This window comes from Methylobacterium nonmethylotrophicum (genome assembly GCF_004745635.1).
In the GTDB taxonomy this organism is placed as follows: Bacteria; Pseudomonadota; Alphaproteobacteria; order Rhizobiales; family Beijerinckiaceae; genus Methylobacterium; species Methylobacterium nonmethylotrophicum.
On sequence record NZ_SRLB01000006.1, the window covers coordinates 282,321 to 376,912 of the forward strand.

The window sequence follows — 94,592 nt, forward strand, 5'->3', positions numbered from 1 at the left end:
GCCTGGGAATGGCTCGTCCTGCGGGACGGCACCCTCCTCAAGACCGACGCCGTCGACCACCATGCCGGCCACGACCTCGTCGGCTGCCAGGACGTCGCCTGGGACATCGCCGGCGCCGCGGTGGAGCTTGGCCTGGACGACGCGGCGCGGCGGCACCTCGCCGCGGACGTCGCGCGGCGCACCGGCCGGGAGGTCGATCCGGGTTTCGTCGCCTATCTGGAGATCTGCTACACCGCCTTCCAGCTCGGCGCGATGACGATGGCGGGCGACGCGGCCTCAGACCCGGGGGAGCAGGCCCGGCTCCGCGACGCGGCGGACCGCTACCGCGCGCATCTCGCCTCGCGGCTGTCCGCCGCGACCCTTCCCTGAAGCGACCTGCCCCCGATCGTCATGATCCTGCTTCGCCACGGCCAGAGCCAGTTCAACCTCCACTTCCACGCCACCGGCGTCGATCCCGGCATCGTCGACGCGCCGCTGACGCCCCTCGGGCACGCCCAGGCCGAGGCCGCCTCCCGCGACCTCGCCGGGAAAGGGCTGCGGCGCATCCTGTGCTCGCCCCTGACCCGCGCCCTCGAGACGGCGACCCCGATCGCCGCCTGCCTGAACCTCCCGATCCTGGTCACCTCGGCCGTCCGGGAGCGACGGGCGGCGAGCTGCGACGTCGGCACCTGCCGGACCGACCTCGCCCGCGCCTGGCCGCATCTCGACCTCAGCCGCATCGACGAGGTCTGGTGGCACGAGGACGAGGAGCCGCACGACGTCTTCGCGGCGCGGGCCGCGTCCTTCACGGCCGGGATGGCCGCCGACCCCGACTGGGCCCACACCCTCGTCGTGTGCCACTGGGGGTTCATCATGGCGGTCACCGGCCGCAATCTCGGCAACGGCGAGTGGATCCGCTGCCGGATGGATGAATGCGGCCGGCTGGTGGCGGCCGATCCCTGAGGCGCGGGCGATGGCCGATCCGGCGGGGGCCGTGACCCATCACCAAGCACTAACAATCGGCCCTGTGCGCCGCATCCCCGCCGCCTATCTCCCCCGGCCCGCGGAGTGGATGGCATGACCGATCTCACGATCCTCGAGCAGTGCGGGCGGGGCGAGATCTCGCCTCAGATCGCGCTCTCGCGCCTGCTGCTCGCGGGCGGACCCGTCGATGCCGGGCACCTCGCGCGCGAGGCGGCCGCGCACCCCGATTCCGCGCCCCTCGCGGCTTTGGCGCGGCTGGCGGCGCGCCACGGCGATCGGCTGGAGGGGCTTGGTCGGCTGGCCCGCTCCGGCCTGTGGCCGAGCGGCGACGACGTCTTCGGGGCGACCGCCGCCTTGTTCGACCGGCTCGCCGCGGAGGCGCCCGAGGCGGGCGTCGCCTTCTACTCCCTCGGCGATCCGGACGAGCTCGCCGCCGCCACGGCGGAGCTCGCCGGGATCGTCCGCGCCTGGTCGCCCGCCGCCACGGGCCGGATCCTGGATCTCGGCTGCGGCATCGGCCGGCTGGCCCTCGCGCTCGGCCCGGAGGCGGAATCGGTGCTCGGCCTCGATTTGTCCGAGGGGATGATCGCCGAGGCGTGCCGCCGGGCGCGGGGCCGCGGCAACGTCCGGTTCGCGCGGAGCGACGGGCGCCGCTGGCCCCTCGGCGACGGTGAGATCGACGTCGTCGTCGCGGCCGACAGCCTGCCCTACGCCGTCGAGGCGGGGGCCGTGGCGGAGGTCGTGGCGGAGGCGGCGCGCGTGCTCCGGCCGGGCGGCGATCTCCTGGTGTTCAACTGGTCGTACCGGGGCGATCCGGGGCGGGACGTGGCCGAGGCGCGCTCGCTGGCGGCGGCTTGCGGCTTCGAGGTGGTGCGCGCCGGCGAAAAACCCTTCGCGATCTGGGACGCCGTGAGCTTCCACCTGAGGCGCGCCCGGTGACGCCGCAGGAGCACTGGGCCCTGTGGCGGAGCGACACGCGGGCGACGCCGTTCCAGTCGCCGGCCTGGCTCGACGCCTGGTGGACGCATCTCGGGGGCGGCGACCGCCGCGACGCAGAGATCCGCGATCCCGCGGGCCGGCTCGTCGCGGCGCTGCCGCTCTTCGTCTGGCACGATGGCGGCGTGCGCCGGCTCGTGCCGGTCGGGGCCGGCCACAGCGATTACTGCGACGCCCTGGTCGCGCCCGGCACGGCGACGGAGCCGCTCTGGACGGCGATCCTCGGCTCGGCCGCGGCCTTCGACGAGGTTCTGCTGCCCGACCTGCGGCCCGATTCCCCCCTCCTCGGCCCGCCGCCGGCGGGATGGAGCGCCACCGACACGGAGGCGGAGATCTGCCCGGTGCTGACGCTGCCGCCGGGCGGCTCGCCCCTCGACGGCCTGACGCGCAGCCAGCGCCGCAAGGTGGTGCACGACCGCCATCGCGCCGAGCGCCTCGGCGGCGTCACGGAAGAGCTCGTCACGGCCGGCCGCGTCGACGGCCTGCTCGACGCCCTGTTCGCGCTCCATTCCAGCCGGTGGGCGCGGGAGGGGCAGCCCGGCGTGCTGGCCGATCCCCGCGTGCAGGCCTTCCACCGCGCGGCGGCGCCGGCGCTCGCGGAGGCGGGCCTTCTGCGGATGGCGGTCGTGCGCCACGAGGGCGCGGTCGCGGCGGTCGTGTACGGCCTCGCCGACGGGGCGCGGTGGTACTCCTACATCAACGCCGTCGACATGCGCGTGCCCGGGCAGAGCTTCGGCACGCTGGCCTTCGCCTGCCTCATCGAGGCGGCCGCGTCGCGCGGCGCCGGCGAGTTCCACTTCCTGCGCGGCGACGAGCCCTACAAGGCCCGCTGGGGCGCCGCCCCGCGCCGCACGATCCGCCGCATCCTGAGGCGTGCCTGATCGGGACGGCAGCCGGAGTTCGCGAGGTCCTGATGGCGCAGGCCGCGACGGTGGCGCCCGTCGCTCAGATCTCCACCACCCCGATCGTCTCCTCGTCGAACGCGACGCTCTTCACGATCGCCAGCACCGGCAGGCCCGGCGCCAGGGCGAGCTCGTGGGCCGCGAGCCGCGTGACCTGCGCGACCAGGCTCGCATCGCCGCAGGCGATCTCGACCCGGGCGTGGGGGCCGTCGCCCGGCGTGATTGCGGTGACGAGGCCCGGCAGGACGTTGCGGGCGCTCAAGGCCCGGGGCGTCTCGCGCGCCACAAGCACGTCGCGGGCCCGCACCCGGACCCGCACGCTCGCGCCGACCGGCAGGGCGAGGCGCGGCACGGTCAGCCGGCCGGGGGCGCCGTCGAGGCGGGTGAGGCCGAAGACGTCGTCGTGGGCCGCGACCCGGAGCTGCAGGAGCGCGCCGGCCTCGCCGGTCTCGCGGCCCGGGAACAGGCCGCCCCGGCGCAGGATCTCGGCGGCCGGGCCGCAGGCCGTCATCCGGCCCTCCTCGAGCACCACCACGGTGTCGGCGAGGCGCGCCACCTCGGCGACCGCGTGGCTGACATAGACGATCGGCACCCGGGCCTCGTCTCGCAGGCGCGCCACGTAGGGCAGGATCTCGGCCTTGCGCCCCTCGTCGAGGGCCGAGAGCGGTTCGTCCATCAGGAGGAGCCGCGGGCGGGCGAGCAGCGCACGGCCGATCGCGACCCGCTGGCGCTCGCCGCCCGAGAGCCCGGCCGGCCGCCGCTCGAGCAGCGCCGCGATCCCCAGGAGGTCGGCCACCGCCTCGAGGCTCGGGCCGCCCGGCCGGTGACGCGCGAAGAAGCGCCCGAACAGCAGGTTCTGCCGTACGCTCAGGTGCGGCATGAGCCGCGCGTCCTGGAAGACTGTGCCGATCTGGCGCCGGTGCACCGGCACCCGCACGCCCGCCCCCGTGTCGAGGAGGGTGACGCCGTCGACGACCACCCGCCCGTGCTGCGGCCGCACGAGCCCGGCGATCACCTCGACGAGGGTCGACTTGCCGGAGCCGGAGCGGCCGAACAGGGCGGTGACCCGCCCTTCGGCCGTGAACGCCGCGTCGAGCACGAAGGCGCCGCGGGCGTGCCGGACCGCGACCTCGATCATGCGACAGGCCCGGTCATGCGCCGAGCCGCCGCCGGGCCCGCCGGGCCAGCCACTCCGAGGCGAGGAGCGCCGCCATCGACAGGGCGACCGAGATCAGGGCGAGGCGCAGCGCCCCCGCCTCGCCCCCCGGCACCTGCGTCAGGGTGTAGATCGCCGAGGGCAGGGTCTGGGTCTCGCCCGGGATGTTCGACACGAACGTGATGGTGGCGCCGAACTCCCCCATCGCCTTGGCGAAGGCCAGCACCGCGCCGGCGAGGATGCCCGGCAGCGCCAGCGGCAGCGTCACGACCAGGAACACCGCGGCCGGGGAGGCGCCGAGGGTGCCGGCGGCCTGTTCGAGCTTTCGGTCGACCGCCTCGAACGACAGGCGCATCGCCCGCACCATCAGCGGGAACCCCATCACCGCGCAGGCCAGCGCCGCCCCGGTCCAGCGGAACGAGAACACGATGCCGATCTCGGCCAGCGCCGCGCCGAAAAGGCCCCGGCGCCCGAAGGCGAGGAGCAGCAGGTAGCCGGTGACCACCGGCGGCAGGATCAGGGGCAGGTGCACCAGCCCGTCGACGAGCGCCCGGCCGCGAAAGTCCCGCCGTGCCAGGAGATACGCCACGGCGAGCCCCGGCAGCAGGCTCGCCAGCGTCGCCACGCCCGCGACCAGCAGGCTGAGCCTGAGCGCGCTCCACTCGTCGGGGGTGAGGAACAGGGGCAGGGCTCGTTGCGGCGGGCAGAACCGGCAAGATGGCGGATCGTGGCCCGGAGTCCAGGCCCCGCACGGCAACGCTGGTTTCCGGCCGGGCGGGATTGATCCGCGCCGGCATTTGAGGCCTGTGGGAGCGGTTCCACGCTTTTCCCCGGAGGCCAGGTTGATCACCTTCTACTTCAACGGCTCGCCCAACCCGACCAAGGTCGCGCTCTTCCTGGAGGAGGCGGGGCTCGCTTACGAGCCGGTGGCGGTGGACACCCGCAAGGGCGAGCAGTTCGCGCCGGACTTCCTCAAGCTCAACCCGAACGGCAAGGTACCGGTGATCGTCGACGACGGCACGGTGGTGTTCGACTCGAACGCGATCCTGCTCTACCTCGCCGAGAAGACCGGCCGCTTCCTGCCGCCGGCCTCGGAGCGCGGCGCGCTCCTGTCCTGGCTGATGTTCGTGGCGACCGGCATCGGGCCGTTCTCCGGCCAGGCGGTGCATTTCCGCCATTTCGCCCCCGAGAAGGTGCCCTACGCCCATGAGCGCTACCAGTTCGAGGTCAAGCGCCATTACGGCATCCTCGACCAGCACCTCGCCGGCCGCGCGTGGATGGTGGGCGAGGCCTACGGCATCGTCGACATGGCTGTGTGGGGCTGGGCCCGGATGCTGCCCTTCATCCTCGGCGAGGGCGCGTTCGACGGTCTTCCGAACCTGAAGCGCCACCACGACGCCATCGCGGCCCGCCCCGCCGCCGCCAAGGCCGTCGCCCTGAAGGACCGCTTCCCCTTCAAGGCCGAGATGGATGACGAGGCGCGGGCGCACATGTTCAAGCACCTCACGCCGGCGGCGTGACCGGCCTCGCTGCGCCGCGAAGGCTCAAGGCCCTTCGCCCAACCGGGTAAGTTCGACACATTCAAGCGCCTATCAATCCGACCCGCGGCGTCATCCTGAGGTGCTGGCGATCGAAGATCGCACCCGCAGGGAGCCTCGAAGGAGGCCTCCGGACGTCTCGCGATCCCTGGAGGCCTCCTTCGAGCCCGCTGCGCGGCACCTCAGGATGAGGCCGCGGGTCGGATCGTCGACGAGAAGCGGCAGGGCAGGCGCGACCGACATCGGGAGGAACACGCCATGAGATCGTTCGACAACCCGTTCAAGCGCGGCCTCGCCGAGGGGCGGCGGCAGGCCGGATTGTGGATGACCACCGGCTCGCCCGGCATCACCGAGATGGCCGCCGGCGCGGGCTTCGCCTGGATGCTCATCGACATGGAGCACTCGCCCAACGATCTCCTCGACGTCGTCGACCACCTGCGGGCCGCCGAGGGCGGCACCGCCGAGCCGGTGGTGCGGGTGCCGTGGAACGAGCCCGTGATGGTCAAGCGCCTGCTCGACCAGGGCGCCCGCTCGCTGATGTTCCCGTTCGTGCAGAGCGCCGAGGAGGCGCGCCGGGCCGTCGCCGCGACGCGCTACCCGCCCCACGGCATCCGGGGCTTCGCCGGCACCTCGCGGGCCACCGGCTACGGCCTGCGGCCGGACTACCACGCCCGCTCCGGCGACGAGGTCTGCGTCGTCGTCCAGGTCGAGACCCCGGAGGCGCTCGCGGCGGCGGGCGAGATCGCGGCGGTCGAGGGCGTCGACGGCGTGTTCATCGGACCCAACGACCTGGCCGCCAGCATGGGCCATCTCGGGGAGCCCAATGCCGGCCCGGTGCGGGAGGCGATCGCCGCGGCGCTGCCGCGGATCCGGTCTGCCGGCAAGGCGGCGGGCCTCCTCAACTTCAGCGAGACCGGCGCCAAGGCCGATTTCGAGGCCGGCTTCGGCTTCGTGGCGGTGTCCGGCGACGCCTTCCTGCTCGCCCGCGAGACGCAGCGGGTCGCGAAACTCTTCGGCTCCTGAGCCGCCCCCGGAGGACACCCATGGCCGCCCTGTCGTTCCAGCACCGTTTCGAGCCCGCCGCCGACGAAGCGGCGGTGCCGCTCCTCCTCCTGCACGGCACGGGGGGCGACGAGAGCGACCTCCTGCCGCTCGGGCGGGCGCTGGCGCCCGGGGCGGCCCTGCTCTCGCCCCGCGGCCAGGTGCTGGAGGGCGGCGCGCCGCGCTTCTTCCGCCGCCTCGCCGAGGGCGTGTTCGACGAGGCCGACCTGGTGCGCCGGGCCGGCGACCTCGCGGGCTTCGTGGGCGAGGCGAGGGCGGCCTACGGGATCGCGGCGCCGCTCGCCGTCGGCTTCTCGAACGGCGCCAACATCGCGGCCGCCGTGATGCTCCTGCATCCCGGCGTGCTCGCCGGCGCGGTGCTGCTGCGGGCGATGGTGCCGCTCGCCGATCCGCCGCCCACGCGCCTTTCGGGCGAGCCGGTGCTGATCCTGTCGGGCCGGATGGACCCGATCGTACCCGCCGAGAACGCCGCACGCCTCGCCGGGCAGCTGACGAAAGCCGGCGCCAGCGTCACCCACGAGGTCCTGCCCGCCGGCCACGGCCTGTCGCAGGCCGACCTCGTGCGGGCGAAGACCTGGCTCACCGGGCGGCCGTGACGACCGCTGGTCCGGCGGGGAAACAAGAGCCGCGCGCGAAAGCCTCAGGCCGGGCTCCACCCCGCCGCGCAGTCGCGCACCAGCTGGCGCAGAAACGCCTCGCCGGCCTCGAGAGCCGCCAGCGTGATGTACTCGTCCGGCTGGTGGGCCTGGTCGATGGAGCCCGGGCCGCAGACCACGGTCGGCAGCCCGGCGACCTGGAAGCGGCCGGCCTCGGTGGCGTAGGGCACCGTGATGGTGTGGTTGCGCCCGGCGAGCCGCAGGGCCAGGCGCTCGGCCGGTGAGCCGGGCTCCGGCGCCAGGCCCGGCACCGCCGCATCCTCCTCGGTCTCGACGCGGCCATAGGCGCCGAAGCGGTTGAGGCGCTCGCGGGTCACCCGCTCGACCTCGGCGGCGAACAGGGCCGGGATCTCGTCGCGGGGCAGATCCGGCAGGCCGCGGAACTCCCAAAGGAACTCGCAGGCCTTGGGCAGGATGTTGCGGGCGGTGCCGCCGCCGATCGTCCCGACGTGAACGGTCGTGTAGGGCGGGTCGAACCGGCCGCTGGCGTCGCCCCGCTCGGTCATCCGGTCGGCGATGCGGTTGAGGCCGGCCACCAGCTCGGCCGCCGCCATCACGGCGTTGGCGCCGAGCGCCGGCTTCGAGGAATGCGCCTCGTGGCCGTGGACGGTGGTGCGGTAGGTGTAGATGCTCTTGTGCGCGTCCGCGACCTCGAGGTCGGTCGGCTCGCCGACGATCACCGCGCCCGGCCGCGGCAGGTCGCCTCCGAATCGGGCGATCACGTCGGCGACGCCGAGGCAGGTCAGCTCCTCGTCGTAGGACAGCAGGATGTGGATCGGCGTCTTGAGGTCCGCCGCCAGCATCTCCGGCACCAGGGCGAGGCACAGCGCGTCGAACCCCTTCATGTCGACGGCGCCGCGGCCATAGGCGCGACCGTCGGCGACCCGCAGGGTGTAGGGGTCGCTGGTCCAGGACTGGCCGGCGACCGGCACCACGTCGGTATGGCCGGAGAGCACCACGCCGCCGTCCCGCATCGGCCCGATCGTGGCGAAGAGCGCGGCCTTGTCGCCGGCGGCGTTTGGGGCGCGGATGTACGGCACGCCCCAGGCGTCGAGATACTCGCCCACCCAGTCGATCAGCGGCAGGTTCGACTTCTGGCTCTCGGTGTCGAAGGAGACCAGCCGGGCGAGGAGGTCGAGCGGGGAAAGGCGGGGGCCGGTCTGGGTCATCGGGCGGGCGGTCTCGCGGCGGGAGGGGCGCCGCCGTCCTTAGCCCAGCCTGCCGGCGACCGACAGCGGCACCGGCGCAAGGGGCCCGACGCCGCGACGCATGTCGCGGCGCTCCCGCAGCGCCGCGATGCGACGCATGCCGCGGCGCGTCAGTGCATCACCCGGCGGACATGCGGCGAATCGAGCGAGAAGGCCGGGATCGCCGCCTCGAAGCTGCGGCCGTCCGGGGTCGCCATGGTGTAGGTGCCCTCCATCGTGCCGTCCGGCGTCGTGAGGGGGCAGCCGCTGGTGTAGCTGAACGACTCGCCCGGGCCGAGCACCGGCTGCTTGCCGACGACGCCGGCCCCGCGCACCTCCTGCATCTCGCCGCGGCCGTCGACGATGCGCCAGTGGCGCGAGCGCAGCTGCACTTGCTCGCTGCCATTGTTGGTGATCTCCACCGTATAGGCGAAGAAGTAGCGGCCGCTGTCCGGCGAGGATTCCTCCTCGACGAAGCGAGGCTTCACGGACACGCTGATGCCGCGGGTCTCGGCCTTGTACATCAGGGAACCTCCGCTGGCGGCCCGCGCGCGAAGCGCGACGGCCGGCGGGGGTCGTGGTACGTCCGGCCTTCCGGATCGTCAATCGCTTGGATCTGCGGTCGGTAATCCTGCACGAGGCGCTCCTTCCCCGCCATGAGGCTTCCTTCCTCGTCCACAGCCGCCGCGGGCCTCGCCGCGGCGGTGGTCCTGGCGCTCGGCGCCGATCCGGCGGTCCTCGTCCTGCTGGCCGCCTGGCGCGGGCTCGCGCTGCTGGCGCCGGGTCGCGACGGGGCGGGGGAGGGGCCGTGGATCCGCATGGCCCTCGCGTTCGCGCTCGCGTGGCGGGCCCCGGGCTGGCCGGCGGGGGCGTTGGTGGCCGCGCTCCTCCTCGAGGTCGCCGTGGCGCGCCTCGCCGCCCTGGCGGCCGCCCGGACAGGGACCGCCTTGCCGGGCCCTGACCTTTACTCGCTGATCCTCGCCGGCGGACGGGCCTCCGACGCGATCGCCGCCCTCGCCGTCGCGGCGATGCTCCTCCTGCCCGAGCGGCTGCCGCTGATCGCGAGTGCGCTCGCCGGCCTCACCGCCATGGGGGCGCTCGCCCGGGCGAGCGTCGCCGTCGCGGTCCTGCGCGCGGCACGGGACGAGGCCTGACGCGCTCTTCACGCGGCCGAAACCCTGGCGTACGACACTCGGCATGACTCGCCGGAGTGGTTCACCGGTTCGGCGGAGAAAATGATGCAAAGACAAGAAGCTAAGCAGAGCAGCGCCATGCGGCTCTGCTTAGTCCGTTGAGGATGGACGGGTCATGGTGCAGCGCGTGGACGGGATTCAATCGGCGGAGGGCATCGCGGCGCTCGCCGCCGCCGGGGTGATCCGGACCGCGGCGCCGTTCGCGGACGACCAGATCCAGCCCGCGAGCCTCGACCTGCGCCTCGGCGCCCGGGCCTGGCGGGTGCGGGCGAGCTTCCTGCCGGGACGCACCCGCGACGTCGCCGCCTGCCTCGACAAGCTCAAGCTGCACGAGATCGACCTGCGCCAGGGCGCGGTGCTGGAGACCGGCTGCGTCTACATCGCCGAGTTGCAGGAGGGGCTGGCCCTGCCGCCCGACCTCGCGGCGAGCGCGAACCCGAAAAGCTCGACCGGGCGCATCGACGTGTTCACCCGGGTCATCACCGACCAGGCGCGGGAATTCGACATGGTCGAGGCCGGCTATGCCGGCCCGCTCTTCGCCGAGATCTCGCCCCGCACCTTCCCGGTTCTGGTGCGCACCGGCTCGCGCCTGTCGCAGCTGCGCTTCCGCCGCGGGGCGGTGCGGCTCGACGATGCCGCGCTGGCGCGCCTGCACGCGACGACGCCGCTGGTCGACGCCGCCGACCCGTCGTTCCAGGGCGGTGTGGCGGTCTCTGTCGACCTCTCGGGCTTCGACGGGCTGATCGGCTACCGGGCCAAGCGCCATACCGGCCTCGTCGACGTCGACCGGCCCCGCTCCTACCCGGCCTCGGAATTCTGGGAGCCGCTGCGGGCCGACGGCTCCGGCACGCTGATCCTCGATCCGGGCCAGTTCTACATCCTGGCCTCGAAGGAGGCGGTGCAGGTGCCGCCGGACTTCGCCGCCGAGATGGTGCCGTTCGATCCCCTCGTCGGCGAGTTCCGGGTCCACTATGCCGGCTTCTTCGATCCCGGTTTCGGCCACGTCGAGGCCGGAGGCACCGGCGCCCGGGCGGTGCTGGAGGTGCGCTCCCGCGACGTGCCGTTCATGCTCGAGGACGGCCAGATCGTCGGCCGCCTCGTCTACGAGCGCATGGCCCAGCGGCCCGCCGCCCTCTACGGCAGCGCCGCCGGCTCGAACTATCAGGCGCAGGGGCTGAAGCTGTCGAAGCACTTCGTCTGAGAGCCTGGTTGCCCCGCTCAACAGGATTGACGCGCTCCATGTCATTCCGGTGCCGCGCAACGGAGCCCGGAATACAGACACGCGGATGGACCAAGACAGAGCGGACAGCGTCTTGCTTCGTTCATCCAGACCTGAGCTTCTGGATTCCGGGTGCGGCGGCGCGGCTCCGGAATGACCAGGTGGGTGTCTGGCTGGAAGAAGCCCGGGACGCTTCGGGTGTCGTCTCGCCGCTTGTCGACAACGTCAGGCAGCCCGGCCCTGGACGCGCCCGATCAGGTGAGCGCCGCCCGCCTCGACGCTGGTCGACGCCACGCGGCTGTCGTCCCTGATCGCCTTCGACCGCTCGACCCTCGGCAGCGTCCCGGAGCGGCGGCGTCAGGCCGCCGCAGCCTCGTCGAGCAGCCATACCGTCTCGCCCCGTGCCCGCGCGCGTCCCGCCGGCAGATCCTCGCCGGCAGCGAGGCGGGCGAGCGGCGCCCGCTTAGCCTCGCCGGTGACCAGGAACAGGGCGAGCGGCGTGGCGCCCAGCGCCGGCAGGGTGAGGCTCACCCGCGGCACGAAGGGAGCGAGACCGGCCTCCGGCACGGCGACCACCCAGGCCTCGGCCTCCCGCGCCTCGGGCTTGCCCGGGAAGAGCGAGGCGGTGTGGCCGTCTTCGCCGAGGCCGAGAAGCACGAGGTCGAAGAGCGGCCGGGCCGGGTCGAGCCGCTCAGTACCGTACCAGCGCCGAAGCTCGGCCGCGTAGGCCGCGGCGCCGTCCTGCGGTGGGCCGTCCGCCGGGATCGGGTGCAGGTGACCGGGGGGCACGAGATCCCCGAACGCCTCCTCGGCCAGGCGCCGGTTGCTGCCGGCCTCCGGTCCTCCGCCGACGCGCTCGTCGCCGAAGAACCAGTGCAGGCGCGCCCAGGGCAGCGAAGTGCGAAACTCCGGCCCTGCGAGGAGCCGGTAGAGGAGCTTAGGGGTCGAGCCGCCCGACAGGCAGATCCCGACCTCGTCCACTTTCGCCGCCGCGACCTCGACCAGCCGCTCGGCCGCGGCGCGGGCGACCGCGTCGGCGTCGGGCAGGACCTCGCGGGGAGCCGGCGCGCTCATGGCTGGCGCTCCAGCGAGCGCCACCGGCGCCCGTCGCGGGCGAGGAGGTCGTCCGCCTCCTTCGGCCCGGCGCTGCCGGCCTCATAGGGAAGCGTCGTCAGCGTGCCGGCGGCCGCCGCGTCGAGGATCGGCTGGACGATGCGCCAGCCGGCCTCGATCATGTCGGCGCGCTGAAACAGCGTCGGATCGCCGATCATCGCGTCGTAGATCAGGGTCTCGTAGCCGGTGCTCGGCTCGGTCTTGAAATAGTCCTTGTAGCAGAAGCGCATGTCGACGCTGCCGAGGCGCACCGCCGGGCCCGGCACCTTGGCGCCGAACTGCAGCGAGATGCCCTCGTCGGGCTGGAGCTGCAGCACCAGCCAGTTCGGCACGTCCTCGCGCACGGTGGTGCCCTTGAACAGCGCGAGCGGCGCCTGCTTGAAGCGGATCGCGATCTCGGTGTCGCGGCGGGTCATCGCCTTGCCGGTGCGCAGGTAGAACGGCACCCCGGCCCAGCGCCAGTTGTCGATGCCGAGCTTGAGGGCCACGAAGGTCTCGGTGTCCGAGTCCCGCGCGACATCGGGCTCCTCGCGGTAATCCTTCACCGCCTTGGCCAGGACGGTGCCGGCGGTGTAGCGGCCCCGCACCGCGTCCTCGGGCCGGGCCGAGGGGGTGGCGAGCAGCACCTCCTCCTTCTTGTCGCGCACGGCCTCAGCCTCGAACGAGATCGGCGGCTCCATGGCGACGAGGGTGTAGAGCTGGAAGAGGTGGTTCGGCACCATGTCGCGGAGCGCGCCGGTGGCCTCGTAGAATTTCCCCCGCCCCTCGACGCCGACCGTCTCGGCGACGGTGATCTGCACGTGGTCGATGTGGTCGCGGTTCCACAGCGGCTCGAACAGGCCGTTGCCGAACCGGAACGCCATGATGTTCTGCACCGTCTCCTTGCCGAGGAAGTGGTCGATGCGGAAGATCTGGTCCTCGGACAGGACCTTCAGGATGTCGGCGTCGAGCTTCTCCGCCGAGGGCAGGTCGTGGCCGAACGGCTTCTCGATGATGACCCGGCGCCAGGTGTCCTCGCCCTTCTCGGTCAGGCCGGCCTCGCCGAGCTTGGCGATGGTGGGCCCGAACAGGCCGGCGGCGACCGCGAGGTAGAACAGGACGTTGCCGCCGTTCTCACGACCCGAGACCTCGGCGATCGTCCCCTTCAGCGCTGCGAAGAACCCCGCATCCGAGATGTCGCCCGAGCGGTAGTGGACGCGCCCGACGAGGTCGTTCCACACGCCCTCGTCGACGGTGCCGCCGCCGGCCTCGCCGCCCTTGGCGGTGATGTGGCCGCGCACCGTCTCGCTCAGCTCGGACCGGAAGTCTTCCGACGACATCTCAGAGCGGCTGACGCCGATGACCGAGAACTCCTTCGGCAGCAGGCCCCAATGGCCGAGATTGTAGAGCGCCGGCATCAGCAGGCGATGGGTGAGGTCGCCCGTCGCCCCGAAGATCACCAGGGTGCAGGCGGGCGGGGGGGCGGCCCCCTCTGCCATGGAACTCGTCATTTCGGCTCCTGGTGGCCGCCGAAGCCCTTGCGCATCGCCGAGAGCAGCTTGTCGGCGTAGGTGGCGCCCTGGCGCGAGCGGAAGCGGGCGTAGAGGGCGGCCGACAGCACGTGGGCCGGCACCGCCTCCTCGATCGCGGCGTTCAGCGTCCAGCGGCCCTCGCCCGAATCGGCGACGTGGCCCGAGAAGGCGTCGAGGTTCTCGTCGCCGGCGAGCGCGGATGCCGTGAGGTCGAGGAGCCAGGACGAGACCACGCTGCCGCGCCGCCAGACCTCCGCGATGTCGCCGATGTTGAGGTCGAAGCGCTGCGCCTCCGGCAATTCCGAGGAATTGGCGTGCTTGAGGATGTCGAAGCCCTCGGCATAGGCCTGCATCAGGCCGTACTCGATGCCGTTGTGGATCATCTTGACGAAGTGGCCGGCGCCGCTCGGGCCGGCATGGATGTAGCCGTGCTCGGCGCGGGGATCGCGGCCCTCGCGGCCCGGGGTGCGCGGCACCTCCCCGAGGCCGGGCGCGAGCGTCGAGAAGATCGGGTCGAGCCGGTCGACGGCTTCTTTATGGCCGCCGATCATCATGCAGTAGCCGCGCTCCAGGCCCCAGACGCCCCCGGAGGTGCCGACATCGACGTAGTGCAGGCCCTTCTCGTTGAGGACGGCCGCGCGGCGGATGTCGTCCTTGTAGAACGAGTTGCCGCCGTCGATGATCACGTCGCCGGGCTGCATCAGCCCGGCGATCGCCATCACCGTCACCTCGGTCGGGTCGCCCGCCGGCAGCATCACCCAGGCGGTCCGGGGGACCTCGAGCTTGGCGACGAAATCCTCAAGGCTGTCGGCGCCGACCGCGCCCTCCTGCACCAGGGCCGCGACGGCCTTGGGATCCTGGTCGAACACCACCGCGGTGTGCCCGTTGCGCAGGAGCCGCCGGACGATGTTGCCGCCCATCCGACCGAGACCGACCATGCCGAGTTGCATCGCGTCACTCCTCGCCGGCGAAGCCGGGGCCGGCGGCCCGTGGGCGTGGGGAGCCCGTCGTATCGTCTGGCACTGCCCCCCTCTCCCGGGTGGGAGAGGGGGCCGAGGTCTAACGTCTAACTAAGCGCCGACCTCAGCCGGTCGAGCCCCTTGGCCACATCGCCCTTGATGTGGACGCGCAGCGCCCGTCGGCCGCGCTCGGAGAGCACGCCGAAATCGCCCCGGGCCTGCGCGGCGATCACGGTGGCGAAGCCGAGGCTGCGGCCCGGGATGGCGAGGTCGGGGGCCTCCGAGGTGATCTGCAGGAAGACGCCGCTGTCGGGCCCGCCCTTGTAGGCCTGGCCGGTGGAGTGCAGGAAGCGCGGCCCGAACTCGGCGCAGGTCGCGACGTGCTTGGCCTCTCTCAGCGCCACCCGGGCCGCCTGGAGCGGGGCCAGGTGCTTCGGGTTGCGGGTGACGTAGGCGAGCAGCGCGACGTAGTCGCCGGCACCCAGGCGTCCGACCTGCGCCTTGATCCAGCTCTCCGGGTCGGAACCGGCGCCCCCCTTGCGCAGGGCCTCGGCGTTCGTCGCATCGGTGTAGAGCGCAAAGCCGTCGTCCTCCGCCACCGGCGTCTCGGCCGGCAGCGCGCCGTCCTTCTCGGCGGCGGAGAAGAGCTCGCGGGTCTTGATCTTGCTCGCCTCGACGTCGGGCTGGTCGAACGGGTTGATCCCGAGCACCGCGCCCGCCACCGCCGTGGCGATCTCGAAGCGGAAGAATTCCTGCGGCAGGCTCGCCTTGGAGGCCAGCGCGATCCGCACCACCGGGTGGCCGGCCTGCTCAAGCGCCGTCACGGCCGTGTCCTGGGCCGCGTCGGCGCCCTCGTCGAGGCGCAGGTAGACGAAGATCCGGTCCTTGCCGTAGACGGCCGGCGCCGCCAGGGGCTCGTTGTCGATCGGGATGAGGCCCTTGCCCTCCTTGCCCGTCGACTCGGCGATCAGCTGCTCGGCCCAGGCGCCGAAGGTGTCGATGCCCGGGGAGGCGATCAGCGTGACCTTGTCGCGGCCCTGTCCGGTGGCCGCGGTGCCCAGCACGAGGCCGAGCTGCACGCCCGGGTTCAGGTCCGGCGGCACGTCGGGGCCGCAGGAGCGCACCATGGTGCGGGCGCTCTTGAGGAACGCCGCGATGTCGAGGCCCATCGCGGCGGCGGGCACCAGCCCGAAGGCCGAGAGCACCGAGTAGCGCCCGCCGATCTGCTTCACGCCGTAGAAGATGCGCCGGAAGCCGTCGTCCTTGGCGGCCTTCTCCATCGCCGAGCCCGGATCGGTCACGGCGACGAAGTGGCGGCCGGCCTTCTCGCGCCCGACCACGTCGCGCATCCGGCCGAGGAAGTAGTCGCGAAACACGTTGGGCTCGAGGGTCGAGCCCGACTTCGAGGCGACGATGAACAGGGTCCGCTCGAGGTTCACCGCGGCCTCGACCGCCCGGACCTCGTCCGGATCGGTCGAATCGAGGATGCGCAGGCGCGGGAAGCCCGGCTGCTGGCCGTAGGTCTCGGCCAGCACCTCCGGCCCGAGGCTGGAGCCGCCCATGCCGAGCACCACCGCGTCGGTGAAGCCCTCCTGCTTCACCTCGGCGGCGAAGGCGGCGTACTCGCCTGCCTTCTCGGCCTCGTCCTCCACGATGGTGAGCCAGCCGAGCCATTGCGCCTCGTCGGCGCCGCTCCACACCTTGGCGTCGCGCTGCCACAGGCGGCGCACCAGCCCGTCCTTGCGCCAGGTCTCGATGGCTGTCTTCACCGGCGCGTCGAGGCTGCCGAGGGCGAGCGCCTGCCGGTCGAGCCCGTGGCCCAGAAACGTCTGGCGCTTGCCGGCAACGGCGCCCAGCACCTTGTCGGCGGCGTCGACGAAGAGCTGCACGCCCTCCTCGACGAGCTGGCGCGCCACCGCGTCGAGGTCGATCCCGGCCTTGGCGAGGTGGGCGAGCACCCGCTCGGCCTCGTCGACGCCCTCTTCCAGGCTCGGCCGCACCTGTCCGTGGTCGCGGAACGCGTCCATCGTCGCGGGCGGGATGGTGTTGACGGTGTTGGGGCCGATCAGCTCCTCCACGTAGAGCACGTCGGAATAGGCCTTGTTCTTGGTGCCGGTGGAGGCCCAGAGCAGGCGCTGCGGGTGGGCGCCCTTGGCCGCCAGCGTCTGCCAGCGCTCGCCGGAAAAGAGGCGCTTGTAGCGCTGATAGGCGAGCTTGGCGTTGGCGATCGCGACCTTGCCCTTGAGGCCTTCGAGCGCCGCCTTCTCGTCCGGGTCGTTGGCGGCGCCGATCCTCTCGTCGAGCAGCTTGTCCACCGCGGCGTCGATGCGGCTGATGAAGAAGCTCGCCACGCTGGCGACCCGGCCGATGTCGCCGCCGCTCGCGGCGAACTTTTCCAGGCCCTCGATATAGGCGTTCGCCACCTGCTCGTAGGCACCTTGAGCGAAGAGCAGCGTGACGTTGATGTTGATGCCGTCGGCCGTGAGGTCGCGGATCGCCGGGATGCCCTCGGGCGTGGCCGGCACCTTCACCATCAGGTTGTCGCGGGCGACCGCCTTGTGGAGGCGACGCGCCTCGGCCAGGGTCTCGACGGTGTCGAGCGCCAGGTAGGGCGACACTTCCAGGCTGACGAAGCCGTCCTGGCCCCCGCTCGCGTCGTAGACCGGGCGCAGCACGTCGGCCGCGGCCTGGATGTCGGCGATGGCCAGGCCCTCGTAGAGGTCGATCACCCGCTCGTCGCCGGCCGCCTTGAGGGCCTCGTCGTACTCGTCCGAGTGGCCGATCGCCTTCTCGAAGATTGCCGGGTTCGAGGTGACGCCTCGCAACCCGTCCTCGTCGACCAGGCGCTTCAGCCCGCCCTCCTGGACGAAGCCCCGGGCGACGAAATCGAGCCAGACGGCCTGGTCCTGTTCGGCGTGCAGCGTCTTGAGCGGGTTCATGCCTCTGGTCTCCGCGTGCTTGCCGCAGATGTGGCCCGCGAGGGGGCGCTGTCCAGGGGGGAGGCGCGCGAGAAGCTTGGCCGTGCGCGAGAAAAGGACGCTTGCGTCCGGTACGTCAGCGCCGCGCCGGCGCGAATCCCGCGACCGCGACCAGCACCCAGCCGAGGATCAGGACGATTCCGCCGCTCGGCGCGGCCATCGGGAAGAGCGGCTGCTGCAGGAGCGCCCGGACCGAGAGGTCGCCGGAGAACAGCGCGAGACCGAGCGCCAGGGCGAAGCCCGCGATCCGCGCCGGGACCGGGTGGGCGCGGCCGCTGCCGGCGAGAAGGGCGAGGCCCAGGAGGGCAGGGGCGTGGAAGAGCAGGAACTGCGCGGCCGTGGCGAGGCTCGTCGCCCCGGCGATGTGGGCCGCGGCCGCCGAGAGCCCGACGCCGAGCGCCCCGGCGAGGCCGGCGAGGGCCACGAGGATCCGGTCGGCGGGGTGGATCATTCGCCGCGTTCGGCCAGCAGCCGGGCGATGCTGGCGCGCAGGTCCGCGACGCCGTCGTCGGTGCGGCTCGAGGTCAGGATGACCTCCGGGTAGGCCGCCGGGCGCCGGGCGATCGCAGCCGCGGTCGCGTCGAGCCGGGCCTGGATCTCGCCCTTCTTGAGCGCGTCGGCCTTGGTGAGCACGATCTGGTAGGAGACGGCGGCCTTGTCGAGGCCGTCGAGCACCTCGGCGTCGTTCGGCTTGATGCCGTGGCGGGCGTCGATCAGCACGTAGACCCGGGCGAGGTTGGCCCGGCCGCGCAGATAGGAGTGGATCAGCTCGGTCCAGGCCGCGACCTTCGCCTTCTCGACCGCCGCGTAGCCGTAGCCCGGCATGTCGACGAGGACGAGCCTGCCGGCAATGTCGAAGAAGTTGAGCTGCTGGGTGCGCCCCGGCGTGTGCGAGGTGCGCGCCAGCGCGTTGCGGCCGGTCAGCGCGTTGATCAGGCTCGACTTGCCGACGTTGGAGCGGCCCGCGAAGGCGATCTCGTGGCCCTTCATCGGCGGCAGCACCGTCAGCTTGTCGGCGGCGTGGAAGAAGTCCGCCGCCCCCGCGAAGAGCAGCCGCCCCGCTTCGCGCAGGGCGGCCGCCTTCTCGGCCTCGGTCTGGTCTTGCGTCGTCACCGGTTCCTGCATCAGCCCTTCGCCTTCGCCGCCTTCGGCGTGCGCGAGAACGTCGATCGCAAGTTGTCCCACAGCTCCACCTTCACCCCGTTGCGCCGCATGATCACGTATTGCTGGATCACCGACAGGGTGTTGTTCCAGGCCCAGTAGATCACCAGGCCGGCCGGGAACGAGCCGAGCATGAAGGTGAAGATGATCGGCATGAAGGTGAAGACCTGGGCCTGGACCGGGTCCGGCGGCGCAGGGTTCATCTTCATCTGCACGAACATCGTCACGCCCATGATGAGCGGCCAGATGCCGAGATGGAGCAGGTCCGGGGGCGTGAAGGGCAGGAGCCCGAACAGGTTGAACAGCGAGGTCGGGTCCGGCGCCGCGAGGTCGCGGATCCAGCCGAAGAACGGCGCATGCCGCATCTCGATGGTGACGAATAGCACCTTGTAGAGCGCGAAGAAGACCGGGATCTGCACCAGCACCGGCCAGCAGCCGGCCACCGGATTGATCTTCTCCTTCTTGTACAGCTCCATCATCGCCTGCTGCTGCTTCATCTTGTCGTCGGCGTAGCGCTCCCGGATGGCGGTCATCTCGGGCTGGACGGCCTTCATCTTGGCCATCGAGACGTAGGAGCGGTTGGCGATCGGCAGGAAGAACAGCTTCAGGATCAGGGTGACGACCAGGATCGACACGCCGAAGTTGCCGAACAGGCGATAGAAGAAGTCCAGCGCCTTGAACATCGGCTTCGTGATGAAATAGAACCAGCCCCAGTCGATCAGCAGGTCGAAGCGCTTGATGTTCAGCGACTTCTCGTAGCCGTCGATGGCACCGACCTCCTTGGCGCCGGCGAACAGGCGCTGGCTGGCCTGCACGGTGGCACCGGGCGCGAGCGGCTTGGCCTCGCCGAGGCTGCTCGCCTGGTAGACCTTGGTCGCGCCCTCGTCGCGCTCGGTGAACGAGCCGGTATAGGGCGCGCCCTGGTCGGGAATCGCGGCCGCCGCCCAGTACTTGTCGGTGATGCCGAGGAAGCCGCCGGTCACGCCGGTCCAGGAATGGCCGCGGGTGCCGGGAGCGCCGAGCGGGTTCTCCTTGGCGAGCTTGTCGTAGGTGTATTCCTGCAGGCCCTGGTCGCCGAGCACGCCGATCAGGCCCTCGTGCAGGACGTAGTACCCTTGCGTGTGCGGCTTGCCCCAGCGCGAGACGAGGCCGTACGGATAGAGCGTGACCGCGTTGCTGCCCTTGTTCTCGACCGCGTCGGCGACCGTGAACATGAACTTGTCGTCGACCGAGATGGTGCGGCGGAAGGTGAGGCCGGCGCCGTTGTCCCAGGTGAGCACCAGGGGCTTCTGCGGCGTCAGCACGTCGCCCTCTGCGGTCCAGACCGTGTCGCCGCCCGGCAGCGGGCCGGCATTCTGCCCGACCCAGCCGAACTCGGCGTAGTAGGGGTTGGCCGAGCCGGTGGGCGAGAGCAGCTCGATGCGCGGCGAGCTGTCGTCGACCGTCTCGTGGTAGTTCTTCAGCGACACGTCGTCGATGCGGCCGCCCTTGAGCGCCACCGAGCCGGCGAGCGCCGGGGTATCGATGCGCACCCGCGGCGAGCGGGCGAGCGCCTCGGCGCGGTTCGCGGCCAGCGCCGGGCTGCCGGCCGGCGCGCCCGGCAGGGTGCCGGGCACCGGCGCCGCGGGACCGCCTTCGCGCGGGCTCGCCGCCGGGCCGTCCTTGGCCGCCTGCGCCTGCTTGGCCGCCTGCTCCCTGGCGGCTTGCTCCTGGCGCTGGCGCTCCACCTGCGGCGCGCTGACGAAGTAGTTCCAGCCGAGCAGCACTGCCAGCGACAGCACCACGGCGATGATCATGTTCGTCTTGTCGTTACCCATGGACCCGCGACGCCTGCCGCCTAAAGAGCGGGACCAGCGGGCGGGCCTGGCGGCCCGCATCGCTCGGCCCTCACGACCAACACGACGAGGCGATTCCGGCTGCCCGGGATCGCCTCACGAACTCCGTTCCGGGGCTCCCGGCCCCGTGCGCGAGGCCTTCCCGGACCCGCCTGAGCCCCGCTTCCCCCGTCCCGGCTTCCGGGCGGGCTGACCGCCCTCCGCGGCCGGAGGTTTCGGCGCCCTCGGCTTCGTCACCACGCCGAGAGCCTGGCGGACATCCTCGACGAGCTGGGCGAAGGGCGCCGCGAGCGCGTCGCGCCGGCCGATCAGCACCACGTCGACCGCCTTGTCCCGGTGCGCCTCGCCGGCTTGTCTCGCCGCGACCTTCAGGCGGCGGCGGATCCGGTTGCGCTCGGTGGCGTGGCCCTCGCGCTTCGTCACCGTGAAGCCCACGCGCAGGCCGCCCGGCGGTCCGTCGTCCCGCAGGCGGCCTTGCGCCGTCAGGCGCTCGGTATGGAAACGGCGGCCCTTGGCCGCCGCCAGATAGTCCGGGCGCCGGGTGATCCGGCCGATCGGCGGCGGGTCGCCGCCGGGCCCCGCGGCGCTCATCGCGGCGCTCTCCGGCACCGCGCGCGAGCCTTACGCCGACAGGCGCTTGCGGCCGCGGGCGCGGCGGGCGGCGATCACCTTGCGGCCGCCGACGGTGGCCATGCGGGCACGGAAGCCGTGGCGGCGCTTGCGCACGAGCTTCGACGGTTGATAGGTTCTCTTCACGGCTCGTTCTCCGAAGGCCGGGGCCGGCCGCGCGCGTCGCGCCGCCGAGGCCCTCGTGGTCCAGAATGTCTTGGCGAAAGCGAACCGCGCCCGAAAGCGGGCGCGGTCACGTCGCGCCGGTGTATGGCGGAATGGTCCCCCCGAGTCAATCGCGTTAAGGATCGCGCGCGAGGCCGTGCGGGGCGCCCGCGACGGCGTGCGCGAGGGAGACACCGATGTTCGACGACGCCGACAACCGGCCCCGGCCGAAGGCCCATCACGAGATCGGCCAGGACCTCTCCGCCCTGTCGGTCTCCGACCTCGACGAGCGGATCGAGACCCTGCGCCGCGAGATCGCCCGGCTCGAGGAGGACCGGCGGCGCAAGCAGGCCTCGCAGGAGGCGGCCCGGGCGGCGTTCAAGTTCTGAAGCGGGGCAGGGGCGAGGACGCGTCCCGTTTCGGGGCGGTCGCGGGTTTCGCGGCTTGATCGTTCACTTCCGTGCCTCTCTGCTGGAGCTAAGAATGGCGCGGGATCCCCTCTCCCGTGTGGGAGAGGGGTATGGCGATCGAAGATCGCACGTGAGGGTGACACGCGTCAGGATGTAGCTCGACCGTCACGCTGCCAGCACGATGGTTCGAGCATGACTCAGGACCGTAGCACCCTCACCCCCGGCCCCTCTCCCACACGGGAGAGGGGAGACACCTGCCTCGTCCGGCATCCACCGATCGGCCGCCGCAACGAGCCTCTCCGGCACGAGGGCCCCCGGCCCATCCGCCTGCGCCGCGGCCGCTTTCCCGGCCCTGCCCGACCCGCGTTAACCATTTCTTAAGCCTTCCGGGCGATAACCAAGGCCGTCCAGCTTTCTGGATGTCGAGTGGTCTCTGTCCACTCTGTTTGATGCCTCCCTGTACGACTCTTTCAGCCGCCCCGTTGGGGCGGCTTTCTTTTTTCCCGCTCCGATTTTCCGCGGCGCCCGGGATCGTCCGTGCCCCGCCGGCGTTGACGTTAACGTTAATCATTCGTTGACGGCGCGCCGCCCGCGCACTGGCGCTATCGTTGCGCCGGACGGCCCGAGCGCACCGTGAATGTCCCGAAATCAGGCGGGACCGGCGTCGCGGTGGCACAGGAGGGATCATGGGCGGGATGGACGTGATGTTTCGAGACGAGCAGCCCACCGTGCGCTTCGGCGAGACGTTCGTGGCCTCCGACGGCTTCAAGCTGCTGTTTCGCGAGGGCATGACCCTCGTGGAGGAGACCGCGGCCTATCTCGACGGGCCCGGCCGGGACGAATCGCGCCTGCTCGCCCGCCACGCCGCCCTGACCTATGCCAGCGAGAGCATGCGGCTCACCACCCGGCTGATGCAGATCGCCTCCTGGCTCCTCGTGCAGCGTGCCGTCGCCGAGGGCGAGCTGAGCCTGAGCGAGGCCGCCGAGGAGAAGACCCGGGTGCGCCTGTCGGCGACCGAGCCGAACGAGGCCAACCCGGTGCTCGTCGCCGAGCTGCCGCTGTCGCTCCAGGCCCTGATCGCCCAGTCGAAGCGGCTCCATGCCCGCATCCTCCACCTCGACCGCCTGATCTCCGACGACCGCCCGACGCCCGAGCCGCGGGTGAGCCCGGTCTCCGCCCAGCACGACATGCTGCGGGTGGCCTTCGGCTGACGGCGGGGGGAGCGCGCGCTCCCCCACCCTGTTCCCTGGTTCCTCGGCATGAAAAAAGCCCCGGCCGCGAGGCCGGGGCTTTTTTCGCGCGAAGCAGGGCCGTCGGGCTTACTTCTTGCCGAAGGACATGTTGCCGAAGCGCGAGTTGAAGCGGGACAGGCGGCCGCCGCGGTCCATCAGCTTCTGCTCGCCGCCGGTCCAGGCCGGGTGCGTGCTCGGGTCGATGTCGAGGTTGAGGGTGTCGCCCTCCTTGCCGTAGGTCGAGCGGGTCGTGAACGAGCTGCCGTCCGTCAGCACCACCTTGATGAAGTGGTAGTCCGGGTGCTCGGTCGCGGTGCGCGCCACCTTCGGGGTCGCGACCGACTTGCCGGGGACGGGGGCCGCCTGCTTGGCGGCGGGGGCTGCTTGCTTTGCCATGACGAAATCCTAAGAGTGCGACCCGCGCCGAACGCTCCGCCTCGGGCCGCGGCCATTGATCGCGCGTTATCGGATGAGCGGCGGCCTATACCTCACCTCCGAGCGCCAAACAAGCGCCGGCACCCGGACAGCACGACAGTTCAGATGGCCCATTCCGACACCGCCCGCCCCCGCGCGTCCCTCGGAGCGCTCAAGCCCCTCTTCCCGTTCGCGGCGCGCTACAAGGGCCGGATCGCCGCCGCGGTCGTGGCGCTCGTCGCCGCCTCGGGCGCGACCCTGGTGGTGCCGGTGGCGGTGCGGCGGGTGGTGGATCTCGGCTTCGCGCATGGCGAGGTCGGAATGATCGACGCCTATTTCGGCGCGCTCATCGGCGTGGTGGCGGTGCTCGCGGTCGCAAGCGCCGCCCGCTACTACTGCGTCGTGACGCTGGGCGAGCGGGTGGTGGCGGACCTGCGGGCCGCGGTGTTCGCCCGCCTCACAACCCTCGATCCCGCCTTCTTCGACCGGGCCCGCAGCGGCGAGCTGGTCTCGCGCCTCACGGCGGATGCCGCGCAGGTGAAGTCGGTCTTCGGCGTCTCGCTCTCGATCCTCCTGCGCAACCTCTTCCTGTTCGCCGGCGCGGTCGGCATGATGGTCTGGACGAGCCCCTGGCTGTCGGTGCTGGTGCTGGCCGCGATCCCGCTGATCGTCTTCCCGCTGATCCTCTCGGGCCGCGGGGTGCGGCGCCGCTCGCGGGCCGCGCAGGATCGCCTCGCCGACGCCTCCGCCTTCGCCACCGAGGCGGTGGGCGCTGTGCGCACCATGCAGGCCTTCGGCATGGCCTCGGTGACGGCCGCCCGCTTTGCCGGCGCCTCCGAGGAGGCGTTCCTGGCCTCCCGGGCCTCCGCCCGTGCGCGGGCGCTGCTCACCGGCGTGGCGATCTTCCTGATCTCGGCCAGCGTCGTCGGGGTGCTGTGGTACGGCGCGCAAGGGGTCGCGTCCGGCACGATCTCGGCCGGGCAATTGTCGCAGTTCGTGCTCTACGCGGTGTTCGGCGCCAGCGCGCTCGGCCAGCTCTCGGAGGTCTACGGCGAATTGACCCTGGCGGCGGGCGCCGCCGAGCGCCTGGCCGAGATCCTCGACACCGTGCCGGTGATCGCCGCGCCGGACCGGCCCCGCGCCCTGCCGGTGCCGCCCCGCGGCGAGATCGCCTTCGAGCGGGTGCGCTTCCACTACCCGACCCGGCCCGAGCACGCGGCGCTCCACGACCTCAGCTTCGCGGTGGCGCCGGGTGAGCGCGTGGCGCTGGTCGGGCCCTCGGGCGCCGGCAAGAGCACGGTGCTGCAGCTGCTGCTGCGCTTCTACGATCCGGATTCCGGCGAGATCCGGATCGACGGCGTCCCGGTCGACGCGGTCGAGCCCGAGGCTTTGCGCGCCCGCATGGCCCTGGTGCCGCAGGATCCGACGGTCTTCAGCGGCAGCATCCTCGACAACATCCGGTACGGCCGGCCGGAGGCCAGCGAGGCCGAGGTCGAGCGGGCGGCGGCCCAGGCCCATGCCGACGGCTTCGTCCGCGCCCTGCCGCAGGGCTACGCCACGCTGGTGGGCGAGCGCGGCGTGACGCTCTCGGGCGGCCAGCGCCAGCGCATCGCCATCGCGCGGGCGATCCTCAAGGATGCCCCGATCCTGCTCCTCGACGAGGCGACCTCGGCCCTCGACGCTGAGAGCGAGCGGGCGGTGCAGGCCGCCCTCGACGTGCTGATGAAGGACCGCACCACCCTGGTCATCGCCCACCGCCTCGCCACGATCCGGGCCGCCGACCGCATCCTGGTCCTGGAGGACGGCCGCATCGCCGAGCAGGGCAGCCACGACGCGCTTCTCGCCCGCGGCGGGCTCTACGCGCAGCTCGCGGCGCTGCAATTCGGCGCCGGGGTGGACCTCACCGGGGAGCGGCAGGTGGCGGAGGTGTGAAAGAACCTCGATGGGGTTTTCAAGCCAGACCGAACATCTTGCGTGTCGTTCCGTGGCCGGGAAGCGCAGCCCGGAATCCAGAGCCGCGGATGTTTAGGAATAGCGCGCGAAGCGTTCCAATTTATTCTGTCCCGCCTGCGTGTCTGGATCCCGGGTTCCGCTCCGCGGTCCCGGGATGACGCGGAGGGTGTCAGGATCGGCCGCTTGCTTCCCCAGGGTCCTCGGCAGGTTTTCTTTACCGTTCCGTCAGCTTCATCTCGATCCGCCGGTTCCTGGCATAGGCCTCCTCGGTCGTCCCGGCATCCAGAGGCTGGAACTCGCCGAAGGCGCCCGCGAGCAGGCGCTGGGGCGGGATGCCCTTGGCGGCGAGGTACTGCACCACCGCGATGGCGCGGGCGGCCGAGAGCGCCCAGTTCGACGGGAATTGCGACGAGGCGATCGGCCGGGCGTCGGTATGGCCGTCGACCCGCAGCACCCAGGGGATGTCGGCCGGAATCTGGCGGTTGAGCTCCAGGATGGCACTGGCGATCCGGTCGATCTCCGGCCCGGCCTCGGGCTTCAGCACCGCCTGGCCGGCGGAGAAGAGCACCTCGGATTGCAGCACGAAGCGGTCGCCGACGATGCGGATGTCGGTCCGGCTGCCGAGGATCTGGCGAAGCCGCCCGAAGAAGTCGGAGCGGTAGCGCGCGAGTTCCTGCACCCGCTGGGCCAAAGCCACGTTGAGGCGGCTGCCGAGATCGGCGATGCGGGCCTGGCTTTCGCGGTCGCGGGTCTCGGAGGCGGCGAGCGCGTCCTCCAGCGCCGCGAGCTGCTGGCGCATCGCCGAGATCTGCTGGTTGAGGAGGTCGACCTGGCTCAGCGCCCGGGCGGCCGCGCCCTTCTCGGCCTCGAGCTGGCGGCCGAGCTCGGCGGCTTTCCCCTGCGCACCCTGGTCGGTCGCGAGCAGGCCCTGCAGGCGCCGGCGCTCGGCCTCCGAGCCCGAGAGGTTCGCCCGCAAGGACGCGGCGGACTCCTCCAGCGCCCGCTTGCCGGAGCGCTCCAGCGCCAGGAGGTCGGTCAGCTCCGAGATCTGGCGGTTCAATCGCTCCAGCACCGTGTCGCGGCCCGACAGCTCCTGCGACAGGAAGAACTGGCCGGTGACGAAGATGGTGAGCAGGAAGACGACCGAGAGCAGCAGCGTCGTCAGCGCGTCGACGTAGCCGGGCCAGACGTTGAGGGCGCGGTCGCGCCGGACGAGGCGGCCGGCCATCAGGGTCTCACTCCACCTTCTCCCGGGCGAGGCGCTCGAGCACCTGCTTGAGCTCGCGCTCACGGTTGGCTTGCGCCTCGACCCAGTCGCGGATCATCTGCTGCTCGGCCCGCATGTGCTGGACGAGGCCCTGGATGCCCTCGGCGAGGTTGGCCATCGCCTGGGTGCTGGACCGCCCGTGGGTGGTGCTGTCCCCGACGAGCGTGCCGAGCCGCGTCATCGCGTCGGCGAGGTCCTTCAGCACCGCCTCGCTTCTCGGATCCCGCAGGACGGGCACCGGCTCGGGCGGCCGCGGGGCCGCCGCGGGCTGGGAGGAGGCCGCCTGGGCGGCGGCCGGCACCGTGACGGGGACCGGCACCGGGGCGGGGGCCGGCCCGGCGGCGGTGACGAGCCAGTCCTCGAGCTCGTTGTAGAACCGGGTATGGGCCTGGCCGGCCTGGAGGTCGAGGAAGCCGATCACCAGGGAGCCGGCAAGCCCGAACAGCGAGGCCGAGAAGGCGAGGCCGATTCCGGACAGCGGTACCGCGAGGCCGCTCTTCAGCTCGTCGAACATCACCGCGGCGTCGCCGCCGCCGGCCCGCATCGACCGGATCACGCCGCCGACCGCCGACAGGGTGTCGATCAGGCCCCAGAACGTGCCGAGGAGGCCCAGGAGGATCAGCAGGCCGCCGATGTAGCGCAGGATCTCGCGCCCCTCGTCGAGCCGCGAGGCCACGCTGTCGAGGAGCGGCTGGAACTGGGCCTGCGGGTGGGCCCGCCCGGTCCTCGCCTCGCGCAGGGCCGGCGCCAGCGCGGCGAGCACGCGGGGGCTGCCGGCATCCGGCGCGCCGGCGGCGGTGCGGTTGGCGAAGCGCACCTCGCGAAAGAGGCGCTGCACCTGCCCGAACGCCATGAGGACGGCGATCAGCGTGGCCCCGAGGATCAGCCCGTTGAGGCCCGGATTGGCCATGAAGGCCGGGACGATCTGGCGGTAGAGCACGAAGGCCAGGAAGCCGGCCAGCGTCAGGAACACCGCCATGCGGATCAGGTAGATCCGCGGCGATGTCAGGGGAGGGGACGCAGCGCTCGCCGCCATCGCGGGCCGTACTCACTTTCGCGGGCGGCGCGGGACTTCAGAGCCCGCGCGCGGAATGACGTCGGGGTTCTCTCCGCCGGGCGGACCGACCGGAACCTCGCGGCACTGTGCCGGGTGGCGTCCGGCCGATCAAGCCGGGGCGCGGCCGGCCCTCAGACTTGTCCAGCGCCCGTGGCGCTTCAGTCCCAGTGAAGCGGCCAGGTTTCCTCGAGATGCGGCCCGAGGCGCACCGGGCTCACCCGCCGGGCGAGCCCGGTGGCATCGTCGGTCTCGACCGCGAGCCCGCACAGGGTGCCCTCGCCGGTCGCCGCCTCGAGCCGGCTGCCCGGAGTCTTCTGCAGGAAGCGGCGCACCGGCTCGTCCTTCTGCATGCCGAGCACCGAATCGTAGTCGCCGCACATCCCGACATCGGACTGGTAGGCGGTGCCGCCCGGCAGGATGCGGTGGTCGGCGGTCGGCACGTGGGTGTGGGTGCCGACGACGAGGCTCGCCCGTCCGTCGAGGAACCAGCCGAAGGCCTCCTTCTCGCTCGTCGCCTCGGCGTGGACGTCGACGATCACCGCGTCGGCGGCGTCGCGCAGCGGGCAGGCGGACAGCTCGCGCTCGGCCGCCGCGAAGGGATCGTCGAGGGGATCGAGGAAGATCCGCCCCATCACGTTGACGACCAGCACCCGGGCCCCGGCGCGGGTCTCGACCACCGCGGCGCCGCGGCCCGGCGTGCCGGGCGGGTAGTTCGCCGGGCGCACCAGCCGCGGCTGGCGGGCGATGAACACCAGCGCCTCGCGCTGGTCGAAGGAGTGGTTGCCGAGGGTCACCGCGTCGGCGCCGGCATTGATCAGTTCGTCGCAGATGCTCTCGGTGATGCCGAAGCCTCCGGCGGCGTTCTCGCCGTTGATCACCACGCAGTCGAGGCGCCAGCGCTCCCGCAAGGCCGGCAGGCGCTCGCTCACCGCCAGGCGACCCGGCCGGCCGACGACGTCGCCGAGGAAGAGGAGGCGCATGGCGGGGGTCAGGCTCCGGTGGGGTGGATGAGGCCCGCCTCGGTGACGACGCGGTCGAGGGGCCGGTCGTGCGGGCCGTCCGGCACCCGGGGCGTCTCCTGGGCCGCGAAGGCGACGCCGACCGCGAGGACCGGCCCGGCGGCGTCGAGGCGGGCGAGCGCCCGGTCGTAATAGCCCTTGCCGTAGCCGATGCGGTGGCCGCGCCGGTCGAAGGCGGCGAGCGGCACGAGGAGCGCGCGGGGCTCGACCGCCGGAGCGTCGGGTCCCGGCTCGCTCAGGCCGAAGCCGCCGGCAGCGAGCGCGTCGCCCTCGGCCGCGCGGCGGAACACGAGCCCGTCGGGCGTCACCTGCGGCAGCGCCACCGCCTGGCCGCGGGCGCGCAGGGCGTTGATCAGCGGCCGCACGTCGACCTCGCTGCGGATCGGCCAGTAGGCCGCCACCAGATCGGTCTCCGCAAGCTCCGGGAGGGCGAGGACGATCTCGGCGATGCGGCGCGACGCATCCTCGCGCGCTGCCGCCGCCAGCCCGTCCCGCCGCGCCAGCGCCGCCTTCCTCAGGTCAGCCTTCGGCAGGGGGGCGGGGAGTGAGTCCGTCGTCATCGAAGTCCAGCGCGGAGCCACGAGAACCGTTGGAGAATCGATCCCGGGAAACCTACGAAGTAGGTGGGCGCCGTAATGCCCCGGTCCACGGACCAGGGCAGTGACAGCTCCCGAGGGAGTCGATAAGGCCCCGGGGATATGTGTCTCCTGACGAGAACCGCAGCCCCGCCGATCTCATGTAGCGCCGAGGGGGCGGTTGCGAAAGGGGGCGGAGCGGGGGATTTGCGGCGGGAATCGAGAGGGTGGGGGAGCGTCCCCTCCCGACCGACGTTTCGGTGCCGAGGCCGGACCAGGATGAGGGATCCCGGGGCCGGGACACCCCGCCCCGCCATCGCGCGTCGCAGCGCGTCGGGATGTCGGGAGCCTGGTCCTCACACGAACAAGGCGTGTGCGAACCCCTCGCCGGCCCGCCGTCGCCTCGCCGCCACCAGAGGCCGGAGACACGACGCCCCTGAACCGATCCGGCCCGAAGCCGATGCTCGCAACCCCTCGCGGAACCGGGCCGTCCAGGGATGACGCGATCGGCTTCAACGCTGTCGCGTCACTCGTCGGGACGCGGACAGCATCTGCTCACCCCGCCCGTGTCCAGGCGATCCCGCCCAGATCCTCCCGAAAGGCGAAGCGGGCGAGGTGCTCGGCCACCACGCCCTGCATTCGGGTCAGGGCTTCGAGGTCCGCCGCCTCGACCCGCAGGGTCAGCCCCTCCGGGTCGGCTTCCGCGGTGAAGCGGCGGCCCTCCCCGAACGGCACCACGCCGCGTTCCGGCGTGAAGGTCGTGTCGGGGAAATTGTGGCTCCAGTGCTTGCAGAGCTGCGTCAGGTAGCGGCTGCCATTCGCCGTATCGACGCGGGCTTGTGCCGCCAGGGTGACCGGATCGCTCACGCGGCGCCCCCCGCCTCCTGCAGCGCCGACCAGATCGCCTGCGGGGTCGCCGGCATGTTGATGTGATGGATGCCGTGGGGACGCAGCGCGTCGACGAGGGCGTTCATCACGGAAGGCAGCGAGCCGGCGCAGCCCGCCTCGCCGCAGCCCTTCACCCCGAGCGGATTGGTGGTCGCCGGCACCGCGTGGCTCTCGAAGCCCATGAACGGGGCGTCGGAGGCCCGCGGCAGGCAGTAATCCATGAACGAGCCGGTCACGAGCTGGCCCTGCTCGTCATAGGCCGTGCGCTCCATCAGCGCCTGGCCGATGCCCTGGACTACGCCGCCATGGAGCTGGCCCTCGACCAGCATCGGGTTCACCAGCGTGCCGAAATCATTGACGGTGGTGTAGCGCACCACCGTGGCGACCCCGGTCTCGGGATCGACCTCGACCTCGGCGACGTGGCAGCCGTTCGGGAAGGCCGAGGGCGATTCCTTGTGGGTGTGGGCGACGTCGAGGCTCTTCGGCGCCGCGGGGTCGGGCAGGCCGGCCCGCACCTTGGCGGCAAGCTCGAGGAGGCCGATGCCCCGGTCGGTCCCCGCGATGGTGAAGCGGCCCTCGCGGAACTCGATATCGGCGGGGCCGGCCTCGAGCACCGAGGCCGCGGCCTCGCGGCCCTTGGCGATCACGAGGTCGCCGGCCTCGACCAGCGCCGTGCCGCTCGCCATCAGCGACTTCGAGCCGCCGGTGCCGCCGCCGGCGATGAGCTGGTCGCTGTCGCCCTGGAGCAGGCGGATGCGGTCGATCGGGATGCCGAGGCGGTCGTGCAGCACCTGGGCGAAGGGCGTGAGGTGGCCCTGGCCGTAATCGAGGGTGCCGGTGATGATCGTCACCGTGCCGTCGGCCTCGAAGCGGATGCCGCCCATCTCGTTCTGCGGCGGCGCCGTGATCTCGAGGTAGTCGCCGATGCCGATGCCCCGGAGCTTGCCCCTGGCCTCGCTCTCGGCGCGGCGGGCCGGGAAGCCGTCCCAGTCGGCCGCCGCCAGGGCCCGATCGAGCACCGCCGGGAAGTCGCCGCTGTCGTAGGTGAGGCCCGACGGCGCGCTGTAGGGCATGTCGGCCGGGCGGATGTGGTTGCGGCGGCGTAAGCTCACCCGGTCGAGGTTCATCTCGGCGGCGGCGGTGTCGATCAGCCGCTCGATGAAGTAGTTGCCCTCGGGACGCCCGGCGCCGCGATAGGCGCCGATCGGCGTGGTGTTGGTGAACAGGCACGCGACCGCGACGTCGAAGACGGGAGTGCGGTACACGCCGACCATGTTGCGGGCGATGTTGACGGTCTGGAACAGCGGCGCCAGCGGGTTGAGGTAGCCGCCCATATTGGCGCGGCCCTTGACCCGGAAGGCCAGGAAGTCGCCTTCGGCGCTCAGGGCCAGCTCCGCCGTCACCGCGACGTCGCGGCCGTGATGGTCGGACAGGAAGCTCTCGGACCGCAGGTCGGTCCACTTCACCGGCCGGCCGAGGAGCTTGGCCGCCTGCAGGAGCGGCAGGTATTCGGGATAGACCGGCGCCTTCATGCCGAAGGAGCCGCCGACATTGCCGGTGAGCACCCGCACCTTGTCGCGCGGCTGCTTCAGGACGCCGTCGGCGAGGTTGTTGCGCAGGCCGAACACGCCCTGCGACCCGACATGGAGGGTGAAGCGCTCACTGTCCGCCTCGTACACGCCGATCGCGGAGCGCGGCTCCATCGGGTTGATGACGAGGCGGTTGTTGAGGAGGTCGAGGGAGGTGACGTGGGCCGCCTTGGCAAAGGCCGCGTCCGTCGCCGCCTGGTCGCCGGTGCGGAAGTCGAGGGCGAGGTTGCCGGGTGCGTCGTCGTGCAGGAGGGGCGCGCCCTCGGCCGCGGCCTCGTCGGGCGTCGTGACGACGGGCAGGTCCTCGATGTCGAGCACCACGGCCTCCGCGGCGTCGCGGGCCTCGGCCAGGGTCTCGGCCACCACGAGGGCGACCGGCTCGCCGACGTAGCGCACCCGGTCGATGCTGAGGGACGGGTGGGCCGGCTTGCGCATCGGCGTGCCGTCCTGGTTCTTGAACGGCAGGGCGTTGCCGATCGTGCCGTAGCCCTCGAGGTCGGCGGCGGTGATCACCTTGAGCACGCCCGGCAGGCCGAGTGCCGCCTCGGCGTCGATGCCGCGGAGAATGCCGTGGGCGATCGGGCTCCGGACGAACACGCCGTAGGCCTGGCCGGCGAGCGCGAGGTCGTCGGTGTAGCGGCCCTCGCCCCGCACCAGCACCGGGTCCTCGGCCCGCGGCACCGGTTGGCCGATGCCGAATTTCTGAGGCGTGGCGAAGTCGCGGGCGTCGGGACGGGCGTTCATGCCGGGGCTCTCCGGGAGTCTTGTCGTCTTCAGCTAACAACTCGGCGGGAGCAAGCAAGACGCGGGCAGGCAGCCCACCCCGGCGCGGAAGGCACGGCTCGCGCCGCGACCGTCCGGCTCCCTGGCATCGAGCGGGGAGGGATCAGGCCGCCCCCGCCGGCCGGGCCGGCGCGACAGGCAGCGCCTCCGGCCCGCTCTCCGCCGCCAGCACCTTGCCGGGATTGAGGATGTTCTGCGGGTCGAGGGCGCCCTTGAGGCGGCGCATCAGGTCGAGGGCGACCGGGTCCTTGTAGCGGGGCAGCTCGTCGCGCTTGATCAGCCCGACGCCGTGCTCGGCGGCGATCGAGCCGTCCATCGCGTGCACGATGTCGTGGACGATGCGGTTGAAGCGCGGCCACTCGGCGAGGAAGGCCGCCGTCTCGGCCCCGACCGGCTGGGTCAGGTTGAAGTGGATGTTGCCGTCGCCGAAATGCCCGAAGGCGCAGACCCGTACCCCCGGCAGGGCCGCCTCGCAGGCGACGGTCGCCCGCTCCAGGAACTCCGCCACCCGGGAGACCGGCACCGAGACGTCGTGCTTGATCGAGCCGCCCTCGAAGCCCTGCATCTCCGACAGGCTCTCGCGCAGGCGCCACAGGGCCGCACCCTGCGCCTGGCTCTGGGCCAGCACCGCGTCCTCCGCGAGCCCGGCCTCGAGGAGTTCGCCGAGCTGCGCCTCGAGCTCGTCATACGCGTCGGGCGCCGGCGAGGAGATCTCGACGAGGGCGTAGGAGGCGTGGTCGCCCGCGAGCGGGCGCACGGCGCCGGGCAGGTGGCGCAGGACCACCTCGAGGGGGAAGCGCGGCACGTACTCGAAGGCGGTGAGCCGGGGCCCGAGCCGGTCGCGCAGGCGCCCGAAGGCGTCGAGCGCGGCGCGGGCCGAGGCAAGGCCGAGGAACGCGGTGGCCTTCGAGACCGGCTTCGGGTGCAGCCGCAGCACGGCCGCCGTGATGATGCCGAGCGTGCCCTCCGAGCCGACGAAGAGGTTCTTCAGGTCGTAGCCGGAATTGTCCTTGCGCAGCGCGCGCAAGCCGTTCCAGACCTGCCCGTCCGCCAGCACCACCTCGAGGCCGAGCGTCAGCTCGCGGGCATTGCCGTAGGCGAGCACCGCGGTGCCGCCAGCGTTCGTGGCGAGGTTGCCGCCGATGCGGCACGAGCCCTCGGAGGCGAGGGAGAGCGGAAACAGCAGGCCGGCCTCGTCGGCCGCCTGCTGGACGTTGGCCAGCACGCAGCCGGCCTCGACCGTGATGGTGGCGTCGAGGGGATCGACCGCCCGGACCCGGTCGAGGCGGGCGAGCGAGATCACCACCCCGCCGAACGGCACGCCGCCGCCGACGAGACCGGTATTGCCGCCCTGCGCCACCACCGGCACCCGCGCCTGCGCGCAGGCCGCGACCGCGAAGGCGACCTCCTCGGTGCTGCGCGGGCGCACGACCGCCAGGGCCTCGCCCCGGTAGAGGCCGCGGGTCTCGGCGAGATGGGGGGCGATGTCCGTCTCGCGGGTGAGGACGTGCGCGGGCCCGAGGCGGGCCGCGAGGGTGTCGAGGAGGCTGTGGGTCACGGGGCGCGGGCGGCTGTTCTCGGGCCTGGCGTCAGGCGGGGGTTGCGGCGGGGCGGGATGGCGCGCCGCGGTGCCACCCTCTAGATAGCTCTCGGTTGGCCGCTTTTCCAAGATGGGCCGCCGCTTCGCGAAACTCCGCCCGAGACAGCAGATCCATGCTCTCCGTGATCCCGAATCCGCCGCGCATCGCGCTCCCGATCGCCGGCACCGAAGACCTGTTTCCCGTGCGCCGGGTCTATTGCGTCGGGCGCAACTTCGCCGCCCATGCCCGCGAGATGGGGGCCGACCCGACCCGCGAGCCGCCGTTCTTCTTCATGAAACCTGCCGACGCGCTGCAGGTGGTGCCGGACGGACAGACGGTCGAACACCCCTATCCGCCGAAGACCCGGAACTACCACCACGAGGTCGAACTGGTGGTGGCGCTCGCCAAGGGCGGGCGCGATATCCCGGTGGACCAGGCCCTCGACCACGTCTACGGCTACGCGGTCGGCCTCGACATGACCCGCCGCGACGTGCAGGACGAGGCCAAGGCGCTGCGCCGCCCGTGGGAGCTCGGCAAGGCCGCCGACCTGTCGGGCCCGGTCGGCACCCTGAAACCCGCTTCCGTCATCGGCCACCCGGCGACGGGCGCGATCACGCTCTCGGTCGACGGCGCGGTGCGCCAGACGGGCGACCTCTCCGACATGATCTGGTCGGTGGCCGAGCAGATCGCCTACCTGTCGACCTACTTCGCCCTGGAGCCCGGCGACGTGATCTTCGCCGGCACGCCGGAGGGCGTCGGCGCGGTCACCCGCGGCCAGACCATGGTCGGGTCGATCGAGGGCGTCGGCGAGATCCGCCTGACGGTCGTCTGAGGCGGTCAGGTCAGGGGAGGCCGCGGGATGACGCGAAGGCAGGCCCTGCTGATGCGGGGCGCCCATTTCGTCTGGCGCTTCACGCGCGGCATGACCCTCGGGGTGCGCGGGGCGGCGATCGACGCGGAGAACCGCGTCTGCCTCGTGCGCCACACCTACATGGACGGCTGGCACCTGCCGGGCGGCGGGGTCGAGCCGGGCGAGACGGCGCTGGAAGCGATCGACCGGGAATTCCGCGAGGAGGCCGAGATCGTCCTCGATCCGGGCGCGGCGCCGGCCCTGCACGGCTTCTACTTCAACCGGCGCGCCTCGCGGCGCGACCACGTCGTGCTCTACGTCGCCCGCGCCTTCACGGTGCGGGCGGAGAAGCGTCCCGACCGCGAGATCGCCGCCGCGCGCTTCTTCCCCCTCGACGCCCTGCCGCCGGACACCACCCCGGCGACCCGGGCCCGCCTCGCCGAGATCACGGACGGCCTGCCGCCGGCGATCGACTGGTAGGGGCGTCCGGAGCCGGCTGCGCAACCGAAGCCGCAACCTCTTGCGCTCCCCGGCGGAATGGTGTTTATCCCGGTCATCGGCGCCGCCACGGTGTCGCCGTGGAAAGCAGCGAGCGGGTGTAGCTCAGGGGTAGAGCACAACCTTGCCAAGGTTGGGGTCGAGGGTTCGAATCCCTTCGCCCGCTCCAGTTTTCCAGCAAAGGCCGAACGGGTTTGGGCGGGTGTAGCTCAGGGGTAGAGCACAACCTTGCCAAGGTTGGGGTCGAGGGTTCGAATCCCTTCGCCCGCTCCAAGTTCGACAGGCCTTCTCGCGCGAGCGGGTGTAGCTCAGGGGTAGAGCACAACCTTGCCAAGGTTGGGGTCGAGGGTTCGAATCCCTTCGCCCGCTCCAGATCTCCCAAGATAGGCTGCGGCAGGCACCGTGAGGCTGTGTTCCTCGTTGCGTCTCCCGTCCTGAAACAAGCGGACCGTCGACGTGTCTCGACGTGACCGGCACGGTGTCTCATCAGACCCACGCGCGAGGATGGGACCGAGCCCCGACCTCGACATCCGCTGCGCCCGGGCTCAGCGCGACAGCTTCGCCAGCAGGTCCGCCAGCCCATCCGCCTCCGCATCAGCCAGCTTCGCTCCGACATGGGCCTGGAGGGACGCGGCGTAGACCACCCACATGCGCTCCCGCATGACCCGTCCGGCCTCGGTGATGACGACCCATTGGCCGCGGCCGTCCCCTGCGAAGGCCTCGCGGCGAACGAGGCTCATCCGCTCCATGCGATCCAGGAGCCGTGAGAGATTGGGCTGCGCGAGCAGCGTACGATCCTCGATCTCGTAGGGACGCAAACGTCCGGCCTCGACGCGGGACAGTTCTAGCAGGACATCGTACCAGCCGAGAGGCGGAAGGCCTGCGCTCTTCAGATCCTGCTCGATCGCGCCGAGGACGACGCGCTGCGCGCGCATGAGGCGGATCCAGGCCCGGGTGAGGGAGGTGGACGGCGTCATCGCACGGAGGGGGAGCAGCCGGACATAGATGCATCTACATCCGGATTGACGCAGCGAGCAAGCCGGATATAAATGCAACTGCATCTATATCGATCGGGGCGCCTCGCGCCGAGAGCCGCCAACGAACCGGCAAACGGAGACCCTCGCCATGTCCGGCCCCCATCTCACTCTCGTGAGCCACGCTCTCTGTCCCTACGTCCAGCGCGCCGCGATCGCCCTGTCGGAGAAGGGCGTGGCCTTCGACCGGCGCGAGGTGGATCTCTCGCAGAAGCCGGACTGGTTCTCGGCGATCTCGCCCCTCGGCAAGGTGCCGTTGCTGCTCGTGACCGAGCCCGACGGGACGCAAGCCGTCCTGTTCGAGAGCGCAGTCATCTGCGAGTACATCGAGGAAACGCAGCGCGGGACGCCGCTCCACCCGAGCGATCCTCTGACGCGGGCTCGTCATCGCGGCTGGATCGAGTTCGGCTCGTCCATCCTCGCCGATCTGTGGGGCTTCGAGACCGCCAGAGACATCGCGACCTACGAGGCCAAGCGCGGCGCGCTGGTCGACAAATTCGCACGGTTCGAGGCCGAGCTGAGCGAGGGCCCGTTCTTCGCCGGCGACCGGTTCAGCCTCGTCGATGCGGTCTTCGGACCGATCTTCCGGTACTTCGACGTGTTCGACGCGATCGCGCCGACCGGGGTGCTCGACGGCCTGCCCCGGGTCCGAGCTTGGCGGCAGGAACTGGCTGAGCGCCCGAGCGTGAAGGCGGCCGTCACGGCCGAGTACCCGGCCCGTCTCATGGCGTTCCTGGAGAAGCACGAGGCCTGGTTGCTGAGGCGTGCCGCTTAGGCGCCCAGGGTCTCGCGCGGAAGGCACCTGGTTCCGGTGCGGGCGCTTTCCGCATCATCCGCGCGAGACGCCGCGCCGGCATCTCCCGGTGTCCCCGCGGATGCGGGACGGGCCTCGGCAGAGTTGCGCCGTGCAACGCTGGTCAGCACCTTCTCGCCGAACCGGCGACCGCGTCCGGCGGCTGATGCTCAGAGCGCCTTCAGCAGCGTCTCCGCGCCCGACAGGTCCGCCTTCGAGGGCGCGTCCTCGACGTTGAGCATCCGCACCACGCCGTCCTCGACCAGCATGGCGTAGCGCTGCGAGCGCACGCCGAGGCCGAAGCCGGTGCCGTCCATGGCGAGGCCGAGGGCCTTGGCGAAGTCGCCGTTGCCGTCGGCCAGGAACTCGATGCCCTCGGCGCCCGCCGCCTTGGACCAGGCGTCCAGCACGAACACGTCGTTGACCGAGGTCACCGCTATCGAATCGACGCCGCGGGCCAGGATGTCGTCGCGGCGGGTGACGTAGCCCGGCAGGTGGTTGCGATGGCAGGTCGGCGTGAAGGCGCCCGGCACCGCCACCAGCACCACCCGGCGGCCCTTGAACACGTCGTCGGTGGTCTTGGCGGCCGGGCCCTCGGGGCCCATGACCCGGAAGGTCGCCTGGGGCAGGTGATCGCCGACCTTGATCGTCATCGTGGCTCTCCTGGAAACGTCCCGGGCCGGCTCCGGCCGGGGCCCCGAGTCCGGGCGGGGTCTAGCGCGGCCGTGGCGGCAAGTCGAGGCGAGTCGCCCGGTCGCGGCCGACCCCGCGGCAAGCGGCGCGGGGACCCGGCGGGCCTGCGCGCGCGTTCCCGGACAGGCAGGCTATGGACAACGCCGGGGCGGGGCGTAGCATGGGCATCATGCGCAGCAGATTTCCACAGGACCTTCTCTCCAAGGACGCCGCCGGCGGGCCGCCGGACCCGCGCGCCGACGCGCCGGCCGCCCGGGGAGCACCGGCCCAGGGCGCGCCGAGCTACCTCGACGGGCAACTCCTCGTGGCGATGCCGGGCATGGCCGACGAGCGGTTCTCGCGCTCGGTGATCTATCTCTGCGCGCACTCGGCCGAAGGGGCGATGGGCATCATCGTCAACAAGCCTGCGGCCGACCTCAACATGCCGGACCTCCTGGTCCAGCTCGACATCATCGCCCAGGACGACGCCATCCGGCTTCCGAGCCGCGTCGGTCACATGCCGGTGCTGATGGGCGGGCCGGTCGAGGCGAGCCGTGGCTTCGTGCTGCACTCGCCCGACTTCCACATCGACCAGTCGACCCTGCTGATCGACAACGGCATCTGCCTCACGGCGACGATCGAGATCCTGCGGGCGATCGCGGTCGGCAAGGGGCCGTCGAGCGCGGTCCTGGCACTCGGCTATGCCGGCTGGCAGGCCGGCCAGCTCGAGAGCGAGATCCAGGCCAATGGCTGGCTGCACTGCCCGGCCGATCCGGACCTGATCTTCAACAGCGCCCTCGAGACCAAGTACGACCGCGCCCTGCGCGGCATCGGGATCGAGCCTGCGATGCTCTCGACCACCGCCGGCCACGCCTGAGCGCGCAGGCGCGGTACTACTGGTCCTGCGCGCCGGCCTCGAAGCCCGGGTTCATCCCGTCCACCGCCGGGGCGGGGCGCTTGCGGGCCGCCGGCCGCGGCGCGTTGCTGGCGGTCGGGGCAGCGCCCGACAGGCCGAGGCGGGTCGCCAGCGAGAGCGCCCGCGCCTCGGAGAAGCGCAGGTGGCAGAAGCCGTGCGAGCCCTCGCGGACATAGGCGCGGCAGATCTGCTCCCGGTCGGCCGAGAAGGCGGCCTGCTCGGTCACGATCGGCCGGACGTCCTCGCGCCGGGCGCGCTGGGTCATGACCTTGTAGTTCTCGCGCACCGCCTTGTCGGCGGCGCCCCGGGCGGCGTCGAATTCCTGCGCCCGCGGCAGCAGGACCGCGGCGCCCGGACCCCACAGGCCCTTCGGGGTGGTGGCGCAGTCGGACGCCGTGAAGACGCAGGCATCCGGCTCGCCGATCGGCGTGACCATGACGCCGCCCTCCAGGATCTCGAGCCGCATCGGGCAGGCCGGGCCGGAGGTGGCGAGCTGCGTCACGCCGTTGGGCTTGCCCTGGTCGGCGAGGGCGAGCGGCTGCCCGTCACCGAGCGCGACCTTGCAGCTCTCGGTCGGCTGCGACACCTTCGTGCCCGCCAGCGTCACCCGGGCGGTGAAGCCGGAACCGGCCCGCTCCAGCCGCATCGACCCGGCATTGCCGTTCTGCTGCAGCTCCTGACCCACCACCGCGTCGTCGTTGGGCGCCTTGATCACCACGGGCCTCGGCGGCGCCGGCGGCGCCGGGGCCGGCCGGGGGGCGGCCTCGGGCGGCGGCGCCTCGCCGGGCGCGGCGGGCGGGCGGGCGCCGGGGACCGGGGCCGGCGGCACCGGCGGGCGCGCGGCGCGGCCGATGCCGAACAGCTCTTCCAGGAAGGACTGGGCCGAGGCCGGGGCAGGCGCCACCATCAGGACCGCCGCGAGGGGCAGGGCCGCCAGCACGGGCCGGACCACCGGGCGGGGAGGGAGGCGAACGGGCTGCATCAGGCTCCAGACGGAAGGCGCGGGATGGTCGTCCCGCACGGTCCTAGCATGGGGTCCGTGGCACGGGCGTGGCAAGCCCGCAACATTGTCGTGGCGCCTTGGCCGCACGGAGGATCCCAGGCGAGCGGCCGGACGGGGCCTCGCGGCGTCCGCCGATCTTCGCCGATCGGCCTGCGCGGCCGGCCCGGCTCGCCTTGCGGCCCCCAGACGGCCTTCTTATATCCGGCTCGGCGCGGGCAACGCCCCCGCTCGCCGGGTTCCCGGCGAGGCGCGGTCCGGTCCGGCCCGCCCCGGCTCAAACCTTTGACACGTACCGCCATGGGCCGAGCTGCTTCGGGGCTCGGCGGTCTGCTTAAAAAACACCAACGAGGGATCCCACCATGGGTAAAGTAATCGGCATCGACCTTGGCACCACGAACAGCTGCGTGGCCGTGATGGAAGGCACGCAGCCCAAGGTCATCGAGAACGCGGAAGGCGCGCGCACCACCCCGTCGATCGTCGCCTTCACCGACGACGGCGAGCGGCTCGTCGGCCAGCCGGCCAAGCGCCAGGCGGTGACGAACCCCGAGCGTACCTTCTTCGCGATCAAGCGTCTCATCGGCCGGACCTACGACGACCCGATGACGCAGAAGGACAAGGGGCTCGTCCCCTACAAGATCACCCGCTCGAGCGGCGGCGACGCCTGGGTCGAGGCGGACGGCAAGTCCTACTCCCCGTCGCAGATCTCCGCCTTCACGCTGCAGAAGATGAAGGAGACCGCCGAGTCCTATCTCGGCCAGCCGGTCACCCAGGCGGTCATCACCGTCCCGGCCTACTTCAACGACGCCCAGCGCCAGGCGACCAAGGATGCCGGCAAGATCGCCGGCCTCGAGGTGCTGCGCATCATCAACGAGCCGACCGCGGCGGCGCTCGCCTACGGCCTCGACAAGAAGAAGTCCGGCCTGATCGCGGTCTACGACCTCGGCGGCGGCACCTTCGACGTCTCGATCCTCGAGATCGGCGACGGCGTGTTCGAGGTGAAGTCGACCAACGGCGACACCTTCCTGGGCGGCGAGGACTTCGACAACCGCATCGTCGAGTACCTCTCGGCCGAGTTCAAGCGCGAGCAGGGCATCGACCTGACCAAGGACAAGCTCGCCCTCCAGCGCCTCAAGGAGGCCGCCGAGAAGGCGAAGATCGAGCTGTCCTCGGCCACCCAGACCGAGATCAACCTGCCCTATATCACCGCCGACGCGAGCGGCCCGAAGCACCTGGCGCTCAAGCTCAGCCGCGCCAAGTACGAGTCGCTGGTCGACGACCTGGTGCAGCGCACGATCGAGCCCTGCCGCAAGGCGCTCAAGGATGCCGGCGTGTCGGCGGCCGAGATCGACGAGGTCGTCCTCGTCGGCGGCATGACCCGCATGCCGAAGGTCCAGGAGCAGGTGAAGACCTTCTTCGGCAAGGAGCCACACAAGGGCGTCAACCCGGACGAGGTCGTGGCGATCGGCGCGGCGGTGCAGGCCGGCGTGCTCCAGGGCGACGTCAAGGACGTGCTGCTCCTCGACGTGACGCCGCTCTCCCTCGGCATCGAGACCCTGGGCGGCGTGTTCACCCGGCTCATCGACCGCAACACCACCATCCCGACCAAGAAGTCGCAGGTGTTCTCGACCGCCGAGGACAACCAGAACGCGGTCACCATCCGGGTCTTCCAGGGTGAGCGCGAGATGGCGGCCGACAACAAGCTGCTCGGCCAGTTCGACCTCGTCGGCATCCCGCCGGCCCCGCGCGGCCTGCCGCAGATCGAGGTGACCTTCGACATCGACGCCAACGGCATCGTCAACGTGACGGCCAAGGACAAGGCGACCGGCAAGGAGCACCAGATCCGCATCCAGGCCTCGGGCGGCCTGTCCGACGCCGACATCCAGCGCATGGTGCAGGAGGCCGAGGCCAACGCGGCCGAGGACAAGAAGCGCCGCGAGCTGGTCGAGGTGAAGAACCAGGGCGAGAGCCTGATCCACGCCACCGAGAAGTCGGTGGCCGAGCACGGCGACAAGGTCCCGGCCTCCGACAAGGCCGCGATCACCACCGCCATCGACGCCCTGCGCCAGTCCCTGGCCGGCGAGGACGTCGAGCAGATCAAGGCCCGCACCACCGACCTGATGCAGGCCTCGATGAAGCTCGGCGAGGCGATGTACGCGGCGAGCCAGGCCGCCCCGGATGCCGCCGCGGGCGGGCCTAAGGGTCCCGAGGCCAAGAAGGACGACGTCATCGACGCCGACTTCCAGGAAGTCGACGACAAGGACCAGAAGAAGCGGGCATAACCGCGTCGTGAGGACGCCGCACGGATCCCGGATCCGTGCGGCCGGGAACTTGCAGACCGATCAGGTCCCCGGTGCCGACCGCGCCGGGGACCGGACGTGTATGGATGACGCCCGACCGGGCTGGCACGGGGCGGGCGAGAGGACGGGGCGGCCTGGGGACGGGAATGTCGAAGCGCGACTATTACGAGGTGCTGGGCGTCGCCCGGACCGCGACCGACGGTGAGATGAAGTCGGCCTTCCGCAAGCTGGCGATGGTCTACCACCCCGACCGCAACCCCGGCGACAAGGAGGCGGAGCTCAAGTTCAAGGAGCTCAACGAGGCCTACCAGTGCCTCTCCGACGGGCAGAAGCGCGCCGCCTATGACCGCTTCGGCCATGCCGCGTTCTCGCAGGGGGGGCAGGGCGGTCCCGGATTCGGCAACGAGTTCGGCGACTTCATGTCGGACATCTTCGACACCTTCTTCGGCGACGCCCGCGGTGGTGGCGGACGACCCGGCGCCGGTCCGGGCGGGCGGCCCGGCGGCGGGCGCGAGCGCGGCGCCGACCTGCGCTACAACCTCGAGATCAGCCTCGAGGAAGCCTTCACCGGCAAGACGGAGACGATCCGGATGCCGACCTCGGTCACCTGCGAGGTCTGCGCCGGCTCCGGCGCCAAGGCCGGCTCGAAGCCCAAGACCTGCCCGACCTGCGCCGGCTACGGCCGCGTGCGGGCGGCGCAGGGCTTCTTCGCCATCGAGCGCACCTGCCCGAACTGCCAGGGCCGCGGCGAGATCATCGAGGATCCCTGCCCGGCCTGCGCGGGCGCCGGCCGCGTCACCCGCGAGCGCACGCTGTCGATCAACGTGCCGGCGGGCGTCGACGACGGCCTGCGCATCCGCCTGGCCGGCGAGGGCGAGTCGGGCCTGCGCGGCGGGCCGGCGGGCGACCTCTACATCTTCCTGTCGATCAAGCCGCACCCGTTCTTCCAGCGCGACGGCGCGGACCTGTTCTGCCGCGTGCCGATCTCGATGGTGACGGCGGCGCTCTCGGGCGAGATCACCGTGCCGGTGATCGACGGCTCGCACACCTCGGTCCGTGTCCCGGCCGGCACCCAGACCAACAAGCAGTTCCGCCTCAAGGGCAAGGGCATGCCGGTGCTGCGCTCCCGCGACGTCGGCGACCTCTACATCCAGGTCTTCGTCGAGACGCCGCAGAACCTCACGAAGCGCCAGCGCGAACTCTTGCAGGAATTCGACACGCATGGCAGCCAGGCCGACAACCACCCGGAGAGCGCCGGCTTCTTCTCCCGGGTGAAGGAGTTCTTCGACGGCCTCAGCGGCTCGGGCCGCGCATAATCCGGGATGCCGGCGAACCGGAGCAGCCGTCGCGCGTTCTCACGCGCGACGGGATTGCGCGGTTCGCGGGTCTGGGTCCGGGGCGCTCAGGCTTGACGGCGGCGCGCCTTTGAACGACAGCCGTTCGCCAACCTCTCCTTTCGCGTGTTCAAGGGTCTTCGGTCTTGCCTTTGCCTCGCCGATCCAGGGCCAAAGCCATCGCGGTCTCGAGCCCGCTGCAGCATCCGCAGCCCCAGCGGCGCGACATCCTGGAGGACGAGGCGCGGTTCCTGCGCTCCTGGTTCGAGCGGCCCCTGGTCACCGGCGCCGTGACGCCGTCGGGCCGCATGCTCGCTCGCACGATGGCGTCCTATGTCGACCCGCGCCTGTCCGGGCCGGTCATCGAGCTCGGGCCGGGCACCGGGCCGGTGACCGACGCCCTTGTGCGCCGCGGCATCGCCCCCGAGCGCCTGGTGCTGGTCGAGTACAACCCGGATTTCTGCAAGCTCCTGCGCCGGCGGTTCCCGAAGGCCACGGTGCTGCAGGGCGACGCCTACGACATCCGCGCCGCGCTTGCGGACGTGGTCGCCGAGCCGGCCTGCGCCACGATCTCGAGCCTTCCGCTCTTCACCAAGCCCCTGGAGCAGCGCCTCGATCTCCTGAGCGCCGCCCACGACCTGATGCACCCGGACGCGCCGTTCGTGCAGTTCACCTACGCGGTGGTGCCGCCGATCCCGGCCAAGTCCTCGACCTACACGGCGAGCCGATCGAACAAGGTCTGGTTGAACCTGCCGCCGGCGCGGGTCTGGGTGTACCGCCGGCCCTGAGGCCGGACACGGCCCGGCGCACCGGCGTCCCGGGGGGAGGGCCTGCCCCGATGGCTCACGCCTTCTCCCACTGCTTCTCGATGATCGTGTAGACCTTGTCGCTGAGGTTGATGTCCATCTCGACGAGGCCGAGGGTGTTCTTCACCCGGCTCAGGGTCTCGGCGAGCTCGAGCACCGGCCCGGGCACCCGCCGCTCCGGGACGGCCGGCCCCTGGAGGCCCAGCACGTCGCCCAGCATCGCCGTGTAGGCGCCCCAGAAATGCTGGTGGCCGATCACGTGGAAATGCGACAGCGTCTCGATGGCGACCGTCCAGTGCCCGGGCTTCATCGTCTCGCCGGGAGCGGAGCAGGAGAGGTGGCGGGTCAGCGGGTTCTCCAGCCAGGTGAAGGTGGAGACGTCGAGGCGGTCGAAGCCCTTGCGCAGGGCCGAGACGCTGCCGAGGTCGAGGCCGGCCGCGAAGGCGCAGGGTCCCCGCAGGTGGTCGACGCGCCAGCTCTGGGCCGGATCCTTGCCGATCTCCGCCATGCGCCGCAGCCACAGGATGCGCTTGGCCAGTTCCACGTAGGGATCGACCACCAGGATCGTCTTGACGTAGCCGCCGTCGATGATGACGTCCTCGTAGCGCTTGAGCAGCACGCTGCCCTGCAGCAGCATCGAGTCGCTGTACTTGATGTCGAAGATGCAGCGCAGCAGATCGTAGTGGATGTCGTCGATGCCGAAATACGCCAGCGCGAACTCGGGGAAGAGCATGTCGCGGGCGACGTTGTCCTGGTTGATCGTGTAGTCGAGGGAGAGCACCCGGGCGGGACGATACGGGGCGCCGGCCCGGTAGCGGTAGAGCAGGATGTTGGTATCGGCGTCGTAGATGTCATAGCTCTGGGCCTGGTCCAGGCCGGGGCAGCTGGCGTCGCTCAGCGCGAAGCCGCAGACGCCGTTGACGTGCCAGCCGAACTCCTTCAGCTGGGGAAAGTGGAGCCAGGCCTCGATCACGGTCTCCCGCGTCCGGTCGATGACGACGCGGATGCGGGGCGTCCGGCGCATGTCGTCCGGCGCGATCCAGAGGCTGAAGCTCGCCGGGCCGACGACGTTGAAATTGAATCGCATGCTGCTTGCTAGGCTGAAGCACCGGGTCTCGGCAAGCGCGCCGGCGGCGGTCCGGGCGAGGGTAGCAGTTCCGCCGGGTGAGATCACCCCGCCGGGACGGCGGCGCGGGCCCGCGGCGGGCGACGCTCGTCCGGCCCCTTGCGGCTCCGCCTGCGACGGGTGTTGATGCGGGGATGTCCGACCTGTTCGCCTCCGCCGGTCTCGACCGCGACGCCCCGCGCCCCCTCGCCGATACCTTGCGGCCGACGGCCCTCGCCGAGGTGGTCGGCCAGGAGCACCTGACCGGGGAGGGCGGGGCGCTCACGCGGCTCCTGCGCGGCCGCAACCTCGGCTCCCTGATCCTGTGGGGGCCGCCCGGCACCGGCAAGACCACGGTGGCACGGCTCCTCGCCGGCGAGACCGACCTGCATTTCGAGCAGGTCTCGGCGATCTTTTCCGGCGTCGCCGAACTGCGAAAGGTGTTCGAGGCCGCCCGGGCCCGGCGGGCGGCGGGACGCGGCACGCTCCTCTTCGTCGACGAGATCCACCGCTTCAACCGGGCCCAGCTCGACGCCTTCCTGCCGGTGGTGGAGGACGGCACCGTGACGCTCGTGGGCGCCACCACCGAGAACCCGTCCTTCGAGCTGAACGCGGCGCTCCTCTCCCGCGCCCGGGTGCTGGTCTTCCGCGCCCTCGACGAGGCGGCGGTCGCCAAGCTCCTCGCCCGGGCCGAGGCGGTGACCGGCCGGGCGCTGCCCCTCGACGAGGAAGCGCGCGCGGTGCTGGTGCGGATGGCCGACGGCGACGGGCGGGCGGCGCTCACGCTCGCCGAGGAGGTCTGGCGCTCGGTCGGGCCCGACGAGATCCTCGACGCCGCCCTGCTGCAGGAGCTGATCCAGCGCCGGGCGCCCGTCTACGACAAGGCGCAGGAGGGCCACTACAACCTCATCAGCGCGCTTCACAAGACGATCCGCGGCTCGGATCCCGACGCCGCCCTGTACTATCTCTGCCGGATGCTGGATGCCGGCGAGGACCGGCTGTTCATCGCCCGCAGGCTGGTGCGGGCGGCGATCGAGGATGTGGGCCTCGCCGACCCGCAGGCCCTCGTGGTGGCGAATGCCGCCAAGGACGCCTTCGACTTCCTGGGGACGCCGGAAGGCGAATTGGCGCTGGCGCAGGCGGCGGTCTATCTCGCCACGGCCCCCAAATCGAACGCCCTCTACACCGCCTACAAGGCCGCGACCCGGACCGCCAAGGAGCACGGCTCGCTGCCGCCACCCCGCACGATCCTCAATGCACCGACCAAGCTGATGCGCCGGCTCGGCTACGGCGAGGGCTACCGCTACGACCACGACGAGCCCGACGCCTTCTCGGGCCAGGATTACTGGCCGGAGCGGCTGGGGCGGCAGCGCTTCTACGCGCCGACCGACCGGGGCTTCGAGCGCCGCATCGCCGAGCGCCTGGACTGGTGGGAGGCCGCCCGCCGGGAGCGCGCCGGCGAGGGCTGATGACGGTTATGTGAACAACCCGACACTTCGCCGTTGACGCTGCGCCGGTCCTTAGGTCAGCCTGCGGGAATGAAACAGAATCTCCCGCACCGGCGGGCGCGATGACGGCACGGGTGCTCTCCATCGCCAACTGCAAGGGCGGCACCGGCAAGACGACCTCCGCGGTTAACCTCGCGGCCGAGCTGGGTGCCAGGGGCTACCGGGTGCTGGTGGTCGATCTCGACCCGCAGGGCCATGCGGGACTGGGGCTCGGGGTCGCGGCGCAGCTCGGCTCGGCCAACGCCCACACGCCGCTGTGCCGGTCCGGGGCCAGCTACGCCGATGCCGTGCAGGGGACCGACGACGACAACGTCGCCATCGTGGCCGCCGACCGCAGCTTCGACGGGCAGCTCGCCAACAGTGACATCCGGTCCATCGCCGCGGCGCTGGCGCCCCTGCGCGACGCGCACGACCTGGTGCTGATCGACGTGCCGCCGGCCGCCGCCGCGCTCACGGTCTGCGCCCTGATGGCGAGCGACGGCGTGGTGATCCCCACCACCCTCGATCCGCTCGGCCTCGAAGGCGTGCGCCAGTTCGCCCGCTCCTACCATGACACGATGCTGCGCTTCCGCGCCGCGCCCCTCGGCCTGGCGATCGCGCCGATGCGCATCGACCTGCGCACCAATGTCGAGAAGGAGACCTTGGGGCTGCTCCGCACCGCCTTCGGGCCCGGCCAGATGGTACGGGGAGTGCGTACCGACGTGGCGGTGAGCGAGGCCTTCGCCCGACGTCAGCCCGTGCGGCGCTACCGCGGCCGCGCCCGGGCCGCCGAGGACTTTTCCGGCCTCGCCGACGACCTGGTGCAGCGTTTCGGCATCGACTGCGTGGCGGCCTTCGCGGAGCCGGGCTACGGACGGCCGGAGGGGTTTTCGCGCGGCATCTCCTGGCGATGACGGAAATCTCCCGGAGCTGAGCCGCCGGCCCGTGCCTCGTCCGGCGTGACGGACGCCGCCGCGGGTGCTACGAGCCGGCGCATGACGAAACCTCCCCATCGCGGCGGGTCCGGGCGGTCGCGGACCGGCCCGGGCGGATCAGCCTCGGGCCGCCCGCCGCGGGCCCGCACGGGACCGCGCAACACCGCCCGCGACGCCGCCCAGCGCGGCGCCGGCCCCGTCACCTACGGCCGCGACATGAGCGACGCGGATCCCTGGGCGCGGGACGAGGCGTCCGCCGGGCCCGGGGGCGCCGCACGGCCCCGAGCGCGATCCAGCAAGCCGCCCGCCGAACAACCCGCCGCCAGGGCGGCGACCCGCGGCCCGAGCCGCAGCGCGGAGGGCCGTCCGCCGGCAAGGCCGCGCCGGGACGAGCGGCCGGACGGCGTCGAGGCTCCGGGCCGCGGAGCCGCGGCGCCGAAGACTCCAGCCCCGACCCGGCGGGCCCTGCGCGAGGCGACCGCGGAGGCGCTGGCCACCGGGGTGCAGACCCTGGAGGTGACGCCGGACGAGGCCGGGATGCGCATCGACCGCTTCCTCTCGGCCCGGTTCCCGCAACTGCCCTTCACCCGGATCCAGAGCCTGGTGCGCAAGGGCGAGCTGCGCGTGAACGGCAAGCGCGCCAAGGCCGCCGACCGGGTCGAGCCCGGCGCCAGCGTGCGGGTGCCGCCCTTGAGCCTCGAGGCGCGCCCGCCGGCCCCGAACGCGGCCCGGGCGGAGGGCGACCTCGCCTTCCTGCGCTCCCTGATCCTCTACGAGGACCAGGACATGATGGTGCTCAACAAGCCCTTCGGCCTCGCGGTCCAGGGCGGATCGGGCACGACCCGCCACGTCGACGGCCTGCTCGAGGCGATGCGGGACAAGGACGGCCAGAAGCCGCGCCTCGTCCACCGCCTCGACAAGGACACCGCGGGCTGCCTCATCGTCGCCAAGACCCGGCTCGCGGCGGCGACGCTCGCCAAGACCTTCCGGTCGCGGGCGGCGCGCAAGATCTACTGGGCGCTCGCCGCCGGCGTGCCGAAGGTGCGCCAGGGCCGGATCTCGACCTACCTCGCCAAGGAGGAGATCGGCGACGCCGATGCCCGCATGCGCGTCGCCAAGCACGGCGACGAGGGCGCGAGCCATGCGCTCACCTACTACGCCGTGGTCGATCAGGCCGGGCAGAAGCTCGCCTGGCTGTCGCTGAAGCCGGTCACCGGGCGCACGCACCAGCTGCGCGCCCACGCGGCCCATATCGGCCACCCGCTCGTCGGCGATCCGAAATACTTCGACATCGAGAACTGGGAGCTGCCCGGCGGCCTGCAGAACCGCCTTCATCTTCTCGCGCGGCGCATCGTCATCCCGCATCCGCGCACCGCCAAGCCGGTCGACGTGACGGCGCCGCTGCCGCCCCACATGGCGCAGAGCTGGAACCTGCTCGGCTTCGACGCCGCGCGCTACGACCCGATCGTCGAGGCGCCGGAGGCGTGACCCGGAGGTCACCCGCGGGGACCTGCCCTGCGGGGAACCCTTGGCAGGATAGCCCCGCGCCTTATTCTCGTGCGGGCCGTCGCGACCACGGCGTCAGCGCGGGCTCGCGGCCCGTCCGGAGTGAGACCAGCCAGATGAGACCCGCCGCGCTCGCCAGCCTCGGCCTGATCGGATTCCTCGCTGTCGCGACTCAAGCGGTGGCACAGGCCCAGCCGGCCCCCGCGTCTCCGGCGACCAAGCCCGAGCCGGCCGCGGCCCAAGGGGCGCCCCCGGCCCAAGGCGCGCCCGCGGCGGCCCGGCCGGATGGCAGGCCCGCGGACGGGCGCGCGGCGCCCGCGGACGGGCGCGCGGCGCCCGCGGACGGGCGCGCGGCGCCCGCGGACGGGCGGGCGCCCGAGGCGAGGCCGGCCGCGCCGGAACGCGCCGCGACGCCGCGCCGCCGCCGCCCGACCTACGCCGCCTGCAACCGCGCCTCGCAGCGGCGCAGCCTCAAGGGCGGCGCACGCCGCCGCTTCCTGATCCGCTGCCGCCTGGGTTATGAGCGGATCCAGCCGGGTCAGCCGGCCCGCGCCACCAAGCCCTGAGGGACCGGCCGGGCCCCACGCCCCGCGCGGAACGAGGCGGCCCTGACCCGTGATCCTGCACCGATGATCCTGATCGTCTTCGACGTCGACGGCACCCTCGTCGACAGCCAGCACATGATCGTGGCGGCGCAAGCCGAGGCCTTCGCGGCGGTCGGGCTGCCGGCGCCGACGCGGGAGCGCTCCCTGTCGGTGGTCGGGCTGTCGCTGCCGCAGGCCTTCACCGCCCTCGTCGGCGCCGACGGGCCGGTCGCCGCCCTGTCGGAGGCCTACAAGCAGGCCTTCAGCCGCCTGCGCATGCGGGCCGAGATCCGCGAGGCGCTGTTTCCGGGCGCCGCCGGGCTGCTGGCGCGGCTCAACCGCGAGCCGGCCGTGCAGCTCGGCATCGCCACCGGCAAGTCCCGCCGCGGCGTCGACCACCTGATCGCCGTGCATGGCTGGGAGGGCTGGTTCGCCACCGTGCAGACCGCCGACGACGCCCCCTCGAAGCCCCATCCGGCGATGCTCGAGCAGGCGATGGCCGAGACCGGGATCGCGCCCGCCGCGACCGTGATGATCGGCGACTCGACCTACGACATGGCGATGGCGCGCGGCGCCCGCGTCACCGCCCTCGGGGTCGCCTGGGGCTACCATACCCCCGAGGCCCTGCGGGCCGCCGGGGCGCAGGCCGTGGTGGAGAGCTTCGCTGCCCTGGAGGCCGCCCTGAGCGAGCGGATCGCGGCAGCCTGAGCGCGCCTCGCAACCGCCGGGACCGAACCCTATCTCTTCGTCCATGACGAAGCCGACGACCAACGACGTGACCCGCGACTGGCTCGGGGACCCGGAGGCTCAGCCCGACCCGGTCCGCGCCGCCCGCCACTCCGCCAAGCCCGCGCTGCCGAAGCGATTCTACACGGCGGCCGGCGTCGCGCCGGCCGAGGACGGCTACCGCCTCGTCCTCGACGGCCGCCCGGCCCACACTCCCGCCCGCCGCCGCCTCGCGGTGCCGCAGGCGGCCCTCGCCGAGGCGCTGGCCGAGGAATGGAGCGCCCAGGCCGAGTTCATCGATCCCGCGCGCATGCCGCTCACCCGCCTCGTCAACTCGGCCCTCGACGGGGTGGCGGAGCGGCGGGAGGCGGTGGTGGACGACCTTGCGGCCTATGCGGGGTCCGACCTCGTCGTCTACCGGGCCGGGGACCCGGCGCGCCTGGTGGCGGCGCAGGGCGCGGCCTGGGACCCGGTTCTGGCCTGGGCACACGAGGTTCTGGGGGCCCGGTTCATGCTGAGCGAGGGGGTGATGCACGTCACCCAGCCTGAGGCGTCGCTCCAGGCGGTGCGCCGGGCAGTCGAGGCGGTAGAGAGCCCGATCGCGCTCGCGGCCCTGCACTCGATGACGACGCTGACCGGCTCGGTCCTGATCGCGCTCGCCGTCCTGCACGGCCGGCTGACGCCGCAGGAGGCCTGGGCGGCGGCCCATGTCGACGAGACCTTCCAGGCCGAGGTGTGGGGCCGGGACGCGGAGGCCGAGGCGCGTCTCGCCGGCCGGCGCACCGAGTTCGAGGCGGCGGCGCGCGTCGCCTCGCTCAGCGCCTGAGCGACCGGAGCCTGCCGCCCCGGCCATGCCGCTTGGCTTCCGCGCGCCTATTTCCGCAGCGTGCCGGTGGCGATGTCGGCCATCGGGTCGATCATCTGCGGCACCGACGGGGTGAAGGCCACGAGACCGCTCGTCTCGACGGCGCGGATGTCGACCTCGGCGCCCGGCGCCATGCGGGGCAGGGCGGCGAAGAGCGGCAGTCCGGCCGGCACGCTCTCGGAGAAGCCCGGCACGTCGACGGGCGTGATGCCGGCCTGATCGAGGGTGGTGCCCCCGGCGCGGGCGGCGGCGGAGCCGGCCAGGACGAGGCCGGCCGCGATGACGGTCTTGACAAGCATCTCCGGGTCTCCGGTGCGTGGATTATCGGGGCAACGCAACTCTCGCCAAGACAACGCACGAACCTCGGCCGCGGTTCTCGCAAAAAGCTTATCCGGCGACCCGCCAGCCCTGGTCCGGCACGGACGCGACGGCCGGCAGCTGGTGGAAGAGGTGGAAGCCGCAGGTCTCGGCGCCGTGCTCGGCCACCGCGGCCGAGAAGCCGGGCGGCGCCTCGGACGGGGCGCTGATGCTGCCGGCGTAGCTCCAGGCCTCGCCGGTGATGAAGGCCGGCACCGGAAAGTCGTTCGGCACCGCGCAGACCAGCTCCGGCTCCGCGCGCCGGCGAAACAGGTTGTAGGTCGGCCACCGCCGCACCGTGCGCGGCCGCGCGCGTGTGGTTCCAGAGCCCACGCTGCTCGCAATCATGAGCGGTCTCCCCCCGGTTCCGGCCCGCTGCATCTTGAGGCCGATGCATATCCGTCGAGCCCGGAACCGCTGATCACATTCGATAAGTTTTCGTTGTTTTCTGGGCAATACTGCCTGTACGGCCGAGCCTTGACTAAGCCATTGCGGCGGAAGGCGCAACCGCCTACCCCTTTCGGCCAAGCCTAGTGGCCTACGCGTCCGGTCTTTGCGAATTCCGAATTTCCGCGAATTCCAAATTTTTGAAGATGGGCCCAAGTTTTTTCAATTTTCCTTCTGGACTCCGCGCCCGCATAGTCGCGCCGACGCGGCGGGCCGGCGGCACGGGCGGCGATGAACGACGCGGTGACCTTTGGGGCATTGCGTCCGTCACACACCCATGACGACACTCGTCGGCCGCCTCCTCGCACGGCCGACACGACCGAGCGCGCCGATTTTCAGGAAGCGGACGACGGAAACCGTCCGAACACGAGAGGCTGGAGGACACCATGGCAGGATCGAGACGCCCGGGCCGCAACTTCCTGTTCGTTCCGGGCCCGACCAACGTGCCGGAGCGGGTCCAGCGCGCGATGATCGTGCCGATGGAAGACCACCGCTCGTCCTCCTTTCCCGAGCTGACACGGCCACTGTTCGAGGACACGAAGGCGATCTTCAAGTCCCGCGAGGGTCAGATCTTCCTGTTCCCGTCGAGCGGCACCGGCGCCTGGGAGGCGGCGCTCACCAACACGCTCTCCCCCGGCGACCGGGTCCTGGCGCCGCGCTTCGGCCAGTTCAGCACCCTGTGGATCGACCTCGCCCAGCGGGTCGGCCTCGACGTCGTGATCCAGGACGAGGAATGGGGCGCCGGCGCCGATCCGGCGCGGATCGAGGAGGCCCTGCGGGCCGACCGCGAGCACCGGATCAAGGCGGTGCTGGTGGTCCACAACGAGACCGCCACCGGCGTCACCTCGGATATCGGCGCGGTGCGGCGGGCGATCGACGCGGCGGGCCATCCGGCGATGCTCTACGTCGACGGCGTCTCGTCGATCGGCAGCATCGACTTCCGCGCCGACGAATGGGGCGTCGACTGCGCCATCACCGGCTCGCAGAAGGGGCTGATGCTGCCGGCGGGCCTCGGCATCGTCTGCGCCAGCAGGCGCGCGCTCGAGGCCGCCAAGACCGCCGAGTGCCGGCGCGCCTATTTCGACTTCGCCGACCAGACCAAGGCCAACGCCACCGGCTACTTCCCCTACACCCCGCCGCTGCCGCTGCTCTACGGCCTGCGCGAGGCCCTGCGCTGCCTGTCGGAGGAGGGGCTGGAGCAGGTCGTCGCCCGCCACCGGCGGCTGGCCGACGGCGCCCGCGCGGCGGTGCGGGCCTGGGGCCTGACGCTCTGCGCGAAGGATCCGAAGTGGCATTCCGATACGGTGAGCGCCGTGATGGTGCCGGAGGGGATCAACGGCGCCGAGGTGATCGACATCGCCTATCGCCGCTACGACCTCGCCCTCGGGGCCGGCCTGTCGAAGGTCGCCGGCAAGCTCTTCCGCATCGGCCATCTCGGCGACCTCAACGAGCTGATGCTGCTCGGCGCGCTCTCCGGCTGCGAGATGGCGATGCGGGATGCCGGCATCCGGATCGAGCCGGGAAGCGGCGTCGCGGCGGCGCAGGAGCAGTTCCGGAAGGGACGGGAGGGTTAGGCGTTTCTCCCTCCCCGGGCGATTCCGGGCAAGCCCGGGATCGCCCGGGGAGGGGAGTGCGCTCTATCCGTGAAACCGGCTGCCCCGCCCCGGCCCGCCATGCCATTCTGACGCGCCACGCCCCGCTCCCGCGCCGGAGCGATGATTCGGAAGCCCGCCGGAGACCGACATGTCCCACCGCATCGTCTTCCTCGACCGCGAAACTTTGGACGCCACCTTGCGGCGCCCGGATTTCCCGCACGATTACGTCGAGCACCCGGTGACGGCGCCGGGCGAGATCGTCGCGCGGCTCCAGGGCGCCGACATCGCGATCATCAACAAGGTGCCGATGCGGGAAGACACCCTGGCGCAGCTGCCGGACCTCAAGCTGATCGCGGTCGCGGCGACCGGCACCGACGTGGTCGACAAGGCGGCGGCCAAGGCGCGCGGCATCACGGTCGTCAACGTCCGCAACTACGCCTTCAACACCGTGCCGGAGCACGTGATCGGGCTGATCTTCGCGTTGCGCCGGGCGATCGTTCCCTATGCCAACTCGGTCCGGCGCGGCGACTGGGGGCGGGCTCGGCATTTCTGCTACTTCGACTACCCGATCCGGGACGTCGCCGGCTCGACCCTCGGCATCGTCGGCTACGGGGCGCTCGGCAAGTCGATCGGCCAGCGGGCCGAGGCGCTCGGCATGCGGGTGCTGGCCTACGACGTGATGCCCCAGCCCGGCCTCGTCGACCTCGACACGATCATCCGCGAGAGCGACGTCATCACCCTTCATGCGCCTCTGACCCCGGAGACCCGCAACATGATCGGGCGGGACGAGCTGTCCCGGATGAAGCGCGACGCGATCCTCATCAACACCGCCCGCGGCGGCCTCGTGGACGAGGCGGCGCTCGCCGAGGCCCTGACCGCGGGCACGATCGGAGGCGCGGGCTTCGACGTTCTCACCAGCGAGCCGCCGCGGGACGACAACCCGCTGCTCGCCCTCGACCTGCCGAACCTGATCATCACCCCCCACGTCGCCTGGGCGAGCAGGCAGGCCATGCAGATCCTGGCCGACCAGCTCGTCGACAACATCGAGGCCTTCGTGGCCGGCCGGCCGCAGAACGTGGTGGAGTAGGACGGGCGGGAGAGCTAACCCGCTTCCGATCCGCAAGAATGGATGCCCCGCGCGGGCGTGACGGCCCCGCGGCGGAAAGGATGATGATGAAGAAACTCCTGTTCCAGTTCGACACCGACCCGATGCCGAGCGTGTTCGACGTGGTGGTGGGTTATGACGGCGGCGCCGACGTGATCACCGGCTACCCGAACGTCACGCCCGACAACGTCGGGGCGCTCGTCGACGGCACGATCTACACCCGCGGCGGCGCGGAGAAGAAGTCGACCGCGATCTTCGTCGGCGGCGGCAGCATGGCGGCCGGCGAGGCGGTGTTCAAGGCGGTGCGCAAGCGCTTCTTCGGCCCGTTCCGCGTCTCGTGCATGCTCGATTCCAACGGCTCGAACACCACCGCGGCGGCGGGCGTCGCCCTCGTCGCCAAGGCGGCGGGCTCGCTCGAGGGCAAGCGCGCCCTGGTGCTCGCCGGCACCGGCCCGGTCGGCATGCGCTCGGCGGCCCTGCTCGCGAAGGAGGGCGCCAGCGTGACCCTCGCCGGCCGCCAGCTCGGCAAGGCGCAGGAAGCCGCAAAAGCCATCGAGGCCCGCTTCAAGGTCGCGATCCGGGCGATCGAGACCCCGGACGCCGAATCCCGCGGCGCGGCCCTGGCCGAGGCCGAGGTCGCCTTCGCGGCCGGCGCCATCGGGCTCGAACTCGCCTCCGAGGCGCAGTGGACCGGTGCGCACGCGTTGCGCTTCATCGCCGACTACAACGCCCAGCCGCCGCTCGGCTTTGCCGGCATCGAGGCCACCGACAAGGGCAAGGAGCGCCATGGCCGGACCGTGTTCGGGGCGCTCGGCATCGGCGGGCTGAAGCTCAAGCTGCACCGGGCCTGCATCGCGAAACTGTTCGAGAGCACCGAGCTGGTCCTCGACGCGGAAGAGATCTACGCGCTCGCGAAAGAGATGGCGTGATGGCGCAAGATTCTGCTTCCGAGGACACGATCCCGGGCTTCCTCGACGCGCTGGCGAGCGAACGGCCGACCCCCGGCGGGGGCGGCGCGGCGGCGATCTCCGGCGCCATGGGGGCGGCCCTGGTCTCGATGGTCTGCAACCTCACCATCGGCAAGAAGAAGTACGCCGAGGTCGAGGCCGAGATGATCGCGACCCGCGACCGCGCGGAGACCTTGCGGGCCCGGCTCACCGGCATGATCGCCGAGGACGTGACCGCGTTCGACGCGGTGATGGGCGCCTACGGGTTGCCGAAGGCGAGCGACGACGAGAAGGCGGCCCGCGCGGCCGCCATCCAGGACGCCCTGCGGCTCGCCACCGACGTGCCGCTCGCCTGCGCCCAGGCCTGCCGGGCGGTGATCGACCTCTGCGAGGGGGTGGCCGAGCGCGGCAACCCCAACGTGGTGAGCGATGCCGGCGTCGCGGTGCTGGCGGCCCAGGCCGGCCTGCGCAGCGCGGCGCTCAACGTCTACGTGAACGCCAAGGCGATCGAGGACCGGGGCTTCGCGGAAGAGCGCCTCGCCGATCTCGCCCGGGCCCTCGACGGCGCCGACGCCCTGACCGAGCGGGTCTATGGCCTGGTGAAGTCGAAGCTGACCTAAGTGTCATAAATCGCCCGGTCGGCCGATCGGGCGAGACGGTCATCGCAACAACGCACCGAGCTTTTCAGCCGGGCGCGAGGAGGTCCCTCGCGCCCGGAACGGGAGGCCTTTGCCCGAACGACAGGAGGACGCCATGGACGTGCACGAGTACCAGGCCAAGGAACTGCTCGCGAGCTTCGGCGTGCCGATCCCGAAGGGCGCCGTGGCCTTCAGCCCCGACCAGGCGGTCTACGCCGCCACCGAGCTGGGCGGCGGGCACTGGGCGGTGAAGGCGCAGATCCATGCCGGCGCCCGCGGCAAGGCCGGCGGCATCCGGCTGTGCCGGACCACCCACGAGGTCCGGGACGCTGCCAAGGACCTGCTCGGCCGGCGCCTCGTCACGCACCAGACCGGCCCGGAGGGCAAGCCGGTGCAGCGGGTCTATGTCGAGACCGCCGATCCGTTCGAGCGCGAGCTCTATCTCGGCATCGTCCTCGACCGGAAGGTCGAGCGGGTGCGCGTCGTCGCCTCGAAGGCCGGCGGCATGGACATCGAGGAGATTGCCGCGACCGATCCCGACGCGCTGCTGCAGGTGGTGGTCGAGCCGGCGGTCGGCTTGCAGCCCTTCGAGGCGCGCGAGCTCGCCTTCCAGCTCGGCCTGTCGCCCAAGCAGGTCGGCGCCGCCGTGAAGACGATCCTGAGCGCCTACCGGGCGTTCCGTGATTGCGACGCCACGATGCTGGAGATCAACCCGCTCGTCGTGACCCGGGACGACCGGGTCCTGGCGTTGGATGCCAAGATGTCGTTCGACGACAACGCGCTCTTCCGGCGCCGCACGATTGCCGACATGCACGACCCCTCGCAGAGCGACCCGCGCGAGGCCCAGGCCGCCGAGCACAACCTGAACTACATCGGCCTCGAGGGCGAGATCGGCTGCATCGTCAACGGCGCCGGCCTCGCCATGGCGACCATGGACATGATCAAGCACGCGGGCGGCGAGCCGGCGAACTTCCTCGACGTCGGCGGCGGCGCCTCGCCCCAGCGCGTCGCGACGGCCTTCCGCCTCGTCCTCTCCGACCCGAACGTGAAGGCGATCCTCGTCAACATCTTCGCGGGCATCAACCGCTGCGACTGGATCGCCGAGGGCGTCGTCCAGGCGGCCCGGGAGGTGCGGCTCGGCGTGCCCCTCGTGGTCCGGCTGGCCGGCACCAACGTCGAGGCCGGCAAGGCGATCCTGGAGAAGAGCGGCCTCGACCTCATCACCGCCGACACCCTGACCGAGGCGGCCGAGAAGGCCGTCGCGGCCGTCCGCACCACCCATTGAGGAGGACGCCCGATGAGCATCCTGATCGACGAGACGACCCGGATCCTGGTCCAGGGCATCACCGGGGACAAGGGCAGCTTCCACGCCCGCGAGATGATCGAGTACGGCAGCAAAGTCGTGGCCGGCGTCACCCCCGGCAAGGGCGGGCGCACCGAGCACGGCGTGCCGGTCTTCGACACGGTCCGCCAGGCGGTGCGCGAGACGGGGGCGGAGGCCAGCATCACCTTCGTGGCCCCGCCCTTCGCGGCGGACGCCATCATGGAGGCGGCGGATGCCGGCATCCGGCTGATCTGCTCGATCACCGACGGCATCCCGGCCCAGGACATGATGCGGGTCAAGCGCTACCTGCGGCGCTACCCGAGGGAGCGCCGCCCGATGGTGGTCGGGCCGAACTGCGCCGGCATCATCTCGCCCGGCAAGGCGATGCTCGGCATCATGCCGGGCCACATCTACCTGAAGGGCAATGTCGGGGTGATTTCCCGCTCCGGGACGCTCGGCTACGAGGCCGCCGCCCAGATGAAGGCGGTGGGCCTCGGCATCTCGACCTCGGTCGGCATCGGCGGCGACCCGATCAACGGCTCGTCCTTCCTCGACCACCTCGCCCTGTTCGAGGAGGACCCGGACACCGCCGCGGTGCTGATGATCGGCGAGATCGGCGGCCCCCAGGAGGCCGAGGCCTCGGCCTGGATCCGGGAGAACATGAGAAAGCCCGTGGTCGGCTTCGTGGCCGGGCTCACCGCCCCGAAGGGCCGCAAGATGGGGCACGCCGGCGCGATCATCTCGGCCGCCGGCGACAGCGCCGCCGAGAAGGCCGAGATCATGCGCTCCTACGGCCTCACCGTCGCGCCGAGCCCGGGCGCCTTCGGCACCACCATGGCGAAGGTGATGGCGGGGCGCCGGAAGGCGGCGTGACAGGCAACCCGTGAAGCGCTGCCTCCCCTCTCCCACACGGGAGAGGGGAGGCAGCGCATACCCCCAAAGACCCTCCCTCGCCCCAACCGGGGAGACCCCGATGACCCACATCCCGACCCCCGACACGCCCTTCGTCCCGCCGGTGATCACCGGCACCGACGACCGGGCTGCCCTCGACGTGCTCTTCCGCTCCTTGGTCGATGTCTGCCGGCGCCACCAGCCGGAGCTGGAGGCGGTGCTGCAAGGGCAGGCGGACCTTGCCGGGATGTCGCCGGAGCTGACCGCGCGGGCGCTGCAGGTCCAGGGCATCTGGTTCCAGCTGATCGCCATCGCCGAGCAGAACACCGCCATGCGCCGGCGCCGCCACGTCGAGCGCACGGAGGGGCGCGACCACCTGAAGAACTCCTTCAGCGCGGTCCTCGCCCGGGCCGCCGCGCGGGGCGTGCCGCCCGAGACGGTGCACCAGCTCCTCGGGTCGCTGCGGGTGCGCCCGACCCTGACGGCGCATCCGACCGAGGCCAAGCGCGTCACGGTGCTGGAGAAGTTCCGGCGCATCTACCTGATCCTGAAGGAGCTGGAGATGCCGCGCTGGACCGAGCGCGAGCGCCACGCCCTGATGGACGACCTGCGCGACCAGATCGAGCTGGTCTGGATGACCGGCGAACTGCATCTCGAGAAGCCGACCGTCGATCGGGAGGTGGCCTGGGGGCTGCACTTCTTCGACGAGACGCTGTTCGAGATGCTGCCCGAGACCCTGGTCTCGCTCGAGGAGGCTCTGCGCAGCGCCTATCCGGGGGCCCGGACCGCCGAGGTGCCGGCCTTCTTCCAGTTCGGCTCCTGGATCGGCGGCGACCGCGACGGCAATCCCTTCGTCACCGCCGAGGTCACCCGGCGCACGCTGCGGCGCAACGCGCTCGCGAGCCTTCGGCGCTACCGCGACGGCCTCACCGGCCTCGGCCGCACCCTGTCGATCAGCGAGCGCGCCCTGCCGGTGCCGGACGAGTTCCGGGCCGCCCTCGCCCGCCAGCTCGCCCTTCAGCCGGACGGCGATGCCATCGCGCGGCGCAACCCGGGCGAGCCCTACCGGCAGTTCCTGACCTGCCTGCGGCGGCGCCTCGACGCGACGATCGCCGGGCTCGCGGAGGAGCCTGCCGGGGATGCGGCGTGCCCGGGCTACGCCGATGCCGACGACCTGATCGAGGACCTGCGCAGCCTGGAGCGCGGCCTCGCCGAGGCCGGGTGCCCGCCGCTCGCCGGGAACATGGTGCGGCCGGTGCGCCGGATGGTCGAGATCTTCCGCTTCTCGACCGTGCGGCTCGACATCCGCGAGAACACCACCCGCACCACCCGGGCGCTCCAGGCCCTTTGGCGCCGCGAGCAGGGGGGAGAGCCGCCGGACGTCGACGCCCCGGCCTGGACGGACTGGCTGGAGACCGAGCTCGCCCGTCCGCTCGACGGCCTGCCCGACCTCGCGGACCTGCCGGAGGAGGCGCAGGAGACGCTTCGAACGTTCCGGCTGGTGGCGGAGATGCGCGGCAGCCTCGACCGCGAGGCCTTCGGGGCCTTCGTGCTGTCGATGACCCATTCGGTGCCCGACATCCTGGGCATCTACCTCCTGGCGAAGACGGCCGGGGTCTTCCTCGACGCGGCCGGCGTCGAGGTCTGCCCGCTGCCGATCGTGCCGCTGTTCGAGACCATCGACGACCTGCGCGCCGCGCCCGCGATCATGCGGGCGCTGCTGCGGATCCCGGTGGTGCGCCGCTCCGCCCGCCGCCAGGGCGGGGTGCAGGAGGTGATGATCGGCTACTCGGATTCGAACAAGGACGGCGGCTTCGTCGCGGCGAACTGGGAGCTGGCGAAGGCGCAGCGTCTTCTGACCCAGGTCGGCGAGGAGGCCGGGATCGGCATCGCGTTCTTCCACGGCCGCGGCGGCTCGGTCAGCCGGGGCGGGGCGCCCACCGCCCGGGCCATCGCCGCCCAGCCGCCGGGCTCGATCCGGGGCCGCTTCCGCACCACCGAGCAGGGCGAGGTGGTGTCGTTCAAGTACGCCAACCGGGGCACCGCCGCCTACCAGATGGAGCTCCTCGCCTCGGCGGTGCTCGACCACGCCCTCGACGACGATGCTCCGGCGGCGAACCCCGAAATCGACGACGTGATGGAGGCGCTCTCCGGTGCCTCGCGGGCGGCCTATGCCCGGCTCCTCACGCACCCGGACCTCGTGACCTATTTCGGCGCCGCGAGCCCGCTCGACGAGATCGCGCTTCTCAACATCGGTTCGCGGCCGGCCCGCCGCTTCGGCGCCCGCAGCCTGGCCGACCTCCGGGCGATCCCTTGGGTGTTCGCCTGGAGCCAGAACCGGCACGGCATCACCGGCTGGTACGGGGTCGGCAGCGGCCTCCGGAGCCTCCTCGACGTGCGGGGCGAGGCCGGCCGGGCATTGCTGCGCCGAATGTTCGCAGAGTCGCGCCTCTTTCGCCTGATCATGGACGAGGTGGAGAAGACCCTGCTCACCGTCGACCTCGACCTCGCCCGCGCCTTCGCGGCGCTCTGTCCCGACGAGGACGCGCGGGAGGCGATCTTCGGGATGATCGAGGCGGAGTACCGCCTGACCTGCGCGATGGCGCTGGAGGTCAGCGGCGCGCCGACCCTCGCCGAGCGCTTCCCGCTCTATCGCGGCCGGCTCACCGAGCGGCTGCCGGTGCTCAACCAGGTCAGCCGCGAGCAGGTCGACCTCCTGCGCCGCTTCAGGGCCGAGACCGACGAGGCCAGGCGCGAGACCCTGAAATCCGCCCTGCTCCTGTCGATCAACTGCGTCGCGACCGGGTTCGGGGCGACGGGGTGAGGCGGCACCCGATCCGTTGCCGGATGAGGCGCCATCTTCTCCTCTCCCCGCGGGCGGGGAGAGGGCCGTGTTCCCGTCCAGGGAACGCGGCAAGCGGAGGCGAGGCCCGAGCGAGGGTGAGGGGGTGCTTCCGAAGGAGCCTCATCCGGAGACACCCCCTCACCTTCGCGGCGAACCTGCGGTTCGCAGCTCGCCGCATCTCCTGAACGGAGACGCAGCCCTCTCCCCGCCCGCGGGGAGAGGGGAAAACCCGCGCCTTTTCTTTTTCCGGACACCTTCGCGCAGGCGAGGTGGAGAAATTCCGCCTTCTGCTACGCTGCCCAACCGTCCCTTGCGGAATGCCAGGCAACCACACCGAGGAACCCCGATGAGCTTCACCCTCGTCCAGCAGGCCACGCCCCGCCTGCACCGCTCCGAGCTGGCGGTGCCGGGCTCGAACCCGACCTTCATGGAGAAGTCGGCGAAATCCGCCGCCGACGTGATCTTCCTCGACCTCGAGGACGCGGTCGCGCCCGACGACAAGGAGCAGGCGCGGAAAAACATCGTCCAGGCCCTCAACGAGATCGACTGGGGGACGAAGACGATGATGATCCGCATCAACGGGCTCGACACCCACTACATGTACCGCGACGTGATCGACATCGTGGAGGCCTGCCCGCGCCTCGACATGATCCTGATCCCGAAGGTCGGCGTGCCGGCGGACGTCTACGCGATCGACGTGCTGGTGAGCCAGATCGAGCAGGCGAAGCGCCGCGAGAAGCGGATCGGCTTCGAGGTGCTGATCGAGACGGCGCTGGGCATGGCCAATGTCGAGGCGATCGCCCAGTCCTCGAAGCGGCTCGAGGCGATGTCGTTCGGCGTCGCCGACTACGCGGCCTCGTTGCGCGCCCGCTCGACCGTGATCGGCGGCGTCAACCCGGATTATTCCGTCCTGACCGACAAGGACGAGGCGGGCGGGCGCCAGACCCATTGGCAGGATCCGTGGCTGTTTGCCCAGAACCGGATGCTTGTCGCCTGCCGGGCCTATGGCCTGCGCCCGATCGACGGGCCGTTCGGCGACTTCTCCGATCCGGACGGCTACCGCTCCGCGGCGCGCCGCTGCGCGGCGCTCGGCTTCGAGGGCAAGTGGGCGATCCACCCCTCGCAGATCGATCTCGCGAACGAGGTCTTCACCCCGAGCGAGGCGGAGGTGACCAAGGCCCGGCGCATCCTCGCGGCGATGGAGGAGGCGGCCAAGGCCGGGCGCGGCGCCGTCTCGCTCGACGGGCGGCTCATCGACATCGCGTCGATCCGCATGGCCGAGGCGCTGATCGGCAAGGCCGACGCGATGGCGCGGGCCTGACGAGACCGTCGGAAGACCGGACCGGAACGATGGCGGGACGGCGCGACGCCGTCCCGGGCTCGCGAATGCCAGGCTTGCTCGCCGCGCAGAAACGACGCACGGGCCTCGCATACTGCAGAAACAGTCGACTGTCATACGTCTGATGGATGCCGGTCCGCGCGGCCGTCCCCGAGGGTCCATCGATCTTGCCCTCGGGCTTGTCGCGGCCCGGCTCCGGACTTGTGGAAGCGCGCGACCGATGAGATCAGATCAGGGCGTCGGCCCCGAGAACAGCGCTGGCCCGAAGACGCGCCGGCGCGGTGGATGGCTGCTGGCCCTCGTGGTCCTGGCAGGGGCCGGCGGCGCCTATGCGTGGCAGCACCGCCCGCACGCGGAGGCTCCGAAACCCGCCGCGCGGGCCCCCGCCCCGGTGCCGGTCACCTTCGCGCAGGTCGAGCAGGGGCCGTTCGGCGTGGTGCTCGGCAGCCTCGGCACGGTGCAGGCCTACAACACCGTGCAGGTGCGCAGCCGGGTCGACGGCGAGATCCTGAAGATCGGCTTTCGCGAAGGCCAGGTGGTGAAGAAGGGGGACCTTCTCGCCCAGGTCGACCCGCGACAGTACCAGGCCGCCCTCGACCAGGCGAGGGCGAAGAAGACCCAGGACGAGGCCAACCTGAAGAACGCCAAGGCCGACCTCGAGCGCTACACCAAGCTCGGCGACTACGCCTCGCGCCAGCAGACCGAGACGCAAGGGGCGCAGGTGAGCCAGCTCACCGCCCAGGTCGCCTCCGACCAGGCGGCGATCGACAACGCGACGGCGCAGCTCTCCTACGCGACGATCCAGGCGCCGATCGACGGCGTCACGGGCTTCCGCCAGATCGATGTCGGCAACATCGTCAACGCGGCGCAGCAGACCGCGATCGTCACCATCACCCAGGTCGAGCCGATCTTCGTCGTCTACACCGCGCCCGAGGAGCAGCTGCGCGAGGTGACGAAGGCGCTCGCCGCAGGCCCGGTGCCGGTCGAGGCCTGGAGCACCGACGGCCTGACGAAGCTCTCCGACGGGCGCCTCGACCTCGTCAACAACCAGGTCGACACCGCCACCGGCACGGTGCGGCTCAAGGCCTCCTTCGCCAACAAGGACCACGCCCTGTGGCCGGGCCTGTCGGTCTCGACCCGGATGCGCACCGGCACGATCCCCGATGCCGTCACGGTGCCGGACGACGCGGTGCAGCACGGGCCGAAGGGGCTCTACGCCTTCGTGGTCGACGACCAGAAGCGTGCCCGCATGCAGGCGGTCATGGTCGGGCGCTCCACCGATGGGCGCACCCAGGTGCTCAAGGGCCTGACGCCGGGCCAGACCGTGATCTGGCGCGGCCAGTCGCGGGTGCAGGAGGGCGCGCTCGTCGGCGAGTCGAAGCCCGCGGGCCAGGAGGCGCGACAACAAGAGGCGCACCCGCAGGAAGCCCGGCAGGCGGGCAACGCCGCCCTGGCGCAGAGCGAGGCGCGCTGACATGCAGTTCGGTTCCGGGCAGGAGAGCGCGCGCAGCGGCGTCTCCGGCTACTTCATCCGATTCCCGATCGCGACCTCGCTCATCATGGCGGGGATCCTGTTCATCGGCATCGTGGCCTACCCGCTGCTCGGCGTGGCGCCGCTGCCGCAGGTCGACTTCCCGACGATCCAGGTGACGGCGCAGCTGCCCGGCGGCAGCCCCGAGACCATGGCGTCCTCGGTGGCCCAGCCGCTGGAGCGGCAATTCGCCCAGATCCCCGGCGTCAGCCAGATGACCTCGACGAGCGCGCTCGGCATCTCGTCGATCACGGTGCAGTTCGACCTCAACCGCAACATCGACGCGGCGGCGAACGACATCCAGGCGGCGATCAACGCCGCCGGCGGGCAGCTCCCGAAAACCCTGCCGAGCCCGCCGACCTACCGCAAGGTGAACCCGGCCGACTCGCCGATCCTGCTGCTCTCGGCCACCTCCGACACCCTGCCGCTGATCGAGGTCGACGACGCTGCCGACGTGCAGCTGGCGCAGCGGATCAGCCAGGTCTCGGGCGTCGGCCAGGTGCTGATCGGCGGGCAGCAGAAGCCGGCGGTGCGCATCCAGATCGATCCGGCGAAGCTCGTCGCCAAGGACCTGTCGCTGGAGGACGTCCGCACCCAGCTCTCGCTCACCACGGTCAACAACCCGAAGGGCAATTTCGACGGCGCGACCCGCAGCTACACGGTCTACGCCAACGACCAGCTGACCGCCTCGAAGGACTGGAACGACGTCATCATCGCCTACCGCAACGGCGCGCCCCTGCGCGTGCGCGACATCGGCCAGGCGGTGGCGGGGCCGGAGGACGCCAAGCAGGCGGCCTGGGCGAACGGCCAGCGCGGCGTGTTCCTGGTCATCTTCAAGCAGCCCGGCGCCAACGTCATCGAGACGGTCGACCGCATCAAGGCCGAACTGCCCCGCATCACCGCGGCGCTCCCGGCCGGCATCGTGGTGAAGACGCTCAGCGACCGGACCCAGACCATCCGCGCCTCGGTCGAGGACGTGCAGTTCACGCTGCTCATCACCATCGCCCTCGTGGTGGCGGTGATCTTCGTGTTCCTGCGCTCGGTCTGGGCCACCATCATCCCGAGCGTGACGGTGCCGCTGGCCCTGCTCGGCGCCTGCGCCCTGATGTGGCTTGCCGGCTACACCCTCGACAACCTGTCGCTGATGGCGCTCACCATCGCGGTCGGCTTCGTCGTCGACGACGCGATCGTGGTGCTGGAGAACATCGCCCGCTACGTCGAGGAGGGGATGAAGCCGATGCAGGCGGCGCTCAAGGGCGCCGGCGAGATCGGCTTCACCATCGTGTCGATCTCGGTCTCGCTGATCGCGGTGCTGATCCCGCTGCTGCTCATGGGCGGCATCATCGGCCGGCTCTTCCGCGAGTTCGCGGTCGTGCTCTCGATGACGATCGGCGTCTCGGCCTTCGTGTCGCTGTCGCTGACCCCGATGATGGCCTCGCGCTTCCTGAAGGAGCACAAGGCCGAGCATCACGGGAAGCTCTACCGCTGGAGCGAGCGCGTCTTCGACGGGATGCTGCACGCCTACGAGTCCGCCCTCGACGTGGCGCTCCGCCACCACGTCATCACCTTCCTGACCTTTCTGGGCACGGTGGCGCTCACCGGCTACCTGTTCGTGATCATCCCGAAGGGCTTCTTCCCGCAGCAGGATACGGGCCTGATCATCGGCATCACCGAGGGCGGGCAGGACATCTCGTTCTCGGCCATGGAGGATCGCCAGCGCGCGGTCGGCCAGGTGATCCAGGCCGACCCGGACGTGGCGAGCGTCGCGATGTCGATCGGCGGCAACGGCCAGGCGCTCAATTCCGGCCGGATGTTCATCACGCTCAAGCCGAGGGACCACCGCGAGGCCGACGCGTTCCAGATCATCAACCGGCTGCGGCCGAAGCTCGACCGGCTTGAGGGCGTAAAAGTCTTCCTCCAAGCCTCGCAGGACGTGCGCACCGGCGGGCGCTCCTCGCGCACGCAGTTCGAGTACACGCTGCAGGACCCGAACCTCGACGAGCTCAACACCTGGTCGCCGCGGCTCCTCGAGAAGCTGAGGACCCTGCCGGAGCTGCGCGACGTCGCCACCGACCAGCAGACCAGCGGCACGACGCTCACCCTGTCGATCAACCGCGACGCCGCCTCGCGCTTCGGCATCACGCCGCAGCTCATCGACGACACGCTCTACGACGCGATCGGCCAGCGCCAGGTGGCGCAGTACTTCACGCAGCTCAACAGCTACCACGTCGTGATGGAGATCCTGCCCTCGCTCCAGGGCAATCCGGACAGCTTGCGCAACATCTACGTGAAGTCGCCGACGACGGGCGGCCAGGTGCCGCTCGCCGCCTTCGCGACCTGGACCACCGAGCCGGTGCGCCCGCTCTCGATCAGCCACCAGGGCCAGTTCCCGTCGGTGACGATCAGCTTCAACCTCGCCCCGAACGTGGCGCTCGGCCAGGCGACCGACGCGATCGACAAGGCCGCCAAGGAACTCGGCGTGCCGCCGACCCTGGCGACGGGCTTCCAGGGCACCGCCCAGGCGTTCCAGCAATCGCTCTCGACGGTGCCGCTCCTGATCGCCGCCGCGCTCGTGGTGGTCTACCTGATCCTCGGCATCCTCTACGAGAGCTACATCCACCCGCTGACCATCCTGTCGACCCTGCCCTCGGCCGGCGTCGGCGCGCTGGCGATGCTGCTGCTGTTCGGCTACGACTTCAGCCTGATCGCGCTCATCGGCATCATCCTGCTGATCGGCATCGTGAAGAAGAACGGCATCATGCTGGTCGACTTCGCGATCGTGGCCGAGCGCCACGAGGGGATCGGCCCCGAGGAGGCGATCCGCCGCGCCGCCCTGCTGCGCTTTCGTCCGATCCTGATGACCACGATGGCGGCGCTCCTCGGCGGCATCCCGCTGATGTTCGGCACCGGCACCGGCTCGGAGATCCGCCAGCCGCTGGGCTACGCCATGGTGGGCGGCCTCGCGGTGAGCCAGGTGCTGACGCTGTTCACCACGCCGGTGATCTACATCTATCTCGACAAGCTCTCGGCCTTCCTGTCCGGGCGCTCGCACCGGCCGGACGCGCAGGACGAGACGCCGGAGGACGAGGCGCCGCCGCAGATGCGCGAGGCGGCGGAGTAGGGCGGGCCGTCACGGCGTGCAGGCGCGCCTCAGGGCGGCCCGGGCGAGGAGCCGGGTCGAATCGAGGGTGGGAAGGGGCGAGGTGTCGTCGTCGAGGAGCAGCGGCAACTCGGTGCAGCCCAGGATGACGGCGTCGCATCCCGCCGCGGCCATCCGGGTGATGACGCCCTGGCCATAGGCCAGTGCCTCCGGCGTGACGATGCCGCGCACCAGCTCGTCCATGATGATGCGGCCGATCTCGTCCCGCTCCGCGTCGCTCGGCCGGTAATGTTCGAGCCCGCGCGCCGCCAGGGCCTTGGGATAGACATCGCCGGCAACGAGCCAGCGCGTGCCGGTGACGCCGAGCCGCCGGTAACCGCGCCGCTCGGCCTCCTCGGCCACGACCTCGGCGATGGAAACCCAGGGCAGCGGCGAGCGCGGCAGGACCCACGGCATCGCCTGGTGGATGGTGTTGTCCGGGCAGATCAGGAAGGTGGCGCCGGCGGCGGCGAGCTTTTCCGCGGAGGACAGCATCAGCGCGGCAACACCCGCCCAATCCCCGGCCTCCAGGCAAACGACGTACTCCGCCAGCGAATGGCCGTGCAGCGCCACATCGGGATGCCCGTGCGGACCGAACGCGGCCTCGCCCTCGGCGCAGATCGTGCGGTAGCACAGGGCCGCCCCCTCCGCCGAGCAGGCGACGATGCCGATCGGGTGCGACGTGATCCGGTGAGGCATGGCTCAGGTCTCCGAGGAGCCGTGGCCGGAGAGCCGCGGCCAGCGGAGGATGGCCTCCGGTGTCGCGCCTGTCAGCTCACGCGGCCTCGATGAAGTCGCGCAGGATCGCGAAGGCGCGCTCCGGCGCGTCGCCGAAGACGCCGTGGCCGCACTCCGCGAAACGCTCCAACCGCACGTGGTCGGGGGGCAGGGCGGCCGCGAGCGCTTCGCTGAAGGCCATCGGCATGATCGGGTCACGGTCGCCCGCCATGACGAGGACGGGGCAGCGCAGGCGCGCGAGCGTCGACCGGAAATCCATCCGCCCCTGCTCGTTGGCGGGGCCGTTGAAGTGCAGGGCGGTGTCGTGGCGAATCAGCACGCGCCGCAGCGCGTCCGGGTCCGGCGGCGTCCGACGGCAGAGCGGCACGCAGGCGCGGAAGTACTCCGCCCGCCGCTCGGCGGTCGGCGCCATCCAGTAGGCCTCGGCGATCCGCGCGGCCTCCGGTCCGCCGAGCCGCAAGAACGCCTCGACGATCGCCGGAAACTCGACCTTGGCCGCCGTGCTGACCAGGACGAGCTTGCCGGGATGATCCGGATGGCGCGTCGCATAGGCCTGCGCGACATAGCCGCCCCACGACACGCCGAGCACGATCGGCCGCACGAGGCCCAGGGCGTCGCACAGGCCCTTCACGTCGTCGCCCCACTGGTCCAAGCGTCCAGGCGGAGCGGTCGCCGTCCTCGCTGCGACCGTTGCCACGATGATCGTCGTAGATCACCTGCGCCAGGTCGGTGAGCTGGGTGAAGAGGGGCTTGAAGGCGCTGTGGTCGAAGCCCGGGCCACCATGCAGGAGCATAAGCGTCGGCTTCTCGCGCATGCCGCCGCCCGCGGGGACCAGCCCGGAATTCTCGACATCCAAGAAAAGGCGGACGCCGTTCACGGCGACGAACATGGCGGTGTCCGTTCCTCGACGAAGCGATCCATCCTGCGCCCGTGGCCGCGCCCCGCCGGCCGAAGCGATCGCGCCCCTCAGGCCACCGCCGCCTGCTGCTGCACGCTCAGCAGCATGTTGGCGATCTGGCGCACCTGCAGCTCGCTGTCCTGCAGCTCCTTCTTGCGGGCGCCGCCGAACGCGAACTCGTCGTGGTCGATGACCGGGACCGGGAGGCCGGCCTCCGCGAAATACTGCTCAAGACGGGCGAGGAGCTGCTGCCAGACACCGAGGCGCGACCAGCGGATGAAGGTCTGGGCCGCCATCCACCACGGCCCGTAATGCGCCGGCACGGCCCGCCAGTTGGTGTCGTGCCAGTGGCGCCAGAGGATCGCCTCGATGGTTCGCTTCAGGTCGTGAGGCTGTGTCTTGCCGCGGGGCCGGCAGCCCTCGAGCAAAGGTGCGAGCACGCTCCACTGCGCCTCCGTCAACATCAACATCCCCTCGCCCAGGCGGCTCCCTGAGGTCATATTACCAAGGGTAACCTGGTTCTTCAATCGCCACGTGAACAGGGGAATGGGATCGCGTGCACTCGCGGCGCCGCCGCGATCAGCGACTATCGTTTGCGTTCTAACATGTGTACACTGCAAGCTATTGGCTTATTACTATAGAGATTAGGTGTTTCGGTTTGTAAATGCTTGCAGCTATCACTGAGTCTGCCTATAGACAACCAATGAGCTAACAAAGGTTAGTGATCGACGGTTGGGTCGCGTTTTTGCGGGCGAATGATGAGATTTCTGTCGCAAATATTGCCGCGCCTGATCTGAACCTTCACCGCCCAACCCTGGGAGAGTTTCACATCGAGGGCGAAAATGGTCGGCGGCAATGCCGATCTGCGTTGCGGCGCAACATTCTGACGCGACGAAGATCGCTGCCGCCCTCTGGGGCATGCGGACCCGCGACAGAGCGCCGACGATCGACGGGACCGATCTGAAACACGATGGAAACAATTTCAGGAGCCGGCGCGAAAGCATCCCCGTGGCCGAGCCTGCCAGTGGCGCGATCACGTGCGATCCGGCCTCCGTGATCGGACCGCATGGTGCGCGGCGAACCGGCACGCCTTCCGCGCGTCTCGTCGGCGACAGGGTGGGGCTGGTCCGGCGCGCAGCCACGACCTCGACGCGTCGCGCGGCTCCACCGGCGAAACGCCAGAGACGACGAAGGCCGCGGAGGCGGCCGTCCTGCATCAGTCTGATTCGAGGGATGGTGGAGCTAAGCGGGATCGAACCGCTGACCTCTTGAATGCCATTCAAGCGCTCTCCCAGCTGAGCTATAGCCCCACTTCGCCGGACGTTTGGGATCCGTCACGGGACCGGCTCGAAGCCCTCGGGGAGGGCGCCGCCGCCGGTGAGCGGCTGTATAGGAGGGTGCGGCGCCCGACACAAGCCCTCGGGGCGGGTCTTCGCGAAGTTTTCGTGACTGTCGCGAATCCCGCTTGTCCGACAGGGAGTTGGGCGAGCCGGGAGGGTCCGCCCGCGGGAGGTTCAGGATTCCTCGTCGCTCTCGATGTCGCCGTCGATGAAGTCGGAGACGTCGTCGCCGCTCTCCTCGTCCTCCTCCAGGAAGGTGTCGTCGTCGGTGCCGGCATCGCCCACATCCGCATCGTCGTCGACCGACACGTCGGCTCCGTCCTCGGCGGCCTCGACCTCGTCGAGGGAGACCATCTCGGGGGCGCCGGCCTCTTCCTCGGCCTCTTCCTCGCGCGGGGCGCGGTTGGCGATCGCCGGGGCGGGGACGCGGGTGGTGGAGAGGGCGGCGACCTGATAGACCGTGCCGCATTTCGGGCACACGGCGGGGTCCCTGCTGAGGTCGTAGAACTTCGCGCCGCAGCTCATGCACTGGCGCTTCAAGCCGAGTTCCGGTCTGGCCACGGTAATCACGTTCCTGTCGATGTCGGTAAGAGTGGGTTCGGTTAGTCGCGCCCGCCAGCCCTGTCAAATACCGGGCGGTCCGCCGGATGACGCCGCGGCGCGCGCGTGCTAACGACCCGGCCGTTTTCCACGCTTCCTCGCGCCCCTCGAGAACCAGGCCGCCTGCCCGTGTCGCACGATTCCACCCCGTCCCCGATCACCGCCCAGGCCGGCACGGCCCTGCGGGGCCGGCTGCGGCCGCCCGGCGACAAGTCGATCTCGCACCGGGCGATCATCCTCGGGCTGCTCAGCCTCGGCGAGACCCGGATCGAGGGCCTCCTCGAGGGCGACGACGTGCTGCGCACCGCCGCCGCCGCGAAGGCGCTCGGCGCCGGGATCGACCGCGACGGCGAGGGGCGCTGGCGGGTGCGCGGCGTCGGGGTCGGCGGGCTGTCGGATCCCGAGGGCGTGCTCGATTTCGGCAATGCCGGAACCGGCTCGCGCCTGATGATGGGCGTGGTCGGCGGCCACCCGGTCACCGCGACCTTCGACGGCGACGCCTCGTTGCGCAAGCGGCCGATGCGGCGGATCCTCGATCCGCTGGTGCAGATGGGCGTCACGGTGGTGCAGCAGGCCGAGGGCGGGCGGGTGCCGCTGACCCTGCGCGGCCCGCGCGAGGCGGTGCCGATCACCTACGAGAGCCCGGTCGCCTCGGCGCAGGTGAAGTCGGCGGTGCTGCTCGCCGGTCTCAACGCGCCGGGCGTCACCACGGTGGTGGAGGCCGCGGCGACCCGCGACCACACGGAACGGATGCTGCGGCTGTTCGGCGCCGACGTTCAGGTCGAGGTGCTCGGCCATGGGCGGCGCGTCGCGCTCACCGGCCAGCCGACCCTGCGGGCCGCCGAGGTGGTTGTTCCGGCCGACCCGTCCTCGGCCGCCTTCGCGATGGTGGCGGCCCTCGTCGTGCCGGGCTCCGAGGTGGTGATCGAGGGCGTGATGATGAATCCCCTCCGCACCGGCCTCCTCGCCACGCTCCTCGAGATGGGCGGCGACATCGAGCGGCTGAACGCGCGCGAGGAGGGCGGCGAGACCGTGGCCGACCTGCGCGTGCGCCACAGCCGCCTCAAGGGCGTGACGGTGCCGCCCGAACGCGCCCCGGCGATGATCGACGAGTACCCGGTGCTCGCGGTCGCGGCCGCCTGCGCGCAGGGCACCACCCGGATGCAGGGCCTGCACGAACTGCGCGTCAAGGAATCCGACCGCCTCGCCGCGGTGGCGGCGGGCCTGAAGGCCAACGGCGTCCCCCACGCCGTCGAGGGCGACGACCTGGTCGTGCATGGGGACGGCGCGGCGCCCCGGGGCGGCGGCACGGTGGCGACCCATCTCGACCACCGCATCGCCATGGCGTTCCTGGTGCTGGGCCTTGCCGCCCGCCAGCCCGTGACGGTCGATGACGGCGCGATGATCGCGACGAGCTACCCCGCCTTCCTCGCCGACATGCGGGCGCTCGGCGCCGCCTTCCGGGAGTGAGATCCGCGGTGGGAGCCACGATGGTCATCGCGATCGACGGGCCGGCGGCCTCCGGCAAGGGGACGCTGGCCAAGCGCCTGGCGCTGTATTACGGCCTGCCGCACCTCGATACCGGCCTGCTCTACCGCGCGGTGGCGCTGACGCTCCTCGACGCGGGCCGCGACCTCGCCGACGAGGCCGCCGCGGCGGCGGCCGCGCAGAGCCTCAGCCCCGATTTCCTGGGCGATCCGCGCCTGCGCGGCAGCGCCATGGGGGAGGCGGCCTCGATCGTCTCGGCGCAGGGAGCGGTGCGCGCCGCCCTCCTCGACTGGCAGCGCCGCTTCGCCGGAGCCCCGGCCGGCGCGGTGCTCGACGGGCGCGACATCGGCACCGTGGTCTGCCCGGACGCGGCGGTGAAGCTGTTCGTCACCGCCTCGGCGGAGGAGCGCGCCCGCCGCCGTCACCGCGAGCTCGGGGGACGGGGCGAGCCGGTGGCCTACGAGGCGGTGCTCGCCGACATCCTGCGCCGCGACGCCCGCGACGCCGACCGCGACGCGGCTCCCCTGCGGGTGGCCGAGGACGCGGTGGTGATCGATACCACGAGCCTCGACGCCGAGGCCGCCTTCCGGGCCGCGACCCGGGTGGTGGATGGGCGGGGCGGCGAGAGGGGCTGAGCGGCAGTCTGAACCTTCCATCCCACCCACGACCTCATCCTGAGGTGCTGCCGCTTGCGGCAGCCTCGAAGGAGGGCTCCAGAAATCTCCGTGATCCCTGGAGCCCTCATTCGAGGCTCCCTTCAGTCGCACCTCAGGATGAGGTCGTGGGTGGGATGAGTCGTCTTCACCTCCTCCGAATTTAGCGCCTCCAAGCCGCGGCGAAACCCGCCTGACACCCCGCTGCCACGAAGGCGTGGCACGGTTCTTCCACGTCACCGCGCGCGACCCGGCGCGACCTTCACTTCGGACATCCCTCTCCCATGATCCGCCTCGACAAGATCGGCAAGCAGAACGGCAACCAGCTCCTCTTCGTCGAGGCCTCGGCGGCGCTCCAGCGCGGCGAGAAGGTCGGGCTCGTCGGACCCAACGGCGCCGGCAAGACGACGTTGTTCCGGATGATCACAGGCGAGGAGCCGCCCGACGAGGGCCAGGTCTCGACCGATCGCGGCATCACCATCGGCTATTTCAGCCAGGATGTCGGCGAGATGGCCGGACGCAGCGTCCTCGCCGAGGTGATGGACGGCGCGGGCCCCGTGAGCGCGATCGCCGCCGAGCTGCGGGCGATCGAGACGGCTTTGGCCGATCCCGACCGGGCCGACGAGATGGAGGCGCTGGTCGAGCGCTACGGCGAGGTGCAGGGCCGGTTCGAGGAGCTCGGCGGCTATGCGCTCGAGGGCCGGGCGCACGAGGTCCTGGCGGGCCTGAGCTTCTCGTCCGAGATGATCGAGGGCGATGTCGGCGCCTTGTCCGGCGGCTGGAAGATGCGCGTCGCGCTCGCCCGCATCCTGCTCATGAACCCCGACGTGATGCTCCTCGACGAGCCGAGCAACCATCTCGACCTCGAGAGCCTGATCTGGCTCGAGACCTTCCTGAAGGGCTTCGACGGCGCCCTGCTGATGACCTCGCACGACCGGGCCTTCATGAACCGGATCGTCGGCAAGATCATCGAGATCGACGCCGGCGCGCTCACCACCTATTCGGGCGACTACGCCTTCTACGAGCAGCAGCGCGCCTTGAACGAGGCGCAGCAGCAGGCGCAGTTCGAGCGCCAGCAGGCGATGCTGGCGAAGGAGATCAAGTTCATCGAGCGGTTCAAGGCCCGGGCCTCGCACGCCGCGCAGGTGCAGAGCCGGGTCAAGAAGCTCGACAAGATCGAGCGGGTCGAGCCGCCGCGCCGGCGCCAGAGCGTCGCCTTCGACTTCCCCGCCGCGCCGCGCTCGGGCGACGACGTGATCAGCCTGAAATCGGTGCGCAAGAGCTACGGCAGCCGCACGATCTATGACGGGCTCGATTTCGGCATCCGCCGCCGCGAGCGGTGGTGCGTGATGGGCGTCAACGGCGCCGGCAAGTCGACCCTGCTCAAGCTCGCCACCGGCACCACCGCGCCGGATTCGGGCAGCGTGACGATCGGGGCGAGCGTCAAGCTCGGCTACTTCGCCCAGCACGCGATGGACATCCTCGACGGCGAGCGCACCGTGTTCGAGTTCCTGGAGGAGTCCTTCCCGCAGGCCGGCCAGGGCTCGCTGCGCACGCTCGCCGGCTGCTTCGGCTTCTCGGGCGACGATGTCGAGAAGCGCTGCCGGGTGCTGTCGGGCGGCGAGAAGGCGCGGCTCGCCATGGCGAGGATGCTCTACGACCCGCCGAACTTCCTCGTCCTCGACGAGCCGACCAACCATCTCGACGTCGGCACCAAGGACATGCTGATCGCGGCGCTCGCGCAGTACGAGGGCACGATGCTGTTCGTCTCGCACGACCGGCACTTCCTCGCCGCCCTGTCGAACCGGGTGCTGGAGCTGACGCCGGAGGGCATCCACCAGTACGGCGGGGGCTACGCCGACTACGTCGCGCGCACCGGCCGCGAGGCGCCGGGCCTGCGGCACTGAGGGGGCCTGGCGGAGCCCGCACGGATCGGCGGGGGGTGCGCCGTAGGGCTCGTGTGATCGCGTACGAGGCGGGGGATGCGCCGGCGCCGGCGTCACGGCACGGTGCATTCCGCAAAGGCTTGAGCTCCTTCGATATTCAGAGTGCCGGGCGTGCGGGACCGCGTCGCAAAGTGCCCAGCAAGGCATCGAGAGACGTGACAGGTTCAGCCCTCATCGCGCGGTGATCGAGATCGCGTTCGCAGCGCGTTTTCGGCTGCGGGAAGTTCGTCATCCCGGCAGAGGAGCATGCCCGCCCAGAGGAGAGGCTGCCACGATAGCGCTGATCGAGGCTCTGCCGTTCTTACGCTTCCTTGCTTCATCCGGTGGGAGCCGGCAAGCCTGCGATCAGCGCTATCCAGCGCCGGGGCGAGCGCTAGCAATAGCATCGACGGGCCGTCAGTATGCCGACGCCTGTGATTTGGTTGCGCGCAACTCTTCAGCCGCCCAATCGGTGCGGGTGACAGGGATCTCGGCTACGGTGTCTATCCTGATCCCTTTAACGAATCAGAGCCTGGAGTATAATGAAACCCGCCAAGACGAACTCAGCGGCCGCTGGTATTACTTCCCGGCGTAGCTATTTTTAAGGCCGAGCCAACTCTTCTCGGTCGACTCGGCGCCACAGGCCTCGGATTGCGGCATGCGCATCCAGCAGTTTGTCCATGGCAACGGCCGGTTGAGGCGGAAACTCGTAGAACACGTATGCCGGATCGCCCAGGGGTAGAAGATCGTGGAGAGAAAACAGCTTTGGATTAAACATACCAAAAACAGGCAAGATAATACGTTGGGCATACGAGAGCCAGGCAGCGAGCCAGCCAAACGTACTCACCGGAACAACAATGTTGGCGGCGGACCTGATAGTCTGAAAATCCTCGATTGCTCCCATGTGAGGAATAAATTCTGCTCTCGGAAATCTGGCACGAAGAGCTCTAACGTAAGGATTATCAGCAATCTGACCCATAAAAATTGGATAAAGACCAGTCTGCTCTACTATATCAGAATAAAAATCGATTGGAATCACCGTATATCCTGGATGTATAGCGTCAAGTATCTCAGCTCCTCGCACGGGGCAAACAAGACATTCAGGACCGTATTTGACAACCTGAATATCAGAACGAGAGAACATCATTCTGCATTCGTCTTTACTGGGAAAATTATCCAGACGTTGTCCGTAGCCCCTCCACTTGAAGTAATCATAAATTTTTGATTCTGCGAGATAGGAAATTCTTTGAAAGTTGAAATGATTTTCGTCGCTAATTGCACATATTTTACTAGCATCATTTTCTAAGATTGGCTCGTGACAAATATTCCAATAAGGCATTATAAAATTTGATAGTCGCAAATTTGGGATAATTAATTTAATTCTTCGTGCTACCATGTATTGAATCATCAGATTCGCATAATGAGTTGGGATGTCTTTGTGTAAAACCGGATCAGCATTCATTATAGACACCCCTCCTCGATACGCCAGAATTGGCGCCGGACTATTGAAGGTCGTTTCGCATTAGATAACTTATATCGCTTCGTAAGAAGATTTGCAATGAGCAAGCAGTCTTCAAATTTAGACATCATCAATGGCGACTAGATGACAATACAGAAAATTCGATCATGAGTGACGGCTACTTTGTTACGCTGAGATAATTTGTTTCAAGCGCAGATATTCTGAGTCGAGTAGATCAGAGAATTCCAAAATCTTCGTATCTGATTCTTCGTTTCGATCCAGCGCTTCAAACCGTTCTATCGAATGCACCCGCACTTGATGGGAAGAATAGTTTGCATCGCCACGCATCATACGCTCTCGAAACTCAATGTAAGTTTTGCTTTGATAATGATTAATTAATATATTTTCATGACATATCCTGTCTGAAACACCTCTAATGTCCATACCGAATGGCCTCAAGTCAGACAAAACACGGTGTCCACTCACTGTTCCGATATCATGGATATGAGCATCGAGAGCCAGCTTAGCCCTAGCGATAGTCTTAAAATGGTGATGATTTGACCAAAATGGTTGAGCACATTTTGTAAATGCCCGAGTCACCAAATCGTAATTAGGTTCTTGCATGCCGCCAGAACCAAAATTGCGCCAATTCAGATGCACGCTAGAAACGTCATTCGGAACCCTAGATAAAAATTTCTTAAGGCTCTTGTCGACATAGGGTACAATAAATTCATCAATATCGACGAAACTAATCCATTCCGTACGAACTCGCCTAAGCGCGTCGGTATACGCGGTGACTTGTGGAGATGTCTCAGGGATCGACGGCCAGTCAATAATTTGAACACGATCATCCGAGCGCGAAATTTTTTCCACTATCTCGAACATGTTATCGGCAGTCTCGTTTGAATATATAATGATTTTGTCAAAGCCAATAACTATATTGTGGGCAATCCATTCAACAATGTATTTTCCTTCATTTTTTGCAATTGCAGCTACAGTGCACGAATTTTCGTCGATCATTGTTTTATAGTGACTTTCTATGTCTCATGCGCTTCCGAATTCTATAAGCGAGAGCGCAGTTTGGCGGCTCTGATCGCGCGCACATTACACATTTCAGCGAAACCAGCAAGGGCTGGACGGCCGCACCTGCTGAGGCAGGTCGTTCTATAATCGTCAGAAATCCACAATCCGGAGATCCCCGATATATCTCTCATGTTCCAAGGTGCACTCATCGCGCGACGCACTTCCTCGTCTCATCAAAGGACCATTTCGCAAGTCGGAAGATAAGCGAATGAGTTATATGGATAAAGTTTGTGTTTACATTAGTAATAATTTAGATCCAGATGTCAGTCTATGACTTTATGACGCAACATTAGGCAAAGATTGTTGGGCGTGAATCCCCAAATTATAAGCCTATCAAACGATAGGAATTTGCAGCCTGGAGGTCATCGGGGGGGGCGCGAAGTCGGTTGCAAATTGCCAGGCCAGTCATGCGGTGTAGAAGATACAATTTTTGTCTTTGCTAATAAATTTCTCCAGCAGAAGAATTTATAGTCGTGGATAAAGATCAGATATTTGGATCATCTCAAGTGCATGGTCGCGTCGATGGCGATGCGTTCCTTACTGGCTCGATGTACTCCGTGACTGAGAGTTATTAATCATATTGAACGCCGCCCGCCCCGGCGGCGGGCTCTCGACCGAGCGGAACAGGGTCCCGATGCCGCCCAGCACCTCGAACGAGCGTCGCGACAGGGCGCCGGCCGGGGCGCCGGGCGGGGGTGCGGTCGGGGCGGGGCCTTGCGCGGTCTTGGCGCCGGGCTTGTCGGCGTCGAAGCCCGGCATCGGCTTGATCTCGATGCCCTGGTGGGCCGGGGCCATCACCTCGTGGAAGGTCATCGCCGGCAGCGAGCCGCCGGTGAGGTTCTTGGTCGAGGTGTGGTCGTCGTTGCCGTACCAGACGGCGGTGACGAGGTTGCCGGTGAAGCCGACGAACCAGGCGTCGCGGTAGGCGTTGGTGGTGCCGGACTTGCCGGCGGTGCGCACGCCCTCGACCGCCGCCTTGCGGCCGGTGCCCTCGTCCACGACCTTGTTGAGCATGTAGTTCATGTCGGCGACGACCCGGGTCGAGAGCACCTGCTCGGGCGGCGCCTCGCTCGTATCGTGGCGGTAGATCACCTCGCCGGCGCCGGTGCGGATCTCGGTCGCCGCGTAGGGCTTGGCCCGCTTACCCCCATTGGCGAAGACCGCGTAGCCGGCGGCCTGGTCGATCACCGTGACCTCGGCCGAGCCGATCGGCAGCGAGACCGAATCGACCAGGTTGGTGGTGATGCCCATCTTGTGGGCGAGCTCGATGATCTTGGCCCGGCCGAGCTTAGCCGCGCGGGCGTCGTGGGTCTCGCCGAGCTGCTTGCCCATGGCGATCGAGAACTGCACCGGGATGGAGTTGATCGATTTCGCCACCGCGATCCACAGTGGCATCGCTCCGGAGAAGGAGCGGCCATAGTTGGCCGGGCACCAGTTGCCGATGCAGACCGGCCGGTCGACCACCTTCGAATCGGGCCGCCACTGCCCGGTGGAGAGCGCCGCGGCGTAGACGTAGGGCTTGAACGACGAGCCGGGCTGGCGGAGCGCATCGGTCGCGCGGTTGAACTGGCTCTGGCCGTAATCGGACCCGCCGACCATCGCCCGCACCGCCCCGTCCGGCTCCATCGTCACCAGCGCCGCCTGCTCGACGTCGAAGGCGTCGCCGAACTGGCGCAGCACGTTCTCGACCGCCTGGTCGGCGCGCTTCTGGATCGCGAGGTCGAGCGGGGTCTTCACGACCAGCACCCGCTCCTTCTTCAGCTTGCCCTCGTCGACGAGCTTCTTGATCTCGTTGAAGGCCCAGTCGAGGTAGTAGTCGGCGTTGATGTCGCGCGAGCGCGTCACCGGCGTCGCCGGGTTGCGCAGGGCCGACTGGATCTGGCCTTCGGTCAGGTAGCCGGCCTCGACCATGTTGTGCAGCACGTCGGCGGCGCGGGCGCGGGCCGCCGGCAGGTTGACGTGGGGCGCGTACTTCGTCGGCGCCTTGAACAGGCCGGCCAGCATCGCGGCTTCCGGCAGGGTGATGTCCTTGAGGTTCTTGCCGAAGTAATAGTCCGCCGCCGCCGCCGCCCCGAAGGTGCCGCCGCCCATATAGGCCCGGTCGAGGTAGAGCTTCAGGATCTCGTTCTTGCTCAGGTGGCACTCGAGCCACAGCGCGAGGAACGCCTCGTTGACCTTGCGCTCGAGGGAGCGCTCGTTCGACAGGAAGAGGTTCTTGGCGAGCTGCTGGGTGAGCGAGGAGCCGCCCTGGACGTGGCCGCCGCCCCGCGCATTCACCGTCACGGCGCGGAGCGTGCCGATCGGGTCGATGCCCCAATGCTCGTAGAAGCGCCGGTCCTCGGTCGAGATCAGGGCCTTGACCAGGATGTCGGGAAACTCGTCGATGCGCAGCGAATCGTCGTGCTTGATGCCGCGCCGCCCGACCTCCGTCCCGTAGCGGTCGAGGAAGGTGACGGCGAGATCCGGGGCCTTGAGCCAGTTCTCGCTGGTCTGGTTGAAGGCCGGCTGGGCCAGCGTCAGCATCACGATGCCGCCGGCGACGCCGAGGGTCACCGCCTCGCTCGTCAGGTCGAGGACGAGGCGCTTGACGCCGCGGGCGCGGAAGCGCCGCTGAATCCGCTCCGAGACGCGCCCATAGGCCTCCCCGAACGACCGGCTGCCGCTATAGAGGCCGTCATTCAGCCAGGCGTCGAAGCCGAGCAGCCCGCGGGACAGGCGGTTCCGGATCTGTGTCAGCCGGTTCAGGGGCACGGGCGGCGGATCCTCGGATGGCGCGAAGTCAGGTCTAGCAAGCCCCGCATCCTAGCGCGAGACCGGCGGAGCCGAGAGACGGATCGCAGGCTCCTCCGTCTTATATGGGGCGGCGGGCCGCCGACACGACGTCGCAGGAGTGCGGAGGCCCGGGCGGCCCCGCTTGCCCGCGGGCGCGGGGCGCGGCAGAGGAGGGGGCCTCCCGTCCTCCTCGCATCCGCGCCGTCGCTCCGGTGCCCTCAAGGCCGAACCCTCCGTGGCCAAAGCCCGCAAAACCCCGCGCTCGCCCGTCTCCCTCAAGGCCGCGACCCCGTTCTGGCGCGAGAAGAGCCTGGAGGCGATGAGCCCCGAGGAATGGGAGAGCCTGTGCGACGGCTGCGGCCGCTGCTGCCTGCTGAAGCTCGAGGACGAGGACACGGGCGAGATCCACTACACCGACATCGGCTGCACCCTGCTGGATGCCGGCACCTGCCGCTGCCGCGACTACCCCCGGCGCCAGGCCAAGGTTCCCGACTGCGTCCGGCTGACGCCCGAGGCGGTGCGGACCCTGCCGTGGCTGCCGCCGACCTGCGGCTACCGCCTGGTGCGGGACGGGCGCGATCTGCCCTGGTGGCACCCGCTCGTCTCCGGCACCCGCCGCACCGTGCACGAGGCGGGCATCTCGGTCCGCGGCAAGGTCAGCGGCACCGAGGAGGAGTTCGAGACCGAGGAGCTGCCGGACCGGATCGTGGCGTGGCCTGGGCAGGATCCGCAGGACCCGGACGATCCGCCGGACGGGAAATGATACCCGCCCGGAGTTTTTGAGGAACCCTCCCAGGCAGCCGACGTTCCCCGGCAGTGCGGCGCAGCGCCTTCATCGAGGCCCTGCCCGCGATGGTCTGCGCCGCGAATCGCCACGTTCAGCGCGAGCACGGGCGCGTGCCCGAGGAGAACGCCATGGGCCTGTTCTCGAAGCCGATCAAGAGCATGGACGACCTGTTCCATCACATGCTCCAGGACATCTACTACGCCGAGCAGCAGATCACGAAGGCGCTGCCGAAGATGATCGCGAAGGCGAGCGACCCGCAGCTGAAAGCGGGCTTCGAGACGCATCTGCGCGAGACCGAGGGCCAGGTCCGGCGCCTCGACCAGGTGTTTCAGACCCTGGGCCAGCCCGCGAAGGGCGTGCGCTGCGCCGCGATGGACGGGATCATCGCGGAGGCCGAGGAGATCGTCGGCGACACCGACGACGCCGAGGTGCGCGACGCCGCCATGCTGGCCGCCGCCCAGGCGGTGGAGCATTACGAGATCACCCGCTACGGCACCATCATCGCGTATGCCCAGCAGCTCGGCCGCACCGACGTGATCGGGCCGCTGCAGCAGACCCTCGAGGAGGAGAAGGCGACCGACAAGAAGCTGACCTCGCTCGCCGAGAGCAGGGTCAACCGCAAGGCCGCCTGAGCGCGCCGACGAATTGGTTGGGCAAGCCGCCGGCCTTGGCACGCGGCTTGCCAGACCTCCCCGGGCCCTCATGGGCGTTTCCTCCCTCGACTTGGGGCCCCGCCGCATCGCGCGCGGGGCCTTCCTTCGTGTGGGCCGTTGCCATCGCGCGCGGCCCGCCCGATAACCCGGGCGACCGGAGACACCCCGACATGGCCCTCACCGTCGCGGTCCAGATGGACCCGATCCAGGCGATCCGCATCGCCGGCGACACCACCTTCTCGCTGCTGCTCGAGGCGCAAGCCCGCGGCCACACGCTGCTGCACTACACCCCCGACCGGCTCTCGATGCGCGACGGGCGCGTCACCGCGCGTGTCGAGCCCCTGCGGGTGCAGGACATCGAGGGCGACCACGCTCAGCTGGGTGCTCAGGAGCGGATCGACCTCGCCACGGTCGACGTGGTGCTGATGCGCCAGGACCCGCCCTTCGACCTCGCCTACATCACGGCGACGCATCTCCTCGAGCGCATCCATCCGCAGACGCTCGTGGTCAACAACCCGTTCGAGGTGCGCAACGCCCCCGAGAAGCTGTTCGTCACCGCCTACCCGGAGCTGATGCCGCCGACGCTCATCACCCGCGACAAGCGCGAGATCGAGGCATTCCGCGCCGAGCACGGCGCCGTGGTGATGAAGCCGCTGCACGGCCATGGCGGCGCCGCGGTGCTGCGGGTGCTCCCCGACGACCCGAATTTCGGGTCCATGTACGACCTCTTCGCCGTCACCTTCCGGGAGCCCTGGGTGGTGCAGCGCTTCCTGCCGCGGATCACCGAGGGCGACAAGCGCATCATCCTGGTCGACGGCGAGCCGCTCGGCGCCGTCAACCGGGTGCCGGCGGCCAACGACATCCGCTCCAACATGGTGCGGGGCGGCACCGGCGGGGCCACCGCGCTCACGCCCCGCGAGCAGGAGATCTGCGCTGCGATCGGCCCGGAGCTGCGCCGCCGCGGCCTGATCCTGGTCGGCATCGACGTGATCGACGGCAACCTGACCGAGATCAACGTGACCTCGCCGACCGGCATCCGGGCCATCAAGCGCCTCGGCGGCCCCGACCTCGCGGTCGCGGTCTGGGACGCGATCGAGGCCAAGGTGACGAAGCCGCAGGTGGCCTGACGCCCTGGCCCGGGGGGAGGGGCGCCGTCAGCCCGCATCCTCCCCCAGCGTGTCCTCGACGTAGAGCCGGTCGAGCAGCACCTTGGCGACCGCCATCAGCGGCAGGGCGAGTGCGACGCCCCAGAGCCCGAACAGCACGCCGAGCAGGATCTGCCCGGCGAACAGGGTGGCGGGCGGGATGTCGAGGGCCCGCTTCTGCACGAAGGGGGTCAGCACGTAGCTCTCGAGGGTCTGCACGAGGAGGTAGACGGCGAGGCCCGCGATCACCCCCTTGAGCCCCGAGGCGAGGGAGGCCAGCACGATGATGATGCCGGCCACCAGCGCCCCGATGGTCGGGATGAAGCAGAGCAGGCCGGCCTGGAGCCCGAGGATCAGGGCGCCGTCGATGCCGACGAGGGTCAGCCCGAGCCAGACGCAGGCGAAGATCGCCGCCATGATGACGAGCTGGCCGAACAGCCAGTGGCGCAGGGTTGTTCCGATGTCGTCGGCGACGGAGGCCGCGTGGGTGCGGTGGCGCGACGGCACGAAGCGCAGGAGGCCGTCGCGGTAGGTCCGCGGATCGGCCGCCACGAACAGGCCGAGCACCACCACGATGAAGACGTTGCCGATGGCGCCGAACACCGCGAGCGCCACCGCCGAGGCCTGCCCGAGGACGCTGCCGGCGCCCGACAAGAGCGTGCCGGGGCTCGGCAGGCCGCCCGGTCCGCCGGATTGCTGCCGCTCCTCGCTCTGTTCGCCGCCCCGCGGCACCGCCTCCTTGAGCTTGCCGAGATCGAGGAAGCGCGTGTCGATCCCGCGGGCGTCGAGCCAGGTTTTCACGGTACCGGATTGCTGCCGGAGCGTCTGGCCGAGGCGCTCGGCCTGGGCCGCCAGGGTGGCGCCGCCGAACCCGACCATGCCGAGCACCAGCACCGCGAGCAGCAGGCTGATGATCGCGAGCCGCAGCCCGTGGCCGAGGGGCACGACGCGGCCGAGGTAATGCGCGAGCCCGTCGAGGAAGACCGCGAACAGGATCCCGGCGAAGATCAGCAGCAGCGTGTCGGCCGAGCGCCAGGCCAGCAGCATGAACGCCGTGAACGCCACCACCGCGATGCCCGCGAGGATGAGCGGCCGCGGGCTCGCCCGGGCGGGTCGCATCGCGTCCTGGCCGTGGACGTCCTGGGGTGGGACAACTGGCATGGGCGATGATCTCTCCGCCAGGCTCGCGAGCCGAAGGCGGACAGATAGCCCCGCGCAGCCGTTCGGCGACCGCCAGACGCCCGGGATTCGCGCTTACCCCTCCTCGCGCCGGCGCCGCACGCCGGCGAGGACGGCGGGGTGAGGGGCCGTCGACCAATCGGTCACCGTCGGGGGCACGATGATCGGCTTCGGCAGGGCAAGGGTCGGGACCGGGCGCCGGGGCGCCCACTCCGCCACCTCCACGACCTCGATGATCTGCGGCGGCGGTTGCGGCGGTGCGGGCGGCGTGCGGCGCGCCGGCTGTGCCCGGCGGTCGCCGAGGAAGCGCAGCACCGCCCAGCCGGCGAGCCCGCCCCAGGCCAGGAGCACGCCCCCGGCGGTGGGCCGCTCGGAGAGCAGGATGGTCCCGAGCCCGATCAGGGCGCAGGCCACGGCGAGGTTGCGCGCGCTGAGCGGGTCGAACGGCAACGGATCGGGGGAGCGGGGATCTCGGAGCATGCCCTGATCGTGCCGCAGGCCCGTCAGCGATTCCTCAGCCCGATCGCTCGAATTCTCGGTAATCCCCGTTTCCCACGGCTTGACCCGTGGGGACCGAGCCCAGCCGCGAGGCTGCCATCGACGCGGGGCGCGCGCGTCCCGAACCGCGCGCGGGTCTCGCGATCACCCGTCAGGACGCTCGCCGCCGCGAAGGCGGCGGTGCGGCACCCGGATTCTCCTCTGGCTCCTCAGGCAGGCGCCGGCGCCGCAAGCCGGTGAGGACGGCGGGATGCGGGGGGATAGACCGGTCGGTCGCCGTCGGGGCCACGATGATCGGCTTGGGCAGAGCGACGACCGCAGCCGGGTTCCGGGGCGGGGCCTCCGCCACCTCCACGACCCCGATGAGCGGCGGCGGTGCGTGGGGTTCGCGGTGCGCCGGCCGGATCCGGCGCGCGCCGACGAGGCGCAGCAGCCCCCAGCCGGCGAGCCCGCCCCACGCCAGGAGCACCTCCCCGGCGGTCGGCCGCTCGGAGAGCAGGACGGTCCCGAGCCCGACGACGGCGCAGGCCGCCGCGAGATTGCGCGCGCTGGGCGGGTTGAACGGCAGCGGATCGGGTGAGCGGTGATCGCGAAGCATGGCCGCGATGATGCCGTAGGGGCATCAGCGTTTCCTCAGCCCGATCGTTCGGATTTTCGACAAGTCATCTCGTCAATCCGCGCTTCGCACGGCTCACCAACGCGCTGCCGCCGCCGCGTCGTGCTCCGTGGCCTCGACCCAGCCGCCGAGGCTGCCGTCGGCGCGGTGCTCGCGCTTCCAGAACGGGGCCCGGGTCTTGAGGTAGTCCATCAGGAAGCTCGCCGCCTCGAAGGCGGCTGTGCGGTGGGCCGAGGCCGCGAGCACCAGCACGATGCCCTCGCCCGGGCGGATCAGGCCGTGGCGGTGGATCGCGACGGCCCCCTGGAGCGGCCAGCGGCCGACGGCCTCGTCGAGCACGCGGCCGATCTCGGCCTCGGCCATGCCGGGGTAATGCTCGAGCTCGAGGGCGGCGAGGCGCCCGTCCTCGTCGCGGCACAGGCCGGTGAAGCTCACGATGGCGCCCGCCCGCCCGCCGAGTTCCGCCGTAAGGGCGGCGATCTCCGCCGCGACGTCGAAGGGCTCGGGCTGGATCGAGAGGCGAGGGGTCATGACGGCTCCGGGCTCACGGGGACAGGGCGGCCTTCTAGCACGATCGGCCCCGCCCGTGCCGAGACCGGGGCTGCCGGCGGCGGCGCAATGGCGTAGATGAAGGACGATTGGCCGGCCGGACCACACGGATCGCGCCGGATGGAGGACCGACCCGTGACCCCAGACCTCCTCCTTGCCTTCGACGACATCGAGCCCACCTTCGCGGCGCGGCCGGTCTGGTGCGGCCGCGGCAGCGCGGTGATCGGACGGGCGAGCCTCGGCGCACAGGCCTGGCTCGGCGACGAATCGGTGATCCGCGCCGACGGGCACGACGTTGTGGTGGGCGACCGGTTCTGGCTCGGCGCCCGCTCGACCCTGCACATCGCCGCGGAGGTCTATCCCTGCATCGTCGGCGACCGGGTGACGGTCGGCCGCGACGCGGTGGTCCATGCCTGCACGGTCGGCGACGATTGCGTGATCGAGGATGCCTGTGTGGTCCTGGACGGGTCGCTGATCGAGGACGGGGTGCTCCTGGAGGCCGGCAGCACGGTGTTTCCGCGCACCACCCTGTCGGCGGGCTTCGTCTGTGCCGGAAGCCCGGCCCGCCCGGTGCGGGCGCTCGAGCCCGGGGAACTCGCCGAGCGGGCCGAGCGCCTGCGCGAGGCCGCGGCCGCGGAGGCGGTCGCGGGGCAGCCCGAGGATTTCGCGCCCGATCCGGCGGTGTTCGTCGCCCGCACCGCCCGGCTGCACGGCCGGGTCGGCCTGTCGCCCGGGGCGAGCGTGTTCTTCTCCTGCATCCTCGACGCGACCGCAGGCCCGATCGTCGTCGGCGCCAACGTCAACGTGCAGGACAATTGCGCGCTGCACACCCGGGGCGGGGGCCTGGCGATCGGCCGCGACACCACGCTCGGGCACAACGTGCTGGCGGTCGACGGCCGCATCGGGTCCGGCTGCCTGATCGGCATGGGGGCGCGGCTCGGTCCCGGCACGGTGGTGGAGGACGACGTACTCGTGGCCGCCGGAAGCGCCACCGATCCCGGGCAGGTCCTGGCCTCCGGCTGGCTCTGGGGCGGGCGCCCGGCGCGGCCGCTCGCGCGCCTCGACGCCGACCGCCGCGCCATGATGGCCCGCACCGTCGCGAGCTACGCCGCCTATGGCCGCGCCTACCGCAAGCTCCAGGCGCGGGCTGGCTGACGCGGGAAGCCGCCGCTCGAAACACGATTGCGCCCGCCGCTGGCCCCGGCATTGCAGGCTTGAAAATCGCGTCGTCCTGGCGAAGCTTGCGGGCGATCAAAGGATAACACCCATGCGCGGATTCCGGACCCTCGTCTCCCTCGGCACGGTGCTGGCCGGCCTCGCGGCCGCCGGCCCGGCGCCGGCCCGCGACCTGACGGTCGTGTCCTGGGGCGGCACCTATCAGGACGCGCAGCGCAAGATCTACTTCGCCCCCTTCTCCCAGGCGAGCGGCAGGAAGGTGCTCGACGAGAGCTGGGACGGCGGCTTCGGCGTGATCCAGGCCAAGGGCAAGGCCGGCAACCCGAACTGGGACGTGGTCCAGGTCGAGGCCGAGGAGCTGGCGCTCGGCTGCGCCGACGGGCTCTACGAGAAGCTCGATTGGGGCAAGCTCGGCGGCAAGGACGCCTTCATCCCCTCGGCGGTGAGCGAGTGCGGCGTCGGCGCGATCGTGTGGAGCACCGCCCTCAGCTACGATGCCGACCGGCTGAAGACCGCGCCCACCTCCTGGGCCGATTTCTGGGACGTCAAGACGTTTCCCGGCAAGCGCGGCCTGCGCCGCGGCCCGAAATACGCCCTCGAATTCGCCCTGATGGCCGACGGCGTGAAGCCGGAGGAGGTCTATACCGTGCTCGGCACGCCGGCCGGGATCGACCGGGCGTTCAGGAAGCTCGACGAGCTGAAGCCGAACATCGTCTGGTGGGAATCCGGCGCGCAGCCCCTGTCGCTGCTCTCCTCCGGCGAGGTGGTGATGACGGCGGCCTATAACGGCCGGATCAGCGGCCTCAACCGCGCCGAGAAGAAGAACTTCAAGGTGGTCTGGCCCGGCAGCATCTACGCCGTCGACAGCTGGGTGATCCTCAAGGGCGCCGAGAACCGGCAGGCCGGCCAGGACTTCATCGCCTTCGCGAGCAAGCCGGAGAATCAGGCGAAGCTCCCCGAGTACATCGCCTACGGCCTGCCCAACAAGGCGGCGGGGGCGCTGGTGCCGGCCGCCTACGCCAAGGAACTGCCGACCGACCCCGCCAACACCGCCGGCGCGATCCCGATCAACGCCGATTTCTGGGTCGACAACACCGAGGAGCTGACGAAGCGGTTCAACGCCTGGCTGGCGAAGTAAGCCCCGGCCGGGCGTCCGGGACCGCCGCATGAACCAAGCCTTCCGATGACCGATCCCTTCATCCGCCTCGACCGGGTGTCGAAGGCGTTCGGCGGCGTGACCGTCGTCGACGACCTCGACCTCACGATCGGCCGAGGCGAGTTCGTCAGCCTGCTCGGGCCCTCCGGCTCCGGCAAGACGACGATCCTGATGATGCTCGCCGGCTTCGAGAGCCCGACCGCCGGGACGGTCTCCCTGGATGGGGCACGCATCGACCGCCTGCCGCCGCACAGGCGCAACATGGGCGTGGTCTTCCAGAGCTACGCCCTGTTTCCGCACCGGACGGTGGCCGAGAACGTCGCCTTCCCGCTGCGCATGCGCGGGATGGCGAGGCCCGAGGTCGCCGGGCGCGTCGCCCGCGCCCTCGACATGGTGCAGCTCGGCGCCTTCGCGGACCGAAAGCCCGCGCAGCTGTCGGGCGGCCAGCAGCAGCGGGTGGCGCTCGCCCGCGCCCTGGTGTTCGAGCCCGCCGTAGTGCTGATGGACGAGCCGCTCGGCGCCCTCGACAAGCAGCTGCGCGAGCAGATGCAGCTCGACATCCGCGACATCCACCGGCGGCTCGGCCTCACCATCGTGTTCGTCACCCACGACCAGGGCGAGGCGCTGACGATGTCGGACCGCGTCGCGGTGTTCAACAAGGGCCGGATCGAGCAGATCGCCACCCCGCGGGAGATCTACGACCACCCGCGGACCCGCTTCGTCGCCGAGTTCCTCGGCGAGACCAACCTCATCGACGGCGTCGTCGACCGGGCCGGCGCCGGCACGGCCACGATCCGGGTCGCCGACGGGACCGCCATCGAGGCGGCGACGCACCACGCGCTCGCGTCCGGCGAGGCCGTCACCGTCTCGCTCCGGCCCGAGCGGCTGCGGCTGAGCCCGTCCGCCGAGGCGCCGAACGCCTTGCCGGCCGCGGTCGCCGACAGCGTCTATCACGGCGATCACATCCGGGTCCGGATCGATGCGCCGACCGGCAGCCTGATCGCCCGGACGCCGCGCGGTGCGCCGGAATGGGACAGGGGTGCCCGGACCTTCGCCACCTTCGCGCCGGGCGATTGCTGGGTGCTGCCGCGATGAGCGGCCTGCGGCAGCGGCTCGTCGCCCTCGCCCTCGTCCTGCCCCTGCTGCTCTTCCTCGGCGTCTTCTTCGCCTGGCCGCTCGTGACGATGTCGGCCGAGGCGATCCCGCAATCGGTCGTCGCCCGCGGCCTGCCCCGGACGGCCGCGGCGGCGGCCGCCTGGGACCGGACCACGCCGCCGACCGAGGCCATGCGCGAGGCCCTGGTGGCGGATCTGCGCGCCGCGCCCGACGACCAGGCGCTCGCCGGCGTCGTCCAGACCCTCAACAGCGCCAAGAGCGGCTACCGTACGCTGATCGCCCGGACGGTCGCCGCCCTGCGCGGGGGCGAGGGGCCGGCGGATCTCGCGGCGATCGACCGGCGCTGGGCCGACCCGGCCTTCTGGCGCCCGATCGCCGCCGAGACCGCGAATACCCGGCCCGACGCCAACCTGCTCGCCGCCCTCGACCTGCGCCGCGACGAGGACGGCACGATCCGCTCGCTGCCGGAGGGCGCCTCGGCCAACCGCCGGATCCTCGTGCGGACCTTCGTGATCGCCGGCCTCGTCACGCTCGCCTGCCTTCTCATCGGGCTGCCCTACGCCATGCTGATGGCGAGCCTGGAGGGCTGGCGCCGCCAGGTGCTGCTCGCCGCGGTGCTGCTGCCGCTCTGGACCTCGCTCCTCGTGCGCACCGCCGCCTGGTTCATCCTGCTCCAGGACAACGGCCCGGTGAACGGCCTCCTGCGCGCGGTCGGCATCGGGGCGCTGCCGCTGATCTTCAACCGGACCGGGGTCGTCGTGGCGATGACCCACGTGCTGCTGCCGTTCATGGTGCTGCCGATCTACAGCGTGCTGCTCGGCATCCCCCGCAACCTGATGCAGGCCGCGGGCTCGATGGGGGCGCACCCGATCCGCGCCTTCGTGGAGGTGCTGCTGCCGCTGAGCGCCCGCGGCATCGTCGCGGGCGCGCTCCTCGTCTTCATGGCGGCGATCGGCTACTACATCACCCCGGCCCTGATCGGCGGCCCGCAGGACCAGATGATCTCCTCGATCATCGCCTTCTACGCCCTGCAGACCGCGAACTGGGGCATGGCGAGCGCGCTCGGCCTCGTGCTCCTCGCCATCACGATCGTGCTCTACGCGGTCTATCACCGCCTGTCGGTCGACGAGCCGGGGAGGGCGTGAGCATGCTGCGCCCAGTTCGCCTCGTCTTCGGCCTCCTCGCCACGCTCTTCCTGCTGGCGCCGCTGGTGGCGATCCTGCCGCTCGGCTTCACCGCGAGCCTCTTCCTCGAATACCCGATCCCGGCCCTGTCGCTGCGCTGGATGACGGAGCTGTTCACCGCCGAGATCTGGCGCCGGTCGATCGTCAACAGCCTGATCGTCGGCGCGGGCACGACGCTCCTCGCGACGGTGCTCGGCACGCTCGCCGCCCTTGGGCTGCGCGACCGCCTCCTGCCGCTCTCCGGGATCGTCCGGATCTTCTGCCTGCTGCCGATGGTCGTCCCGGCGGTGGTGATGGGCGTCGGCATGCAGGTGCTGTTCGTGCGCCTCGGCCTCGCCAATTCCTATCTCGGGGTGATCGTCGCCCACACGGTGGTGGCGGTGCCGTTCGTTCTCGTGAACGTGTCGGCGGCGCTCGCCGGCATCGACCGGCGGGTGGAGCGCGCGGCCGCCAGCCTCGGCGCCGCCCCCGCGACGGTGTTGCGCACCGTCACGCTGCCGCTGGCGCTGCCCGGCATCCTGTCGGGCGCGGTCTTCGCCTTCGCGACCTCCCTCGACGAGGTGGTGCTCACCCTGTTCGTCGCCGGCCCGAACCAGCGCACGCTGGCGCGCCAGATGTTCTCGACGATCCGCGAGAACATCAGCCCGGCCATCGCGGCGGCGGCCTTCCTGTTCATCGCCGGGACGGTGCTGGTCGCCGGGGCGGCGCTGCTGGTGCGGGGCCGGCTGAGCGCGCGGGGGTGAACGAAGGCCGGGTGGGTCCTACAACCCCGCCACTGCCCGCCCCGACCCGGAGCGGCGCACCGCCTCCGCCACGTCGATGAGATGGCCGAGCTCGCTCGCCGCGGCGGCGACCCGCTCCGCGACCCGCGGGTCGGTCACGGCGCCATCCTGGATCTCCGCCTCGCCGGCATAGACCGCGGTCGGCGCCACATGGGCGGTGAAGAAGCCGAAGAGCGGGCGCAGCTGGTGCTCGACCATCAGGGCGTGGCGCGGGCCGCCGCCGGTCGCGGTGAGCGCCACCGGCTTGCCGGCCATCGCGGCGGGGTCGAGGAAGTCGATCACGTGCTTGAACAGCCCCGAATAGGAGCCGTTATGGACCGGCGAGCCGACGATCACCCCGTCCGCGCCCTCGATCGCCTCGATCATGTGGGCGATCGGCAGCGGGAGGGCCTGCCGGGTGGTGGCGCCGAGCCCGGTACCGACATCGGCGAGGTCGAAGACCTTGAGGTCGATCGGTCGGCGCCGGGACAGCTCGGCCGCGACCGCCTCCACCAGCGTGCGGGTCCGGGACGGGCGGCGGACGTTGCCCGAGAAGGCGACGATGCGGGCGTGTCTCACGGCGGGCTCCGGTTGGCTGGCGGACGGGGATTCCCTGAAACGGGCTCGCGGCCGGTCGCGACGATCCCGACTGTGCCGGGTGCGCGCGGGAGGTCAATGCGAAACCGGTGCCAGGGCTCCCCGTCCCTTAACGGGACGCGGTGTCCCACTCCCGGAGAAGATGGGGCAGCTGGGTAAATTCGTCGAAAACCCGGAGGGCCCCTGCGGCCAAAAGTGCCGCCCCGGCCCGATCGTGCCCCCAGTGTCCGCCGCCGCAGAAGCCGAGGACCGGCATGCCGGCGGCGCGGGCCGCGGTGACCCCCGGCACGCTGTCCTCGATCACCACGCAAGCGCCCGGCGCCACCCCCATCTGCGCGGCCGCGTAGAGGAAGAGGTCCGGGAACGGCTTGCCCCGCGCCACCATGGTGGCGCTGAACACGTGCCCGTCGAAATGGGGCAGGAGCCCTGTGAGCGAGAGCGCGTGGCGCAGGCGCTGCGGATCGCTGCTCGAGGCGACGCAACGGCTTTCCGGCATCGTCGCCAGCACCTCGGCGACGCCCGCGATGGCGGTCAGCTCGGCATCGAAGGCCCGCAGGGTGTCAGCCCGGACCGCGTCGACGAAGCCCTCGGGCGTCGGCACGCCGTAATCCGCGGCGATGTGCGCCATGATCGAGGTCATGCTGGTTCCGGTGAAGCGGCGCGCCACCGTCTCGAGATCGATCGGCACGCCGATGCGTTGCAGGGCCTCGGTCAGGCGCACGAGGCTGATCGGCTCGCTGTCCACCAGCACGCCGTCGCAGTCGAAGATCACCAGCTCCGGCCGCGCGCCCGCGCCGTCCACCCTGCCGTCCATGCCGCTCGCTTGCCTCCGTGCGGGGAGGGCCCTTGCACGCGGCAGGCGGCAGGATCAACCCGCCGCGGCGCCGCGCTCGCGCCTCCGCAACCTGCTTGCGCCCGCAAGGCCCTCTCTCTACTCAAGGTTCCGCGCGTCCCCCGCGGACGCGGTCCGGAGCCCTGGATGATCCGCTTCCTGTGCCGCAGCCTCGGCCTGCTGCTCCTCGCCGCCGGCTTCGTCGGGATCGTGTATGACGGCGCCCGCTCGATCGCCAACAACGCGGTGCTGGTCACCTCGGTCAGCGACGTCGCGGTGGCCCTGCTCAAGGACCGGGCCGCGAGCCTCCAGGCGATGGCGGAGGGCGGGCAGCCGACCCTGTGGAAACTTCTCGGCCTGCCCTTCACGCTCTCGCCGGCCGCGCCGATCGCCCTCGTCCTCGGCCTCCTCCTGCTCTGGCTCGGCCAGCCGCCGCGGGTCGATATCGGCACGAGCTTCCGCCCGTGACCGCCGGACGACCGGAGCGCCCGCGGCCTCCCGCAGAGACGACGCCTCCTCCCCAAGCGAGCTGCCCCGGCGATGCGGCCTGACACGATGGGGCGAACCGCGCTCGCGGTCCTGCCCGGACTCTCCCTCTGCGTCGCCGTCACGGCGGCGGCGAGCCTCGTCCAGGCGGCGGAGGAGCGCCTCGTGCACCACCCCTACGTCGAGGCGCTGGTGATCGCGATCCTGGCCGGCATCGCGATCCGCTCGGTCTGGGAGCCGGGACCGCGCTGGCGCATCGGCATCGCCTTCAGCGCCAAGCAGCTGCTCGAGGTCGCCGTGATGCTGCTCGGCGCCTCGATCAGCCTCTCGGCCCTCGTCGCTTCGGGGCCGGCGCTGCTCGCCGGCATCGTCGCCACCGTGGCGATCGCGCTTCTCGCGAGCTACGCCATCGGCCGGCTGCTCGGGCTGCCGGCCCGGATGTCGATCCTGATCGCCTGCGGCAACGCGATCTGCGGCAACTCGGCCATCGCGGCGGTCGCCCCGGTGATCGGGGCGAGCGGCGACGACGTCGCCTCCTCGATCGCCTTCACGGCGATCCTCGGCGTGCTGGTGGTGCTCGGCCTGCCGCTGCTGATCCCGCTCTTGGGCACCACCCCGACCGAGTATGGGGTGCTCGCCGGCCTGACGGTCTACGCGGTGCCGCAGGTGCTCGCCGCCACGGTGCCGGTGAGCCTCGTCAGCACCCAGGTCGGCACGCTCGTCAAGCTCGTCCGCGTGCTGATGCTGGGCCCCGTGGTGCTCGGCCTGTCGCTGCTGGCCTCCCGCCTGCGCGACGAGCCCGGCGTCCCGGCCGGCGCGCGGAAAAAGCTCGGCTTCTTCAAGCTGGTGCCGTGGTTCATCCTCGGTTTCCTGGTGCTCGCCGCCGCCCGCTCGCTGGGCCTCGTGCCCGACGCGGCGCTGGCGCCGCTCACCCGGGTCGCCGGCATCCTGACGGTGATTGCGATGGCGGCGCTCGGCCTCGGCGTCGACGTGCGGGTGGTGGCGCGGGTCGGCGCCCGGGTGACGCTCGCCGTCACCGCCTCCCTGGCGGTCCTGCTCCTCGTCAGCATCGCGCTGGTGCGGGGGCTCGGCATCGCCTGACCGCGCCCCTCAGCTCCGAAGGGCCGCCGTTCCGGCTTTCGGCCCGAACCCGTCCGGCACCGGCACCGAGGTCGCGCCGTAATTCGCGTTGAGGTAGAGGTTGGGGCCCTCGTAGAGGTTGATCAGCCGGGCGACGATCACCGTATAGGCCGACTGGTCGGCGACCGGCTTGCTGCTGTCGATGATGAGCCGTCCCGCCGGCAGGTAGATCGTCCCCAGCATCGTGCGGGCGTTGTCGCTGATGATCCGGTACTGCCGCA

General features: G+C 70.8%; 88 protein-coding genes, 4 tRNA genes, 1 other RNA gene and 1 pseudogene (1 of these 94 only partly in view). 51 read left to right on the forward strand and 43 right to left on the reverse strand.

Features of this window, described 5'->3' with window-relative positions:
• The 4 genes from EU555_RS10120 to EU555_RS10135 form a co-directional block, all read left to right on the forward strand.
• Positions 1-369 carry the 3' end of a hypothetical protein gene (locus EU555_RS10120; protein WP_135414524.1) on the forward strand. Its footprint begins 1,389 nt before the window's first position, so only the last 369 of its 1,758 coding nucleotides appear in the window; its start codon lies off the left edge, out of view; it ends in the stop codon at positions 367-369.
• Between the two features lie 21 nt (positions 370-390).
• On the forward strand, positions 391-942 hold the full coding sequence (locus EU555_RS10125) for a histidine phosphatase family protein (RefSeq protein WP_135414525.1): 552 nt from the start codon (positions 391-393) through the stop codon (positions 940-942).
• A gap of 114 nt (positions 943-1,056) precedes the next feature.
• Positions 1,057-1,902 carry a class I SAM-dependent methyltransferase gene (locus tag EU555_RS10130; RefSeq protein ID WP_135414526.1) on the forward strand — a complete coding sequence of 282 codons (846 nt, stop codon included), beginning with the start codon at positions 1,057-1,059 and terminating at the stop codon, positions 1,900-1,902.
• Complete coding sequence (locus EU555_RS10135) at positions 1,899-2,840, forward strand: GNAT family N-acetyltransferase (RefSeq protein ID WP_135414527.1); 942 nt, start codon at positions 1,899-1,901, stop codon at positions 2,838-2,840. Before EU555_RS10130 ends, EU555_RS10135 begins: the two co-directional genes overlap by 4 nt.
• A 64-nt stretch (positions 2,841-2,904) precedes the next feature.
• Here EU555_RS10135 and modC read toward each other — a convergent pair whose 3' ends face one another.
• Together modC and modB are read right to left on the reverse strand one after the other, a co-directional pair.
• A complete protein-coding gene (modC, locus tag EU555_RS10140) occupies positions 2,905-3,999 on the reverse strand; it encodes a molybdenum ABC transporter ATP-binding protein (RefSeq protein WP_135414528.1) in 1,095 nt (364 codons plus the stop codon).
• Between the two features lie 13 nt (positions 4,000-4,012).
• Positions 4,013-4,705: a molybdate ABC transporter permease subunit gene (gene modB / locus EU555_RS10145; RefSeq protein WP_135414628.1), complete on the reverse strand. Its 693-nt coding sequence runs from the start codon at positions 4,703-4,705 to the stop codon at positions 4,013-4,015.
• 154 nt (positions 4,706-4,859) lie between these two features.
• On the opposite strand from modB, the gene EU555_RS10150 reads away from it, so the two are divergent.
• The 3 genes from EU555_RS10150 to EU555_RS10160 all read left to right on the forward strand — a co-directional run bounded on the left by EU555_RS10150 (position 4,860) and on the right by EU555_RS10160 (position 7,213).
• A complete protein-coding gene (locus tag EU555_RS10150; RefSeq protein WP_135414529.1) occupies positions 4,860-5,537 on the forward strand; it encodes a glutathione S-transferase family protein in 678 nt (225 codons plus the stop codon).
• Between the two features lie 276 nt (positions 5,538-5,813).
• The gene (locus EU555_RS10155) at positions 5,814-6,578 is read left to right on the forward strand and encodes an HpcH/HpaI aldolase family protein (protein ID WP_135414530.1); all 765 of its coding nucleotides are present in this window, start codon (positions 5,814-5,816) and stop codon (positions 6,576-6,578) included.
• 20 nt (positions 6,579-6,598) lie between these two features.
• Positions 6,599-7,213, forward strand: coding sequence for an alpha/beta hydrolase (locus tag EU555_RS10160; RefSeq protein WP_135414531.1), 615 nt, complete (start codon positions 6,599-6,601; stop codon positions 7,211-7,213).
• A 44-nt stretch (positions 7,214-7,257) separates the two neighbouring features.
• Here EU555_RS10160 and argE read toward each other — a convergent pair whose 3' ends face one another.
• Entirely contained in the window at positions 7,258-8,442 is a 1,185-nt protein-coding gene (gene argE / locus EU555_RS10165; protein ID WP_135414532.1) for an acetylornithine deacetylase, read from the reverse strand.
• Between the two features lie 149 nt (positions 8,443-8,591).
• Positions 8,592-8,984: a Co2+/Mg2+ efflux protein ApaG gene (gene apaG, locus EU555_RS10170; protein WP_135414533.1), complete on the reverse strand. Its 393-nt coding sequence runs from the start codon at positions 8,982-8,984 to the stop codon at positions 8,592-8,594.
• A 132-nt stretch (positions 8,985-9,116) separates the two neighbouring features.
• Between apaG and EU555_RS10175 the strand changes: the two genes are divergently transcribed.
• Together EU555_RS10175 and EU555_RS10180 are read left to right on the forward strand one after the other, a co-directional pair.
• Complete coding sequence (locus EU555_RS10175; protein WP_135414534.1) at positions 9,117-9,614, forward strand: hypothetical protein; 498 nt, start codon at positions 9,117-9,119, stop codon at positions 9,612-9,614.
• Between the two features lie 154 nt (positions 9,615-9,768).
• The gene (locus EU555_RS10180; protein ID WP_135414535.1) at positions 9,769-10,854 is read left to right on the forward strand and encodes a 2'-deoxycytidine 5'-triphosphate deaminase; all 1,086 of its coding nucleotides are present in this window, start codon (positions 9,769-9,771) and stop codon (positions 10,852-10,854) included.
• Between the two features lie 375 nt (positions 10,855-11,229).
• Here the strand turns inward: EU555_RS10180 and pgl are convergent, their stop codons facing one another.
• The 9 genes from pgl to rpmH form a co-directional block, all read right to left on the reverse strand.
• Entirely contained in the window at positions 11,230-11,946 is a 717-nt protein-coding gene (pgl, locus tag EU555_RS10190; protein ID WP_135414536.1) for a 6-phosphogluconolactonase, read from the reverse strand.
• Positions 11,943-13,475 (reverse strand): glucose-6-phosphate dehydrogenase, encoded by a 1,533-nt coding sequence (gene zwf / locus EU555_RS10195; protein ID WP_135414537.1) that lies wholly within the window; start codon positions 13,473-13,475, stop codon positions 11,943-11,945. Before zwf ends, pgl begins: the two co-directional genes overlap by 4 nt.
• Positions 13,472-14,446 (reverse strand): phosphogluconate dehydrogenase (NAD(+)-dependent, decarboxylating), encoded by a 975-nt coding sequence (gnd, locus tag EU555_RS10200; protein WP_135414538.1) that lies wholly within the window; start codon positions 14,444-14,446, stop codon positions 13,472-13,474. Before gnd ends, zwf begins: the two co-directional genes overlap by 4 nt.
• A gap of 116 nt (positions 14,447-14,562) precedes the next feature.
• Entirely contained in the window at positions 14,563-17,394 is a 2,832-nt protein-coding gene (locus tag EU555_RS10205) for a bifunctional transaldolase/phosoglucose isomerase (protein ID WP_135414539.1), read from the reverse strand.
• A 115-nt stretch (positions 17,395-17,509) separates the two neighbouring features.
• Complete coding sequence (locus EU555_RS10210) at positions 17,510-17,884, reverse strand: DUF423 domain-containing protein (RefSeq protein WP_135414540.1); 375 nt, start codon at positions 17,882-17,884, stop codon at positions 17,510-17,512.
• Complete coding sequence (gene yihA, locus EU555_RS10215) at positions 17,881-18,558, reverse strand: ribosome biogenesis GTP-binding protein YihA/YsxC (RefSeq protein ID WP_135414541.1); 678 nt, start codon at positions 18,556-18,558, stop codon at positions 17,881-17,883. Before yihA ends, EU555_RS10210 begins: the two co-directional genes overlap by 4 nt.
• On the reverse strand, positions 18,558-20,411 hold the full coding sequence (yidC, locus tag EU555_RS10220) for a membrane protein insertase YidC (protein WP_135414542.1): 1,854 nt from the start codon (positions 20,409-20,411) through the stop codon (positions 18,558-18,560). Before yidC ends, yihA begins: the two co-directional genes overlap by 1 nt.
• Before the next feature lie 114 nt (positions 20,412-20,525).
• Complete coding sequence (gene rnpA / locus EU555_RS10225) at positions 20,526-21,020, reverse strand: ribonuclease P protein component (protein ID WP_135414543.1); 495 nt, start codon at positions 21,018-21,020, stop codon at positions 20,526-20,528.
• A gap of 30 nt (positions 21,021-21,050) precedes the next feature.
• Positions 21,051-21,185 (reverse strand): 50S ribosomal protein L34, encoded by a 135-nt coding sequence (rpmH, locus tag EU555_RS10230; RefSeq protein WP_010300405.1) that lies wholly within the window; start codon positions 21,183-21,185, stop codon positions 21,051-21,053.
• Positions 21,186-21,400: 215 nt separating this feature from the next.
• On the opposite strand from rpmH, the gene EU555_RS10235 reads away from it, so the two are divergent.
• Positions 21,401-21,592 carry a DUF1192 domain-containing protein gene (locus tag EU555_RS10235; RefSeq protein WP_135414544.1) on the forward strand — a complete coding sequence of 64 codons (192 nt, stop codon included), beginning with the start codon at positions 21,401-21,403 and terminating at the stop codon, positions 21,590-21,592.
• A gap of 707 nt (positions 21,593-22,299) precedes the next feature.
• Positions 22,300-22,824: a protease adaptor protein RcdA gene (rcdA, locus tag EU555_RS10240; protein ID WP_135414545.1), complete on the forward strand. Its 525-nt coding sequence runs from the start codon at positions 22,300-22,302 to the stop codon at positions 22,822-22,824.
• Between the two features lie 108 nt (positions 22,825-22,932).
• On the opposite strand, the gene rpmE is transcribed toward rcdA, so the two are convergent.
• Positions 22,933-23,169 carry a 50S ribosomal protein L31 gene (gene rpmE / locus EU555_RS10245; protein ID WP_245524237.1) on the reverse strand — a complete coding sequence of 79 codons (237 nt, stop codon included), beginning with the start codon at positions 23,167-23,169 and terminating at the stop codon, positions 22,933-22,935.
• A gap of 216 nt (positions 23,170-23,385) precedes the next feature.
• Here rpmE and EU555_RS10250 point away from each other — a divergent pair, with 216 nt between their 5' ends.
• Positions 23,386-25,191 carry an ABC transporter transmembrane domain-containing protein gene (locus tag EU555_RS10250; protein WP_135414547.1) on the forward strand — a complete coding sequence of 602 codons (1,806 nt, stop codon included), beginning with the start codon at positions 23,386-23,388 and terminating at the stop codon, positions 25,189-25,191.
• A 235-nt stretch (positions 25,192-25,426) separates the two neighbouring features.
• On the opposite strand, the gene EU555_RS10255 is transcribed toward EU555_RS10250, so the two are convergent.
• From EU555_RS10255 to EU555_RS10290, 8 genes are all read right to left on the reverse strand, one after another.
• A complete protein-coding gene (locus EU555_RS10255; protein ID WP_135414548.1) occupies positions 25,427-26,440 on the reverse strand; it encodes a peptidoglycan -binding protein in 1,014 nt (337 codons plus the stop codon).
• Positions 26,441-26,447: 7 nt separating this feature from the next.
• The gene (locus tag EU555_RS10260) at positions 26,448-27,515 is read right to left on the reverse strand and encodes a MotA/TolQ/ExbB proton channel family protein (RefSeq protein ID WP_135414549.1); all 1,068 of its coding nucleotides are present in this window, start codon (positions 27,513-27,515) and stop codon (positions 26,448-26,450) included.
• A 179-nt stretch (positions 27,516-27,694) separates the two neighbouring features.
• Positions 27,695-28,516 carry a TIGR00282 family metallophosphoesterase gene (locus tag EU555_RS10265; RefSeq protein ID WP_135414550.1) on the reverse strand — a complete coding sequence of 274 codons (822 nt, stop codon included), beginning with the start codon at positions 28,514-28,516 and terminating at the stop codon, positions 27,695-27,697.
• Between the two features lie 8 nt (positions 28,517-28,524).
• The gene (locus EU555_RS10270) at positions 28,525-29,115 is read right to left on the reverse strand and encodes a 5-formyltetrahydrofolate cyclo-ligase (protein ID WP_135414551.1); all 591 of its coding nucleotides are present in this window, start codon (positions 29,113-29,115) and stop codon (positions 28,525-28,527) included.
• Between the two features lie 10 nt (positions 29,116-29,125).
• Positions 29,126-29,284: non-coding RNA, 6S RNA (gene ssrS, locus EU555_RS10275), on the reverse strand.
• Positions 29,285-29,685: 401 nt separating this feature from the next.
• Positions 29,686-29,997 (reverse strand): DUF2218 domain-containing protein, encoded by a 312-nt coding sequence (locus EU555_RS10280; protein ID WP_205820860.1) that lies wholly within the window; start codon positions 29,995-29,997, stop codon positions 29,686-29,688.
• Positions 29,994-32,351, reverse strand: a complete 2,358-nt coding sequence (locus EU555_RS10285; RefSeq protein ID WP_135414552.1) for a xanthine dehydrogenase family protein molybdopterin-binding subunit — start codon at positions 32,349-32,351, stop codon at positions 29,994-29,996. The genes EU555_RS10280 and EU555_RS10285 overlap by 4 nt, the downstream gene beginning before the upstream one ends.
• A gap of 142 nt (positions 32,352-32,493) precedes the next feature.
• Positions 32,494-33,948: an FAD-binding oxidoreductase gene (locus EU555_RS10290; RefSeq protein WP_135414553.1), complete on the reverse strand. Its 1,455-nt coding sequence runs from the start codon at positions 33,946-33,948 to the stop codon at positions 32,494-32,496.
• A 155-nt stretch (positions 33,949-34,103) separates the two neighbouring features.
• Here EU555_RS10290 and EU555_RS10295 point away from each other — a divergent pair, with 155 nt between their 5' ends.
• The 5 genes from EU555_RS10295 to EU555_RS10315 all read left to right on the forward strand — a co-directional run bounded on the left by EU555_RS10295 (position 34,104) and on the right by EU555_RS10315 (position 35,690).
• The gene (locus EU555_RS10295) at positions 34,104-34,802 is read left to right on the forward strand and encodes a fumarylacetoacetate hydrolase family protein (protein WP_135414554.1); all 699 of its coding nucleotides are present in this window, start codon (positions 34,104-34,106) and stop codon (positions 34,800-34,802) included.
• Positions 34,803-34,829: 27 nt separating this feature from the next.
• On the forward strand, positions 34,830-35,300 hold the full coding sequence (locus EU555_RS10300) for an NUDIX domain-containing protein (protein ID WP_135414555.1): 471 nt from the start codon (positions 34,830-34,832) through the stop codon (positions 35,298-35,300).
• 112 nt (positions 35,301-35,412) lie between these two features.
• A tRNA-Gly gene (locus EU555_RS10305) sits at positions 35,413-35,487 on the forward strand.
• 29 nt (positions 35,488-35,516) lie between these two features.
• Positions 35,517-35,591 (forward strand) — tRNA-Gly (locus tag EU555_RS10310).
• A gap of 24 nt (positions 35,592-35,615) precedes the next feature.
• Positions 35,616-35,690: transfer RNA gene (locus EU555_RS10315), tRNA-Gly, on the forward strand.
• A gap of 173 nt (positions 35,691-35,863) precedes the next feature.
• Here EU555_RS10315 and EU555_RS10320 read toward each other — a convergent pair.
• Positions 35,864-36,295: a MarR family winged helix-turn-helix transcriptional regulator gene (locus EU555_RS10320; protein WP_167858507.1), complete on the reverse strand. Its 432-nt coding sequence runs from the start codon at positions 36,293-36,295 to the stop codon at positions 35,864-35,866.
• 148 nt (positions 36,296-36,443) lie between these two features.
• On the opposite strand from EU555_RS10320, the gene EU555_RS10325 reads away from it, so the two are divergent.
• Positions 36,444-37,127 carry a glutathione S-transferase family protein gene (locus tag EU555_RS10325; RefSeq protein ID WP_135414557.1) on the forward strand — a complete coding sequence of 228 codons (684 nt, stop codon included), beginning with the start codon at positions 36,444-36,446 and terminating at the stop codon, positions 37,125-37,127.
• Positions 37,128-37,315: 188 nt separating this feature from the next.
• On the opposite strand, the gene EU555_RS10330 is transcribed toward EU555_RS10325, so the two are convergent.
• A complete protein-coding gene (locus tag EU555_RS10330) occupies positions 37,316-37,798 on the reverse strand; it encodes a peroxiredoxin (RefSeq protein ID WP_135414558.1) in 483 nt (160 codons plus the stop codon).
• 350 nt (positions 37,799-38,148) lie between these two features.
• On the opposite strand from EU555_RS10330, the gene EU555_RS10335 reads away from it, so the two are divergent.
• A complete protein-coding gene (locus tag EU555_RS10335; RefSeq protein WP_245524238.1) occupies positions 38,149-38,694 on the forward strand; it encodes a YqgE/AlgH family protein in 546 nt (181 codons plus the stop codon).
• 16 nt (positions 38,695-38,710) lie between these two features.
• On the opposite strand, the gene EU555_RS10340 is transcribed toward EU555_RS10335, so the two are convergent.
• Positions 38,711-39,715 carry a hypothetical protein gene (locus EU555_RS10340; protein WP_425375103.1) on the reverse strand — a complete coding sequence of 335 codons (1,005 nt, stop codon included), beginning with the start codon at positions 39,713-39,715 and terminating at the stop codon, positions 38,711-38,713.
• A gap of 380 nt (positions 39,716-40,095) precedes the next feature.
• Between EU555_RS10340 and dnaK the strand changes: the two genes are divergently transcribed.
• From dnaK to EU555_RS10355, 3 genes are all read left to right on the forward strand, one after another.
• Entirely contained in the window at positions 40,096-42,015 is a 1,920-nt protein-coding gene (dnaK, locus tag EU555_RS10345) for a molecular chaperone DnaK (RefSeq protein ID WP_135414559.1), read from the forward strand.
• Between the two features lie 164 nt (positions 42,016-42,179).
• Positions 42,180-43,349, forward strand: a complete 1,170-nt coding sequence (gene dnaJ / locus EU555_RS10350) for a molecular chaperone DnaJ (protein ID WP_135414560.1) — start codon at positions 42,180-42,182, stop codon at positions 43,347-43,349.
• 164 nt (positions 43,350-43,513) lie between these two features.
• Entirely contained in the window at positions 43,514-44,155 is a 642-nt protein-coding gene (locus tag EU555_RS10355) for a class I SAM-dependent methyltransferase (RefSeq protein WP_205820861.1), read from the forward strand.
• Between the two features lie 55 nt (positions 44,156-44,210).
• Here EU555_RS10355 and EU555_RS10360 read toward each other — a convergent pair whose 3' ends face one another.
• Positions 44,211-45,260, reverse strand: a complete 1,050-nt coding sequence (locus EU555_RS10360) for a hypothetical protein (RefSeq protein WP_135414562.1) — start codon at positions 45,258-45,260, stop codon at positions 44,211-44,213.
• Positions 45,261-45,433: 173 nt separating this feature from the next.
• On the opposite strand from EU555_RS10360, the gene EU555_RS10365 reads away from it, so the two are divergent.
• The 6 genes from EU555_RS10365 (at position 45,434) to EU555_RS10390 (ending at position 51,342) form a co-directional block, all read left to right on the forward strand.
• Positions 45,434-46,747 carry a replication-associated recombination protein A gene (locus EU555_RS10365; protein ID WP_135414563.1) on the forward strand — a complete coding sequence of 438 codons (1,314 nt, stop codon included), beginning with the start codon at positions 45,434-45,436 and terminating at the stop codon, positions 46,745-46,747.
• Positions 46,748-46,848: 101 nt separating this feature from the next.
• On the forward strand, positions 46,849-47,679 hold the full coding sequence (locus EU555_RS10370; protein ID WP_135414564.1) for a ParA family protein: 831 nt from the start codon (positions 46,849-46,851) through the stop codon (positions 47,677-47,679).
• Between the two features lie 81 nt (positions 47,680-47,760).
• Positions 47,761-49,188 (forward strand): RluA family pseudouridine synthase, encoded by a 1,428-nt coding sequence (locus EU555_RS10375; RefSeq protein WP_135414565.1) that lies wholly within the window; start codon positions 47,761-47,763, stop codon positions 49,186-49,188.
• A gap of 134 nt (positions 49,189-49,322) precedes the next feature.
• Positions 49,323-49,772 carry a hypothetical protein gene (locus EU555_RS10380; protein WP_245524228.1) on the forward strand — a complete coding sequence of 150 codons (450 nt, stop codon included), beginning with the start codon at positions 49,323-49,325 and terminating at the stop codon, positions 49,770-49,772.
• A 63-nt stretch (positions 49,773-49,835) separates the two neighbouring features.
• The gene (locus EU555_RS10385) at positions 49,836-50,498 is read left to right on the forward strand and encodes an HAD-IA family hydrolase (protein WP_135414566.1); all 663 of its coding nucleotides are present in this window, start codon (positions 49,836-49,838) and stop codon (positions 50,496-50,498) included.
• Between the two features lie 43 nt (positions 50,499-50,541).
• Positions 50,542-51,342 (forward strand): ATP12 family chaperone protein, encoded by an 801-nt coding sequence (locus EU555_RS10390; protein ID WP_135414567.1) that lies wholly within the window; start codon positions 50,542-50,544, stop codon positions 51,340-51,342.
• Between the two features lie 47 nt (positions 51,343-51,389).
• Here the strand turns inward: EU555_RS10390 and EU555_RS10395 are convergent, their stop codons facing one another.
• Both EU555_RS10395 and EU555_RS10400 read right to left on the reverse strand, forming a co-directional pair.
• The gene (locus tag EU555_RS10395; protein ID WP_135414568.1) at positions 51,390-51,680 is read right to left on the reverse strand and encodes a hypothetical protein; all 291 of its coding nucleotides are present in this window, start codon (positions 51,678-51,680) and stop codon (positions 51,390-51,392) included.
• Positions 51,681-51,768: 88 nt separating this feature from the next.
• The gene (locus tag EU555_RS10400) at positions 51,769-52,086 is read right to left on the reverse strand and encodes a hypothetical protein (protein ID WP_135414569.1); all 318 of its coding nucleotides are present in this window, start codon (positions 52,084-52,086) and stop codon (positions 51,769-51,771) included.
• A gap of 485 nt (positions 52,087-52,571) precedes the next feature.
• Here EU555_RS10400 and EU555_RS10405 point away from each other — a divergent pair, with 485 nt between their 5' ends.
• The 10 genes from EU555_RS10405 (at position 52,572) to EU555_RS10450 (ending at position 67,521) form a co-directional block, all read left to right on the forward strand.
• The gene (locus EU555_RS10405; RefSeq protein ID WP_135414570.1) at positions 52,572-53,759 is read left to right on the forward strand and encodes an aminotransferase class V-fold PLP-dependent enzyme; all 1,188 of its coding nucleotides are present in this window, start codon (positions 52,572-52,574) and stop codon (positions 53,757-53,759) included.
• Positions 53,760-53,928: 169 nt separating this feature from the next.
• Complete coding sequence (locus EU555_RS10410; protein ID WP_135414571.1) at positions 53,929-54,867, forward strand: D-2-hydroxyacid dehydrogenase; 939 nt, start codon at positions 53,929-53,931, stop codon at positions 54,865-54,867.
• 83 nt (positions 54,868-54,950) lie between these two features.
• Positions 54,951-55,814: an NADP-dependent methylenetetrahydromethanopterin/methylenetetrahydrofolate dehydrogenase gene (locus EU555_RS10415; RefSeq protein WP_135414633.1), complete on the forward strand. Its 864-nt coding sequence runs from the start codon at positions 54,951-54,953 to the stop codon at positions 55,812-55,814.
• Positions 55,814-56,452 (forward strand): methenyltetrahydrofolate cyclohydrolase, encoded by a 639-nt coding sequence (gene fchA / locus EU555_RS10420; RefSeq protein ID WP_135414572.1) that lies wholly within the window; start codon positions 55,814-55,816, stop codon positions 56,450-56,452. The genes EU555_RS10415 and fchA overlap by 1 nt, the downstream gene beginning before the upstream one ends.
• Positions 56,453-56,585: 133 nt before the next feature.
• On the forward strand, positions 56,586-57,755 hold the full coding sequence (locus tag EU555_RS10425) for a malate--CoA ligase subunit beta (protein WP_135414573.1): 1,170 nt from the start codon (positions 56,586-56,588) through the stop codon (positions 57,753-57,755).
• Positions 57,756-57,767: 12 nt separating this feature from the next.
• A complete protein-coding gene (gene sucD / locus EU555_RS10430) occupies positions 57,768-58,667 on the forward strand; it encodes a succinate--CoA ligase subunit alpha (protein WP_135414574.1) in 900 nt (299 codons plus the stop codon).
• A 100-nt stretch (positions 58,668-58,767) separates the two neighbouring features.
• Complete coding sequence (locus EU555_RS10435) at positions 58,768-61,509, forward strand: phosphoenolpyruvate carboxylase (protein ID WP_135414575.1); 2,742 nt, start codon at positions 58,768-58,770, stop codon at positions 61,507-61,509.
• A gap of 367 nt (positions 61,510-61,876) precedes the next feature.
• On the forward strand, positions 61,877-62,851 hold the full coding sequence (locus EU555_RS10440; RefSeq protein ID WP_135414576.1) for an HpcH/HpaI aldolase/citrate lyase family protein: 975 nt from the start codon (positions 61,877-61,879) through the stop codon (positions 62,849-62,851).
• Positions 62,852-63,089: 238 nt separating this feature from the next.
• The gene (locus EU555_RS10445; RefSeq protein ID WP_135414577.1) at positions 63,090-64,343 is read left to right on the forward strand and encodes an efflux RND transporter periplasmic adaptor subunit; all 1,254 of its coding nucleotides are present in this window, start codon (positions 63,090-63,092) and stop codon (positions 64,341-64,343) included.
• A 1-nt stretch (position 64,344) separates the two neighbouring features.
• Entirely contained in the window at positions 64,345-67,521 is a 3,177-nt protein-coding gene (locus tag EU555_RS10450; protein ID WP_135414578.1) for a multidrug efflux RND transporter permease subunit, read from the forward strand.
• Between the two features lie 9 nt (positions 67,522-67,530).
• Here EU555_RS10450 and EU555_RS10455 read toward each other — a convergent pair whose 3' ends face one another.
• The 5 genes from EU555_RS10455 to EU555_RS10475 form a co-directional block, all read right to left on the reverse strand.
• Positions 67,531-68,238, reverse strand: coding sequence for an aspartate/glutamate racemase family protein (locus tag EU555_RS10455; protein ID WP_245524229.1), 708 nt, complete (start codon positions 68,236-68,238; stop codon positions 67,531-67,533).
• 76 nt (positions 68,239-68,314) lie between these two features.
• Positions 68,315-68,929 carry an alpha/beta fold hydrolase gene (locus tag EU555_RS10460; RefSeq protein WP_205820862.1) on the reverse strand — a complete coding sequence of 205 codons (615 nt, stop codon included), beginning with the start codon at positions 68,927-68,929 and terminating at the stop codon, positions 68,315-68,317.
• 315 nt (positions 68,930-69,244) lie between these two features.
• Complete coding sequence (locus tag EU555_RS10465) at positions 69,245-69,640, reverse strand: transposase (protein ID WP_167858504.1); 396 nt, start codon at positions 69,638-69,640, stop codon at positions 69,245-69,247.
• Positions 69,641-70,410: 770 nt separating this feature from the next.
• Positions 70,411-70,486: transfer RNA gene (locus EU555_RS10470), tRNA-Ala, on the reverse strand.
• A 204-nt stretch (positions 70,487-70,690) separates the two neighbouring features.
• The gene (locus tag EU555_RS10475) at positions 70,691-71,077 is read right to left on the reverse strand and encodes a TIGR02300 family protein (RefSeq protein WP_135414580.1); all 387 of its coding nucleotides are present in this window, start codon (positions 71,075-71,077) and stop codon (positions 70,691-70,693) included.
• 168 nt (positions 71,078-71,245) lie between these two features.
• Between EU555_RS10475 and aroA the strand changes: the two genes are divergently transcribed.
• From aroA to EU555_RS10490, 3 genes are all read left to right on the forward strand, one after another.
• On the forward strand, positions 71,246-72,586 hold the full coding sequence (gene aroA, locus EU555_RS10480; protein ID WP_135414581.1) for a 3-phosphoshikimate 1-carboxyvinyltransferase: 1,341 nt from the start codon (positions 71,246-71,248) through the stop codon (positions 72,584-72,586).
• 20 nt (positions 72,587-72,606) lie between these two features.
• Positions 72,607-73,239 carry a (d)CMP kinase gene (gene cmk / locus EU555_RS10485; protein WP_135414582.1) on the forward strand — a complete coding sequence of 211 codons (633 nt, stop codon included), beginning with the start codon at positions 72,607-72,609 and terminating at the stop codon, positions 73,237-73,239.
• 302 nt (positions 73,240-73,541) lie between these two features.
• Positions 73,542-75,164 carry an ABC-F family ATP-binding cassette domain-containing protein gene (locus tag EU555_RS10490; RefSeq protein ID WP_135414583.1) on the forward strand — a complete coding sequence of 541 codons (1,623 nt, stop codon included), beginning with the start codon at positions 73,542-73,544 and terminating at the stop codon, positions 75,162-75,164.
• A 619-nt stretch (positions 75,165-75,783) separates the two neighbouring features.
• On the opposite strand, the gene EU555_RS10495 is transcribed toward EU555_RS10490, so the two are convergent.
• From EU555_RS10495 to EU555_RS10505, 3 genes are all read right to left on the reverse strand, one after another.
• On the reverse strand, positions 75,784-76,644 hold the full coding sequence (locus EU555_RS10495) for a hypothetical protein (RefSeq protein WP_135414584.1): 861 nt from the start codon (positions 76,642-76,644) through the stop codon (positions 75,784-75,786).
• Positions 76,645-76,827: 183 nt separating this feature from the next.
• On the reverse strand, positions 76,828-77,661 hold the full coding sequence (locus EU555_RS10500; RefSeq protein WP_135414585.1) for a glycosyltransferase family 2 protein: 834 nt from the start codon (positions 77,659-77,661) through the stop codon (positions 76,828-76,830).
• A 600-nt stretch (positions 77,662-78,261) separates the two neighbouring features.
• Positions 78,262-80,475 (reverse strand): transglycosylase domain-containing protein, encoded by a 2,214-nt coding sequence (locus tag EU555_RS10505; protein WP_135414586.1) that lies wholly within the window; start codon positions 80,473-80,475, stop codon positions 78,262-78,264.
• A gap of 340 nt (positions 80,476-80,815) precedes the next feature.
• Between EU555_RS10505 and EU555_RS10510 the strand changes: the two genes are divergently transcribed.
• The 3 genes from EU555_RS10510 (at position 80,816) to gshB (ending at position 83,063) form a co-directional block, all read left to right on the forward strand.
• Positions 80,816-81,259, forward strand: coding sequence for a YcgN family cysteine cluster protein (locus tag EU555_RS10510; RefSeq protein WP_245524239.1), 444 nt, complete (start codon positions 80,816-80,818; stop codon positions 81,257-81,259).
• 152 nt (positions 81,260-81,411) lie between these two features.
• Positions 81,412-81,915, forward strand: coding sequence for a YciE/YciF ferroxidase family protein (locus EU555_RS10515; RefSeq protein WP_135414635.1), 504 nt, complete (start codon positions 81,412-81,414; stop codon positions 81,913-81,915).
• A 191-nt stretch (positions 81,916-82,106) separates the two neighbouring features.
• Positions 82,107-83,063, forward strand: a complete 957-nt coding sequence (gshB, locus tag EU555_RS10520; protein WP_135414588.1) for a glutathione synthase — start codon at positions 82,107-82,109, stop codon at positions 83,061-83,063.
• 27 nt (positions 83,064-83,090) lie between these two features.
• Here the strand turns inward: gshB and EU555_RS10525 are convergent, their stop codons facing one another.
• The 4 genes from EU555_RS10525 to EU555_RS10540 all read right to left on the reverse strand — a co-directional run bounded on the left by EU555_RS10525 (position 83,091) and on the right by EU555_RS10540 (position 85,905).
• Positions 83,091-84,200 carry an AI-2E family transporter gene (locus EU555_RS10525; RefSeq protein ID WP_135414636.1) on the reverse strand — a complete coding sequence of 370 codons (1,110 nt, stop codon included), beginning with the start codon at positions 84,198-84,200 and terminating at the stop codon, positions 83,091-83,093.
• Positions 84,201-84,335: 135 nt separating this feature from the next.
• The gene (locus tag EU555_RS10530) at positions 84,336-84,740 is read right to left on the reverse strand and encodes a hypothetical protein (RefSeq protein ID WP_135414589.1); all 405 of its coding nucleotides are present in this window, start codon (positions 84,738-84,740) and stop codon (positions 84,336-84,338) included.
• Positions 84,741-84,909: 169 nt separating this feature from the next.
• Complete coding sequence (locus tag EU555_RS10535; RefSeq protein WP_135414590.1) at positions 84,910-85,356, reverse strand: hypothetical protein; 447 nt, start codon at positions 85,354-85,356, stop codon at positions 84,910-84,912.
• Positions 85,357-85,449: 93 nt separating this feature from the next.
• Positions 85,450-85,905, reverse strand: coding sequence for a molybdenum cofactor biosynthesis protein MoaE (locus tag EU555_RS10540; protein WP_135414591.1), 456 nt, complete (start codon positions 85,903-85,905; stop codon positions 85,450-85,452).
• Between the two features lie 153 nt (positions 85,906-86,058).
• Between EU555_RS10540 and EU555_RS10545 the strand changes: the two genes are divergently transcribed.
• The 5 genes from EU555_RS10545 to EU555_RS10565 all read left to right on the forward strand — a co-directional run bounded on the left by EU555_RS10545 (position 86,059) and on the right by EU555_RS10565 (position 91,298).
• Positions 86,059-87,078 (forward strand): gamma carbonic anhydrase family protein, encoded by a 1,020-nt coding sequence (locus EU555_RS10545; protein ID WP_135414592.1) that lies wholly within the window; start codon positions 86,059-86,061, stop codon positions 87,076-87,078.
• Between the two features lie 112 nt (positions 87,079-87,190).
• Entirely contained in the window at positions 87,191-88,237 is a 1,047-nt protein-coding gene (locus EU555_RS10550; protein WP_135414593.1) for an ABC transporter substrate-binding protein, read from the forward strand.
• 45 nt (positions 88,238-88,282) lie between these two features.
• A complete protein-coding gene (locus EU555_RS10555) occupies positions 88,283-89,350 on the forward strand; it encodes an ABC transporter ATP-binding protein (RefSeq protein WP_135414594.1) in 1,068 nt (355 codons plus the stop codon).
• Positions 89,347-90,516: an ABC transporter permease gene (locus EU555_RS10560; RefSeq protein ID WP_135414595.1), complete on the forward strand. Its 1,170-nt coding sequence runs from the start codon at positions 89,347-89,349 to the stop codon at positions 90,514-90,516. Before EU555_RS10555 ends, EU555_RS10560 begins: the two co-directional genes overlap by 4 nt.
• A gap of 2 nt (positions 90,517-90,518) precedes the next feature.
• On the forward strand, positions 90,519-91,298 hold the full coding sequence (locus tag EU555_RS10565; protein ID WP_135414596.1) for an ABC transporter permease: 780 nt from the start codon (positions 90,519-90,521) through the stop codon (positions 91,296-91,298).
• Between the two features lie 18 nt (positions 91,299-91,316).
• Here the strand turns inward: EU555_RS10565 and msuE are convergent, their stop codons facing one another.
• Together msuE and EU555_RS10575 are read right to left on the reverse strand one after the other, a co-directional pair.
• Entirely contained in the window at positions 91,317-91,895 is a 579-nt protein-coding gene (gene msuE, locus EU555_RS10570; protein WP_135414597.1) for an FMN reductase, read from the reverse strand.
• Between the two features lie 127 nt (positions 91,896-92,022).
• Positions 92,023-92,727, reverse strand: a complete 705-nt coding sequence (locus EU555_RS10575) for an HAD family hydrolase (protein ID WP_135414598.1) — start codon at positions 92,725-92,727, stop codon at positions 92,023-92,025.
• 165 nt (positions 92,728-92,892) lie between these two features.
• Between EU555_RS10575 and EU555_RS10580 the strand changes: the two genes are divergently transcribed.
• Together EU555_RS10580 and EU555_RS10585 are read left to right on the forward strand one after the other, a co-directional pair.
• Positions 92,893-93,213: a PetM family of cytochrome b6f complex subunit 7 gene (locus EU555_RS10580; RefSeq protein ID WP_135414599.1), complete on the forward strand. Its 321-nt coding sequence runs from the start codon at positions 92,893-92,895 to the stop codon at positions 93,211-93,213.
• Between the two features lie 72 nt (positions 93,214-93,285).
• Entirely contained in the window at positions 93,286-94,332 is a 1,047-nt protein-coding gene (locus EU555_RS10585) for a YeiH family protein (RefSeq protein WP_135414600.1), read from the forward strand.
• A gap of 9 nt (positions 94,333-94,341) precedes the next feature.
• Here EU555_RS10585 and EU555_RS10590 read toward each other — a convergent pair.
• Positions 94,342-94,592: pseudogene (locus EU555_RS10590) on the reverse strand (hypothetical protein); the annotation flags it as partial.

Bases quoted from the DNA above. Each gene is read 5' to 3' on its own strand.
- EU555_RS10340 (WP_425375103.1), bottom strand. From the start codon at position 39,715: ATGCAGCCCGTTCGCCTCCCTCCCCGCCCGGTGGTCCGGCCCGTGCTG.
- EU555_RS10205 (WP_135414539.1), bottom strand. From the start codon at position 17,394: ATGAACCCGCTCAAGACGCTGCACGCCGAACAGGACCAGGCCGTCTGG.
- EU555_RS10250 (WP_135414547.1), top strand. From the start codon at position 23,386: ATGGCCCATTCCGACACCGCCCGCCCCCGCGCGTCCCTCGGAGCGCTC.
- EU555_RS10510 (WP_245524239.1), top strand. From the start codon at position 80,816: ATGAGCCCCGAGGAATGGGAGAGCCTGTGCGACGGCTGCGGCCGCTGC.
- pgl (WP_135414536.1), bottom strand. From the start codon at position 11,946: ATGAGCGCGCCGGCTCCCCGCGAGGTCCTGCCCGACGCCGACGCGGTC.
- EU555_RS10435 (WP_135414575.1), top strand. From the start codon at position 58,768: ATGACCCACATCCCGACCCCCGACACGCCCTTCGTCCCGCCGGTGATC.
- EU555_RS10565 (WP_135414596.1), top strand. From the start codon at position 90,519: ATGCTGCGCCCAGTTCGCCTCGTCTTCGGCCTCCTCGCCACGCTCTTC.
- EU555_RS10585 (WP_135414600.1), top strand. From the start codon at position 93,286: ATGCGGCCTGACACGATGGGGCGAACCGCGCTCGCGGTCCTGCCCGGA.
- cmk (WP_135414582.1), top strand. From the start codon at position 72,607: ATGGTCATCGCGATCGACGGGCCGGCGGCCTCCGGCAAGGGGACGCTG.
- apaG (WP_135414533.1), bottom strand. From the start codon at position 8,984: ATGTACAAGGCCGAGACCCGCGGCATCAGCGTGTCCGTGAAGCCTCGC.
- sucD (WP_135414574.1), top strand. From the start codon at position 57,768: ATGAGCATCCTGATCGACGAGACGACCCGGATCCTGGTCCAGGGCATC.
- EU555_RS10155 (WP_135414530.1), top strand. From the start codon at position 5,814: ATGAGATCGTTCGACAACCCGTTCAAGCGCGGCCTCGCCGAGGGGCGG.
- EU555_RS10415 (WP_135414633.1), top strand. From the start codon at position 54,951: ATGATGAAGAAACTCCTGTTCCAGTTCGACACCGACCCGATGCCGAGC.
- EU555_RS10320 (WP_167858507.1), bottom strand. From the start codon at position 36,295: ATGACGCCGTCCACCTCCCTCACCCGGGCCTGGATCCGCCTCATGCGC.
- EU555_RS10295 (WP_135414554.1), top strand. From the start codon at position 34,104: ATGCTCTCCGTGATCCCGAATCCGCCGCGCATCGCGCTCCCGATCGCC.
- EU555_RS10580 (WP_135414599.1), top strand. From the start codon at position 92,893: ATGATCCGCTTCCTGTGCCGCAGCCTCGGCCTGCTGCTCCTCGCCGCC.
- EU555_RS10495 (WP_135414584.1), bottom strand. From the start codon at position 76,644: ATGAATGCTGATCCGGTTTTACACAAAGACATCCCAACTCATTATGCG.
- EU555_RS10300 (WP_135414555.1), top strand. From the start codon at position 34,830: ATGACGCGAAGGCAGGCCCTGCTGATGCGGGGCGCCCATTTCGTCTGG.
- EU555_RS10260 (WP_135414549.1), bottom strand. From the start codon at position 27,515: ATGGCGGCGAGCGCTGCGTCCCCTCCCCTGACATCGCCGCGGATCTAC.
- EU555_RS10285 (WP_135414552.1), bottom strand. From the start codon at position 32,351: ATGAACGCCCGTCCCGACGCCCGCGACTTCGCCACGCCTCAGAAATTC.
- yidC (WP_135414542.1), bottom strand. From the start codon at position 20,411: ATGGGTAACGACAAGACGAACATGATCATCGCCGTGGTGCTGTCGCTG.
- dnaK (WP_135414559.1), top strand. From the start codon at position 40,096: ATGGGTAAAGTAATCGGCATCGACCTTGGCACCACGAACAGCTGCGTG.
- gshB (WP_135414588.1), top strand. From the start codon at position 82,107: ATGGCCCTCACCGTCGCGGTCCAGATGGACCCGATCCAGGCGATCCGC.
- EU555_RS10385 (WP_135414566.1), top strand. From the start codon at position 49,836: ATGATCCTGATCGTCTTCGACGTCGACGGCACCCTCGTCGACAGCCAG.
- EU555_RS10515 (WP_135414635.1), top strand. From the start codon at position 81,412: ATGGGCCTGTTCTCGAAGCCGATCAAGAGCATGGACGACCTGTTCCAT.
- EU555_RS10500 (WP_135414585.1), bottom strand. From the start codon at position 77,661: ATGATCGACGAAAATTCGTGCACTGTAGCTGCAATTGCAAAAAATGAA.
- EU555_RS10440 (WP_135414576.1), top strand. From the start codon at position 61,877: ATGAGCTTCACCCTCGTCCAGCAGGCCACGCCCCGCCTGCACCGCTCC.
- EU555_RS10265 (WP_135414550.1), bottom strand. From the start codon at position 28,516: ATGCGCCTCCTCTTCCTCGGCGACGTCGTCGGCCGGCCGGGTCGCCTG.
- zwf (WP_135414537.1), bottom strand. From the start codon at position 13,475: ATGACGAGTTCCATGGCAGAGGGGGCCGCCCCCCCGCCCGCCTGCACC.
- EU555_RS10375 (WP_135414565.1), top strand. From the start codon at position 47,761: ATGACGAAACCTCCCCATCGCGGCGGGTCCGGGCGGTCGCGGACCGGC.
- EU555_RS10455 (WP_245524229.1), bottom strand. From the start codon at position 68,238: ATGCCTCACCGGATCACGTCGCACCCGATCGGCATCGTCGCCTGCTCG.
- EU555_RS10365 (WP_135414563.1), top strand. From the start codon at position 45,434: ATGTCCGACCTGTTCGCCTCCGCCGGTCTCGACCGCGACGCCCCGCGC.
- EU555_RS10465 (WP_167858504.1), bottom strand. From the start codon at position 69,640: ATGTTGACGGAGGCGCAGTGGAGCGTGCTCGCACCTTTGCTCGAGGGC.
- EU555_RS10555 (WP_135414594.1), top strand. From the start codon at position 88,283: ATGACCGATCCCTTCATCCGCCTCGACCGGGTGTCGAAGGCGTTCGGC.
- modC (WP_135414528.1), bottom strand. From the start codon at position 3,999: ATGATCGAGGTCGCGGTCCGGCACGCCCGCGGCGCCTTCGTGCTCGAC.
- EU555_RS10410 (WP_135414571.1), top strand. From the start codon at position 53,929: ATGTCCCACCGCATCGTCTTCCTCGACCGCGAAACTTTGGACGCCACC.
- fchA (WP_135414572.1), top strand. From the start codon at position 55,814: ATGGCGCAAGATTCTGCTTCCGAGGACACGATCCCGGGCTTCCTCGAC.
- EU555_RS10400 (WP_135414569.1), bottom strand. From the start codon at position 52,086: ATGATTGCGAGCAGCGTGGGCTCTGGAACCACACGCGCGCGGCCGCGC.
- EU555_RS10535 (WP_135414590.1), bottom strand. From the start codon at position 85,356: ATGCTTCGCGATCACCGCTCACCCGATCCGCTGCCGTTCAACCCGCCC.
- EU555_RS10450 (WP_135414578.1), top strand. From the start codon at position 64,345: ATGCAGTTCGGTTCCGGGCAGGAGAGCGCGCGCAGCGGCGTCTCCGGC.
- EU555_RS10325 (WP_135414557.1), top strand. From the start codon at position 36,444: ATGTCCGGCCCCCATCTCACTCTCGTGAGCCACGCTCTCTGTCCCTAC.
- EU555_RS10210 (WP_135414540.1), bottom strand. From the start codon at position 17,884: ATGATCCACCCCGCCGACCGGATCCTCGTGGCCCTCGCCGGCCTCGCC.
- EU555_RS10125 (WP_135414525.1), top strand. From the start codon at position 391: ATGATCCTGCTTCGCCACGGCCAGAGCCAGTTCAACCTCCACTTCCAC.
- rnpA (WP_135414543.1), bottom strand. From the start codon at position 21,020: ATGAGCGCCGCGGGGCCCGGCGGCGACCCGCCGCCGATCGGCCGGATC.
- EU555_RS10490 (WP_135414583.1), top strand. From the start codon at position 73,542: ATGATCCGCCTCGACAAGATCGGCAAGCAGAACGGCAACCAGCTCCTC.
- EU555_RS10395 (WP_135414568.1), bottom strand. From the start codon at position 51,680: ATGCTTGTCAAGACCGTCATCGCGGCCGGCCTCGTCCTGGCCGGCTCC.
- EU555_RS10330 (WP_135414558.1), bottom strand. From the start codon at position 37,798: ATGACGATCAAGGTCGGCGATCACCTGCCCCAGGCGACCTTCCGGGTC.
- EU555_RS10560 (WP_135414595.1), top strand. From the start codon at position 89,347: ATGAGCGGCCTGCGGCAGCGGCTCGTCGCCCTCGCCCTCGTCCTGCCC.
- EU555_RS10360 (WP_135414562.1), bottom strand. From the start codon at position 45,260: ATGCGATTCAATTTCAACGTCGTCGGCCCGGCGAGCTTCAGCCTCTGG.
- EU555_RS10550 (WP_135414593.1), top strand. From the start codon at position 87,191: ATGCGCGGATTCCGGACCCTCGTCTCCCTCGGCACGGTGCTGGCCGGC.
- EU555_RS10390 (WP_135414567.1), top strand. From the start codon at position 50,542: ATGACGAAGCCGACGACCAACGACGTGACCCGCGACTGGCTCGGGGAC.
- gnd (WP_135414538.1), bottom strand. From the start codon at position 14,446: ATGCAACTCGGCATGGTCGGTCTCGGTCGGATGGGCGGCAACATCGTC.
- EU555_RS10175 (WP_135414534.1), top strand. From the start codon at position 9,117: ATGAGGCTTCCTTCCTCGTCCACAGCCGCCGCGGGCCTCGCCGCGGCG.
- EU555_RS10180 (WP_135414535.1), top strand. From the start codon at position 9,769: ATGGTGCAGCGCGTGGACGGGATTCAATCGGCGGAGGGCATCGCGGCG.
- EU555_RS10235 (WP_135414544.1), top strand. From the start codon at position 21,401: ATGTTCGACGACGCCGACAACCGGCCCCGGCCGAAGGCCCATCACGAG.
- EU555_RS10270 (WP_135414551.1), bottom strand. From the start codon at position 29,115: ATGACGACGGACTCACTCCCCGCCCCCCTGCCGAAGGCTGACCTGAGG.
- dnaJ (WP_135414560.1), top strand. From the start codon at position 42,180: ATGTCGAAGCGCGACTATTACGAGGTGCTGGGCGTCGCCCGGACCGCG.
- EU555_RS10130 (WP_135414526.1), top strand. From the start codon at position 1,057: ATGACCGATCTCACGATCCTCGAGCAGTGCGGGCGGGGCGAGATCTCG.
- EU555_RS10445 (WP_135414577.1), top strand. From the start codon at position 63,090: ATGAGATCAGATCAGGGCGTCGGCCCCGAGAACAGCGCTGGCCCGAAG.
- EU555_RS10370 (WP_135414564.1), top strand. From the start codon at position 46,849: ATGACGGCACGGGTGCTCTCCATCGCCAACTGCAAGGGCGGCACCGGC.
- EU555_RS10530 (WP_135414589.1), bottom strand. From the start codon at position 84,740: ATGCTCCGAGATCCCCGCTCCCCCGATCCGTTGCCGTTCGACCCGCTC.
- EU555_RS10405 (WP_135414570.1), top strand. From the start codon at position 52,572: ATGGCAGGATCGAGACGCCCGGGCCGCAACTTCCTGTTCGTTCCGGGC.
- EU555_RS10575 (WP_135414598.1), bottom strand. From the start codon at position 92,727: ATGGACGGCAGGGTGGACGGCGCGGGCGCGCGGCCGGAGCTGGTGATC.
- yihA (WP_135414541.1), bottom strand. From the start codon at position 18,558: ATGCAGGAACCGGTGACGACGCAAGACCAGACCGAGGCCGAGAAGGCG.
- EU555_RS10540 (WP_135414591.1), bottom strand. From the start codon at position 85,905: ATGACCCCTCGCCTCTCGATCCAGCCCGAGCCCTTCGACGTCGCGGCG.
- EU555_RS10335 (WP_245524238.1), top strand. From the start codon at position 38,149: ATGCCGGGCATGGCCGACGAGCGGTTCTCGCGCTCGGTGATCTATCTC.
- EU555_RS10255 (WP_135414548.1), bottom strand. From the start codon at position 26,440: ATGGCCGGCCGCCTCGTCCGGCGCGACCGCGCCCTCAACGTCTGGCCC.
- EU555_RS10160 (WP_135414531.1), top strand. From the start codon at position 6,599: ATGGCCGCCCTGTCGTTCCAGCACCGTTTCGAGCCCGCCGCCGACGAA.
- EU555_RS10425 (WP_135414573.1), top strand. From the start codon at position 56,586: ATGGACGTGCACGAGTACCAGGCCAAGGAACTGCTCGCGAGCTTCGGC.
- EU555_RS10380 (WP_245524228.1), top strand. From the start codon at position 49,323: ATGAGACCCGCCGCGCTCGCCAGCCTCGGCCTGATCGGATTCCTCGCT.
- argE (WP_135414532.1), bottom strand. From the start codon at position 8,442: ATGACCCAGACCGGCCCCCGCCTTTCCCCGCTCGACCTCCTCGCCCGG.
- EU555_RS10525 (WP_135414636.1), bottom strand. From the start codon at position 84,200: ATGCGACCCGCCCGGGCGAGCCCGCGGCCGCTCATCCTCGCGGGCATC.
- rcdA (WP_135414545.1), top strand. From the start codon at position 22,300: ATGGGCGGGATGGACGTGATGTTTCGAGACGAGCAGCCCACCGTGCGC.